The sequence below is a fragment of the Ruegeria sp. YTSA226 genome, assembly GCF_059609905.1.
The window spans coordinates 1-96,130 of the sequence record NZ_JBXWMQ010000014.1 but is presented as its reverse complement, the minus strand read 5'-3'; the positions used below and the strand labels follow the sequence as shown (position 1 = coordinate 96,130).

General features: G+C 57.4%; 97 protein-coding genes, 1 tRNA gene and 1 riboswitch. Of the genes, 42 read left to right on the top strand and 56 right to left on the bottom strand.

Annotated elements, in window-relative coordinates:
• Nucleotides 1–93: 93 nt before the first annotated feature.
• From AC2FFF_RS15920 to glyA, 5 genes are all read right to left on the bottom strand, one after another.
• A complete protein-coding gene (locus AC2FFF_RS15920; RefSeq protein ID WP_496698765.1) occupies nucleotides 94–516 on the bottom strand; it encodes a universal stress protein in 423 nt (140 codons plus the stop codon).
• A 78-nt stretch (nucleotides 517–594) separates the two neighbouring features.
• A complete protein-coding gene (locus AC2FFF_RS15915) occupies nucleotides 595–1,968 on the bottom strand; it encodes an alanine/glycine:cation symporter family protein (RefSeq protein ID WP_282022286.1) in 1,374 nt (457 codons plus the stop codon).
• A 25-nt stretch (nucleotides 1,969–1,993) separates the two neighbouring features.
• The gene (gene lipA / locus AC2FFF_RS15910; RefSeq protein WP_281995889.1) at nucleotides 1,994–2,938 is read right to left on the bottom strand and encodes a lipoyl synthase; all 945 of its coding nucleotides are present in this window, start codon (nucleotides 2,936–2,938) and stop codon (nucleotides 1,994–1,996) included.
• Nucleotides 2,939–2,952: 14 nt separating this feature from the next.
• A complete protein-coding gene (lpdA, locus tag AC2FFF_RS15905; protein WP_496751008.1) occupies nucleotides 2,953–4,335 on the bottom strand; it encodes a dihydrolipoyl dehydrogenase in 1,383 nt (460 codons plus the stop codon).
• Nucleotides 4,336–4,344: 9 nt separating this feature from the next.
• Nucleotides 4,345–5,598: a serine hydroxymethyltransferase gene (glyA, locus tag AC2FFF_RS15900; RefSeq protein WP_496751006.1), complete on the bottom strand. Its 1,254-nt coding sequence runs from the start codon at nucleotides 5,596–5,598 to the stop codon at nucleotides 4,345–4,347.
• Nucleotides 5,599–5,778: 180 nt separating this feature from the next.
• Between glyA and AC2FFF_RS15895 the strand changes: the two genes are divergently transcribed.
• The gene (locus tag AC2FFF_RS15895; RefSeq protein ID WP_185956736.1) at nucleotides 5,779–6,348 is read left to right on the top strand and encodes a helix-turn-helix domain-containing protein; all 570 of its coding nucleotides are present in this window, start codon (nucleotides 5,779–5,781) and stop codon (nucleotides 6,346–6,348) included.
• A 4-nt stretch (nucleotides 6,349–6,352) separates the two neighbouring features.
• Here AC2FFF_RS15895 and AC2FFF_RS15890 read toward each other — a convergent pair whose 3' ends face one another.
• Nucleotides 6,353–7,231 (bottom strand): LysR substrate-binding domain-containing protein, encoded by an 879-nt coding sequence (locus AC2FFF_RS15890; RefSeq protein ID WP_142639477.1) that lies wholly within the window; start codon nucleotides 7,229–7,231, stop codon nucleotides 6,353–6,355.
• Nucleotides 7,232–7,334: 103 nt separating this feature from the next.
• Between AC2FFF_RS15890 and AC2FFF_RS15885 the strand changes: the two genes are divergently transcribed.
• The gene (locus AC2FFF_RS15885; RefSeq protein ID WP_281973477.1) at nucleotides 7,335–8,960 is read left to right on the top strand and encodes a GMC family oxidoreductase; all 1,626 of its coding nucleotides are present in this window, start codon (nucleotides 7,335–7,337) and stop codon (nucleotides 8,958–8,960) included.
• A 62-nt stretch (nucleotides 8,961–9,022) separates the two neighbouring features.
• On the opposite strand, the gene AC2FFF_RS15880 is transcribed toward AC2FFF_RS15885, so the two are convergent.
• Nucleotides 9,023–9,526, bottom strand: coding sequence for a GNAT family N-acetyltransferase (locus AC2FFF_RS15880; RefSeq protein WP_345741814.1), 504 nt, complete (start codon nucleotides 9,524–9,526; stop codon nucleotides 9,023–9,025).
• 11 nt (nucleotides 9,527–9,537) lie between these two features.
• Complete coding sequence (ychF, locus tag AC2FFF_RS15875) at nucleotides 9,538–10,635, bottom strand: redox-regulated ATPase YchF (RefSeq protein ID WP_281973475.1); 1,098 nt, start codon at nucleotides 10,633–10,635, stop codon at nucleotides 9,538–9,540.
• Nucleotides 10,636–10,829: 194 nt separating this feature from the next.
• Between ychF and AC2FFF_RS15870 the strand changes: the two genes are divergently transcribed.
• From AC2FFF_RS15870 to AC2FFF_RS15840, 7 genes are all read left to right on the top strand, one after another.
• Nucleotides 10,830–11,315, top strand: coding sequence for an acyloxyacyl hydrolase (locus AC2FFF_RS15870; RefSeq protein WP_142639471.1), 486 nt, complete (start codon nucleotides 10,830–10,832; stop codon nucleotides 11,313–11,315).
• A gap of 78 nt (nucleotides 11,316–11,393) precedes the next feature.
• Entirely contained in the window at nucleotides 11,394–12,185 is a 792-nt protein-coding gene (gene trpA, locus AC2FFF_RS15865) for a tryptophan synthase subunit alpha (RefSeq protein WP_271951601.1), read from the top strand.
• A 152-nt stretch (nucleotides 12,186–12,337) separates the two neighbouring features.
• On the top strand, nucleotides 12,338–13,504 hold the full coding sequence (locus AC2FFF_RS15860; protein ID WP_271951599.1) for an alpha-hydroxy acid oxidase: 1,167 nt from the start codon (nucleotides 12,338–12,340) through the stop codon (nucleotides 13,502–13,504).
• A 242-nt stretch (nucleotides 13,505–13,746) separates the two neighbouring features.
• Nucleotides 13,747–14,400, top strand: coding sequence for a 50S ribosomal protein L25/general stress protein Ctc (locus tag AC2FFF_RS15855; protein WP_142639464.1), 654 nt, complete (start codon nucleotides 13,747–13,749; stop codon nucleotides 14,398–14,400).
• A 137-nt stretch (nucleotides 14,401–14,537) separates the two neighbouring features.
• Nucleotides 14,538–15,218, top strand: a complete 681-nt coding sequence (pth, locus tag AC2FFF_RS15850; RefSeq protein ID WP_281973473.1) for an aminoacyl-tRNA hydrolase — start codon at nucleotides 14,538–14,540, stop codon at nucleotides 15,216–15,218.
• An 82-nt stretch (nucleotides 15,219–15,300) separates the two neighbouring features.
• Nucleotides 15,301–16,464 carry a serine hydrolase domain-containing protein gene (locus AC2FFF_RS15845; RefSeq protein ID WP_281973472.1) on the top strand — a complete coding sequence of 388 codons (1,164 nt, stop codon included), beginning with the start codon at nucleotides 15,301–15,303 and terminating at the stop codon, nucleotides 16,462–16,464.
• A gap of 9 nt (nucleotides 16,465–16,473) precedes the next feature.
• Entirely contained in the window at nucleotides 16,474–16,848 is a 375-nt protein-coding gene (locus tag AC2FFF_RS15840; RefSeq protein WP_281973471.1) for a DUF2237 family protein, read from the top strand.
• A gap of 42 nt (nucleotides 16,849–16,890) precedes the next feature.
• On the opposite strand, the gene AC2FFF_RS15835 is transcribed toward AC2FFF_RS15840, so the two are convergent.
• The 19 genes from AC2FFF_RS15835 to miaB form a co-directional block, all read right to left on the bottom strand.
• Complete coding sequence (locus tag AC2FFF_RS15835) at nucleotides 16,891–18,036, bottom strand: slipin family protein (RefSeq protein ID WP_281973470.1); 1,146 nt, start codon at nucleotides 18,034–18,036, stop codon at nucleotides 16,891–16,893.
• 401 nt (nucleotides 18,037–18,437) lie between these two features.
• A tRNA-Asn gene (locus AC2FFF_RS15830) sits at nucleotides 18,438–18,512 on the bottom strand.
• A gap of 366 nt (nucleotides 18,513–18,878) precedes the next feature.
• On the bottom strand, nucleotides 18,879–20,126 hold the full coding sequence (trpB, locus tag AC2FFF_RS15825) for a tryptophan synthase subunit beta (protein ID WP_281973469.1): 1,248 nt from the start codon (nucleotides 20,124–20,126) through the stop codon (nucleotides 18,879–18,881).
• A gap of 92 nt (nucleotides 20,127–20,218) precedes the next feature.
• A complete protein-coding gene (locus AC2FFF_RS15820) occupies nucleotides 20,219–20,869 on the bottom strand; it encodes a phosphoribosylanthranilate isomerase (RefSeq protein WP_281973468.1) in 651 nt (216 codons plus the stop codon).
• 8 nt (nucleotides 20,870–20,877) lie between these two features.
• A complete protein-coding gene (locus AC2FFF_RS15815) occupies nucleotides 20,878–21,228 on the bottom strand; it encodes a lipopolysaccharide assembly protein LapA domain-containing protein (protein ID WP_271951622.1) in 351 nt (116 codons plus the stop codon).
• A gap of 6 nt (nucleotides 21,229–21,234) precedes the next feature.
• A complete protein-coding gene (gene ihfB / locus AC2FFF_RS15810) occupies nucleotides 21,235–21,519 on the bottom strand; it encodes an integration host factor subunit beta (protein WP_037310872.1) in 285 nt (94 codons plus the stop codon).
• A gap of 270 nt (nucleotides 21,520–21,789) precedes the next feature.
• On the bottom strand, nucleotides 21,790–23,466 hold the full coding sequence (rpsA, locus tag AC2FFF_RS15805; RefSeq protein WP_142639449.1) for a 30S ribosomal protein S1: 1,677 nt from the start codon (nucleotides 23,464–23,466) through the stop codon (nucleotides 21,790–21,792).
• 300 nt (nucleotides 23,467–23,766) lie between these two features.
• A complete protein-coding gene (locus AC2FFF_RS15800; protein ID WP_142639447.1) occupies nucleotides 23,767–25,452 on the bottom strand; it encodes a tryptophan halogenase family protein in 1,686 nt (561 codons plus the stop codon).
• 254 nt (nucleotides 25,453–25,706) lie between these two features.
• On the bottom strand, nucleotides 25,707–26,222 hold the full coding sequence (locus tag AC2FFF_RS15795; protein ID WP_271951586.1) for a hypothetical protein: 516 nt from the start codon (nucleotides 26,220–26,222) through the stop codon (nucleotides 25,707–25,709).
• Nucleotides 26,223–26,323: 101 nt separating this feature from the next.
• Nucleotides 26,324–26,941, bottom strand: a complete 618-nt coding sequence (locus AC2FFF_RS15790) for a (d)CMP kinase (RefSeq protein ID WP_142639443.1) — start codon at nucleotides 26,939–26,941, stop codon at nucleotides 26,324–26,326.
• Nucleotides 26,942–26,946: 5 nt separating this feature from the next.
• Nucleotides 26,947–28,299, bottom strand: a complete 1,353-nt coding sequence (aroA, locus tag AC2FFF_RS15785) for a 3-phosphoshikimate 1-carboxyvinyltransferase (RefSeq protein WP_496708140.1) — start codon at nucleotides 28,297–28,299, stop codon at nucleotides 26,947–26,949.
• Between the two features lie 69 nt (nucleotides 28,300–28,368).
• Complete coding sequence (gene trmB / locus AC2FFF_RS15780) at nucleotides 28,369–29,079, bottom strand: tRNA (guanine(46)-N(7))-methyltransferase TrmB (protein WP_185956732.1); 711 nt, start codon at nucleotides 29,077–29,079, stop codon at nucleotides 28,369–28,371.
• 129 nt (nucleotides 29,080–29,208) lie between these two features.
• Nucleotides 29,209–30,390: a methionine adenosyltransferase gene (metK, locus tag AC2FFF_RS15775; protein ID WP_271951582.1), complete on the bottom strand. Its 1,182-nt coding sequence runs from the start codon at nucleotides 30,388–30,390 to the stop codon at nucleotides 29,209–29,211.
• Between the two features lie 5 nt (nucleotides 30,391–30,395).
• Nucleotides 30,396–30,444: riboswitch (SAM-SAH riboswitch) on the bottom strand.
• A 42-nt stretch (nucleotides 30,445–30,486) separates the two neighbouring features.
• The gene (gene lnt, locus AC2FFF_RS15770) at nucleotides 30,487–31,983 is read right to left on the bottom strand and encodes an apolipoprotein N-acyltransferase (protein WP_281973464.1); all 1,497 of its coding nucleotides are present in this window, start codon (nucleotides 31,981–31,983) and stop codon (nucleotides 30,487–30,489) included.
• The gene (locus tag AC2FFF_RS15765; RefSeq protein ID WP_142639432.1) at nucleotides 31,980–32,867 is read right to left on the bottom strand and encodes a hemolysin family protein; all 888 of its coding nucleotides are present in this window, start codon (nucleotides 32,865–32,867) and stop codon (nucleotides 31,980–31,982) included. Before AC2FFF_RS15765 ends, lnt begins: the two co-directional genes overlap by 4 nt.
• 36 nt (nucleotides 32,868–32,903) lie before the next feature.
• Nucleotides 32,904–33,398, bottom strand: coding sequence for an rRNA maturation RNase YbeY (gene ybeY, locus AC2FFF_RS15760; protein WP_281973463.1), 495 nt, complete (start codon nucleotides 33,396–33,398; stop codon nucleotides 32,904–32,906).
• A gap of 39 nt (nucleotides 33,399–33,437) precedes the next feature.
• Nucleotides 33,438–34,460, bottom strand: a complete 1,023-nt coding sequence (locus tag AC2FFF_RS15755; RefSeq protein ID WP_142639428.1) for a PhoH family protein — start codon at nucleotides 34,458–34,460, stop codon at nucleotides 33,438–33,440.
• A 142-nt stretch (nucleotides 34,461–34,602) separates the two neighbouring features.
• Nucleotides 34,603–35,313: an outer membrane protein gene (locus AC2FFF_RS15750; protein ID WP_281973462.1), complete on the bottom strand. Its 711-nt coding sequence runs from the start codon at nucleotides 35,311–35,313 to the stop codon at nucleotides 34,603–34,605.
• Between the two features lie 236 nt (nucleotides 35,314–35,549).
• Nucleotides 35,550–36,869: a tRNA (N6-isopentenyl adenosine(37)-C2)-methylthiotransferase MiaB gene (gene miaB, locus AC2FFF_RS15745; protein ID WP_281973461.1), complete on the bottom strand. Its 1,320-nt coding sequence runs from the start codon at nucleotides 36,867–36,869 to the stop codon at nucleotides 35,550–35,552.
• Nucleotides 36,870–36,990: 121 nt separating this feature from the next.
• Between miaB and AC2FFF_RS15740 the strand changes: the two genes are divergently transcribed.
• Entirely contained in the window at nucleotides 36,991–37,854 is an 864-nt protein-coding gene (locus AC2FFF_RS15740; RefSeq protein ID WP_281973482.1) for a glycosyltransferase family protein, read from the top strand.
• A 5-nt stretch (nucleotides 37,855–37,859) separates the two neighbouring features.
• Here AC2FFF_RS15740 and AC2FFF_RS15735 read toward each other — a convergent pair whose 3' ends face one another.
• Nucleotides 37,860–38,657: a phytanoyl-CoA dioxygenase family protein gene (locus AC2FFF_RS15735; protein WP_271951572.1), complete on the bottom strand. Its 798-nt coding sequence runs from the start codon at nucleotides 38,655–38,657 to the stop codon at nucleotides 37,860–37,862.
• Between the two features lie 86 nt (nucleotides 38,658–38,743).
• Here AC2FFF_RS15735 and AC2FFF_RS15730 point away from each other — a divergent pair, with 86 nt between their 5' ends.
• On the top strand, nucleotides 38,744–39,634 hold the full coding sequence (locus AC2FFF_RS15730; RefSeq protein WP_281973460.1) for a LysR family transcriptional regulator: 891 nt from the start codon (nucleotides 38,744–38,746) through the stop codon (nucleotides 39,632–39,634).
• Nucleotides 39,635–39,636: 2 nt separating this feature from the next.
• On the opposite strand, the gene irrA is transcribed toward AC2FFF_RS15730, so the two are convergent.
• Nucleotides 39,637–40,053, bottom strand: a complete 417-nt coding sequence (irrA, locus tag AC2FFF_RS15725) for an iron response transcriptional regulator IrrA (protein ID WP_142639421.1) — start codon at nucleotides 40,051–40,053, stop codon at nucleotides 39,637–39,639.
• Between the two features lie 187 nt (nucleotides 40,054–40,240).
• Here irrA and fabA point away from each other — a divergent pair, with 187 nt between their 5' ends.
• Genes fabA through AC2FFF_RS15705 form a run of 4 tightly spaced genes read left to right on the top strand, consistent with a single transcriptional unit; the run spans nucleotide 40,241 to nucleotide 43,053 of the window.
• Complete coding sequence (gene fabA / locus AC2FFF_RS15720; protein ID WP_142639419.1) at nucleotides 40,241–40,750, top strand: bifunctional 3-hydroxydecanoyl-ACP dehydratase/trans-2-decenoyl-ACP isomerase; 510 nt, start codon at nucleotides 40,241–40,243, stop codon at nucleotides 40,748–40,750.
• 31 nt (nucleotides 40,751–40,781) lie between these two features.
• Complete coding sequence (gene fabB / locus AC2FFF_RS15715; RefSeq protein ID WP_281973459.1) at nucleotides 40,782–42,011, top strand: beta-ketoacyl-ACP synthase I; 1,230 nt, start codon at nucleotides 40,782–40,784, stop codon at nucleotides 42,009–42,011.
• 5 nt (nucleotides 42,012–42,016) lie between these two features.
• Entirely contained in the window at nucleotides 42,017–42,808 is a 792-nt protein-coding gene (locus tag AC2FFF_RS15710; RefSeq protein WP_271951566.1) for an enoyl-ACP reductase FabI, read from the top strand.
• Between the two features lie 59 nt (nucleotides 42,809–42,867).
• Nucleotides 42,868–43,053 carry a hypothetical protein gene (locus AC2FFF_RS15705; RefSeq protein WP_142639413.1) on the top strand — a complete coding sequence of 62 codons (186 nt, stop codon included), beginning with the start codon at nucleotides 42,868–42,870 and terminating at the stop codon, nucleotides 43,051–43,053.
• A 15-nt stretch (nucleotides 43,054–43,068) separates the two neighbouring features.
• Here the strand turns inward: AC2FFF_RS15705 and AC2FFF_RS15700 are convergent, their stop codons facing one another.
• A complete protein-coding gene (locus AC2FFF_RS15700) occupies nucleotides 43,069–43,497 on the bottom strand; it encodes an FKBP-type peptidyl-prolyl cis-trans isomerase (RefSeq protein WP_281973458.1) in 429 nt (142 codons plus the stop codon).
• 109 nt (nucleotides 43,498–43,606) lie between these two features.
• Between AC2FFF_RS15700 and AC2FFF_RS15695 the strand changes: the two genes are divergently transcribed.
• The 9 genes from AC2FFF_RS15695 (at nucleotide 43,607) to AC2FFF_RS15655 (ending at nucleotide 51,785) form a co-directional block, all read left to right on the top strand.
• Nucleotides 43,607–44,293: a haloacid dehalogenase type II gene (locus tag AC2FFF_RS15695; RefSeq protein WP_281973457.1), complete on the top strand. Its 687-nt coding sequence runs from the start codon at nucleotides 43,607–43,609 to the stop codon at nucleotides 44,291–44,293.
• Nucleotides 44,293–45,120: an alpha/beta fold hydrolase gene (locus AC2FFF_RS15690; protein ID WP_281973456.1), complete on the top strand. Its 828-nt coding sequence runs from the start codon at nucleotides 44,293–44,295 to the stop codon at nucleotides 45,118–45,120. Before AC2FFF_RS15695 ends, AC2FFF_RS15690 begins: the two co-directional genes overlap by 1 nt.
• On the top strand, nucleotides 45,117–46,091 hold the full coding sequence (locus AC2FFF_RS15685; protein WP_281973455.1) for a threonine ammonia-lyase: 975 nt from the start codon (nucleotides 45,117–45,119) through the stop codon (nucleotides 46,089–46,091). Before AC2FFF_RS15690 ends, AC2FFF_RS15685 begins: the two co-directional genes overlap by 4 nt.
• Nucleotides 46,092–46,148: 57 nt before the next feature.
• Nucleotides 46,149–46,937: a 3-oxoadipate enol-lactonase gene (gene pcaD, locus AC2FFF_RS15680; RefSeq protein ID WP_281973454.1), complete on the top strand. Its 789-nt coding sequence runs from the start codon at nucleotides 46,149–46,151 to the stop codon at nucleotides 46,935–46,937.
• A gap of 12 nt (nucleotides 46,938–46,949) precedes the next feature.
• Nucleotides 46,950–47,675 carry an alpha/beta fold hydrolase gene (locus tag AC2FFF_RS15675; RefSeq protein ID WP_281973453.1) on the top strand — a complete coding sequence of 242 codons (726 nt, stop codon included), beginning with the start codon at nucleotides 46,950–46,952 and terminating at the stop codon, nucleotides 47,673–47,675.
• A 73-nt stretch (nucleotides 47,676–47,748) separates the two neighbouring features.
• Nucleotides 47,749–48,948: a TCR/Tet family MFS transporter gene (locus AC2FFF_RS15670; protein ID WP_281973452.1), complete on the top strand. Its 1,200-nt coding sequence runs from the start codon at nucleotides 47,749–47,751 to the stop codon at nucleotides 48,946–48,948.
• A gap of 82 nt (nucleotides 48,949–49,030) precedes the next feature.
• Entirely contained in the window at nucleotides 49,031–50,125 is a 1,095-nt protein-coding gene (locus AC2FFF_RS15665) for a zinc-binding dehydrogenase (RefSeq protein ID WP_281973481.1), read from the top strand.
• Nucleotides 50,126–50,149: 24 nt separating this feature from the next.
• A complete protein-coding gene (locus AC2FFF_RS15660) occupies nucleotides 50,150–51,382 on the top strand; it encodes a mandelate racemase/muconate lactonizing enzyme family protein (RefSeq protein WP_271951557.1) in 1,233 nt (410 codons plus the stop codon).
• 109 nt (nucleotides 51,383–51,491) lie between these two features.
• Nucleotides 51,492–51,785, top strand: a complete 294-nt coding sequence (locus tag AC2FFF_RS15655; RefSeq protein WP_142639497.1) for an ArsR/SmtB family transcription factor — start codon at nucleotides 51,492–51,494, stop codon at nucleotides 51,783–51,785.
• Here the strand turns inward: AC2FFF_RS15655 and AC2FFF_RS15650 are convergent.
• Nucleotides 51,782–54,778: an ABC transporter transmembrane domain-containing protein gene (locus AC2FFF_RS15650; protein WP_425595606.1), complete on the bottom strand. Its 2,997-nt coding sequence runs from the start codon at nucleotides 54,776–54,778 to the stop codon at nucleotides 51,782–51,784. The genes AC2FFF_RS15655 and AC2FFF_RS15650 overlap by 4 nt on opposite strands.
• Nucleotides 54,779–54,992: 214 nt before the next feature.
• Here AC2FFF_RS15650 and AC2FFF_RS15645 point away from each other — a divergent pair, with 214 nt between their 5' ends.
• Nucleotides 54,993–55,382 (top strand): DUF3307 domain-containing protein, encoded by a 390-nt coding sequence (locus AC2FFF_RS15645; protein ID WP_416383939.1) that lies wholly within the window; start codon nucleotides 54,993–54,995, stop codon nucleotides 55,380–55,382.
• Between the two features lie 20 nt (nucleotides 55,383–55,402).
• Here the strand turns inward: AC2FFF_RS15645 and AC2FFF_RS15640 are convergent, their stop codons facing one another.
• The 7 genes from AC2FFF_RS15640 to AC2FFF_RS15610 form a co-directional block, all read right to left on the bottom strand.
• Nucleotides 55,403–56,125: a hypothetical protein gene (locus tag AC2FFF_RS15640; RefSeq protein WP_142639393.1), complete on the bottom strand. Its 723-nt coding sequence runs from the start codon at nucleotides 56,123–56,125 to the stop codon at nucleotides 55,403–55,405.
• Between the two features lie 55 nt (nucleotides 56,126–56,180).
• Nucleotides 56,181–57,485 (bottom strand): NAD(P)/FAD-dependent oxidoreductase, encoded by a 1,305-nt coding sequence (locus AC2FFF_RS15635; RefSeq protein WP_281973451.1) that lies wholly within the window; start codon nucleotides 57,483–57,485, stop codon nucleotides 56,181–56,183.
• A complete protein-coding gene (locus tag AC2FFF_RS15630) occupies nucleotides 57,482–58,156 on the bottom strand; it encodes a TetR/AcrR family transcriptional regulator (RefSeq protein ID WP_142639389.1) in 675 nt (224 codons plus the stop codon). Before AC2FFF_RS15630 ends, AC2FFF_RS15635 begins: the two co-directional genes overlap by 4 nt.
• The gene (locus tag AC2FFF_RS15625) at nucleotides 58,157–59,701 is read right to left on the bottom strand and encodes a trimethylamine methyltransferase family protein (RefSeq protein ID WP_496882993.1); all 1,545 of its coding nucleotides are present in this window, start codon (nucleotides 59,699–59,701) and stop codon (nucleotides 58,157–58,159) included. It abuts the gene before it with no gap.
• 2 nt (nucleotides 59,702–59,703) lie between these two features.
• Nucleotides 59,704–62,106: a GcvT family protein gene (locus AC2FFF_RS15620; protein ID WP_281973449.1), complete on the bottom strand. Its 2,403-nt coding sequence runs from the start codon at nucleotides 62,104–62,106 to the stop codon at nucleotides 59,704–59,706.
• Between the two features lie 111 nt (nucleotides 62,107–62,217).
• Nucleotides 62,218–62,847, bottom strand: a complete 630-nt coding sequence (locus AC2FFF_RS15615; RefSeq protein ID WP_281973448.1) for a glutathione S-transferase — start codon at nucleotides 62,845–62,847, stop codon at nucleotides 62,218–62,220.
• Nucleotides 62,848–62,865: 18 nt separating this feature from the next.
• Complete coding sequence (locus AC2FFF_RS15610) at nucleotides 62,866–63,396, bottom strand: class I SAM-dependent methyltransferase (RefSeq protein ID WP_271951544.1); 531 nt, start codon at nucleotides 63,394–63,396, stop codon at nucleotides 62,866–62,868.
• A 200-nt stretch (nucleotides 63,397–63,596) separates the two neighbouring features.
• Here AC2FFF_RS15610 and AC2FFF_RS15605 point away from each other — a divergent pair, with 200 nt between their 5' ends.
• The 5 genes from AC2FFF_RS15605 to AC2FFF_RS15585 are packed head-to-tail and all read left to right on the top strand — an operon-like array spanning nucleotide 63,597 to nucleotide 70,806.
• Nucleotides 63,597–65,369, top strand: a complete 1,773-nt coding sequence (locus tag AC2FFF_RS15605) for an ABC transporter ATP-binding protein (RefSeq protein ID WP_142639379.1) — start codon at nucleotides 63,597–63,599, stop codon at nucleotides 65,367–65,369.
• Nucleotides 65,362–67,272, top strand: a complete 1,911-nt coding sequence (locus AC2FFF_RS15600) for an ABC transporter substrate-binding protein (protein WP_281973447.1) — start codon at nucleotides 65,362–65,364, stop codon at nucleotides 67,270–67,272. The genes AC2FFF_RS15605 and AC2FFF_RS15600 overlap by 8 nt, the downstream gene beginning before the upstream one ends.
• 14 nt (nucleotides 67,273–67,286) lie before the next feature.
• Complete coding sequence (locus AC2FFF_RS15595; protein WP_271951540.1) at nucleotides 67,287–68,315, top strand: ABC transporter permease; 1,029 nt, start codon at nucleotides 67,287–67,289, stop codon at nucleotides 68,313–68,315.
• Nucleotides 68,312–69,466, top strand: a complete 1,155-nt coding sequence (locus AC2FFF_RS15590) for an ABC transporter permease (protein ID WP_142639373.1) — start codon at nucleotides 68,312–68,314, stop codon at nucleotides 69,464–69,466. The genes AC2FFF_RS15595 and AC2FFF_RS15590 overlap by 4 nt, the downstream gene beginning before the upstream one ends.
• Nucleotides 69,463–70,806 (top strand): CoA transferase, encoded by a 1,344-nt coding sequence (locus tag AC2FFF_RS15585; protein ID WP_281973446.1) that lies wholly within the window; start codon nucleotides 69,463–69,465, stop codon nucleotides 70,804–70,806. The genes AC2FFF_RS15590 and AC2FFF_RS15585 overlap by 4 nt, the downstream gene beginning before the upstream one ends.
• A gap of 97 nt (nucleotides 70,807–70,903) precedes the next feature.
• Here AC2FFF_RS15585 and AC2FFF_RS15580 read toward each other — a convergent pair whose 3' ends face one another.
• Complete coding sequence (locus AC2FFF_RS15580) at nucleotides 70,904–73,279, bottom strand: mechanosensitive ion channel family protein (RefSeq protein WP_281973444.1); 2,376 nt, start codon at nucleotides 73,277–73,279, stop codon at nucleotides 70,904–70,906.
• A 368-nt stretch (nucleotides 73,280–73,647) separates the two neighbouring features.
• Here AC2FFF_RS15580 and AC2FFF_RS15575 point away from each other — a divergent pair, with 368 nt between their 5' ends.
• Genes AC2FFF_RS15575 through AC2FFF_RS15545 form a run of 7 tightly spaced genes read left to right on the top strand, consistent with a single transcriptional unit; the run spans nucleotide 73,648 to nucleotide 80,144 of the window.
• Complete coding sequence (locus AC2FFF_RS15575) at nucleotides 73,648–74,862, top strand: glycosyltransferase family protein (RefSeq protein WP_185956733.1); 1,215 nt, start codon at nucleotides 73,648–73,650, stop codon at nucleotides 74,860–74,862.
• On the top strand, nucleotides 74,859–76,106 hold the full coding sequence (locus AC2FFF_RS15570; RefSeq protein WP_281973443.1) for a glycosyltransferase: 1,248 nt from the start codon (nucleotides 74,859–74,861) through the stop codon (nucleotides 76,104–76,106). The genes AC2FFF_RS15575 and AC2FFF_RS15570 overlap by 4 nt, the downstream gene beginning before the upstream one ends.
• Entirely contained in the window at nucleotides 76,106–77,182 is a 1,077-nt protein-coding gene (locus AC2FFF_RS15565; protein ID WP_281973442.1) for a glycosyltransferase family 4 protein, read from the top strand. Before AC2FFF_RS15570 ends, AC2FFF_RS15565 begins: the two co-directional genes overlap by 1 nt.
• The gene (locus AC2FFF_RS15560) at nucleotides 77,179–77,763 is read left to right on the top strand and encodes a histidine phosphatase family protein (RefSeq protein WP_271951531.1); all 585 of its coding nucleotides are present in this window, start codon (nucleotides 77,179–77,181) and stop codon (nucleotides 77,761–77,763) included. The genes AC2FFF_RS15565 and AC2FFF_RS15560 overlap by 4 nt, the downstream gene beginning before the upstream one ends.
• Entirely contained in the window at nucleotides 77,760–78,908 is a 1,149-nt protein-coding gene (locus tag AC2FFF_RS15555) for a glycosyltransferase family protein (RefSeq protein WP_281973441.1), read from the top strand. Before AC2FFF_RS15560 ends, AC2FFF_RS15555 begins: the two co-directional genes overlap by 4 nt.
• Nucleotides 78,898–79,671 (top strand): polysaccharide deacetylase family protein, encoded by a 774-nt coding sequence (locus AC2FFF_RS15550; protein ID WP_281973440.1) that lies wholly within the window; start codon nucleotides 78,898–78,900, stop codon nucleotides 79,669–79,671. Before AC2FFF_RS15555 ends, AC2FFF_RS15550 begins: the two co-directional genes overlap by 11 nt.
• A complete protein-coding gene (locus AC2FFF_RS15545) occupies nucleotides 79,668–80,144 on the top strand; it encodes a class I SAM-dependent methyltransferase (protein WP_281973439.1) in 477 nt (158 codons plus the stop codon). Before AC2FFF_RS15550 ends, AC2FFF_RS15545 begins: the two co-directional genes overlap by 4 nt.
• Here AC2FFF_RS15545 and AC2FFF_RS15540 read toward each other — a convergent pair whose 3' ends face one another.
• Nucleotides 80,145–81,284 (bottom strand): alpha-D-ribose 1-methylphosphonate 5-triphosphate diphosphatase, encoded by a 1,140-nt coding sequence (locus AC2FFF_RS15540; protein ID WP_281973438.1) that lies wholly within the window; start codon nucleotides 81,282–81,284, stop codon nucleotides 80,145–80,147.
• Between the two features lie 52 nt (nucleotides 81,285–81,336).
• Between AC2FFF_RS15540 and AC2FFF_RS15535 the strand changes: the two genes are divergently transcribed.
• A complete protein-coding gene (locus AC2FFF_RS15535; protein ID WP_271951524.1) occupies nucleotides 81,337–82,020 on the top strand; it encodes a DUF1045 domain-containing protein in 684 nt (227 codons plus the stop codon).
• Here the strand turns inward: AC2FFF_RS15535 and AC2FFF_RS15530 are convergent.
• The 9 genes from AC2FFF_RS15530 to phnG are packed head-to-tail and all read right to left on the bottom strand — an operon-like array spanning nucleotide 82,002 to nucleotide 87,669.
• Nucleotides 82,002–82,550: a ribose 1,5-bisphosphate phosphokinase PhnN gene (locus AC2FFF_RS15530; RefSeq protein ID WP_142639351.1), complete on the bottom strand. Its 549-nt coding sequence runs from the start codon at nucleotides 82,548–82,550 to the stop codon at nucleotides 82,002–82,004. The genes AC2FFF_RS15535 and AC2FFF_RS15530 overlap by 19 nt on opposite strands.
• Complete coding sequence (gene phnL / locus AC2FFF_RS15525) at nucleotides 82,547–83,230, bottom strand: phosphonate C-P lyase system protein PhnL (RefSeq protein ID WP_281973437.1); 684 nt, start codon at nucleotides 83,228–83,230, stop codon at nucleotides 82,547–82,549. Before phnL ends, AC2FFF_RS15530 begins: the two co-directional genes overlap by 4 nt.
• Before the next feature lie 11 nt (nucleotides 83,231–83,241).
• A complete protein-coding gene (phnK, locus tag AC2FFF_RS15520; RefSeq protein WP_271951522.1) occupies nucleotides 83,242–84,012 on the bottom strand; it encodes a phosphonate C-P lyase system protein PhnK in 771 nt (256 codons plus the stop codon).
• Between the two features lie 5 nt (nucleotides 84,013–84,017).
• Complete coding sequence (locus AC2FFF_RS15515) at nucleotides 84,018–84,422, bottom strand: VOC family protein (protein ID WP_281973436.1); 405 nt, start codon at nucleotides 84,420–84,422, stop codon at nucleotides 84,018–84,020.
• Entirely contained in the window at nucleotides 84,419–85,279 is an 861-nt protein-coding gene (locus tag AC2FFF_RS15510; RefSeq protein ID WP_142639343.1) for an alpha-D-ribose 1-methylphosphonate 5-phosphate C-P-lyase PhnJ, read from the bottom strand. The genes AC2FFF_RS15515 and AC2FFF_RS15510 overlap by 4 nt, the downstream gene beginning before the upstream one ends.
• Nucleotides 85,272–85,544, bottom strand: a complete 273-nt coding sequence (locus AC2FFF_RS15505) for a hypothetical protein (protein WP_282027593.1) — start codon at nucleotides 85,542–85,544, stop codon at nucleotides 85,272–85,274. The genes AC2FFF_RS15510 and AC2FFF_RS15505 overlap by 8 nt, the downstream gene beginning before the upstream one ends.
• Nucleotides 85,541–86,632: a carbon-phosphorus lyase complex subunit gene (locus tag AC2FFF_RS15500; RefSeq protein WP_281973435.1), complete on the bottom strand. Its 1,092-nt coding sequence runs from the start codon at nucleotides 86,630–86,632 to the stop codon at nucleotides 85,541–85,543. The genes AC2FFF_RS15505 and AC2FFF_RS15500 overlap by 4 nt, the downstream gene beginning before the upstream one ends.
• Nucleotides 86,633–86,635: 3 nt before the next feature.
• Nucleotides 86,636–87,211, bottom strand: coding sequence for a phosphonate C-P lyase system protein PhnH (gene phnH, locus AC2FFF_RS15495; protein WP_281973434.1), 576 nt, complete (start codon nucleotides 87,209–87,211; stop codon nucleotides 86,636–86,638).
• The gene (gene phnG / locus AC2FFF_RS15490; protein ID WP_496882992.1) at nucleotides 87,211–87,669 is read right to left on the bottom strand and encodes a phosphonate C-P lyase system protein PhnG; all 459 of its coding nucleotides are present in this window, start codon (nucleotides 87,667–87,669) and stop codon (nucleotides 87,211–87,213) included. The genes phnH and phnG overlap by 1 nt, the downstream gene beginning before the upstream one ends.
• Before the next feature lie 102 nt (nucleotides 87,670–87,771).
• Between phnG and phnF the strand changes: the two genes are divergently transcribed.
• Nucleotides 87,772–88,482 (top strand): phosphonate metabolism transcriptional regulator PhnF, encoded by a 711-nt coding sequence (gene phnF / locus AC2FFF_RS15485; protein ID WP_281973432.1) that lies wholly within the window; start codon nucleotides 87,772–87,774, stop codon nucleotides 88,480–88,482.
• Between the two features lie 158 nt (nucleotides 88,483–88,640).
• Here phnF and AC2FFF_RS15480 read toward each other — a convergent pair whose 3' ends face one another.
• From AC2FFF_RS15480 to phnC, 5 genes are all read right to left on the bottom strand, one after another.
• Nucleotides 88,641–89,255 (bottom strand): LbetaH domain-containing protein, encoded by a 615-nt coding sequence (locus AC2FFF_RS15480; protein WP_281973431.1) that lies wholly within the window; start codon nucleotides 89,253–89,255, stop codon nucleotides 88,641–88,643.
• A 23-nt stretch (nucleotides 89,256–89,278) separates the two neighbouring features.
• Nucleotides 89,279–90,646, bottom strand: a complete 1,368-nt coding sequence (gene phnE / locus AC2FFF_RS15475; RefSeq protein WP_281973430.1) for a phosphonate ABC transporter, permease protein PhnE — start codon at nucleotides 90,644–90,646, stop codon at nucleotides 89,279–89,281.
• Nucleotides 90,643–91,524, bottom strand: coding sequence for a phosphonate ABC transporter, permease protein PhnE (gene phnE, locus AC2FFF_RS15470; RefSeq protein ID WP_271951512.1), 882 nt, complete (start codon nucleotides 91,522–91,524; stop codon nucleotides 90,643–90,645). The genes phnE (AC2FFF_RS15475) and phnE (AC2FFF_RS15470) overlap by 4 nt, the downstream gene beginning before the upstream one ends.
• Before the next feature lie 63 nt (nucleotides 91,525–91,587).
• A complete protein-coding gene (gene phnD / locus AC2FFF_RS15465) occupies nucleotides 91,588–92,490 on the bottom strand; it encodes a phosphonate ABC transporter substrate-binding protein (protein WP_281995919.1) in 903 nt (300 codons plus the stop codon).
• A 68-nt stretch (nucleotides 92,491–92,558) separates the two neighbouring features.
• The gene (phnC, locus tag AC2FFF_RS15460) at nucleotides 92,559–93,380 is read right to left on the bottom strand and encodes a phosphonate ABC transporter ATP-binding protein (RefSeq protein WP_281973428.1); all 822 of its coding nucleotides are present in this window, start codon (nucleotides 93,378–93,380) and stop codon (nucleotides 92,559–92,561) included.
• Nucleotides 93,381–93,543: 163 nt separating this feature from the next.
• Here phnC and rpe point away from each other — a divergent pair, with 163 nt between their 5' ends.
• A complete protein-coding gene (gene rpe / locus AC2FFF_RS15455; protein WP_281973427.1) occupies nucleotides 93,544–94,230 on the top strand; it encodes a ribulose-phosphate 3-epimerase in 687 nt (228 codons plus the stop codon).
• Between the two features lie 4 nt (nucleotides 94,231–94,234).
• Here the strand turns inward: rpe and AC2FFF_RS15450 are convergent, their stop codons facing one another.
• Nucleotides 94,235–94,666 carry a MarR family winged helix-turn-helix transcriptional regulator gene (locus AC2FFF_RS15450; protein ID WP_282022248.1) on the bottom strand — a complete coding sequence of 144 codons (432 nt, stop codon included), beginning with the start codon at nucleotides 94,664–94,666 and terminating at the stop codon, nucleotides 94,235–94,237.
• Between the two features lie 79 nt (nucleotides 94,667–94,745).
• On the opposite strand from AC2FFF_RS15450, the gene AC2FFF_RS15445 reads away from it, so the two are divergent.
• Nucleotides 94,746–95,114: an antibiotic biosynthesis monooxygenase family protein gene (locus AC2FFF_RS15445; protein WP_142639319.1), complete on the top strand. Its 369-nt coding sequence runs from the start codon at nucleotides 94,746–94,748 to the stop codon at nucleotides 95,112–95,114.
• 21 nt (nucleotides 95,115–95,135) lie between these two features.
• Complete coding sequence (locus AC2FFF_RS15440) at nucleotides 95,136–95,585, top strand: hypothetical protein (protein WP_142639317.1); 450 nt, start codon at nucleotides 95,136–95,138, stop codon at nucleotides 95,583–95,585.
• 218 nt (nucleotides 95,586–95,803) lie between these two features.
• On the opposite strand, the gene AC2FFF_RS15435 is transcribed toward AC2FFF_RS15440, so the two are convergent.
• Nucleotides 95,804–96,130: EF-Tu C-terminal domain-related protein (locus AC2FFF_RS15435; protein ID WP_496882991.1), on the bottom strand; the 327-nt coding region annotated here is incomplete at its 5' end.

The following is a 96,130-nucleotide window of genomic DNA, read 5'->3' as shown; positions in this document are numbered from 1 at the left end:
CAGCCCGCAAAATCAACCAACTTCCCACCCAACTCAACATGCAAACCATGCAAAGGCGTGCGCTTAATATCCGTCATTTCAGGTACCTTTCGATCAGCGGGACTGGTCACGAACTACCATGACGGTGCAATGCGCATTGCGCACCACGCGTGCCAGGTTCGGACCAATTTCATAATTCGGGAAATCGCCCTTGGTCGACGCCATGACGATCAGGTCGAAGCCCTCTTTGTGAGCGAACTTCAGAATTTCGCGATAGACGCTGCCCTCTTGGACATGGACAGCTACGCCAGCAGCGCCACAATTGTCCAAAATGGTCTGAACCGCGTTACGCACATGTTCTCTGGCACCCGCGCCATAATTGGCAGGCAGGTTCGGCAGCTGGATGATCTCGGGGATGACGGCGACCGCGTGCAGTTCGGCACCGTAGAATTTCGCCTGTTCCAATGCGACCGGCAATGCCTGTTTCCAGGAACGGTCGTCAGAGTGATCAATCGGCAGCAGGATTTTCGTGGCCATCACGCCTCTCCTCGAGATAGGAATTCTGTTTCAAGTCGGGGGGCCGGAATGGCCCCCCGTAGGTTTTCAGTGCCCGGATTATTCGGCAGGCGTGCCGCCCGGCTCTTCGGACTTACCACCGGAGGCAAAGAACTCTTTCGTCAATTTGAAGACGATTGGGCTCAGCAATGCCAAGGCGATCAGGTTCGGGATAGCCATCATGGCGTTCAGCGTATCTGCAAGCAGCCAGATAAAGCCCAGATCCGCGGTTGCGCCGAAGTAGATCATAATAATCCACAAGACGCGGTACGGCACCAAAGATTTCACACCCAACAGGAACTCGACGCATTTTTCGCCATAGAACGACCAACCGAGGATGGTGGTAAAGGCAAAGATCGACAGCGCGATGGCGATCAAATAGCCACCAATGCCCGGCAACGACATTTCGAAGGCGGCCGAAGTCAACGCGGCACCGGATTCACCCGTGGTCCACGCACCTGAGGCGATGATTGCCAAACCGGTGATCGAGCAGACGATGATAGTGTCGATGAACGTTCCCAGCATCGCGATCAGGCCCTGGTTTACCGGACCTTTGGTTTCTGCTGCTGCGTGCGCGATTGGCGCGGAACCCAGACCGGCTTCGTTCGAGAAGACACCGCGCGCCACACCAAAGCGGATGGCGGCCCAAACGGCGGCGCCCGCAAAACCACCTTCGGCGGCCGAGGGTGTGAAGGCGTAGGTGAAGACCAACGACACAGCATTGCCGATTTCACCGATATTGATCAGCAGAACCAGCAGACCCGCGATGATATAGGCAATCGCCATGAACGGAACCAGTTTACCGGCAACGGCACCGATACGCGTGATACCACCCAGGATTACAGCGGCGGTCAGAACCATCAGCACCACACCGGTGACCGAGGTATTCAGGCCGAAATTGGCTTCGAGAACCTGTGCAACACCATTGGCTTGCACACCGTTGCCGATACCAAAGGCTGCAACTGCGCCGAACAGGGCAAATGCAACACCCAGCCAGGCCCATTTCGCACCCAGACCGTTCTTGATGTAGTACATCGGACCACCGACAAAGTTGCCCAGCTCGTCCTTCTCACGGTATTTCACCGCCAGAACAGCCTCGGCATATTTGGTGGCCATGCCCACCAGGGCGGTCATCCACATCCAGAACAAAGCGCCCGGACCGCCCAGGAAGACAGCAGTAGCCACACCGGCGATGTTACCCGTACCAATGGTCGCCGACAGCGACGTCATCAGTGCGTTGAACGGGCTGATCTGCCCATCGCCCTGACTTTCTCGACCGGCAAACAGCAGCTTAAAGCCCGTGCCGATACGCAGGATCGGCATGAATTTCAGCCCCACCTGCAGGAAGAAGCCAACGCCAAGAATGAGGACCAGCATCAGCGGCCCCCACACGACGCCATTGATGGCCCCTACGATTGAATTTAACGCTTCCATGGTATTCCTCCCTAGCGCGTTTGGATTATGCCCCGGCAGCAATCGCCCTTTGGCGAGCTTGCTTGAGGGCGGCAAAGTCTTCGTCCGCGTGGAACGACGAACGGGTCAGCGGCGTGGCTGACACGTGCAGAAAGCCCTTTGAGCGTGCGATCTGCTCAAGCTGGGCGAATTCTTCCGGTGTCCAGAACCGGTCAATCGGGTGATGTTTTGCGGTCGGCTGCAGGTATTGCCCCACTGTCAGAAAATCGACATTCGCGGCGCGCAGGTCATCCATCACTTGCCGCACATCGCCAAGGCTTTCACCCAGCCCGACCATCAGGCCGGATTTGGTAAAGATCTCGGGGTTGGCGCGCTTGGCATCGTCCAACAGACGCAGCGAAGTGTAATACCGCGCGCCCGGACGCACCGTGGGATACAGATGCGGAACCGTTTCGAGATTGTGATTGAATACGTCGGGGGCGGCCGCAAATACCAGATCGGCCGCGTCCCCTTTGCCCAGAAAGTCGGGGGTCAGAACTTCTACCGTTGTGCCGGGATTCTGGTGGCGCACAGCACGGATGGTTTGGGCAATATGTTCAGCGCCGCCATCAGCCAGATCATCCCGGTCAACCGAGGTGATCACGACATGACGCAGGCCCAGCTTTTTCACCGCAACGGCCACACGGCCGGGTTCGAACTGGTCCAGAGCGTCGGGGCGGCCAGTGGCAACGTTGCAGAAGGAACAGCCGCGGGTACAGACCTCGCCCATGATCATCATGGTGGCGTGGCGCTTGGACCAGCATTCGCCGATATTTGGGCAAGCAGCCTCTTCGCAAACGGTAGCCAGATTATGGTCACGCATCAGGCGGCGGGTTTCGTAATACTCTGCGCTTTCAACCCGTTTCTTCCGAATCCATTTCGGTTTGCGCGGGATGACGCTGTCGGCCTTTTTGGCTTTTTCCGGGTGGCGAGGGCGAAGCTGGATGGTCATCTGGCTGATCCTCGTTAAGCGTGAATCGCACGGCCCAGGGCGTCAAGGCAGGCCTCTTTGACCGCCTCGCCCATGGCAGGGTGCGCATGACAGGTTGCGGCAACTTCAGCAACTGTTGCGCCTTTCGTCATGGCCAGAACCAGCTCGGCAATCAGATCGCCGCCATGCGCGCCGCAGATATGCGCGCCCAGGATTTGACCGTCATCGCCAGCCAGAACCTTGACCGCACCATCCGTTTCACCGATCGAACGCGCCCGAGAATTGGCCATGAAGGCGAACTTGCCCACGGAATATTCTGTCCCCGCTTCTTTAAGCGCTTCTTCGGTCAATCCGACCGAGGCAACTTCGGGGTCGGTATAAACCACGCCCGGAACGGTGTTGTAATCCACATGCCCGGCCTGACCGGCCAGGATTTCGACACAGGCGACGCCGTCTTCTTCGGCCTTATGCGCCAGCATTGGTCCGGGCACACAGTCACCGATTGCATAGATGCCGGGGACCGAGGTTTGGAATGTGCCATCAACCTCGATGAAGCCGCGCGCGCTCAGGGCAACGCCAAGCGCGTCCAACCCTAGTCCGCGCGTCACAGGGCGACGGCCTACGGCGATCAGGACCTTGTCGGCCTCGATCACTTCTTCCTTGTCCTTGCCAACCCGGTCCACGATCAGGGACAGGCCCGCGTCGGTTTTCCCGACCGATTTCAGCGCCCTGCCCAGTTGGAATTTCAGCCCGCGCTTTGACAGGGCGCGCTGTGCCAGCTTGGCGATCTCTCCATCAATGCCGGGCAGAACACGGTCGAGATATTCAACCACCGTGACTTTGGCACCCAGACGCGCCCAGACCTGACCCAGTTCCAATCCGATGACACCGGCACCGATCACCACCAGATGATCCGGCACGGTGTCCAGCGCAATCGCCCCGGTCGAGCTGAGGATATCTTGCTCGTCAATCTCGATCCCCGGCAGCGAGGTCGGCTCGGACCCGGTGGCGATCAGGATGTTCTTTGCCTCATGGATCGTGTCGCCGACCTGAACCTGTCCTGCAGCCGGAATACTGGCCCAACCTTCGATCAGGTCGATACCGTTCTTTTTGAACAGGAATCCGATCCCTTTGGTCAGGTCACCAACGATCTTGTCCTTGCGCCCCATCATCGCGCCGATGTCGATGCTGGCCCCCTCGACCTCAATGCCATGGGAGGAGAGATGGCTGATCTCGGCATATTTGGCCGAGGAGGTCAGCAACGCTTTGGAGGGTATGCACCCCACATTCAGACAGGTTCCGCCAAGAGCACCCCGCCCCTCGACGCAAGCGACATTCATGCCCAGCTGAGCGGCACGAATGGCCGCTACATATCCGCCGGGGCCACCGCCAATAACGATCAGGTCATAGGTGCTCATGATTTAACCTCAGTAGATCGGATGGCTCGCGCACAGGGCGCGGACTTTTTCACGAGTTTCTTTTTCGACGGTCGCATCCCCCTCAGACGACTGAGCCAAAGCGTCCAGCACGTTGCCAATCAGATGACCGATCGTCGTAAACTCTTCGGGGCCAAATCCACGGCTGCATCCGGCAGCGGTGCCCAGACGAATACCACTGGTAATCGTTGGCTTTTGCGGATCGCCGGGAACACTGTTTTTGTTGCAAGTAAAACCTGCACGCTCAAGCGCGGCCTCGGCATCTTTGCCAGTCACGCCGATGGGGCGCAGATCGACCAACATCAGATGGTTCTCAGTTCCGCCGGAAACGATGTCACAGCCTCGCGCCATCATCACATTCGCCAAAGCCGCCGCGCTGTCGACTACGCGCTGCATGTAGGTTTTGAACTCAGGCTTCAAAGCTTCACCAAAGGCTACAGCCTTGCCCGCGATCACATGCATCAGCGGGCCACCCTGCAGACCCGGAAACACCGCCGAGTTGATCTTCTTGGCCAGTGTTTCATCATTGGTCAGGATGATCCCGCCGCGTGGTCCACGTAGGGTCTTATGAGTGGTCGACGTCACCACATGAGCGTGCCCAACAGGCGACGGATGCAGCCCAGTCGCCACCAGCCCCGCGATATGCGCCATATCTGCCAGCAGCCAGGCCCCAACCTTGTCAGCGATTGCCCGAAAGCGCGCAAAGTCGGTTTTCTGCGAATAGGCCGATGCGCCCGCGATGATCAGCTTGGGCTTCTCAGCTTCTGCCAATGCCTCGACCTGATCATAATCAATCAGCCCGGCATCGTTCAGACCGTATTGCACCGGACGGAACCATTTGCCCGATTGCGCGGGTTTCGCGCCGTGGGTCAGGTGCCCGCCAGCATCCAGCGACATTCCCAATATCGTGTCACCGGGGCTAAGCAGCGCCAGCTTGACCGCTCCATTCGCTTGAGCGCCGGAATGAGGTTGTACGTTTGCGTATTCGCACCCAAACAGTTTCTTCAACCGCTCGATAGCTTCGGATTCGACCTCGTCGACATATTCGCAGCCACCGTAATACCGGCGACCGGGATACCCTTCGGCGTATTTGTTGGTCAGCACAGACCCCTGCGCATCAATCACCGCCTGCGAGACGATGTTTTCAGATGCGATCAGTTCGATCTGATCCGCCTGACGGGCACCCTCACGGGAAATCGACGCAGAGATTACCGGATCGGCCTCAGCCAGCGACGTTTTAAACATGGTCTCCTCCCAAGGTTCCGAATCCAATTCGCGAAACTTTGTTTCCTATAGTGGAATTTTCATCCTTAAGGCAACATTTTTCTTACAATGGTGAATTTGATTTTGATTGGAAATTATGCAAGCATCGATAAAACAGGGGGATTTCACGTGGCAGAAGAGAACTTAACGGATGTTTCCGGAATGGACGAACAGGACGAGGGTATGGCTCTGGGCCGCTCGATCCGCGACGCGCGCCGTGCAAAAGGCTGGACTTTGGAAGAAGCCGGTCGTGCTGCCGGGATCGGTCGATCAACCCTGTCAAAAATCGAAAACAACCAGACAAAGCCCAGCTTTGATATTGTTCGGCGGCTCACACAGGCGCTTGACCTCAGCACACCGCAGCTGTTTCTACAGTCCGGTCAATCGGGTATATCAGGCCGTCGCGATTATACGCCCAAGGGCGACGGTGAGATCAAGGACACCTCCACATATATCCATGAATTGCTGTGTTCAGAGCTGACCAGCAAACGAATGCTGCCCTATATCGCGACAATCAAGGCGCGCGACATTTCCGAATTTGAAAACTGGATTCGCCATTCTGGAGAAGAGTTCATGTTTGTCCTCAGCGGAGAGCTGACTTTTGTGTCGGAACACTACCGACCGCTGCCGATGAAAGCCGGGGATTCGCTCTATTATGACAGTGGAATGGGGCACGGCTGTATTTCAACCAGTACCGAAGATGCCCGTGTGCTTTGGGTATCGCTGGAATAGCCCACTAATAGAGTGACGTCACCCAACTTGCGAAAACCTGTACCTCGATGCGGTCTTCAGCGCCTTTGCGCTTAACCAGATAGTGCGAAGGTTGAATGGGCAGGCGGTAATCAAAAGGTGCCACCAGCAAACCCTGCTTAATGTACTCATGGGCAAAGCTTTCTAATACCATGGCCGCGCCCTGCCCCGCCGTGACGGCCTGCAAGGCCAAAAATGACGAATCCATTCGAAGCGTTCTGGAGGGCGCGCCCAAATTGAGCGTGTATTGATCAGACAATCTCATCCAGTCATTCTCGGACCCTTTGATTGCGACGACCCGGCCCTGGGCCAGATTTTGAATGCTCAGATCTGCGCCAAAAGATGCCGCATAATCGGGATGGCAGACCGGCACCGCACATTCATGGCCCAGATGCGAGACGATCCCGTCATCCCAGTCACCATAGCCGAACCGGATATCAATATCGCTTTCTTCCTCTCCAAACCGGTTCGCCCAGACGAAGGTGGAGAGGTCCACTTTGATGTCGGGGTGCAGGTTTTCAAACTCAACCAGTCTTGGTGCGATTACCAGCCCCGCACATGAGATGGAGGCCCGTATTTTGACCACCCGCCTGCGGGAATTGGTGAAAAGGCCGCTGGTTGCGTCTCTTAACTCGGAAAACGTCTTTTGAACCGGCATCGCATAGGCCCGCCCGATTTCGGTCAGGGCAACCCCGCGCGGCAAGCGTTCGAACAGGGATACGTTTAGGTGCTTCTCTAACAACCGTATCTGCTGACTGACGGCGGCTGATGTCAGCCCCAGCTCTTCTGCTGCCGCAGAGAAACTGTTGTGACGCGCGGCAACTTCAAAAGCCCGCAACCAGGTGACATGGGGCAGTTTCGCCATTTCTTACCTTCAATGAAAATTATGCCTAATGGGTAATATACATTGTTTGAATTGACAATCTTTGCGTGCAAATCATGGGGCCTATTACCCAAAACGGTTCGAGATGACGCAGACCTTCGACTATATCATCGTGGGCGCCGGATCTGCCGGCTGCGTGCTGGCAAACAAGCTGAGCGCGTGTGGCAGCCATAAAGTGTTGCTGATAGAAGCCGGTGGAACCGATCGCCGTTTCTGGATCAATGTACCGCTGGGATACGGCAAAACCTTCAACGATCCCAAGGTGAACTGGTGTTACTCTGCCCAGGCTGATCCCGGGTTGAACAACCGTCAGGCCTATTGGCCGCGCGGGCGGGTTATTGGCGGATCAAGCTCGATCAACGCCATGGCATATTTGCGAGGCCTCTCGCATGATTTTGATGACTGGGCCAAGGCAGGCGCAGAGGGTTGGAACTGGGAAACGGTTCGCCAGACATATGAGGCGATCGAGACCCATGTCGAAAGAGGCCAAACACCTTCGTCAACGGACGGACCCCTTGTGGTCAGTGATGTCAGTGAGGGCATGCACCCGTTTTCGCGCCACTTTCTGGAAGCCTCACGGCAGATGGGCTGGCATGTTTCGGACAATCTGAACGGTCAGGACGCCGAAGGGATGATGAACCTGCGCAGCACCGTCAAAAACGGCCGCCGCTGGTCATCCGCTGCTGCGTTCCTGCGCCCTGCCCTGAAACGCGGCAATCTGCGGTTGGTATCCAATGCTCTGGTGCAGAACGTCATTCTGGATCAGGGCAAAGCCACCGGTGTCCGCTATCACGTTGGGGGTCAAATGGCCGAGGCCATGGCGACCCGTGAAGTTATCCTATCTGCTGGAGCCGTAAACTCGCCACAGCTCTTGCAGCTTTCGGGGATCGGGCCTGCGAACCTGTTGAAAAGGCACGGCATCAAAGTGCGCCATAACCTGTCGCAGGTTGGACAGGGATTGCAGGATCATCTTGGCATATCCCATTTCTTTCATGCGACCGAGCCGACATTGAATAATACGCTTGGCAATCGGTTGGGACAGATGTTGTCCGGTATTCGTTATCTGTTGACCCGCAGCGGGCCACTCAGCGTCCCCGTCAACCAGGTCAGCGGCTTTGTGCGTTCGGACGAAACCGCCGAATTTGCTGATATGCAAATCTATTGCAATCCGATGTCCTATAAGACCGACACCAAAGGACAGCCGGGCGTTGATACCGAAGCAGGCTTTCTTCTGTGCGCCCAGCCCTGCAGGCCGACAAGCAGAGGGGAGATCAACATCCGTTCGGCAGATCCCATGGATGCACCCGCCATCCAACCGAACTCTCTCTCCACAAACCATGACTGCGACATGGCTATCAAAGCGGGTCGGGTGTTACAGAAGCTGGCGCAGACTGAGGCGATCCGCAGTGTTACGCGGACCCGGATAGAACCAGATGTTACGCGGATGAATGACGACCAGCTGTTGGAAAATTTCCGCGCCAACGCCGGAACCATCTTTCATCCAAGCTGCACATGCCGCATGGGGACATCGGAACAGGATTCAGTGCTGGATTCCCGGCTACGCGTCCATGGGGTCGCAGGGCTTCGGGTGGTCGACGCATCCTCATTCCCCAGCATCACCTCAGGCAACACCAACGCCCCGGTGATGATGCTGGCCGCACGCGGTGCGGACCTCATTCTGGAAGATGCCGCAAAGCAGATGAGCGCTTGAAGCAGAGGGAAAGAAGACCGTCTTACAGAATATTTGGTCTGGAAAGGGGCCTCATTCCCTGATCAGGAAAAGTGCAACGCATAGACGTTGTTCAAATACTTCTGATCGTCGATCTGAAAGTGGGTCTCTCCAATGAACTCAAAACCCTTGGCCAGATAGAACTTGATGGCCGAGGTGTTTTCAGCATTGGTCATCAGCCAGACCACATCTGCCCCCTGATCCCGGCAATGTTCCAGCGCGGCTGCCAAAAGACGCCTTCCGATACCTTTTCCGTGATGGCGCGGCTGGACGTAGAATGTCGATATCTCCATGCCCCACCACCCGGAAACAGGGGCGATGCGTGCAGGGGAAACACGGATGAACCCGTCAATCCCCTGATTATTGTCGGACACCAGAATGAATTCATCCGGGTTTTGAAACTGTTCTAATACTTTGCTTGTTGTGAATTCCGACAAGGCGAAATCTGCAAAAATCCCACTGACACCATGTTTGAGGTAGGTTCCGATCCATACTTCAATCGAGATGGCAGCGATACTGGACGCATCTGACTTTTCTGCAGTTCGCAATGCCAAGGCGCTTAGGTATTAAACAAGAAGTGCATCACATCGCCATCCTTGACGACATAGCCCTTGCCTTCGGCGCGCATCTTGCCTGCCTCTTTGGCGCCTTGCTCTCCGTTTGCCGAAACATAGTCGTCATAGGCGATCGTTTCAGCACGGATGAAACCCTTTTCGAAATCGCCATGGATGACGCCAGCAGCCTGCGGCGCGGCGGTGCCGGTGCGGATGGTCCAGGCACGGGCTTCTTTCGGGCCGACGGTGAAATAGGTTTCCAGCTTCAGCAGGTCGTAGCCTGCGCGGATCAGACGGTCGAGACCGGGCTCTTCCAGCCCCATTTCCTCGAGGAACATCTGCGCTTCGTCCTCTTCCAGCAGGCTAATCTCTTCTTCGATCTTGGCACTGATAATGACGTGCGAGTTGCCTTGCGCTGCGGCCATTTCAGCCACACGGGCTGAATATTCATTGCCCTCGGCGGCCTCTTCTTCCGAGACGTTGCAGACATAGAGAACCGGTTTGGTGGTTAGCAGTTGCAGCATTTTCCACGCCTTGTCGTCTTCGTCGCTAACTTCGACCAGACGCGCGGGTTTGCCGTCTTCCAGCATGGCCTGCGCTTCGGCAAGCAAACGTTCCTGTTGCTGTGCCTCTTTGTCGTTGCCCTTCAGCTTGCGCACCAGATTGGCACGGCGCTTTTCGATGCTTTCCAGATCGGCCAGCATCAGTTCGGTCTCAATCGTATCGGCATCCGCCACGGGATCGACGCGGCCATCGACATGGGTCACATCATCATCTTCGAAGCAGCGCAACACATGAGCGATGGCGTCAGTCTCACGGATGTTGGCCAGAAACTGGTTGCCCAACCCCTCGCCCTTTGACGCGCCCTTTACCAGGCCCGCGATATCCACAAACGTCATTCGCGTCGGGATGATCTGCTTTGAACTTGCAATCGCCGCCAGCTTGTCCAGCCGGTCATCGGGCACCGCCACATCACCCACATTGGGTTCAATGGTGCAGAACGGGAAATTCGCCGCCTGAGCAGCCGCTGTCTTGGTCAGCGCATTGAAGAGAGTCGACTTGCCCACATTCGGCAAACCCACGATTCCCATTTTAAAGCCCATCTCGGCCTCCTGAAGCGATACGACGGCGTCTTCTATTCACGTCCGGGCAAATGCGCAACCCGGACGGCGGCAACAGGTCGAGTCCCAGTTGCAACATCACTTATCTGTTAATCAAACGTGTACTTCGAATACTTGATTCTGCCACTGCCACGTCACCAACTGACAGGGAGTTGAGAAAACCAAGAAGTACCGAGATGAAAACACTTTTCTTAATGAGTACTTTGCTGGCCACCACGACCATGGCACACGGGCAGTCCATCGTATTGGGAGCAGGATATGCGGATTTCACCCACACCAGCAGCAATGATCAGGCGGTCGTGTCACTGGAATACCAGCACAGCCCGTTTCACGAAGCCACGCGCCTCAGTGCTGGCTGGGGTGTGGCTCTGACGGTGGATGCAGATGCCGACACGCATATTGGCGCCGGTTTGGTCGGTCTCTATACGATCTCTGATCGGTGGTTCGCAGAGGCCAGCGTGATGCCTGGCTACTACAACGCCTCAAATGATGACAATGATCTCGGCGGAAATTTCCAGATCCGCAGCCTTTTCGGAATTGGATATGCCCTGGAAAACGGAAACAAGCTCTCGCTGGCCATCACCCATAATTCGAACGCGAGCACGGACAGTTTCAATCCCGGCGTCAACTCAGTGTTCATGCGTTATCACTACGGGTTCTGAAGCAATCTGGCCCAGCGGGATTGATTTCCGGGCAAAGTTTCTGCACATCAGGTTCAAATCCGTATGCAAGGACCGCAGATGACCCGTATCGACGCCAAGTTCGCCGCCCTCAAGGTCGAGGGCAAAAAGGCCTTCGTATCCTACATCATGGCCGGTGACCCCGATTTCGACACCTCGCTTGAGATCGTCAGGGGCTTGCCCGGTGCCGGTGTCGACGTGATCGAACTTGGGCTGCCGTTCACCGACCCGATGGCGGATGGTCCGACCATCCAGGCAGCAGGACAACGCGCCCTAGAGGGCGGGATGACCCTGCAACGCACACTGGATCTTGCACGTGCTTTTCGGGAATCGGATGATACAACGCCTATTGTGCTAATGGGGTATTACAATCCCATCTACAGCCGCGGTGTGGAAAGGTTTCTGGCGGACGCTACTGAGGCTGGCATCGACGGCCTGATCGTCGTTGACCTGCCCCCCGAAGAAGATGACGAACTTTGTCTGCCTGCACAGGCGGCTGGATTGAATTTTATCCGCCTCGCCACGCCGACAACGGATGACAAACGGCTTCCGCGCGTTCTTCAGAACACTTCGGGATTTGTGTATTACGTCTCGATCACGGGGATCACAGGCGCAGCCGAAGCCCAGGCCACGAATGTAGGCCCCGAGGTCTCTCGGATCAAATCCGCCACGGATTTGCCAGTGATCGTGGGCTTTGGAATCAATACCCCGGAAAAATCGCGGGCAATCGCAACTGTTGCCGATGGCGCAGTGGTCGGCTCGGCCATTGTCAGCCAGATCGCCGCCGGGAAGTCGGTTGGTGAAGTTCTGGATTTTGTCAAATCGCTGGCAGATGGGGCACATTCGGCCTGATCCAACGACCGGTTTCGCAATCTTGACCGCAGTCGGCGCAACCCGGCTGCGGTTTTTCTATTGCACCTAACGTTGCGCACAGAAACGTGGCGTTGCGAGGCTTTCGAAAAATTGGTAAAGAAAAAGGACCAATCTTTCGAAAGCCGCATCTCATGCCCGTCATCACCAATATCCAAGACCTCAAACACATCTATGAACGACGCGTCCCGCGCATGTTCTTTGACTATGCCGAAAGCGGCAGCTGGACCGAGCAGACCTTTCGCGACAACAGCTCGGATTTCGAAGATATCCGCCTGCGCCAGCGAGTAGCGGTTGATATGACCGGGCGCACGACGGCGTCGCAGATGATCGGACAGGATGTTACCATGCCTGTTGCCCTTGCCCCCGTTGGTCTGACCGGCATGCAGCACGCGGATGGTGAGATCAAAGCCGCCAAAGCAGCCGAGGCTTTTGGCGTCCCCTTTACCCTGTCCACGATGTCAATCAATTCTATCGAGGAGGTGGCCGAGAACACCACTGCGCCCTTCTGGTTCCAACTCTACACCATGAAGGACCAGGACTATGTCTCTCGACTGATCCAACGCGCCAAGGATGCAAAATGTTCGGCCCTTGTGATCACCCTGGACTTGCAAATACTCGGGCAGCGCCACAAGGACCTAAAGAATGGTCTGTCCGCGCCGCCAAAGCTGACGCCCAAGACCATCGCCAATCTGATGACAAAATGGGCCTGGGGCATCGAAATGTTAGGCGCCAAACGGCGGAACTTCGGCAATATTGTTGGCCATGTTGATAATATCACTGATACAAGATCGCTGGGCACATGGACGGCGGAACAATTCGACCCCAGCCTGGATTGGGGCAAAGTTGAAAAGCTGATGGACCAATGGGGCGGCAAGGTGATCCTCAAGGGTATCCTGGATTCCGAGGATGCCAAGATGGCCGCCAAGCTGGGCGCCGATGCCATCGTGGTTTCAAACCACGGCGGACGCCAGTTGGACGGGGCGCTCAGTTCCATTCGTGTCCTGCCCGAGATTATGGACGCTGTCGGAAACGACATCGAAGTGCATCTGGACAGTGGCATTCGGTCTGGCCAGGACGTTCTGAAAGCACTGGCACTTGGCGCGAAGGGCACCTTTATCGGGCGCGCCTTTGTTTACGGTCTTGGCGCAATGGGCCAGAAAGGCGTGACCACGGCACTTGAGATCATTCAGAAAGAACTTGATACGACCATGGCGCTTTGCGGTGAACGCAATGTGAGCGATCTGGGCCGGCACAATTTGCTTGTCCCGAAAGACTTCGGAGGGAGCTGGACAGATTGATCGCGCGCATGGGGCTCTACCCCAGTCGCCCTTTGGCCGCCTCGCCCGATATATTTAGAGCCAGTTGAAGAAAGGATTCCCTGCTCCATCTGGCCGAAAATACATCGGAGTGCGAGACAGAGCCTTGCAAAATAGACGAGCTGCAAAAACCCCTTTCCAAACTCAATGAATCAAGCTAAGGACGCGGCTTCACGCGGGTATACAGCCTTGGAGGATACCCGCCCTAACATTGGAGAAATATCATGGCTGGAGAGATTCCTGATCTCGTAGCTCTGGAACGGACGGGGACAGGCAAGGGCGCCGCTCGTCAGGCACGCCGCGACGGCATGGTTCCGGGCATTGTTTTTGGTGGCGACAAAGAGCCGCTGCCGATCCAGATCCCGTTCAACGAACTGTTCAAGCGCCTGAAGGCGGGCCGGTTCAAGTCGACATTGTGGAACCTGAAGGTTGAAGGCCAGGAAGACGTTCGCGTCATCTGCCGCGACGTTCAGCGTGACGTTGTCAAAGACCTGCCGACCCACCTGGACCTGATGCGCCTGCGTCGGACCACCAAGATCGCACTGTTTATTCCGGTTGATTTCATCAACGAGGAAGAGGCCCCCGGCATCAAGAAAGGCGGCGTTCTGACCGTTGTCCGTCCTGAGGTCGAGCTGATGTGTACCGCTGGTGAGATTCCTGAGAAGATCACCGTTGATCTGACCGGTCTGAACATCAACGACGTTGTCACCATCTCGTCGGTCGATCTGCCTGCTGGCACCAAGCCGACCATCGACCGTGACTTTGTGATCGCCAACATCTCGGCCCCAACCGGCCTGGCCACAAGCGATGACGAAGAGGGCGAAGAGGGTGATGTCGCACCCGATGAAGTCGAAGTCGTCGGAAGCGAAGAAGAATAAGGCCGGACCCAAAGTTTCGGTTTTTGTGACGGGGCCCCATTGGGGTCCCGTTTTCTTTTGCCCGTTGGGCTGGAAAATCGGCCCCGATCCGTGCCATCAACCAGTTGCGATATCGCGCTTGAGACAAGGACATGACGATGAAGCTGTTTGTCGGCCTGGGAAATCCCGGATCAAAATATGCTCGAAACCGGCACAATATTGGCTTTATGGCCGTTGACCGGATCGCCGAGGATTGCGGCTTTGGTCCTTGGAAATCCAAATTTCAGGCCGAAATCGCCGAAGGGCGGCTTGGTCAAGAAAAGGTTTTGCTTATCAAGCCTCAGACCTTCATGAACCGGTCCGGTCAATCGGTGGGCGAGGCCATGCGGTTTTACAAGTTGGATTCGACCGACGTCACTGTCCTACATGATGAATTGGATCTGGCGCCGGGTAAGGTCCGCGTCAAGGCAGGCGGAGGCCATGCCGGTCACAACGGGCTTCGGTCGATCCACGAACATATCAGCCCAGCCTATGATCGGGTGCGCCTTGGGATCGGTCATCCCGGGCGGAAAGAATTGGTTTCGCCATATGTCTTGGGCGATTTCGCAAAGGCTGACAGCGACTGGTTGGAAGATGTCCTGCGCGGCGTTGCAGATGGCGCAAGGCACCTGGCCAATGGCGATGGCGGTAAGTTCATGAACGCCGTTGCCCTGCGAACGGCACCGCCGCGTTCGTCCAAGTCACCGTCCGAGCACCCAAAACCAACGGCTCAGACCATTACCGAACCCGCCGAGGACAGCAGGTCAGCCATGCAGAAGCTGATGGACAAGTTCAAATAGCGCCCTTTGCCGTTGCCCCTACGTCCGGATTGCGGAATTTTCCCGGGCAGGCTCCAATACCGGCAATCATGGGAGGCGACAAATGAGAGCTTTGTTTAAATGGGTGCTGCGTATCGCGCTGATGCTTGTGCTGGCAGCCGCCGTTGTCGGGTTCTGGAAACGCGAGGAAATTCAACGCTTGATGGCGGTGAACTCATTGTTTTCCCCCGAAAAGATCGTTCACAATTTCTCGCATATGGATGCAGCTTTCAAAACCGTCAACTTGCCGCGCGGGGATGGGGCCACATGGGAATTGCCTTACGGGCCCGGGTTTGACCTGCCAGCAGGCACGGATCAATGGATCGAAGACCGGTCGGTCACATCCTTGCTTGTGATGCAGGGCGGGCAGATCCGGTTTGAGGAATATTATCTGGGCACCACACCAGACGATCGACGCATTTCGTGGTCGGTTGCCAAAAGCTATCTTTCTGCATTGTTCGGCATATTGCTGGACGAAGGCGCAATCGCCTCATTGGACGATCCGGTCGTGCAATACGTGCCCAAACTAAAAGGCACGGCCTATGATGGTACGACGATCCGCAACGTGCTGAACATGGCCAGCGGTGTGACCTTCAACGAGGATTATCTGGATTACAATTCTGACATCAACCGGATGGGTCGAGTGGTCGCCTTAGGCCGAGAACTGGACGATTTTGCCGCCTCGCTGCAGGACAGTTTCGCAACACCCGGAGAAACCTGGAAATACGTGTCAATCGACACCCATGTTATCGGTATGGTGGTCCGAGGAGCAACCGGTCGCAGCGTGGCCGAACTGCTTACAGAGCGCATTGTACAGCCGCTTGGGCTGGAGCGGGATGGCTATTACGTGACTGACGGGGCCGGAGTTGCCTTTGTTCTGGGGGGCTTGAATTTCACCACCCGCGACTATGCGCGTTTCGGTCAGATGATCCTGCAAGACGGGGTTCATGATGGGCGGCAACTGGTACCGGCTGAATGGATCGCCGCTTCGGTTCTGCCCAGTGCCCCGACCGCATCGGGCAAGATCGGCTATGGATATCAGTGGTGGATTCCCGTGGGCGCGCATGAAGGCGAGTTCATGGCCCGCGGCGTCTATGGTCAGTACATCTATTTCGACCAGCCGCGCGGGGTGCTGATCGTGTCCACCGGGGCCGATCGCAAGTTTCGAGACCCTGGCGTGAATGAGATCAACATAGAAATGTTCCGCAAGATTGCGCAAAGCCTGTAAGATGCTCTTATGCAGAAACAGGAAAGCATAAATGTTCTGGGGGGCGTGCTCGCCCCTTGCTCCAGCGATCCGCTGACTGGGTTCTTTCGCGATGGCGCCTGCAATACCTGCCCCGAGGATCAGGGCAGCCACACGGTTTGCGCGGTAATGACGGTCGAGTTTCTGGCCTATTCGAAATATGTCGGCAATGACCTCAGCACGCCGCGCCCCGAGTTTAATTTTCCCGGGCTGCGTGCCGGTGACAGCTGGTGTCTATGTGCGGGTCGCTTCCTGCAAGCCCATGACGAAGGATGCGCGCCCAAGGTTCATCTTGAGGCGACACATCTACGGGCGCTGGACATCGTGCCTCTGCGCATTCTCAACCAACACGCGGTTCAGGACTAGGCAGACCGGCCCGGGATCACCCGGACCGGCCCTTATTCGGGATCAATCCCGCAATTTCACAAGGTCAGACATCAGACCCTCGGTTCCGTTATGAACCGTCAGCCGCTCGACCTTGCCGGCGATGGTTTCCAGCGCTTCCAGCTCTTTCAGTCGCAGCATCACCGGGTTTTCCGCCATCACTTTCGCGGTGTTCAGCAAAGACCGCGTGGCGTTGGTTTCTTCCCTCCGCCGGATGACGTTGGCCTCGGCCTGTTTCTCGGCAGCGACTACGGCGGTCAGGATTTCGCGCATCTCGCCGGGCAGGATGACGTCTTTCAACGCGATCTCACCCACTTCGATGCCGATCCCGGCCATTTGTGTCCGCACCCGATCCGCAGCCTCGGTGTCAACGCCCGCCTTCTCGGCAAGTAGCCGGTCAAGCGTCATCGACCCAAGGGTCTTCCGGAACGCCAGTTGCAGGGCCCGGTGCAGGGCCTGATCAAAATCCTTCACCGCCCCCATCGCCTTGACCGGATCGTCGACCCGGTAATCGGCGCTGAGGTTGACCCGGATGGTCACCCGATCCTTGGTCAGTATCTCTTGACCCGTTACCTCATGGGTTCGTTGCCGTAGGTCGATCTGCTTGACCTCGACGTTCCGGCCCACCTTCCAGAAGGCATGGGCGCCGGGGTTCAGCCGATCCACCAGTACGCCATCCACGGTCAGCAAACCGACATGCCCTTCGGCAATCTCGACCCGCGTCAGGTGCATCTGCAGCCCCACCCGAACCAGCCGCTGCGCGACCGCTTTGTGCACAACCATGGACTCGGTCAGCGCGTGTTGCTCAACGGCCCAGGGGCCGGCATCCTTCCAAACTAGCGCCCGTACTTCGGGAATCAGCACTCGAGCGGGCACGCCATCCCGAAGCAGAACCAGAACCTCGTCGGGCCCTGCCCGAAACTCGGTCAGGTGCGCCTCGGCCAGTTCGGGCCGGTTCTGCATCAGCGCCCGCTCATAGGGCGACACGAAAAAGAGAGCCTCCAGATCGTGCAGCTCGGTCAGCACATCCCTGCGTGGCAGCCGGTGTTTCCCGGGGCCGAGGATGGTGTCAATTACCCCCTTGCGCAAAACCAGCATCCGCCGGGTCTCGGTCAGGGTCAGCCGTTGATGACCGGTCAGCCGGTCGATCAGATCTTGGAATAGTGTCATTTCATTTCTCCTTTTCGTCTCGCTCTATCGTCGTCGCAAAAGCGAACTCCTTTTCATGTTTTCAGTGGGTTGCACCCCGATTGGGTGACAGGTGTGAAGCCTTCGGATAAAGGCTGTGAAAGACCGGGCATCCCCCGCGCCGTGCCCTTTTGCGAGAGGGTCAGAGAGAGGGGCGCGGGACCAATGCGCCGCCTGTTCCCAAGGGATCAAGCGGGGCGCCAATCCGGCGACACCGTCATCTGCCCTCCGGCCCAAGACCAGAGCAGCGAAGACCCCTGCCCCGCCCGGCCAAAGCCTGACGTAGCGCGGTGCCACCCCTGCTGGGGAACACCCGGACCTTAATGATTTGGACCGTTTTCACGGACCGGCGTTGAAGGCCGGTGCTGACCTAACAGCGTTTGTTCAAATGGCGGGACTCGAACCCGCTACACATCGATTAACAGTCGATTGCTCTAACCAAAATGAGCTACATTTGGAGCTTTGGAAGGAGTCGAACCTTCGCTCACAGACTTGCCATCTGCCGCTCTTCCACCTGAGCTACAAAGCATGTACCAATCCCCGGTTTCGGCCCTGGCATACGGTTTCGGCAGCGCCGTCCGCACCGAGAGAGTGATCACCTCTGCTCGCTAGGGTCCGGCCCGTTTTGACCGGTAACGGCGGGTTTAGGCGAAGGGGCAGGATTCGCTCAATGATATTCTGAGAGGTGGAAATGCACCTGTGGCGGGTGCGCAACAAAATTACCCAGCTGCGCAACATTCGAAAAGCCGCAGGCTGGAAACCAAAGCTGCACACCGTTCAAAGGCACACGGCTTTTGTCAGAAATTTCAAATTTTACCGCCTGGTCAATCGGCGCTGCGGCCTTCGGTATCCGACATGTCGAAGTTCAGATATTTCGCCACAGTCTGAACATCCTTGTCACCACGTCCACACATATTCATGCAGATCAGGTGATCCTTGGGCAGATCCGGTGCGATCTTCATCACATGAGCCAGCGCATGGCTAGGTTCAAGCGCCGGGATGATGCCTTCGGTTGCACAGCAGAGCTGGAACGCCTCAAGCGCCTCTTTGTCGGTGATCGACACATATTGCGCGCGGCCGATATCATTAAGCCATGAATGTTCAGGGCCAATGCCCGGGTAATCCAAACCAGCCGAGATCGAGTATCCTTCGAGGATTTGCCCGTCATCATCCTGCAGCAGATAGGTGCGGTTGCCATGCAGAACACCGGGGCGGCCGCCGGTCAGCGAGGCGCAATGTTCCATCTTGTCGTTCACGCCCTTACCACCGGCTTCGACTCCGATGATGTTGACGGATTTATCATCCAGGAACGGATAGAACAGACCCATTGCGTTCGATCCACCACCGATGGCGGCGATGAGCGTGTCGGGTAAACGGCCCTCAGCCTTGTGCATCTGTTCCTTTGCTTCCTTGCCGATGATCGACTGAAAGTCGCGCACCATCGCCGGATACGGGTGCGGGCCAGCAACTGTACCGATGCAATAAAACGTATCGCGCACGTTGGTCACCCAGTCACGTAACGCATCGTTCATCGCGTCTTTCAATGTGCCACGACCTGACGTCACAGGGATCACTTCGGCCCCCAGCAGGCGCATGCGGAACACGTTCGGGGCCTGTCGCTGCACATCATGCGCGCCCATATAGACCACGCATTTCAAACCGAACTTGGCGCAAACGGTGGCTGTGGCCACGCCATGCTGTCCGGCGCCGGTCTCGGCAATGATCCGGGTCTTGCCCATGCGCCGCGCCAGAATGATCTGGCCCAATACGTTATTGATCTTGTGCGCGCCGGTGTGGTTCAGCTCATCGCGCTTCAGATAGATTTTGGCGCCACCCAGATGCTCGGTCAGGCGCTCGGCATAATATAATGGCGAGGGGCGTCCCACATAGTTGGCCCACAGATCGTCCATCTCGGCCCAAAATGTGGCATCGTCCTTGGCCTTTTCATATTCCTCTTCCAGCGCCAGGATCAGCGGCATCAGCGTTTCGCTGACAAAACGCCCGCCGAAAATGCCGAAACGGCCCTGCTCGTCTGGGCCGGACATGAAGGAATTGAAAAGATCGTTGGCCATGGGTGTCTCCATCGTCGTACCCGTTGTTCATAGGAGGTAGCGGCGGGATTTGCCATGGCAAAACGCACATGGGAATCCTTAGATGTGATACCTCAGCCGGCCCGAATTGCAGCGTCTACAAACGCACGAACCATCGCGGCATCCTTGATGCCCGGTGCACTTTCCACGCCTGAGGCGACATCGACCTGACGCGCGCCCGTCATACGGATGGCCTCGGCCACATTTCCGGGGTTCAACCCACCGGCCAGCATCCAGGGCTTGCGCCAGTATTTGCGCCCAGCCAGTAAACGCCAGTCAAACGCCAGCCCGTTTCCACCCGGCAGAACCGAGCTCCTTGGCGCCTTGGCATCTATCAGCAACTGATCGGCAACATCGCAATAAGTATCAATGGCGGCCAGGTCTTCGGCATCTGCAACACCAACCACCTTGATAACAGGCAACCCATAGCGCGCCTTGATTTCCTGCACCCGCTCGACAGATTCTGAGCCATGCAGCTGCAACATGTCAAAAGGGGCGACTGCGGTGATACTGTCCAACAACTCATCCGTGGCGTTCACAACCAAGGCGACCTTTGCAACCCCAACGGGGACATGCTCGAACAAAGCTGCTGCCTGTTGAGGCGAAACATATCGAGGCGATTTCGGAAAGAAGTTGAAACCAAGATACCGTGCACCCGCATCAGCTGCTGCGCGCACGTGATCTGGTGCAGTCAGGCCGCAGATTTTAACCGATACATCCGACATTCCGGGCCTCAGCTGGCCTCATCCAACAGGGCGAGAACTTCGTCCTGTCCTTCGTTCTGCGCTTTCTTGAGCTTCTTGACCTCACGCTCAAGCTTGCGCACTTCACCTTTGCTGGCGGTAGCATCGCGGCGGTGCTTGTGCTCGCGCAGCCATTCCCAAAGAAAGCCAATGACCAGGCCAGCGACGATGCCACCCAGAACCACCACGAACAGCGGCAACGAGGCGCTGAAATTGAAGCCAAGCAAATCGGCTATAGCCGAGGGAATAAGCGTCAGCTCAACCGCTTCGCGGTTGGCCAGAGAGACTGAAATCAAGACGATCCCGAGGACCGCGAGAAAAGCATATCGAAGGTAGCGCATCATGGCCTAGGCTTTACCGTTCAACCGGTCCCTTAGCAACTTGCCAGTTTTGAAAAACGGAACACATTTTTCTTCGACCTGCACAGTTTCGCCGGTGCGCGGGTTACGACCCACACGGGCATCGCGCTGTTTCACTGAAAACGCCCCGAAGCCTCTCAGTTCAACCCGATCTCCTCGCGCCATCGCATCCGTTACTTCTTCGAACACGGTATTCACGATTCGCTCGACGTCACGCTGATAAAGATGCGGGTTCTCGTCGGCGATTTTCTGAATCAGTTCTGAACGGATCATGTGCGTTACCCTCCCAGGCGACCGGTTAACCATGCCTATTATTCTGAACAGTATAGGAAAAAACTGGGTTCGGGGGAACGTAAACTCTGCGGGCAAAGGTTGAAAATTACAGTTAAGTAACGCGATTTTTTGCCAGTTCATGTAATTTGCCTGACAAATGTATGAACCTAAGACCCAATTAGCCTGAAAATGCGAACATGTTGATTCGCAACAAAAACGGCCCCGCGCTTTCACACGGGGCCGTAAATTCGGCTTGACTGAGGCTCGGACTTAGTCGCCCGACTTCAGCGCTGCACCCAGGATATCGCCCAGCGATGCGCCCGAGTCGGAAGAACCGTACTGTTCCACGGCCTCTTTCTCTTCGGCGATCTCACGTGCCTTGATCGACAGACCCAGACGACGGGTCTTGCTGTCGACATTGGTGACGCGGACGTCGACCTTGTTACCGACCGAGAAACGCTCTGGGCGCTGTTCGGCACGGTCACGGCTCAGGTCGGAACGACGAATGAACGACTTCATACCTTCGTACTCGACCTCGATGCCGCCATCTTCGATCGCGGTGACCTCAACGGTGATGATCGAGCCACGCTTCACGCCGCCCACGGCTTCGGCAAACTTGTCACCGCCCAGGGCTTTGATCGACAGCGAGATACGCTCTTTCTCGACATCCACTTCAGACACAACGGCCTGTACCACGTCGTTCTTGTGGTAGTTCTGGATGGCATCCTCGCCACGCTCGTCCCAGGACAGATCGCTGAGGTGAACCATGCCGTCGATGTCGCCTTCGAGGCCAATGAACAGACCGAATTCGGTGATGTTCTTGACTTCGCCTTCGACTTCGGTGCCCTCGGGGTGTGTTTCTGCAAACACTTCCCACGGGTTGCGCTGAGTCTGCTTCAGGCCCAGAGACACGCGACGCTTGGCGCCATCGATTTCCAGAACCATGACGTCGACTTCCTGGCTGGTCGAAACGATCTTGCCGGGGTGGACGTTTTTCTTGGTCCAGGACATCTCGGACACGTGCACCAGACCTTCGACACCGGCTTCCAGCTCGACGAACGCGCCGTAGTCGGTGATGTTGGTGACACGACCCTGATGAACCGAGCTCAGCGGATACTTGGCTGCAACCAGATCCCACGGATCTTCCTGCAGCTGCTTCATTCCCAGGCTGATGCGGTGGGTCTCTTTGTTGATCTTGATGACCTGAACGTTGATGGTCTCGCCGATCGTCAGGATCTCGGACGGGTGGTTCACACGGCGCCATGCCATGTCGGTGACGTGCAGCAGGCCGTCAACGCCGCCCAGGTCAACAAACGCACCGTATTCGGTGATGTTCTTGACGACGCCTTCGACGGTCTGACCTTCGGTCAGGTTGCCGATAACCTCGGCGCGCTGTTCGGCACGCGATTCTTCCAGGATTGCGCGGCGCGAAACAACGATGTTGCCACGGCGACGGTCCATTTTCAGAATCTGGAACGGCTGCTTCAGACCCATCAGAGGGCCAGCGTCGCGTACGGGGCGCACGTCAACCTGCGAGCCGGGCAGGAACGCAACTGCACCACCCAGATCGACGGTGAAGCCACCTTTGACACGACCAAAGATTGCACCTTCGACGCGCTGGTCGTCGGCATATGCTTTTTCCAGACGGTCCCATGCCTCTTCACGGCGGGCCATCTCACGTGAGATGACAGCTTCGCCACGGGCGTTTTCTGCGGCGCGCAGGTAAACTTCAACCTCGTCACCAACAGTGATTTCAGGGGCTTCGCCAGGATTTGCGAATTCTTTCAGATCAACGCGGCCTTCCATTTTGTAGCCGACGTCGATGATGGCTTGGCCGGCTTCGATCGCCAGAACCTTACCTTTGACAACAGAACCCTCTTCGGGCGTGTCCATTTCGAAGCTTTCATTAAGGAGGGCTTCGAATTCCTCCATGGTTGTATCAGCCATCTGGCAGTGTTTTCCTTTACATAACGTTTTTGCTGGCCGAGCGGTTGTCTCCGCCGGTCTTAGTGGATTGGTCAGACGATCTGACATATACCGCAAAACAAAGAGGGCCGGTTGGTCCGACCCTGCTCGTCTCATTGTTTTATGGCTCAAATCGCCTTGTCGACGCGCGCTCTATAACGGGTTCGCACAGGCGCTGCAAGTTTTACCGTGCATATCACAAAATAACACGCAAACCCCAGCCTTGCATGGCTGAGGTCGGGTCGATTTGTATTCTTCTTCAGCTCCGAAAGGACAGAGCGCCTAAAACAGTTGCAGATCTTTTGAGCCGCTTTGGATTTCGGCAAAATTCGGCATGTTCTGGACCGCCAAAGGTACCGGGGCCGCGCCCGGCATCGCGACTGTTGGCTTCGCTGCTGCGGCCTTTCCAAAGGCTGGGCGCTCTAGCTCGCCCCGGATATCGCGCAGCAGGGTTTTGTGATCAGGCATTGATCTGAGTATCTGCGCAAGATCCACTTTCGCGCCTTTCCACCACTGGAACCAGATCGGTTTCTTCAACGGCCGCAAGCGATCGCGGATGCCGGCACCATAGCCCGTATCATAGACCTGCTTACCCAAAAGAACCGTTTGATAGACGCGGAAATCGAAAAGCGTTGCAAACTCGATATCTCGTTCCAAAGGCAGGCGGTGCTGCCACAGCTCAAGGTTCTCGGCCAGCCGATCCGGTATCTTCATTTCGGTCCGCGCGTCGATCCAATATTGATCATCCGTGCGGTTGCCCAAACGGTAGTGCAGACAAATGAAATCCAGAACCTCGTCATAGAGCTTGTCCATTTGCTTGTTATATCTCGCCCGCAGCGACGGTTCGATGTCCCGCGTGGGCAGATGCTCGGCGAACCAGCGCACCGCATGATCAATCATGTGGATCGCTGTACTTTCCAGCGGTTCGATGAACCCTCCGGCCAGTCCGATCGCCACGCAATTCTTGACCCAGGCATTGCGCACTCGTCCGATACGCATCGGGATCACACGCGGCGTCGCACCTTTGCCGCTATCGCCCAGCCATTCGAGGTATTCATCCGCCGCCTGTTCATCCGTGCGATGCGCGGATGAGTAGACATAGCCCGTGCCCACACGGTTAAAGAGCGGCACCCGCCAGGTCCACCCCGCACCAAGTGCGGTGGACCGTGTGACGCTTTCAATTTTTTCTGGATCCGGGTGCTCGATCTGCAACGCCATGGCGCGGTCGTTGGGCAGATAGTCAGAATAATCCATGAATGGCTCGCCCAGCGCCTTGTTGATAATCAAGCCGCGAAACCCGGTGCAATCCACGACCATCTCAATGTCATGGCGGCCTTTCTTTTCCAGCATCAGATGACTGACATTGCCCTGCTCATCCAGCTCGACCGATTTCACCTCGTCCTGGATGTGCTCAACGCCGCGCTTGGTGCAAACCCTGGTCAACATGCCTGCAAACTTCACAGCATCCAGATGATAGGCATAGCCGAACCGCTGCTCAAACTCTGGCTGACCCAGTGGCCGCCCACCTTTGCACAGGCGCGCCAGATCATCATGGGGCGAGATGGACTGCGTGAAATCCCTATCGCCATTGCCAAAGCGCAGGAAGTATTCTGCGGGCTCTAACCCCTCTAACAACTGGCCATGCGCAAAAGGGTTCACGTAATCAATGCGATTGCCCTTGGCGTCCTTGTTCCAATTACAAAACTTCACGCCCAGCTTGAACGAGGCGTTGGTCTCACGGAAGAAATCCCGCTCTGAAATGCCGGCCTGGCGCAGCGTGACCGGCATCCGTGGAACCGTGGCCTCGCCGACGCCCACAGTCGAGATATTGGGGCTTTCGATCAGGCAGATACGCGGGCGATCCTTGGGTGCTGACGTGCGTGAAAACACCATTTCCAGGATCAGCGCGGTCATCCAACCTGCCGTGCCGCCACCCACAATGGTGATCTTGCGCAAACGATTATTCATATTTTCTGTCCCTGTTGGTTTTGGGGTTTTTTAGCCGCCTGCCCTTTTTGATTTTGGGGCTTGTAAAGCAGCTTTCCCTTTTTGCCTGAGAGAAACTATAACAGCTTTCCTGCATCCAGCTAGGCACTATGACGGCCGAACCTGCATACATGCCGGGTCATCAGACCCGGCAACACAGGCCGCTCGCCACTGCGCGACTTTCTTTAGGATGGTGGATGCTGCGAGAAAGGAAATGCGCAAGTACCGGCCCTGCGTCAGATATCCTCGCCTTTTTTCAGAAGCTCTTCGATCAGAGCGCGCTGAAGATCATTGCTATCGCCGCCGCCAAATTCCGCAACTCCGCTGGAATACAAGGTGCCGTAGGTGTTGGCGATGTTCACCGTCTGGGCCAGCCCCGAGATCAACTGATCCCTTTCTAGCCGCGACAAGGGGTGGATGAACGCAGCCCACAAGGTGCCATTGGCAATCGCATATCGCGCATCCAGGGTACTGTCGAAATTCGCCTGCATCATCCGTTGCATGTCCTGAGCACTCAGATCTTCGACACTTTGGATCGACACCATGGCCCGCATCCGGTCCGCATTGACGTCGGTAATCACCAGAACGGGAACCTCCGCGATGGTAAGCTGAAAGCCTGGCCCAAGAGGCTCTGTCTCGGGGTCAAGCGCAAACAATATCTTGCCCAAACGCTCGTAGGTCATTGGCGGTTCTGCCTCTTGCGCTGAAAGCGCACTGGCGAGAAAGGTAAAAATCAAAATCAGGCGGAACATCGATTACCTCCGGCAGATGTCGATACAAAGGTAATCGACGCCTCGGGCGCTGGCCAAACAAAGCTTAGTGAACAAAGTTGTGTTTGCTCTGACAAACGGCCCTAGGGCAGAACTGGTTCGATGACCTCAATCGCGCGGGCGAGAGCTGCGTCAATGCTCAGGTCCGAGGTATCCAGTATGACCGCATCCTCAGCTGGCTTCATAGGTGCCGTGCTGCGTTCGGCATCCCGAGCGTCCCGCTCACGCACATCGGCCAACACCTGTGAGCGTGTAACCTCATGGCCCTTGGCGTCCAGTTCCAGAAACCGTCTCTCAGCGCGCACTTCGGCGCTGGCGGTGACAAACAGTTTAACCTCGGCCCGCGGGCAAATAACGGTTCCGATGTCACGACCGTCCAACACTGCACCGCCCGCGCGGCGCGCAAAGGCGCGCTGAAAATCGACCAATGCAGCCCGCACCTCGGGGATAACTGCAACTTTCGAGGCCGCTTGCGCGATTTCAGCCGTGCGCAGATCACCCTGATCCAGGTCCTCGGCAGTCAGCGTTTGCGCGGCACTAACCGGGTCGGCACCTTCCAGCGTTCTGCGGCCAACCGCACGGTAAAGCAGGCCGGTATCGAGATGCGCAAACCCGAAATGGGCGGCAACGGCATTGGAAATCGTGCCCTTCCCCGCTGCTGCCGGGCCATCGATTGCTATGGTGAAACTGGCAACTGCCATCGCATTTACCGGTTGTTTCGCTGCAGCCGCGCACCAAGGCCAGCCATCAACGGTTCGAAGATCGGGAAAGACGTTGCGATCGGGCCGCCATCGTCGACTCCGACCGGATTTTTCGCCCCCATACCCATAACCATAAAGGACATCGCGATCCGGTGATCCAGAAAGCTCTCACAGGTGCCGCCGCCGGGAACATTGCCAATTCCCAAACCATCCACAGACCACCAATCATCGCCCTCATCGACGGTGATGCCATTAACGCGCAGGCCGCGGGCCATCGCATCAATACGGTCGCTTTCCTTGACGCGCAGTTCTTTTACGCCACCCATCATTGTGGTGCCTGTGGCATTTGCCGCGACCACAGATAGAACCGGGTATTCGTCAATCATCGAGGCCGCTCGTTCCGGAGGAACCGAGATTCCTTTCATATCGGGGGAATACCGGGCACGTAGATCCGCGACCGGTTCACCACCCTCTTCGCGCTCATTTTCATAGGTCAAGTCAGCACCCATCTCACGCAGAGTGGTAAACAGACCCGCGCGGGTCGGGTTCAGGCCGATGCCCGGAACCAGAACATCAGATCCGGGCGTGATCAGCGCAGCACAGACCGGAAAGGCCGCGCTGGAGGGATCACGGGGCACAACGATGATCTGCGGTTTCAACTCAGGGCGACCGGTCAGGGTGATCACCCGCCCCTCATCGGTATCCTCGACCGTGATTTCAGCCCCGAATCCGGCCAGCATCCGCTCGGAATGGTCCCGGGTCGCTTCGGCCTCAATCACCACGGTCTTGCCCGGTGCGTTCAGACCTGCCAACAAAACGGCAGATTTCACCTGTGCGGAGGGAACAGGAACCTCGTACTTTACTGGGACAGGGTCTGCTGCACCCACAATCGTCATAGGTAGGCGCCCCCCGGTGCGTCCCACAGATTGCGCACCAAACAACGCCAGAGGATCGGTTACCCGCGCCATAGGGCGTTTGTTGAGGCTGGCATCCCCCGTGAATGTCGCGGAAATCGCAGAGGTCGCCATCGCACCCATGATCAACCGAACGCCGGTGCCCGAGTTGCCGCAGTCAATAACCTGATCGGGTTCGGCAAAGCCACCGACGCCCACACCATGGACTGACCATTCGCCACCCCCGTGATCTGTCACCTCAGCCCCAAAGGCACGCATCGCCTTTGCGGTGTCCAGAACGTCCTCACCCTCCAACAGACCGGTGATCCGGGTTTCACCCACGGCCATCGCGCCCAGGATCAGCGATCGGTGCGAGATCGACTTGTCACCAGGCACCTCGGCCGTTCCGGTCAGCGGACCGCAAGGGTGCGAGGTCATCGGGATGGGCGTGCCGTGTCCGGACATGGGGGCTCCTGTTTTCGCTATCAGTTCCCAAGCCGATTAGCGAATTGGGGCCGCTTGGTCCAGCCGCAATCAGTCGTTGCGGCGGAAGGTCAGGTAATGCGGTGTCCGCCCTTCGCGCAGGGCCTTCTGCTCATAGCGCGTGGAAATCCAGTCTTCCCAGGGCTCACGCCAATCGGTGGGGCGCTCCGCCAACCATTCGAAACCAGCGCCCGGCACCTCTTCCAACGTTTGGCGGACATAGTCGGGAATATCTGTGGCAACACGAAAGATCGCGCCCGGTTTCAACGACCGCGCCAACGGCTCCAGATGCTCTGGGGTCACGAACCGACGGCGGTGATGCCGGGTTTTGGGCCAGGGATCGGGGTACAGAAGAAAGGCGCGTGATATGCTGGCTTCGGGCAAGACATCAAAAAGATCGCGCGCATCGCCGGGATGCACCGCCAGATTCTCGACCCCAGCCTTGCGAATCTTACCCAACAGCATGGCGACACCGTTGATATAGGGTTCTGCCCCAATGATACCGATATCGGGATTGCTGGCCGCCTGATGCACCAGATGCTCGCCGCCGCCAAAGCCGATCTCAAGCCAGACATCCTTGCCACCGAACAGGGCCTTCAGATCCAGCGGACTGCGTTCAGGATTGCTTTCCCAGTCCACAGCACCCGGAGACAGCGCATCGAGGTCTTCGCTTAGATACGTCTTTTGGCTTTGCTTCAGGGTCTTGCCTTTGAAGCGGCCATAAAAGTTTCTGCGGGGGCGTTGGGGGGTCTGGGTGCTCATGGCGGTGCCCATACTGCGGGGACGGCTCAGAGGCAAGGGGCGGCGGCAGAGCAGAATAGCCGCCGCCTCTCATCCATTTCCCAAGAAATAGGCGCGCCCGCAAGGGCGCACCAATTGATAACAGTCAGATCAAACCGCCGCTTTCAACGCGTCTGCTAGATCTGTGCGCTCCCAGCTGAAACCTCCATCCGCTTCCGGCTGGCGGCCAAAATGGCCATAGGCTGCTGTGCGCTGATAGATCGGCTTGTTCAGCTCCAGATGCTGACGGATGCCGCGTGGGGTCAGGTCCATCACCTGGCCGACGGCTTTTTCAATCCGATCATCCGCGATCTGCCCCGTGCCATGCGTATCCGCATAGATCGACAGAGGCCGGGAAACGCCAATGGCATAGCTCAGCTGGATCGTGCAACGCTCGGCCATTCCCGCGGCTACGACATTCTTGGCCAGATAGCGCGCGGCATAAGCCGCCGAACGGTCCACCTTGGTCGGGTCTTTACCCGAAAACGCTCCGCCACCATGTGGCGCTGCACCACCATAAGTGTCCACGATGATCTTACGACCGGTCAGACCCGCATCTCCGTCCGGACCGCCAATGACGAACTTGCCGGTTGGGTTGACGTGCCAATCGGTCTGATCGGTCAGCCAACCCTCGGGCAGAGTTTCGGTGATATACGGCTCAACAATGGAGCGAATATCGGCCGAGCTCAGCGTCTCATCCAGATGCTGGGTCGACAGAACGATCGAGCTGACGCCAACCGGCTTGCCATCCTGGTAGATCACTGACAGCTGCGATTTCGCATCCGGGCCCAGCGCAGGCTCGGTCCCGTTCTTGCGCACCTCGGCCAGACGGCGCAGGATTGCGTGGGAATACTGGATCGGCGCAGGCATAAGCGCGGGTGTCTCGGTGGTAGCATAGCCGAACATGATGCCCTGATCACCAGCACCTTCGTCCTTGTCACCCGACGCATCTACGCCCTGCGCAATATGTGCAGATTGCTCATGCAGCAGGTTCGTAACTTCTACCGTCTCGTGGTGGAACTTATCCTGCTCATAGCCGATATCCTTGATACAGGCGCGGGCGATCTCGTCGATGCGGCCCATATAGTCATGCAGCTTGTCCTGATCAGACAGCCCCACTTCGCCGCCGATCACCACGCGATCCGTTGTCGCAAAGGTCTCGCACGCAACGCGTGCCTCGGGTTCTTCGTTCAGAAATGCGTCTAGTACGGCGTCGGAAATACGGTCACAAACCTTATCCGGATGCCCTTCGGAAACGGATTCCGAAGTAAAGGTATAGTTCTGTCGGGACATACAAGTGCTCCATTAAGATTACCCCGTCACGCCAGGAAGCCGTTGTGATGGGCACAAGAGGGGATAAGCCCCCCGAAACCGAGGGTCAATGCGAAATCATAGGTTTCGCCGCCGCAGCCCGTACCATAACAGGCTAAACAGCACCAATAACACGGCAAAGACAGGATTATCCCCCATTCGGGAATATGCTGTCGCCGACTGAGGCGCCGGAAGTCCGGCATCAATATAGCCCGCCTGCCCAAGCGGCAGGGCCTCGGTGATCCGGCCCAGCGGGTCAATCATGGCGGAGACGCCGGTATTGGCCGAACGCATCATGGGCAGCCCCTGCTCGATGGCGCGCATCTGTGCCTGAGCCAGGTGCTGATACGGTCCCGAGCGCGTTCCGAACCACGCATCATTGGTGATTTGCAGAAGGAAATCAGCGCGCCCCGGCGCGGATAGGACATCCTGGGTGAACACAGCTTCGTAGCAGATCAACGGCAGCGCTTTACCCAATGGGCCTGCATCCAGCAGCGCCGCCCCCGACCCGGCGCTGAACCCATGTCCGGTGGTTGCAGCCATGCCATAGATCCCGAACCACGCCATCACGTCGCCAAACGGAACATATTCGCCAAAAGGCGCCAGATGATGTTTGTCGTACAGCCCCTGCTGAGCCCCATCCACATCAAGGTAGATCATCGAGTTGTAGATACGCGGCCCGTCGCCTCGTTGAATTCCCAGAACAACCGGCGTGCCTCGCGCCGCCTCGGCGATGGCATCCAGATACGGCTGCGCGCTGCCCAGCCAGGCGGGAACCGAGGTTTCAGGCCAAACGATCAGGTCAGGCTGTGGTTCGGCGGCAGTAAACTCGATCTGACGTGCGAAGAACAGAGGTGCAAACTCTGGATCCCATTTCTGATGTTGCAACGCATTGGGCTGAACCAAGCGAACGATATGTCCCGTTTCGACCACAGCGGGCCGCGTCCCCGCATAGCCCAAAGCCAATGCGACCGATGCCACGCTGATGCCCAAGGGCACGAATACTCCGGAACGCAGCGCCAAAGCCGCCCCTAGTGGCAGCGTCGACACCAAGGTCAGCGCCCCAAGCCCGTAAGGCCCAAAAAGTGACAGTAGCTGCGCAACAGGGGTCTCGACCCAGACCTGCGCCAGCCCGGCCCAGGGGAACCCGGTCAGAACATAACCGCGGGCACATTCCGCCAAGGAGATTGCCAAGGCGAGAAACAACGCCTGTGAAACCCCGCGCGTGCCGGGCCTGCGAGCAACCCAGAATGCCAGCCCCCAGAACAGCGCCAAACCACCAGCCATGAAGACCAAAGCAAACGGAGCCATCCAAGCGTGACGATCGGCGTCCACCAGAAACGGCTCGACAATCCAGCTGAGTGCATGGGCGAAATACCCGGTCCCAAACGCCCAACCGATCCACGCCGCACGCGCACGTGTCTCGGTGCTCTGAAATATCGGTGCGACCAACACCAACGCCAATACAGAAGCCACCCAATACCCAAAGGGAGCCAGACCAAATGCAGCCAGCCCTCCCAACAAACCAGAAAGGACAAATCTAAGCCAAATGGGCCAAGCCCGTATCAGGTTCATGCAACGATATCCGGCAGCATGACACGCAGCCGTTTGATGCGCCGCGGATCCGCATCAATCACCTCAAATTCAGGCCCTTCCGGATGCAGAACAACCTCTCCTCGTGCTGGAACCCGTCCGGACAACATGAAGACCAACCCGCCAAGCGTGTCGATCTCTTCCTCATCGACATCCTCGTGGCTGGTTAGGGATCGCCCGATCTCGGCTTCGAAATCTTCAAGGGGTATCCGCGCCTGCACCACATAACATCCAGGTTTTTCCTGAACCCAAAGTTGGCTTTCATCCGCGTCATGTTCGTCCGCGATCTCACCAACAACCTGTTCGATCAGGTCTTCGATCGTCAGCAACCCGTCGACACCACCATATTCGTCGATCACCAATGCCATGTGGCGGCGCTCGGTTTGCATTTTGGTCATCAGCACACCGATCGGCATCGATGGCGGCACGAACAGCAATGTCCGCAACATCGACACCAGATCAAACTCAGTCGAGCCGCCGTTGAACCCGTGCGTCAAAGCGAAATCTTTCAGGTGGATAAAGCCCAAAGGCGTATCCAGCGTTCCTTCATATACAGGTATCCTAGACAGACCGCTTTCCCGGAAAACCTGGGCCAGCTCATCTTTGGATATCGTCGATGGTACTGACACGATCTCGACCGTGGGAATCGCCACATCCTCGACCCGCATCCGGCGCAGGTTAATCATGCCGCGAGGTTGAGCCGGATCGACCTCTTGCCCATTGACCTCAGAAGCCGAGTCTTCACTCTGCGTTGAGAACGCATCCACTATTCGAGAGAAAAGTCCTGGTCTCTCAGTGACATTTTCGTTGCCGTCCTTCGGTTGCGCGCCCTGCGCCGCCATAGAACTGCCGTCTGTTTCGCCCATTTTCCCATTTCCAAATGATAAGCCGAAAGGCTCGCTCTAAGCATTATATGGGTCATCAATACCCAGTTTGCCAAGTATCTCCACCTCAACACCCTCCATCAGCGTGGCGTCGAGATCACGAATGTGATCATAACCCAGCAAATGCAACAGGCCGTGAACGATCAGATGTGTGACATGATCATCCATGTTTTTCCCTGCCTCTGCCGCCTCGCGAGCACAAGTATCATAAGAAATCGCAATATCGCCCAGAGCAATTTCCCCTGAGAAATCGGGTTCAGGGAGTATCGGAGTCTGCCCGGCGGAGTCCGCAGCCAAATCTTCGGCTGGCCAGCTAAGCACATTGGTCGGTGACGCCTTTTCGCGGAATTCCGTGTTCAACTGGGCGATCCGTGCATCGTCGCATCCCAGCAGGCTAACCTCACACAGGTCCGCATCAAGATCGCAATGATCCAAAACCACCCTTGCGGCGCGCTCTGCCAAAAATTCGAGCCCGTCCCAGCGCGGGTCTTCAACTGATAGTTCCAGGTTCATGCCACCATGTCCAAAATCCCGATACCGGGACCCAGAAGATCAACCCGTTTCACGGCCCGTATCGGCCTCATACGCCTCGATGATCGCGGCGACAAGTGGGTGCCGAACAACATCCTTGGAGGTGAAATAGTTGAAGCTGATATTTGGTATCGTGCTCAACAGCCGTTCTGCATCCGCCAATCCCGACTGAACCCCGCGCGGCAGGTCAACCTGTGACCGGTCGCCTGTTATGACCATGCGGCTGCCTTCGCCCAAACGGGTCAGGAACATTTTCATCTGCATGGTCGTGGCGTTCTGCGCCTCATCCAGCACAACGAAGGCGTTCGCGAGCGTACGACCACGCATGAACGCCAGAGGTGCAATCTCGATGCGCTTTTCCTCGATCAGCTTGGCCAGTTGTTTCCCGGGCAAAAAATCATTCAGCGCATCATAGAGCGGCTGCATATAGGGATCGACCTTGTCCTTCATGTCGCCAGGTAGATATCCCAGCTTTTCGCCCGCTTCGACGGCGGGACGACTGAGGATGATGCGGTCGACATGCCCGCCGATAAACATCGATACGCCAACGGCCACGGCCAGATAGGTCTTACCTGTGCCCGCCGGACCTATGCCAAAGGCCAGCTCATTGTTGAACAAGGACTGAACATAGACCTTCTGGGCGTCAGTACGCGGCTCGACCAGCTTTTTGCGGGTTTTGATCTCAACCGAACCACCCTTGAACATCTCAAGCTGATCGCCATCCCGGCTGCCGGTTCCTGTCTCCGACCCGCCCATGCGAAGTTCGCGGTCTACATCCGCTGCTTCTACGTCACGACCACCTTCCAGGCGGGTATACAGCGCTTGCAGAACTTCGATCGCCTGTTTTTGGGATTCGTCGTCACCCATGACAACCAGTTGGTTGCCACGGCGCACGATCTGCACGGTCAGCTTCTGTTCGATTTCGGTCAGGTTGCGGTCATATTCGCCGCAAAGATCTATCAATAACCGATTGTCTGGAAATTCAACAAACGCTTCCCGCTGGGGCGTTTCATTTTGCGGTGGGTTCAGGGCACCAATGGCCAATCCGCTCTCCTGTCTGGGCGTTTCACCCCAAGCGTAGACAACATTTCTTGGTGGGCGCAAGCCAGAGATTCAAATTTTCCATACAGAATGGTAAAACCGCCGATCAAGTTGGAGGCACCGCGAACGTTCCATACAGGCAAACCTAGAACTGATAGTTCAGGCCAAACCGCAAACCACGGTAACGGGGCGTCGATTTGGTCGTAAACCCGTTGTCAAATTCGACGGTTTCAGAATCGAACCGGACGTATTCATATTCCCCAGTGATCGACCAGTTCTCATTCAATTTGTGCTCGGCGCCAATGCTGGCCGAGAACCCTTTTCGACTGTCTTTATCCTGAAAGGACTGGGTTGTTGCCCCGGATGTAATCGAACTGGTCGTGGTTATATCGCCATGCACGTAACCAACGGAAATAAAGTATAACACTCTGCCACTTGGGTTTGTCAGACCGTTCCGGAAGCGAATTGAGATGACATCCGAAATCTCTGAACCGCCATTGACGACTGAGGTTCCGATCTGCGTCGACACTTCATCGTCCAGAGATCCGAAATCATAGCCCAACTCGACCCCATAGACGTAGTCACGCCCGCCTTTTGCGGGCAGAAGACCGCGCCAACCGCCCCGAATACCACCGTAACTGCCGGTGAGGTCCAATTCGCCGACAGCAAACGTATCTGTAGGCGTCGTCAGGCCAAAGCGGTCCGAGCCGCTGGTCGAATAGCCGGCTGTCAAGCCCAGATAGAAGGCGCTAACATCGCTGCCATAACGTGCTGACGATATTACCGGCGGTTCAGATAAATCCGGATCCAGATTCCCTGCGGCAGCGGAATTGAGTACCAGAAACAACGCGGCCATTGCGGGAAGGGCAACCCTGATATTAGACCCTGCACTAAATCTCAAATTTTTCACTCGCACCCTCCGTCATCCCGATCCGACACCAGGATCAGCACTGATATGCCGTTTCAGGAGGCGTTAGCCTAGGCCCCGAAAAAACCTGACTTTTCTCGGAACATAATTCCAAGTGATAAATCAAGGGTAAATCTTGGAAACAAATACCAGCGATGGTATCCGCATCACAGATAAAGGACGGGTCAGAGCAACTGCCCCGCCAGAGAATTCGCACCTGATCCGATGATCAAAACGTCCCGCAACGCGCCGATTTCCACATCCGCATCAGAGACGTGAACCGAATGAAGATATTCAGATTTTCCCACCATCTGTCCCGGCAACCGGCCGGTTTTTTCGAACAGAACGCGGACTTTGCGTCCAACCATGGCATCCTGAATTTCGCGTTGATGACGCGTGATCAATCCCTGCAGCCGCTGTAGGCGGTCATCCGCCACCCCAGGATCAACCTGAGACCGCTCGGCTGCGGGCGTTCCCGGGCGCGTCGAATACTTGAACGAATAGGCATAGCCGTATTTGACTTGCTCGACCAAATCCATGGTGGCCTGAAAATCTTCGTCGGTTTCTTCAGGGAACCCAACGATGAAATCACCAGACATGACAATATCCGGACGCGCAGCGCGGATACGCTCAATCAGACGCAAATAGCTTTCGGCTGTGTGACTGCGGTTCATCCGCTTCAGAATGCGATCCGAACCCGACTGGACCGGTAAATGAAGATAGGGCATCAGTTTTTCGCAGGTGCCGTGCGCCTCGATCAGGTCGTCGGCCATGTCGTTCGGGTGCGACGTGGTAAAGCGGATGCGCTCTAGCCCGTCGACCTTGTTCAACTCCCAAATCAGTCCCGCCAGCGTCATGTCGCCGTTCGGCCCAGCCCCGTGATAGGCGTTGACGTTCTGACCCAGCAGAGTGATCTCGCGCACGCCACGTTCGACCAGATCCTGTGCCTCGCGGATGATACGGTCCACCGGACGGCTGACTTCGGCGCCTCGGGTATAGGGCACGACACAAAAGGCACAGAATTTATCGCAGCCTTCCTGAACGGTCAGAAAAGCGGTGGGGCCACGTTTGGCTTTGGGACGATTCTTGAGCTTTTCGAACTTGTCCTCTTCGGGGAAATCCGTGTCCAGTGCCTTGGCGCCTTCGCGCGTCTTGGCTTCCATCTCAGGCAGACGGTGATAGCTTTGCGGGCCAACCACCAGATCGACCAGGGGCTGACGGCGCATGATTTCTTCGCCCTCGGCCTGCGCGACGCAGCCCGCGACCCCGATCTTGAGATCGGGTTTTTCGGCTTTCAACCCTTTGAAACGCCCCAGCTCGGAATAGACCTTTTCGGCTGCTTTTTCCCGGATGTGACAGGTGTTCAGCAGAATCATATCCGCGTCATCCGGGCTCTGGGTTTCGACATAGCCCTGCCCCCCCAGGGTCTCGGCCATACGCTCGCTGTCATAGACGTTCATCTGGCAACCATAGGTCTTGATGTACAGCTTTTTGGGTTCTGACATGGGGTTGGGCCTTTGCGTTCGCGGGATCGGCGTCATCTATACCCAACGAACGCCGCTTGCAATGCCAGCGCGATTACCCGATTTTGACCGAAAACTCCAGTTGGACGGGGCCGGACAGGCAATGCAGTACGACAGTCTCACTTCTTTCATTCAATCCGGCAAGGCCGCGTTGGCCAAAGGTCCGGTTGCGATGATCTTCGCCGAAGACGATGTCGAGATCGACGGCACCATCCGGCACCATCTGAACCTTGGCTTCAAGTCACTGATCGTGTTCATGCCCGAAGCCTTTACGCTGGATCCTGAACTGACCGAGCGTATCCACAGAGTGACACTGACCTGCGCACCAAGAACCGTTGTCTTTGACACGGTTAATCAGGTCATCCAGGCCGCTCCTGACCTTTGGATGTATTACTGCTATAACGCTGAATACCTGTTCTTCCCCTTCTGCGAAACGCGCACGATCGGCGAGTTACTGGCCTTTCACACCGAAGAACGCAGAAACGCCATGCTGACCCATGTAATCGACCTGTATGCTGATGACCTGGGCGCCTTTCCAAACGGGGTTGCCCCTGACCAAGCCATGCTGGACAGCACCGGGTATTACGCACATGCCCGACACAATGCCGAAGGACACCCGCTGGAAAGACAGCTGGACATATCCGGCGGTTTGCGCTGGCGGTTCGAAGATCACATCCCCTATGAACGCCGCCGTATCGACAGAATCGGGCTGTTCAAATCGCGAAATGATCTGTTGTTACTGCCTGACCACACGTTCAATGAGCCCGAGTACAACACCTATTCCTGCCCATGGCACCACAATCTGACGGCGGCGATCTGTTCCTTCCGCGCAGCCAAGGCGCTCAAAAGCAACGCGGGGTCGACCTTCGACATCCCCAGCTTCCGCTGGCGCAACTCAGCTCGGTTCCAGTGGTCATCCCAGCAGCTGCTGGAACTGGGGCTCATCGAATCGGGGCAGTGGTTCTAGGCAGTTCAGCGTCGCAGCAGAACCGGGAACCAATCTTCCCGCAAACGCTGCCCGGGCTGCATGTCGTGGCCCGGAAACGGAGGCGAAGTGCGCCCCGGACGTTCCACATATCGCGCATCCTCCCCAACCAACCGCAAGGAAAAAGCACGGCGGCGGCTGTCAGACTGGTTTCCACGCGCGCCATGCAGCGTACGGTAGTTGAAGGCAACCGCGTCACCGGGTTCCATTTCGAATTCAACCACCCTCATACCTTCGGCATCGGGGTCGGGAATGGGGATGTACTGGCCTTCATCCGCGAAAAACCCTTCTTCCGAGACCCAACGCGTGGGCAGAACCTCTTTCTCCCATCTATGTGAACCTGCCACACAACGAAGGGTGGCCTGTGTCACCGGGTCCAATGGCGACCAGAAACTGATCGTCTGACTGCCCTCGACGAAATAGTATGGCCCATCCTGGTGCCACGGCGTTGCCATCGACGTGCCTGGTTCTTTCACCAGAACATGGTCATGGAACATTTGTACGGTTTGCGACTGCATCAGATCCGCTGCGACCTCGGCTGCCGGTGAATTGTGGATCACGTTCTGGAACTGTTCGATACGCGACCAGTTGCAGTAATCATCAAAGAACAGACCGGTTTCGCCCTGTTTTTGGTTGTCCGACGCATATGGTCCGGGTTCAGCCATATTGGCCGCGATGCCGTCACGCAGCGTATCCACGTAGTCGGCGAACAAACCTTTGATCAGAACCACGCCGTCCTGTTGGTATGTGTCAATCATCTCTTGCGTAACCAGGGGGTGAGCCATCTGTGCCTCCGTTCGAATTTAACCTGAATTTGCTCATGAAATTTTCATCTATTCAAATAATATCTTTGAAATGTATAGTTAACCTTATGTTATACGTTACCCTACGCCAATATGAATATGTCTGCGCCATCGGACGGCATGGCAGCCTGTCTGCTGCAGCGTTGCATCTAAACGTTTCGCAACCAGCCCTGTCGAATGCGTTGACCCGGGTCGAAGACCAGTTGGGCTATCCGCTGTTTATCCGAAAGCGCGGAGCGGCCATGGCGCTGACACCGCAGGGACGCAGCTTTATTGAAAACGCCGAGGCCCTGCTAACACGTGCCGCACGTTTGGAAAATTCTGGTACAGACAGGACCGCAACCACGCGCCTGCGTCTGGGCTGTTTCGACGACCTCGCGCCTTTCCTGCTGGCAAAGGCTCTGCATAGCCTGCGACAGAACATGCCCGAAGTTGATATCACGTATCGCGTAGACGAATTTCAGGGCCTAATTTCCGGCCTCGTCAATGGTGAGATCGACCTTGCCTTGACTTATGGTCTGACACTGGATGCGGCTTTTTCCACCACCACCTTGTTCACCAATCGACCAATCGCGGTTATGATAAAAGGCCACCCCTTGGCCAATCGGGCGCAGGTATCATTGCAGGATGTCGTGGCCTACCCCCTGATCCTGTCGAACGAGGGACTATCTGCGCAGCATTTCCTGAGTCTCTTCCGTCAACTTGGGCAGAACCCCAATGTCGCACATCGGGCCGCGTCGCCCGAGATCCAACGCAGCCTCGCGGCGCATGGCGAAGGCGTTGCCATCAGCTATGCCAACATTCCTGCCAAGACCAGCTATGACGGGATGCCGTTGGTCAGCATACCTGTGTCAGATGAAATCGCAGCAGAACCCGTTGTTGTGGCACGGCATGGAACAGGCCCTATGGATCCGCATAGCGAAAAGGCACAGCACATCCTGACCGGACTGATGACGTAAATTTACTTTTTACGCAGACGGATCACAACGTCGACTGACGCGATCTCAACCCCTTCAGGCGCGTCGGGCAGTCGCTGGATGACCAGCTGTTCGGACGGAGCATCGCTGAGCCGGCCCTCATCTTCCCAATAGAAATGCGGATGATCATGCGTGTTGGTGTCGAAATAGCTTTTCGATCCGTCAACGGTAATTTCTTGCAGAACCCCGGCATCGCAAAAGGCGCGCAACGTGTTGTAAACCGTCGCCAGAGAAACAGCATCTCCGTTCTGTTTGGCCGATTCAAACAGGCTTTCGGCGGTGACGTGGCGATGGCGGCCATCACCGACCAGCAGCTCTGCCAATGCTACGCGCTGACGCGTCGGACGCAATCCGGCGTGAACCAACCAACCTGTGGCTATGCTCTGGCAATCTGCTGTCATCAGTCCAATACCAATTTGTTGCTGAGGTATATATAAGTGCTGTAGTCAGGTAATTTCAAATGAATTTCATTCGCAGAGAATAATGTAAACACAACATGATGTAGGCCACTGCTCTTGCAGGACCTTGCATACGGGTGCTAGACGAGACCAAATTAGATGGAAAGACCCCTGGCAGGAGAGGCGCAGAATGGCCCAATTCCCAAGCAGCTTTGACAAGGACGATCTGCTGAAATGCGCCCGCGGCGAACTATTCGGCCCCGGGAACGCACAGTTGCCCGCCCCGCCGATGTTGATGATGGATCGGATCACCGAGATTTCGGCCGATGGTGGCGCCCATGGCAAAGGTCATATTCTCGCTGAATTCGACATTACGCCCGACCTTTGGTTCTTTGATTGCCATTTCCCCGGCAACCCGATCATGCCCGGCTGCTTGGGCCTGGACGGTTTGTGGCAGCTGACCGGATTCAACCTGGGCTGGCGCGGCTGGCAAGGGCGCGGCATGGCCGTTGGAGTGGGCGAGGTCAAGCTGACAGGTATGGTACGCCCGGACCGCAAGATGCTGACCTATAAAATCGACTTCAAGAAAGCGATCCAGACCCGCCGCCTGACTATGGGTGTCGCAGATGGTATCGTCGAAGCCGACGGTGAGATGATTTACGATGTCAAGGACATGAAAGTAGTTCTGTCCGAAGCCTGAGCCTGACCGGCCCCAAATAAGGAGCACGCACATGCGTCGAGTAGTTGTCACCGGCTTGGGAGTTGTCTCTTCCATCGGGAACAATGCCGAAGAGGTTCTGACCTCACTCAAGGCCGGCAAGTCCGGCATCGTGGCCAATGACCAGATGGTCGAACATGGCTTTCGCAGCCAGATCGCCGGGTCGCTCAAAATCGACGTTAGCGAACATGTGGACAAGCGCACCCTGCGCTTTATGGGTCCCGGAGCGGCCTATGCGCATATCGCGATGAGCCAGGCGATTGCCGATTCAGGATTGACCGAAGACCAGGTTGCCAACCCACGTACCGGCCTTGTCGCCGGATCGGGCGGACCGTCGACCAGCGCCATGCTGACTGCGCATCAGACCGTTCTGAAAAACGGCGCGACCAAGCGGATCGGCCCGTTTGCAGTTCCTAAATGCATGTGCTCAACCATTTCGGCCAACCTTGCGACCGCCTTCAAGATCAAGGGCATCAATTACTCGATCACTTCGGCCTGTTCGACCTCGTTGCATTGCATCGGCAATGCCGCAGAGCAGATCATGATGGGCAAACAAGATATAATGTTCGCGGGCGGCGGGGAAGAGCTGGACTGGACCTTGTCCTGTCTGTTCGATGCAATGGGTGCCATGTCGTCGAAATACAACGATACGCCCGAAAAAGCTTCTCGTGCATTCGACCAAGACCGCGACGGGTTCGTGATATCCGGCGGAGGCGGTATTGTCGTGCTGGAAGATCTGGAACACGCATTGGCACGCGGCGCCAAAATCTATGCTGAAGTGACGGGTTTTGCAGCAACCTCCGACGGTCACGACATGGTAGCCCCCTCTGGCGAAGGTGGCGAACGCGCCATGCGTCTGGCGCTGGACACCCTGCCCGAAGGCCGCAAGGTCGACTACATCAATGCCCATGGCACCTCGACCCCGGTCGGAGATGTCGGCGAAGTCGAAGCTGTGCGCCGTATTTTTGGCGAGGGAAGCGTGCCGCCGATTTCCTCGACCAAGTCGATGACAGGTCACGCACAAGGTGCGGCTGGCGCGCTGGAGGCTATTTTCTGCCTTTTGATGCTGGAACATGATTTTATAACGCCGTCGATCAACGTCGACACGCTTGCCGAGGGCATCCAGCCCGGAGAAATTGCAACTCAGCTAGTTGAAAATGCAGGTTTGGACAGCGTCATGACCAACAGCTTCGGCTTTGGTGGGACGAACGGGTCCATGGTTCTTTCAAAGTATAACGGGTGAATGGAATGTCAGATCTAATGAAAGGCAAACGCGGCCTCGTTATGGGCGTGGCGAATGACCGTTCGATCGCATGGGGCATCGCAAAGGCCATGCACGAAGCGGGCGCTGAATTGGCATTCACCTATCAGGGCGAGGCATTCGGAAAGCGGCTGGAACCGCTGGCGCAGAGCCTTGGCAGCGATTTCATGGTCGATGCGGACGTCACTGATGACGAGTCGCTGGATCGTGCCTTTGACGAGTTGGCCCAGCGCTGGCCGACCATTGATTTTGTGGTCCACGCCATCGCCTATTCCGACAAGTCCGAGCTTACAGGCCGGTTCCTGGACACCAGCCGGGCGAATTTCAAGAATTCGATGGATATTTCGGCCTATTCGCTGATCGAAGTGGCCCGCCGCGCCTATCCGATGATGAAAGAAAACGGCGGTACGATCCTGACGCTGACCTATCAGGGGTCTAACCGGGTTGTGCCCAACTACAACGTAATGGGTGTGGCCAAAGCTGCGCTGGAATCAGCGACCCGTTATCTGGCCAACGATCTTGGACCTGACGGAATCCGGGTGAACGCAATCTCTCCGGGTCCGATGAAAACTCTGGCCGGTGCGGCCATCGGTGGGGCCCGCAAGACCTTCAAGTTCTGCGACCAGAACGCACCGATGCGCAGCAATGCCACGCTTGAGGCTGTCGGCGGCACCGCGGTTTATCTGGCTTCGGATGCGGGAGCATGCACCTCGGGCGAAGTTATTCGTGTTGATGGTGGCTTCCACGTTCTGGGAATGCCTCAACCGGACCATATGTGACCATTTCTTTCCCTGTCAGTGCCAAGATTTGACCATCTTTCGCAGGCAGGGATAATTGCATGAACAAAGCAGAGCAAATCATCGCCAGCAGCAAGCGGGTTTCCCGCCGAAAACCGGGTTTTCTGGGGTTTAGAGGCCGCGTCGCCTTGATGACCCTAACAATGCTGCTGATGCTGTTTGTATTCTTCACTCAGCCGCATGTACGCGAGATCTTTGCATCATGGACCAGCCTGTTTTCAGGCTGATCCAGATCACGAAACTCAATTCACCGAAACCACTTCGATTTCGAAAATCAGGTCCCTTCCGGCCAGAGGATGGTTCGCGTCCAGCGTGACGGTCACCTCATCAGCCTCGACAACAGTTACCGGCAATGCGTGCCCTTCGGGCGTTTGCATCTGTAACTGGGTGCCGGGTTCAAGCGGGATGTCGTCCGGAATACCTTCGCGTGGAATGCTCTGGCGCATTTCGGGATTGATCGGCCCATAAGCATCAACGCAGGCGATCTCGACACGTTTTTTGTCCCCGGCCACCAGACCAGGCATAGCACTGTCCAATCCGGGAATAATCTGCCCGGACCCCACCTCGAATTCCAGTGGATCGCGCCCTTGTGAACTGTCAAAGACATTCCCGTCCTGCAACGTACCGGTATAGTGGATGCAAACTGTGTCGCCCTGTTTTATCGCTGTCATTTTGGCCTCCGGCCGATAAAAAATTGAGCGGTCAAACCTAGGCAATGAAGCAACATTGTAAACCCTTAGCACTTTTGCAAACCTGCACCGAATGAACGGAGGGGAATTGATGCCGATCACAACCTGCATTTTTGATGCATACGGCACGTTGTTCGATGTGGCCGCAGCCGCAAGGCAAGCTGCATCAGAACCCGGCTTTGAGGCGTTACAGCAGAAATGGCCGGATCTGGCCAATCACTGGCGCCTGAAACAGTTGCAATACACCTGGCTGCGTGCGGTGGCCGATGCACATGCAGATTTCTGGGACGTCACCCAGGACGGTCTGGATTGGGCACTAGAGGCAACGGGGCTGGACCAGCACCCTGCCCTACGCCAGCGCCTGCTTGATCTCTACTGGGAATTACAGGCCTATCCCGAGGTTCCCGAAATGCTGGCCACCCTGAAAGCCGGCGGGATGCAGACTGCGATCTTGTCGAACGGATCACCGCCGATGCTGGATGGTGCGGTTCAATCCGCAGGTATAAGCGGCGTTCTGGATGATATTCTGTCGGTCGAAAGCGTCGGCGTCTTCAAACCGCATGCCAAGGTTTACGATCTGGTCGCGCAGAGGTTCGGCTGCGAGCGCGACGAAGTCTTGTTCGTCAGCTCAAATGGCTGGGACGCGGCGGGGGCCAGTGGCTATGGTTTCGTCACCGCCTGGGTCAACCTTGCGAACGAACCAATGGATCGGTTGCCATGGCAGCCAACGCATGTACTGTCCGACCTGACCTCCATTCCGGAACTTGCAGGACTCTGATGCCCTTTTTTTCGACCAACGACGGCAAACGCCTCTATTTCGAAGACACCGGCAGCGGCAAGCCGGTCCTGTGTCTGGCTGGCCTTACCCGAAACAGCCGGGATTTCTCATTTCTTGCCCCGCACATAACCGATTGGCGGATGATCGCGATGGATTATCGCGGGCGCGGGCAATCCGAGCATGACTCGGATCACGGGAACTATAGCCTGTTACGCGAATCTCAAGACGTGATTGATCTGCTGGATCATCTTGGCCTGGATCAGGTGACCGTGATTGGGACCTCACGTGGAGGCCTGATCGCGATGACCTTGGCCACCACCCACCCAAAGCGGCTGGCGGCTGTTGTGCTCAATGATGTTGGTCCGGTCTTTAACCCATCGGGCATCGCCAAAATAATGGAATATGTCGGCAAGCAACCGGTCTCGAAAACCTATGACGAGGCCGCGCAGGCGCTTCAGCACATGATGGGCCCGCAGTTTCCAGGGATTTCGCTGGAAAGATGGCGGCAGATGGCTGAATTTCAAAATCAGGAAACGACAGAGGGTTTGACCCTGCGCTATGATCCGGCCCTGCGCACAGCGCTGCTGGAACAGGCCGCAGCCGGGGCAATCCCGGATATGTGGATATTCTTCGAGGCCCTGCACGACATCCCAACGGGTGTCATTCGCGGTGAAAATTCCGATCTTCTGAGCGCGCAGACATTGGCCGAGATGCAGAACCGGCATCCAGGGTTGATCTCGGCTACCGTGCCCGATCGCGGACACGTGCCGTTTCTGGACGAACCTCAATCATTGGGCGTTATTCGCAAAGTACTGGACGCGGCATGAGCACACTTGAAATGATCGAAGCCGCAGCCCTGCGTCTGCAAGGGCACGTCAGAGAAACACCAATCCTGACCTCTCCGTTTTTGGATGAAATCGCGGGTCGCCGCGTGTTGGTAAAACCGGAATGCCTGCAGCACACCGGCAGTTTCAAGTTTCGCGGGGCGTGGTCGGCCATTTCGGGCCTCAGTGAAGCAGACCGAAAGAAAGGTGTGATCGCCTATTCCTCGGGCAATCATGCTCAGGGCGTGGCTTATGCCGCCGCACAGCATGGTATTTCGGCTGTTATCATCATGCCCTCGGATGCCCCAAAGCTCAAAATCGACAACACGCGCGCTCTGGGGGCCGAGGTGGTTCTGTATGACCGCTCCAATGAAAGCCGCGAAGAAATCGGGGAGGCCGTGGCGGCCAAGCGTGGCTTGACCCTGATCCGCCCCTATGATGAACCGCTGGTGATAGCCGGGCAAGGAACAACCGGGCTGGAAATCGCGCGCCAGGCGGCTGCTCTGGGTGTGGAACAGGCCGATGTGCTGGTCTGTTGCGGCGGCGGGGGGCTGACCTCGGGTATTGCGCTTGCGCTCGAGGGGCACGCACCCGGTCTGCGCGCTCGCCCCTGCGAGCCCGAAGGGTTTGACGACGTCAAACGCTCGTTGGCACTGGGACGAATACAGAACAACGCGGCCACATCTGGCAATATCTGCGACGCCATTCTGACCCCGCAACCCGGCGACATCACCTTTCCGATCCTGCAACGGCTGTGCGGTCCCGGCCTGTCTGTGACCGAAGAAGAGGCGATGCGCGCCATGGCTTTGGCCTTTCTGCGCCTGAAGATCGTGCTGGAACCGGGCGGTGCGGTTTCCCTGGCCGCAGCGTTGTTTCGCAGGTCCGAAATTCAAGGAGACGCCGTTATCATTGTCGCATCGGGTGGCAATGCGGACCCGGACGTCTTTGCCAAAGCTATGGAGTTCCTGACCTGACAACCGCCGTCGGTTCCGGCAGCGTGTCAGTTCAGCATGCAAAGACAAAGGATTTTTATGCAGATAGCTGACCTTGGGGATGTACAGCTTCATTACCGGATCGACGGCGCCCCACAAGGCGCGCCGATCGTATTCGCGAACTCGCTGGGCACCGATCTGCGCCTGTGGGATGCGATGCTGCCATACCTGCCTGATGGGCTGCGAGTCATTCGATACGACAAACGCGGGCATGGCCTGTCCTCGGCGCCTCAGGCGCCCTATTCGATGGGGGCGCTGATCCGCGATGCCGAAGGCCTTCTGGATCACCTAAAGGTCCGAGATTGCGTTTTTGTCGGTCTGTCCATCGGCGGGATGATTGCGCAGGGTCTGGCCGTCAAACGCCTGGATTTGATTCGCGGGCTGGTTCTATCAAATACAGCGGCCAAAATAGCCACCCCCGCGATTTGGGCGGACCGTATGGAAGCCGTCCGGATCGGCGGCATCGAAATGCTAGCCGACGCAACTATGGAGCGCTGGTTCTCGCGGGCATTCCACGCGTCGCCCCAGCACCTGCTATGGCGCAACATGATGGTGCGGCAACCTGTTGAAGGCTATCTGGGATGTTGCGCCGCCATTTCCGGAACCGATTTTTACACGCCAACAAGTGGCCTGCGTTTGCCGACTTTGGGCATTGCGGGCAGTGAGGATGGCTCTACCCCGCCGGATCTAGTAAAAGAAACCATTGATCTTATTCCCGGTGCCCGTTTCGAATTGATACGCAAAGCGGGCCATCTGCCCTGCGTCGAACAACCCATTGAATACGCGGCCCTACTAAAAGACTTTTTGACTGGCATCGGTCATATCTGAAGGAGCATTGCTTTGGCGGATTTTCTGTTGGTCCATGGCTCATGCCATGGTGCCTGGTGTTGGAGAGATTTGATCCCAGCACTTGAAACACGCGGCCATTCGGTCCGCGCAATTGATATGCCCAGCCACGGATCTGACCCGACGTCGATCGACCAGGTGACCCTGGACAGTTGCCGGAACGCCGTTCTGGCTGCGAGCAGATCGGATACGATCATCGTCGGCCATTCTTGGGGGGGATACCCCATTAGTGCCGCCGCCGAATTGAGACCGGATGCGATGCGCGGACTTGTTTTCCTGTCCGCCTACGTCCCCGAGAACGGATTGTCGATGGTCGAGATGCGCCGGAAATCACCGCGGCAAACAATAGTTGATGCCGTCGAAAAATCGACTGACGGGCTGTCCTATACGGTCAAACCCGATAGCGTGAAGGCCTTGTTTTACCACGACTGCCCGGAAGAGGTCCTGCTTTATGCGCTGGCTCGGCTTTGCCCGCAGGCCATTGCACCTCAGGAGACACGGCTTACCCTGACAGCACATTTTCAGGATATGCCCAAAGCATATATCCGAACACTCGACGACCATACCATCCCGCCTGAATACCAGCACATCATGAGCCTCAGCATGCCCGAGGGAATGCGCCATTCCATCCAAAGCTCTCATTCGCCATTCTTTTCGCACCCTGAAAAACTGGCCGATCTATTGGACGACATCGCGCAGGGCTTTGATACTCTTGACTGATCTGCGAAATCTTGCGGCTTTCCTCTGAACCTGACCCCCGATAGGGTGCCCGAAACTTTCTTTGTCGGTTCCCATGCGCTTACCTTTCCTGTTTGTTCTTGCCACTGTCATGATTGATGCAATGGGGATTGGCCTTGTGCTGCCCATTATGCCCGAGCTCATTATTGATGTTCAGGGTGGTACGCTGGCCAGCGCGGCGATCTGGGGCGGCGTCCTAAGCACCGCTTTTGCAGCGATGCAATTTATCTTTGGACCGATCCTGGGCAACCTGTCTGACGCTTTCGGGCGCAGGGGTGTATTGTTGGTATCGCTGTTTGTTATGTCGCTGGACTATGTGGTCATGGCGCTTGCTGGCAGTATTTGGCTATTACTTGCCGGTCGGATCGTCGGCGGGATCACAGCCGCAACTCATTCCACCGCCGCGGCGTTCATGGCGGATGTGTCGAAACCCCACGAAAAAGCTGCGAACTTCGGTCTGTTAGGGGCGGCATTCGGGGTTGGCTTTGTCTTGGGTCCGGTCATCGGCGGATTGCTGAGCGAATATGGAACACGTGCGCCCTTCTGGGCTGCCGCAGCGCTTTCGGCCATAACATTCGGCGTCGGTTTGATGGTGATGCCTGAAACGGTGACCGATAAGAACCGGCGCCCGTTCAGCCTGCGCCGCGCTAACCCCGTGAATTCATTGCGTGCCATCGCGGCGCTGCCGGGAATCCGTCCGATGTTGTGGGTCTATTTCCTCTATTCAGTCTCAATCTACGTCTATCCGGCCATTTGGGCCTATTTCACCGCCGAGCGTTTTGGATGGTCACCCCAGATGATTGGTGTGTCGCTGGGTCTTTATGGAATTGGAATGGCCGCGGTTCAGGGCGGATTGATACGCCCCGCCACACGTTTTCTCGGCGAACGCGTAACAATCCTTCTCGGGATGGTGTTCGAGATTGTCAGCTTTCTGCTTCTGGCTTTTCTGACTAATGGAATAATCGCGCTGATGCTGATCCCGATCACGGCTATCGGCGCAGTCGCAACCCCGGCAATCCAGGCTCTGGCCTCGCGCGCAACACCAGATTCGCAACAAGGAGAGCTTCAGGGCGTGCTAACTTCACTGCACGCGCTTTCCATGGTGATTTCCCCTGTGGTCATGAGCAGCGTATTTGCCTGGTTCGCAAAGCCCGGCTCCGCCATCTATTTTCCCGGCGCGCCGTTTCTTCTGGCCATGTGCCTTATGATTGTCGGCCTTATCCTCTTTTACAGATCTCGCCCCATTTCTGCATAACAACGACATGACGATGACGGTTTCGGCCTTGCAGGTCATTCCGAACCGCGCCACCGTGATTAAAACCGAATACGAGGACATCATGCAATCCATCAAGGCGGCCGTATGTCGGGCATTCGACAAACCCCTGGTCATAGAAGACGTGCTGATCGCCCCGCCCGCCGCCGGCGAAGTCGAGGTCACCCTGGATGCGGTTGCGATCTGCCATTCCGACATTTCTTTCGCCAGCGGCGCCTGGGGTGGATTCCTGCCCGCTGTTTATGGCCATGAGGCCGCGGGTGTGATCACCGCAACGGGCGGCATGACCGAAGGGTTCGAGGTTGGCGATTCCGTCGTGGTGACGCTGATCCGTGCATGCGGTTCCTGCCCCTCCTGCGCGGGTGGCAAGCCAACCTTATGTGAAACACCCCACGACACTGTAAAAGGTCCGTTGCGCACCGCTGACGGGGGCCCGCTGGAGCAAGCAATGGCGTGCGGGGCTTTTGCCGAAAAAGTCGTGGTCAGCCACCGGCAGATCGTGAGAGTTCCCGAGGCCCTGCCAAAGGATGTGGCCAGTCTGCTGTCTTGCGGGGTAATCACCGGTGTGGGCGCTGCCGTGAATGCCGCCGGTCTGCGCCCGGGTCAGGATGTCGTCGTGATCGGGGCCGGAGGCGTTGGCCTGAACGCCATACAAGGCGCACGGATTGCGGGTGCCCGGCGTATCGTTGCGGTCGACATGACCGAGGACAAACTGGCCATTGCAAAGGAATTTGGTGCAACCCACGGCGTTCTGGCCACTTTGGACGCACCATGGAAGGCAGCTTACCGCGCACTTGGCGGTCGAGGGGCCGATGCCGTGCTGATCACAGTCGGTGCAATCCCGGCCTATGACCAGGCCGCTCGCTATCTTGGCCGAGGCGGTAAGGCCATCATGATCGGGATGCCCCATTCCGGCGACATGGCAAGCTATGAACCTGTTGTCCTGGCCGCACTTGGTCAGGGGCTGATCGGGTCAAAGATGGGGGATGTGGTGATCCAACGTGATATTCCCTGGATGATCGACCTGTATGAACAGGGGCGGCTGAGGCTGGATGAACTGATCTCGGGCCGCTGGTCCTTGTCGCAAATCAACGAGGCGATTGCGGATACCAAAACCGGATCGGCCAAACGAAACGTCATCATGTTTGACAGGGCCTAAGCAGCCCCGGCTGGAGTATATCCTATGAAACTGCAGGATCTCGATATCATTGTCACGGCCCCCCCTGCTCCGGGTTGGGGTGGCCGGTACTGGATACTGGTAAAGGTTACCACCGACACAGGCGTCACCGGTTGGGGCGAATGCTATGCTTCATCCATTGGACCTGAAGCTATGTGTCACGTAATCCGGGATGTCTTTGAACGGCATATGCTCGGCGAGAACCCCGAGAGCATCGAGCTTATGTTCCGCCGCGTCTATTCCAGCGGATTTACCCAGCGCCCCGACCTGACCGTAATGGGTGCGTTTTCAGGGCTAGAAATCGCGTGTTGGGACATTCTGGGTAAAGATCGCGACCGTCCGGTTTATGCGCTTTTGGGTGGGCTGGTTAATCAACGCATCCGGGCCTACACCTACCTTTACCCCCTGCCCCGGCATGACCTGGCCGACTTTTGGACTTCGCCCGACCAGGCCGCGGAATGTGCAGCTGAAATGGTGAGCCGCGGCTTCACGGCAGTAAAATTTGATCCCGCTGGTCCCTACACGATCCGTGGCGGGCATATGCCTGCTATGTCCGACATCTCGATGTCAGTTGCCTTTTGCAAAGCGATCCGTGAAGCGGTCGGCGACAGGGCCGACCTGTTGTTTGGCACCCACGGTCAGTTCAACACCGCAGGCGCAATCCGGCTGGGTCAGGCGCTGGAACCCTATTCACCGCTTTGGTTCGAAGAACCTACCCCACCTGACATGATCGAAGACATGGCCCGCGTCGCTCGCAACGTGCGAATACCCGTGGCAACCGGGGAACGCATGACCACCAAAGCCGAATTCGGTGCAGTTTTGCGCGCAGGTGCAGCAGAAATCCTGCAACCCGCCCTTGGGCGTGCAGGTGGGATATGGGAGATGAAGAAAGTCGCAGCCATGGCCGAGATATTCAACGCCCAAATGGCTCCGCATCTCTATGCTGGTCCAGTTGAATGGGCCGCCAACATCCATCTGGCAGCCTCAATCCCAAATCTGCTGTTGCTGGAAACCATTGATACGCCGTATCACGACGCTTTGATCAAAGGTTCACTGCGCGTTGAAAATGGCTTTGTCGTGGCACCTAATGCGCCAGGGTTGGGGATCGAAGTGGACGAAGATCTGGCCCGCTCACACCCCTATACCGGCGATGGGTTGCACCTTCAGATGCAGGAAGAACCTTGCGACTATGCCAACGGCAACGCCTTTCAGGGCGGTGCCCCTGCTGCAAAGGGGTGACAAGTACTGAAATTCTGAGTCATATTGCGCCAAAGCCAAGTTTGGAACCAATTCGCACGTGACAGTTCAAGACCACGAAACACTGAATTCGGACGAAACTCCGCCCGGCATGCAGGAAAGTGCAGCACGTGCCGCCGCGTACCTTAAGACGCTGGCGCATGAAGGCCGCCTGATGATTTTGTGCCATCTGGGTGATGGCGAGAAATCGGTTGGTGAGCTGGAAAAACTGCTGCAAATCCGGCAGGCCGCAGTCAGTCAGATGTTGGCACGCCTACGAGAAGAACAGCTGGTGTCGACACGGCGCGATGGCAAAACCATCTACTATTCCCTGCAGGACGGAAATACAGCGAAAGTCATCCAGCTGCTATACGACCTGTTCTGCAAACCTGAAGCCAACCCCTAGTTCGAAACATAGCCGGCGATCACCTGCATCAGCTTGAAAGCGGTTGCGGCATCGTTTTCGACCACGGCCAGGAATTCTTCCTCACCGATACGCAGACAAGACAGGTCGGTTTCCGCAATCATGCTCAGGGCGCGGGGTTCCTTTCGGATCAACCCCAACTCTCCGACCAATGCGCCAGAGCCAACCGTTGCGATCAGTTGATCGGGACCTTCTGGTTGCGGCAAATACAGGCCTGCCTCGCCTTCCAAAACGACATAGGCCCCATCGGTGGGCTGGTCGTCTTTCAGGAACACCACCTCTCCCGGTTGAGCCTGGAACCAGCGCGCACCAAATGCCAGAAGGCGCAGCTGCCTGCGGTCAAGACCGGAAAACAGCGGCGTCTGTTCCAGCGCACGAAGCTTGCGCGCCAAATCGGCTGATGCTGCGCTATCTTCTTCCACGTCGGCGGGTCCTTCGTCTGAAACCACACGACCTTGCCTTATTTCTATGAACATGTCGAATACGTCAGGGTTTTCGTACTGATCGTTCAGATAAATCACCGTCGCATTTGGCAACAGGGCGCGCAGGTTCTTATAGACCGCAATCTGAGTTTCCATGTCATAGCTTGCCAAGGCATTATCCAGGATCAGAATGTCGGGTTTCTTGATCGTAGCCCGCGTAAAGGCCAAAGGTTCGGCGAAAACCGCAGGCAGGTTCTGCCCGCCCAGCGAGACCGGTACATCGTAAATCAGCTCGACCACCAAAGGTCGGGCTCCGTTTTCAGAAAGGACATCAACGATCAGCTTACGGACCTCATCTGATCGCGCGCCGCCGATCTGGCTGACCTTACCGAACAAAGCGTTTTCCATCACGGTCAGACCGGGGGCAAACTCGGTTTCCTTCAGCGGCACGAAGACATCATTCAGATGTTGCAGCAGTTTTTCGGAGTGGCTTTGCCGCAATTCAAGTATGCGGTTTTTCAATTCATCCGTAAACGCGGGGCCAATCTGTTCAGCCGAGATGACAAACGGAACCGCCAGAAGGTTGGCCAGTTGCCCATCATCCAGACCGCTGACACCTTCGTTTCGGGTGCGCTCTACCAGTTCGACGGCAGCTTCGTAGACTTCGGCCTGCAGGCCAAGCTTGCGGAACAACGGGTGGTCCGTGCCGTCCAACCCAAAGATCTGGCGCAACATATCAATGACATCGCGCGTCAGGCTGACCAGGGTTTCGTCCAAGCCCAGCTCGCGCAGCTGCCCCAAAAACACGCCCTGACGGGTCAGTATTTCCTGAGTGACCGGAACGCAGGGTGTCGCGAAAAGCAGGTTTTCCGCGACCGGCAAGGCCGCATTATATGCATTGCGGTCAAAGATCAGAGCCTGCTGTTGCAGCCCAGCCTTGACCACCGCCTCCTGAACTTTGGGGCGTAGTTCAACCAGTTTTCTGACTAACTCGGGGTGCTCGTTGGCTTCGAATGTCTGTTCAGCACCGCGCTGAAACAGGGCAGCGCCCGAACCTAGACCGTCGATCAGTTGTAACCACCAGTCGCGCAGGTCTTCCACGGTGTTCAAACCAGCCAGCGACGGGTCCAGCCAATCAACTCTAAACGGGTCGGTACTGTTGCCCGCTCGTCTTGTTTCAGCAAAGCCGGGGTCGTCTGATTCTGTCGACAGAGGACGAAGACGCATCGGCATCATGACATTGTCGCCCAAAGTTCCCTGGAACATAACCGGTCGCGATGAGGCAAAACCGATCCGCGCAGCAATGACCCCCTGATGCAGCTTTGACAAATCTTCCTGCCCGACCGTTACCCTGCCGGAACTGGGCAGGATCTCTCGGGTCAGCAATTCCGAAACCGCGCGCCGGTCTTCTTCGCTGGGCGCAGCGATTCCGATGGTTTTACCGCCTGGGAATGTCAGATCGAGGTCGTCCAGAACCAGATTCCCGTCCATGTCACGAACAGACGCATGTTTCAGAACAATATCCCCGTCCAGCCTGGGATGTTTGTCGGGCTCGCCTTCGAACAGGCTTTCGTCCTGCATTCCAGAGGGTGCAAAGCGTTCGATCACAACATCCCAGCGCAGGGACATATCCTGTGTCTGGTTGTAATATGTGAGCAACTCTTTCCAAGGCGAACTGAGGTCCTTGTAAGCCGCCAAAGCCGCAACCAACGCCCCCAACGAGACCGAGCCCTGCAAGACCAGAATGCCGCCAACCAGATAGAACAGGAATGGGGTAAGCTGCGAAATGAAGTTGTTGATGAACTTCATAAAGAACTTTTTCTGGTAGATATCGAAGCGGATTTCAAACAACCGGCCCAGCTGATCCGAGATCATGGCCCGGCGATACCGCCAGCCGCCATTTGCCCGCAGCGTTGACGCACCTGCTGCGTTTTCACCAATCTGTGCAGCCAGCACGCGCACTTCCTGGATGCGGCTTTTGTTCAACAGATTGATCTGGCGCTGCAGCTTTGGGATCAACCAGGCCTGTAACGGGATCAGGGAAACGGCAGCAAGCCCGAACCAAAAGCTCTGTAGGAACAGGAAGGACAGTATCGTGATCATCTGTCCCGCCTGCAATACCGGCTGGCTGATCGCATCGCCCATCAGCCCACCCATCGGCTCGCTTTCAGCGGTGATCATCGACACCATTTCGCCTTGGCTGACCCGTTCGAAATAGGGTTGCGGAAATCTCAAGGCGCGGCTGATCATCTGATACCGGAATCGGCGCAGCATCCGTTCGCTCAGGACGCCTTTCATGGTGTTGATGCGCATTTTCATCAAACCATGCGCCAGAACGGCGAGCAGAAACCCAATGCATAATATGATCAGAAAATTCGTTTGCGACAGGCTGTAGCCCAGCACATCAACAACAGGGGTCGCAGCCCCGATCGCGTCATTGATGATGCGCTTGGGCAGTTCCAGCGTCAGGTATAGCAGCGGAAACAAAGACGTGGTTACGGCCAGCAAAATCAGCTGGTCGCGCTTTGAATATTTCCAGATAAAACGGAAAATCGTGCGTTCTATGGAACCTGCCCCTGCTGCGGATCACTGACCCGGTCTTTACGAAATTCTCGTAAATTCAACAGTCTGAATTTACCGCAATCAAGCCTGCAGACGCAAATAGTTTCCGAATTGAACAGATATTTGCCGAATGTGAACAAGTTCATTTGCGCAACCTCACATTAGCCCCTACTGTTTGCTTCAGGACGATATCGGGAGGATTCATTTGCCTGCCACTCTAGGCACTGTGTTATTGATGCTCTGCTTATTGCAGATCAAACATATGTTTGCAGATTTTTACCTCCAGACGCCTAAGATGCTGTCCGGCCGAGGCGAATATTTTCACTGGGGACGCGCCCAACATGCCGCTGTGCATGTTATTGGGTCGGTGTTGGTTTTCTTGGTATTCGGCACCCCGCTGCCGTTTATCGTAATCATTGCCGGGCTAGAGTGGATCGTTCATTTCAATATCGACTTTGCCAAAGCCAGCTATTCCGACAAAAAACAGCTTATGCCAACCCAGGCAGCCTTTTGGCGGGCAGCCGGGCTGGATCAGTGCATGCATAATCTGACCTATGTGGCAATGGTCTGGGCCTGGGCGACATTCGCGGCCTGAACCAGAATTACCACAGCAATTCAGAGCTGAGTGGCCGATGGATAGAGCGATAGCCACCGCTGGTCTATGGCATCGATTTTCTGCGGGTCGAACTCGGTCTCAACTTCCCAGTACCGGCCAGACTCCACGAAATATCCAAGATCCGACTCCGACCGTATGATCTCAGCCATCCCCGATGTAGAAGGCATCTCGACCGAAGACAAATCTTCGCTGTCGACCGAGGGGTAAACCAGTCGGCTTGGCCCTTCGAACAATCGCACTGTGCGACAGCCCTGCGCCGCAGCAAACAATCCTAGTCGCGCCGACTTCGCCTCAAGCAGTCGCAAGGTCACATCGGATCGCAACGGATCTGCGGCTCCGTTGCCGTAGAAATGCGTCCGACCCTGTCCGGAATAGATCATATCGCAACCGCAATAAGCCAGAACCGAGGGCTGTAATGCAGACAAAGCCCAGTATCCGGCGGTAAAGGCCATCGTTCCCCCGGCATAGACAAACCCACCGAAACCATTCTGTATCGGAACGTATTCATTTGCAGTGACTATACGCTGGATGTCACTGACAGATGTGGGCATGTTCTTGGTCGGGAAATCCTCGGGGTGGATCAGAAAATCCCAGTCTGCGCGGACCCGCCAGGCATTGTTGATAGCGACGATATGCGTGAACGGCGTACGCGCCCAGTCCCTCGCACGCAGCGCGGTGGGGGCGCTGCCGAGGATCAGAACCTTGTTCTTCGATTTGGTCATTATGCGTCCGGGCTCAACTCGATCCCGTGAATGCTAGTGCATCAGGACGCGTCGGCTAGCCCAAAACGGAAAAACTGCTTTCTTTGTTGATCGGGCGCTTGCGGGAATAGAAACCGACATCGATTGTGCGTCCAATATAGGGCAGTTCAAATTGTAGCGGCGCACTGTCATGATCCGCGCCGTCTTCGCAATACCCGATCAGCGCCGTCATCATCTTGCCTGCAATCGGCGCGTTCTTGTACTGATTTCCACTGGATCCGCAGGCCATATAAAAACCGGGAAGGCTGGATTTGTCATAGATCGGAATCCAATCCGTAGACGCATCATACAGGTCCACCACACCGCGGGTCTTGGAAGGAATGCCAAGACTGGGCACTCTCTGGGCATAGCGCATCGCTTGCGTCGTCCACTGGTCGGTAAAGTCACGATCATAGGTTACGTCATCTTCGCACCATTGATGTGGGTCGCATTCGGGGTCTTCCGAGCCCACCAGGATGTGGTTGCCATGCTCTGGCCGGCAATAGCAGGCGATATCGCTGTCCGACACGATTGTCCCGTCATTTTCAAAGTCAAACCCCTCGGGCGCAGGGACGTGAACGACCTCTTGGCGCAAGGGGCGGGTCTGAATGGTCATGTCATCCAGAACATCTGCCATCCCGTTGATGATGGCCGAACCCGGCCCGGCTACGTTAACCACAACTTTCGCATGAATGTCTTCTCCCGATGCCAACCTGACACCAGAAACTCGCCCGTCATCAGTCAAAATCTCGACCACTTCGGCCCCGGTCCGCACTTCGGCCCCGTGCTGTTTGGCGGCATCCATCAGGTTCTGTGCGGATAGGGCCGGATCGGTGACATACCCGGCTTGAGGCCAGTAAACGCCGCCTTGCATCTTGCGTCCGTTGGGCTGCCCAAACTCGGGGTCATCCATGCGACGAGCGGGGGCAAAACTGTCCTGCGAATAGACCGGCAGCCGGTCGGTGACCTGTTCGGGGGACCATTCCTCGAACGGGCAATTCAGCGCGGAGCTGTTCTTCATGTGTTTTTCCAGCAGCCCGTTCGCCTCGGTCTTCATGACCAGACAGCCGGTTTCGCGGAATTGGGCCAGATCGGCGCCTTGCGGCAGGCCAAGATACTCGGCCCAGTCGCGCCAATAATGATAGCCTTCCCAGGCGAATGCCGTGCCGTCAAAGGTGGAATAATGCATCCGAATGATCGCGCAGGATCCGGCGGTTGAGCCATGGCCAACCTGAGCGTTTCGGTCAAGAGATACGGTTTTCCACCCGACCTTGGCCATTTCAAATGCGATGGCCGCCCCGATCACACCGGTTCCGATGATGATTGCATCTGGTTGACTCATGATGGCTCTCCTTTCCAGTGATGGCGCGAATAGGCGCTGAATTCTTCTACTTCCTCTGGCCTCGGCTCGACCCCGGTGAAGACATATAGATAATGCGGCACCATTGATATCCGCGTGGACATCGGTTCATTCAGCTGCGCCAGATCGTATCCTATCTGCATGTAATACAGCACGCGCCCACGGGTTTCCGCCTCGACCTCGGAATAGCCAAAGCGGGCAAACATGGCGTGCAGCGCTAGCAACCGTCGGGCGTCAGACTGGTCCAGCGCGCGCCGCACCTTGCCCGATTTGCGCGCCCAGTCGCGCACCGCGAAATCCAGCGCGGTGTCAAACAGGTCGGTATTGACGACACAGCGATGCACATTGCACACCGCACCGGTTATCGTCTTTGCCGGAGCTTCGGCCTGCGCGACCAATGCCGCGGTATTGGTGGCCTGCCACCGTGCCAGAAGAGCATCCAGCAGTTCCTGGCGCGATTTGAAGTACCAATAGAAGGACGACCGAGACACGGCCATCCGTTCCGCCAGATTCATCACCTTGATCTGATCGACCCCGTCCGAGATTAGCACATCCAACGCCACGTTCAGCCAGTCGTCGCGCGTGACCTTGACATTTCCGATCAGCGGTTCAGCTTCCGGGTCGTCCCGGTGCAGGATGGGTTTCGTATTCATTTAACTCTCCGGCGGCGCGCCGCCCTCTTCGGTACGTTTGGCAATAAAGTCCTTCAGCGCGCCAATCTGGTCGCTGTTTTGCTCAGGTGGCTGAAAATTGGCCAAAATCTCCTTCCATACACCGGTCGCACGACTGTTTGCGTCCAACGATCCACGCTCGGCCCAGGTGCCGAAATTGGCATAATCATGGACATGCGGCTCATAGAATTCGGTATTATAGCGGTCCATCGTCTGGCTGGATGCAAAGAAATGTCCGCTGGGCTCGACCTCGCTTAGCGCGGTGTCGAACCCAATTTCAGCCTCGCCAGCCTGCGCCCCGGTGCAGAGCTCGGCCACCATGTTCAGCACTTCGGCGTCGCAGACCAGTTTTTCAAAGGACACGGTCAATCCGCCCTCTAGCCATCCCGCCGAGTGAATGATCACCGTCGCCCCGGCCATCAGGCACCCCCACAGGCCAAACTGGTTTTCATTTGCCGCCTGCACATCATTGATGTTTGAAGCCGACCCCGCAGCCGAGCGCCACGGCAGGCCCAGATGCCGCGCCAACTGCCCGGCCGCCAGTGAGGCCTGAAAATGCGAGGGCGTTCCAAAGGCCGGAGCACCGGATTTCATATCCACATTGCTGGTGAAAGTGCCATAGCACACAGGCGCACCGGGACGTGCCAATTGCGTCAGGGTCAGTGCGGCCAACGCCTCGGCATGGGACAGGGTGATGGCCCCCGCCACCGTGATCGGTGCCATCGCCCCCATCAGCGTGAAGGGCGTGATGATTGACATCTGCCCGTGCCGAGCAAAGTCGATCAGCCCCTGCGCCATCGGAATGTCCAGCGTGCGCGGGCTGTTCGTGTTGATGATCGTATAGCTGTGCGGGTGGGTCCTAAATTCGTCATCCGACAGGCCCCGCGCGGTCGTCAGCATCTCAAAGCAATCCATCACCTGCGGTGTCCCGCGCGAGAAGAAGAATGGGAACTTGTCTGTCAGCTCCATCTGCGCCTGCGTGGTGAAATAGTGCCGCAGAGGGGTTGGGACATCCTGCGGTTCGACCTGCGGCGAGATCATTTGAAAGACGTCGAAATGATGGGTGAGTTTCAGGAACTCCAGATAATCCTGCCCCGTCGCCGGGCGACGCCCGCGCACCAGATCGGTGGCATTGGGGGCCCCTGCCCCCGGTTGAAACACAAGGCTACCCAGTTCCAGCGTGAAATCCCGGTGCGACGCACCGGCTCGGCAGGTGATGGATTTCGGGGCCGAGGCAACGGCGGCCTCGACCATGTCGCGACCAATAAAAACCATTTCGCTATCGACATCAACGCGCGCGCCAGCTTTGGCAAAAATGCTCCGCGCCTCAGGCAGCAGCACCTTGATGCCCAACTCTTGCAACAAACGCAGCGCGGTTTCGTGCATGTCAGCGATCTGATCCGCCGGAAACACCTCCATCACCGGGAATGGATTCCTCAGCTGGCGGTAGTCGACCTTGCGGTTGGTCGCAGGCGCGGCATCAGCGCCATGCCCTCGCCTTCGCCGTCCACGTTCGGGGTTGGTCATTGTCAGCCCCGCATCGCTTTGCCCTGTGGATCATAGGGCGACGGCGCGATGACCCGCGCAGGTCGTTCGACCCCAACCACATGGACAGACAGTTCAGTGCCTGGTGCGGCCTTGTCACGATTGACCAGCGCCATCGCCAGGGACTTGCCGGTGGAGTGGCCATAGCCGCCCGAGGTGACAAAACCCACGTGCTCTGCCCCTGACCAGACAGGTTCGTATCCGCTGGCATCTGCGTCCAAAGCATCAACCTCAAGCGTCACCTGAACCTGCGCAGGACCATTGCCATCGCGTTCGGCCAAGGCGGCCTCTTTACCGACGAAATCCTTGTCCCAATCGATCCAGCGATCCATACCTGTCATGCCCGGCGTGTACGCTTGCGTGAATTCCGCCGACCAGATGCCAAAGCTCTTCTCAAGCCGCGTGGACAGCATCGCGTTGAAACCGCACTCGCGGATGCCCGCGTCGGCCCCGGCCTCAAGCAACATCCGGCGCAGCTTGATGTGATCGCCATAGCGGCAGTTGATCTCATAGCCTTTTTCACCAGTGACTGACATGCGCGCAACGCGAGCCCTGACAAGACCGATATCAAAATCACCACAGCCCATGAATTTCAGGCCCGAGACGTCCTGCTCGGCCAGTTTTTGGATTACCTCCTGCGATTTCGGCCCGACCAGACCGAACCCGCAATACTCCTCGCCCAGATCGCGAACCTCGACTCCGTCGATCATATGATCGTCGAACCAGCGCATATGCCAGGCGCGCAGGTAATAGCTGCCCATGATCCACCAGGTGCCATCGCCCCAATTCAGAACGGTCAGATCCCCTTTTAGCCGCCCATTCTCACCCAGCATTGGTGCCAACTTGGCCCGTCCCGGCGCGGGCAGTTTCGAAGCCATCACGTGATCCAGCCACAGCTCGGCATTTGGTCCGGTGACCTCGAACCGGGAAAAGCCAGAGATGTCCATCAGGCCGACGCCCTCGCGGATCACCTTGCATTCCTTGGCCACGATGTCATGCGCGTTGGATCGCTTGAGGGTCGGCGTTTCTTCGAACCCTTTCGGCGCGAAGTACAGCGGCACCTCAAGGTCCCAGCTGACACCCCATTTGCATCCCGCTTCAGTCATCGCGTCATGAGCTGGCGCCATCTTCAGCGGACGACCGGCAGGCAGCTGTTCGTTCGGATAATTCATCACGAAACGGCGGGAATAGAATTGCCCGGTGGTTTCACGGATATAGCGTTTGTTCTGGGCAAAATCGCCATAGCGGGCAATGTCCATCGGCCATGCATCGGCCTCGGGCTCGCCATGGATCATCCACTCAGCCAGCGTTTTGCCAACGCCGCCGCCCTGCAGGAACCCGGCCATGACAGCGCAGGCGGTCCAATACCCGCGTTTGCCTGGAACCGGCCCGACCAGCGGGTTACCATCAGGCGAGAATGTAAACGCCCCGTTGACCCAGGTTTTGATGCCGACATTCTGGATCGACGGATAGCGTTCAAAGCCCAACGTCAGTTCATTCTCGATCCGGTCAAGCTGCTCCTGAAACAGTTCCTCGCCATAATTCCACGGCGCGCCGTCCATGGCCCAATGTTCATGGTCGACCTCATAGATACCGACCAGAACGCCCTTTTGGTCTTGCCGCATATAGGTGAACCCCTCGAGGTCCACGGTCATTGGCATCTCAAAATCCGCCGCCGCCACTTCGGGTACTGTATCCGTGATCAGATAGTGATGTTTCAGCGGCGACACTGGCAGCTCAACCCCCGCCATGCGCCCGACCTGCTTGGCCCAAAGCCCTGCGGCATTGACCACGTGCTCGCAAGTTATTGTGCCCCTGTCCGTCACGACCTGCCAGCCATCATCGGTCTGGATCAATTCCTCGACCTTGGTCTCCTCGTAATACTCGGCACCGCGTTTCTTGGCGGCAGTTGCATAGGCCTGAACCGTACCGGTCGTGTCGATATAGCCCTCTCGATCGGCCCACATCGCGCCCAGAACGCCGTCGGTCGACATGATTGGGCAGCGCTTTTGCGCCTCTTGTGGGGTCAGCAATTCGCAATCATCGATGCCGATGGACTGGAAGATACGATAGTTGGCCTGCAGCCACTCCCACCGCTCGGGCGTTCCAGCCAAAGTCAGACCACCAGTCATGTGCAGGCCGATATTCTGCCCGGATTCCTTTTCGATCTCGCTGAGAAGGTCGATTGTATAGGCCTGCAGCGATGCCATGTTCGGATCCGCGTTCAGCGCATGAATACCGCCCGCCGCGTGCCAGGACGATCCCGACGCCAATCGCCGCCGTTCCAGCATGACCACATCTGACCAGCCGAATTTGGCCAAGTGATACAGAACCGAGGCGCCCACAACGCCGCCACCGATGACCACAACGCGATACTGAGATTTCATTATGCTCTCCCCTGCATGACTCGAGGGAGACGCTAGTGATACTGTTCACACCTGTCTAGACATTTCTGTACAGTGCAAGTGAGCAAGTTCAGACAGCTCAATTTCTACGCCTTAAAGCTGTGCGCTTGTACGCGAAGCAATCTTGTCGAACCAAGACAGCGTCGCGGTATTTTCCTGTGGAATCCGCATCTTGATCACGCGGGCAAAGTCAACGAACACAAAGGTTGAGATATCGGCCAGCGTGAACTCAGCCCCCGCAACAAACGCACTATCCTTCAGCCGCGTTTCAAGCAAATCGAAAAACCGGCCAACCCGGTCCATGCCACGCTGTGCCAGCTCGGGTATCTGCGCATAGTTCGCCGGGCCCGGAATCGCCCGATCCTTGAACGCGGGATGGGTGTTGCGCAGAGCCTCGGCAATAGGCACTCCACCCTGCTGCTCGACAATGCTGTTCCACATCAGGACCAGCCCCTTTTCATCTGGCGTACGTCCCATCAAAGGTGGTTCGGGAAAGCGCGCCTCAAGATAGGCGGCAATGCCCAGGTTTTCGGTCAGCGTTGCGCCCTCATCCGTCACCAGAACAGGGATCGTCGCATTGGGGTTTACCGCAAGGAAAGCGCCATCCAACTGTTCCGCCTTTGCAATCGAGATATTGCGCGTTTCAATCTCCAGCCCTTTTTCCGCGATCAACATGCGCGCGCGGCGCGGGTTTGGAGCGGTCGTGCAATCATAGAAAAGCATTTGGTATCCTTCTCGCGCTTAGCGGCGGTAGATAAAGCAACGTCCGTCCACCGCATGTTCAGGCAGCGGGATTTCGGTCAGGTTTTCGAAATACATCCGGTCGCTGGACACCATCAGCCCACCTTCTGCCAACAACGGTTCTATCAGGGGGGAAACCAACCGCGCGAAAGCATCGTTCTTGTCCCTGTTATGGCCGCCAAGATCCGCATGGATCAAACTGGCCGTCGGCCCAAACCGTTCCAGCGCCGCAGGCAGAGTCTCACGCACATCCCCCAGAATCACCAGATCCTCGGGCGGGGTAGAGTCCGGATGGGAGGCCACGGCGCGCTCGAACACATAGACCGGACGGTTTTGAATGTACTGAACCATGTGATGATAAGTACGACCATTCCCTAATCCCAGCTCGAACACCGGACCGGACATGGTGCTTGTCTGTGCAATGGCATGGTCCAGGCAGGCACGCTGCGACACCATACGGTCGATGAACAGGTCAAGACGGCTTTGGGGATCGGGCACTGGGAAATCTCTCCTTGATATTTGACGACACATAACCTGTGACCGACATCGCATGTGATGACAAATCCTCAAGGCATTGTGTAGGCAAATCGGCCTCAGTTTCACGTTTTCGCGACATTTCACCCTAAGAACGGGTTTGACTATACAGGCACAACCGCGCGAAACTGCGACAAAAAACACAGGGAGTTGATCAAGCCTATGCCGAGCTACGGCCTAACGGGTGGAATACCCGCATGACTGCGTTGTTGTCTGTCCGGGACCTCAGCATCGGATTTGGTGCCGGAGAGTCTGTGGTTCAAGGCGTCAACTTCGACGTCGAAGCGGGACAGACACTTGCGCTTGTGGGTGAATCAGGGTCGGGGAAAACGATCTCATGCCGGGCTGCGTTGCGCATTCTTCCCCGAGCAGCCCAAATTCGAAGCGGCACGATTACTCTGAATGATTCTAAAGGCATGGAGGAACTGACCCAGATCAGCGAACGTCAGATGCGCGGCATTCGTGGCAATCGGATCTCGATGATCTTTCAAGAGCCGATGCGCTCGCTCTCTCCCCTGCACAAAATTGGCAATCAGGTCAGCGAAGTTCTTTGGCTGCATCGCAATGCCTCCGAGGCACAGGCCCGCAAAACGGTTCTGGAACAGTTCGAACGCGTGGGTTTTCCAGACCCTCAGCGCGCCTATGATTCTTACCCGTTCGAGCTGTCCGGCGGGATGCGCCAACGCGCCATGATCGCTATGGCCATGGTTTCCAAACCGGAATTACTGATCGCGGACGAGCCGACGACAGCATTGGACGTTACGACACAGGCCCAGGTGCTGGGGCTGATCAAAGAGCTTCAGCGTGAAACGGGAATGGCACTGATCCTTGTGACCCATGATTTGGGGGTCGTCGCCAATATGGCCGAACAGGTCGTGGTCATGCACAAAGGCCGCGTGATGGAGGCTGGAGCTGCGGCACCGATCCTGACCAGCCCTGCTCACCCCTATACCCAACAGTTGTTCAACGCCGCGCCCGAGATTCCGGATCAGGACGCGGTTGGCATCCCGATGCCCGACGAAGATCTGATCCTTCAGATGAAGGCCGTGTCGAAAACCTATACGATGCGATCCAGCAAGGGCTGGCAGGGCGAACGCCTGATCTATGCCTGCCGCGGAGTCGATCTGAACCTCGCGCGGGGCAAGACGCTGGCGATCGTCGGCGAAAGCGGCTCGGGCAAAACTACGGCCGCCCGCATCGCACTAGGGGCTGAGCCGCCTGATCCGGGCGGAGAGGTTCTGTTTCGATCCTCCCCCGATGAAGAAGCAATCACCGTTCACAAGATGACGCGGACCCAGCGCACCGCGTTTCAGCGCAAGGCGCAGATGGTGTTTCAGGATCCCTACAGCTCGCTCAGTCCTCGCATGCGCATTCAGGATGCGATGACCGAACCGTTGGAGATTCATCGTATCGGATCGACCGCCGAGCAGCGCGAAAAAGCGGCCGAGATGCTGACACGTGTTGGCCTGAACGCCGATATGCTGAAACGCTATCCCCATGCTTTTTCCGGCGGCCAAAGACAGCGCCTGTCGATTGCCCGCGCAATGATGCTCGACCCTCAGCTTATTGTCTGTGACGAACCCACTTCGGCTCTGGACGTATCGGTTCAGGAACAAATCCTGACGTTGCTGGAACATTTGCAGGACAGCCTGAATTTGTCGTATTTCTTCATCTCGCACGACCTTGCGGTTGTTGCACGCATTGCCGACGAAGTTGCTGTGATGCGTCGTGGGCTTGTCGTGGAACAGGCCCCGCCCGAGACACTGTTTTACAACCCTCGTCACCCTTACACCAAGGCACTGATTGCTGCGCAACCAGAGCCCGACATCAACCGCCCCATCGACCTGAATTTGGTTGCTTTGGGTGCTGGTTCACCTGACAGTTGGGATGACGCCTTCCGATTTACCGACTCCGTGGTACCTTCATTGGTAGAGATGGAGCCCGGCCATAAGGTACGATGCCATGTTTAAGACCACTCGCCCGCTGTTACTGGCCGTTGCGCTGGCCGCAACATGGGCCCTGCCCGCCACGGCAGACATGCCCGAGTTGCAAGAAAGCACTTTCTGGGAAACCGAAGTGAATGCGGGGAACCTTCCGCCCATACAGGACCGAATTCCCGCCGAACCCCTGATTGTGGATCTTGCTGCAAAAGGCAGGGAATTCGGCAAACAGGGCGGCACTTTGCGCACAATGATTACTCGGTCCAAAGACATCCGGCAGATGGTGGTTTACGGATATGCCCGCCTTGTTGGGTTCGACCAGACCTATCAGGTCGTTCCAGACCTGCTTGAATCCTTCCAGAACGACGACAACCGCAAATACACCCTCAACCTGCGTGAAGGTCACAAATGGTCGAATGGCTCTCCGTTCACTTCCGAGGACTTCCGATACTGGTGGGAGGATGTGGCAAATAATGAACTGCTCAGCCCGTCGGGACCACCGGATTTTCTGATCGTCGAAGGCAAGACTCCGACCGTGACCTTCCCCGATGAAACGACCGTTGTGTTTGAATGGGAAGATCCCAACCCCGGCTTCCTGCAGGCTCTGGCACAAGCGCGCCCGCCTTTCATCTACCGCCCTTCCGAGTTCCTGAAACAGTACCACGAGAAATACGCTGACGCAGAAAAGCTTGCCTTTCAGGTTGAAGATGCCCGCGTCAAAAGCTGGGCAGCTTTACACAACAAACTCGACAACCTTTACAAGTTTGACAACCACGAGTTGCCAACTTTGCAGCCCTGGTTGAATGCAAGTTCGGGCAAAAAGATCCGTCACAACTTTGTTCGCAATCCCTATTTTCATCGCATCGACAGCCATGGGGTGCAGCTTCCCTATATCGACGTGGTCGAGATGGAGATCGTGGCCGGGGGTCTGGTTGCTGCAAAAACCAATGCTGGCGAATCCGATCTACAAGGGCGCGGACTGGCGTTCCGCGACGCTTCGATCTTGAAAAAGGGCGAGGCTGGTGGAGACTACAAAACCTTGCTGTGGAAAACCGGGGTTGCCTCACAGATCGCGATTTACCCCAATCTGAACTACGAAGACGAAGCATGGCGTGCCGTTTTGCGTGACGCGCGTGTTCGTCGCGCGCTGTCTCTGGCAATCGACCGCAAAACGATAAATCAGGCGCTGTATTTCAAACTGGCCCATCCCGCCGCGATGTCGGTCTTGCCCGCTTCGCCCTTCTTCAACGAAGAAAACGCAAAGGCATGGGCACAGTACGACATCGAATTGGCGAATGCGCTGCTTGACGAGGCCGGCCTGACCGAGCGCGACAAAGACGGCACGCGACTGTTGCCCGATGGCCGCCCGATGGAGCTGGTCATCGAAACCGCAGGTGAGCGGCAAGAGGTCGAAAACGCCTTGCAAATCGTCACGGACACATGGCGCGACATTGGCGTCGATCTTATTATGCGCCCATTGGACAGGGACATTCTGCGCAACCGAGTGTTTGCCGGCAGCACAATGGCGTCCGTCTGGTTCGGCTGGGATGACGGCATCCCGCAACACCACACCTCACCAGCTTATCTTGCCCCTACCGATCAGGTGTTTTTGGCCTGGCCAAAATGGGGGCAGTACTATCAGACTGGAGGCGATGTTGGCGAGAAACCCGATATGCCTGAGGCCGAGCGCCTGATGGAACTGGCCCATAACTGGGAGGTCGCCTCGACTGATGAGGAACGCAAGGCCGCATGGGATGAGATGCTGAAAATCCACGCTGACCAACTTTATGCCATTGGCATTCTGAACGGTGCGCCTCAGCCTATCGTCGTATCGAACCGCCTGCGCAACGTCCCCGAGCAGGCCATGTGGGCCTGGGAACCCGGCGCACATTTCGGCATTCACCGGCCGGACGAATTCTTTTTCGCCGACTGATCAGGAGCAGCCACATGGTCATGCTGCGCTATGCAGTCTATCGCTTTTTCACGATGCTGCTGACCCTTCTGGTGGTGTCGGTTCTGGTATTCGTGATTATCAACCTGCCCCCGGGCGACTATCTCAGCAACCAGATCGCTGAACTGCAGGCGTCCGGACAATCGGCGGGTGTGGCCAAGGCAGAATTCCTGCGCGCGGAATATGCGCTGGATCGCCCCATGTGGGAACAATATCTGATCTGGATCGGTTTCTGGCCTGGCCCGCATGGGTTCGATGGGCTGGTGCAAGGCAACTACGGCTGGTCCTTTGAATTTGACCGCCCTGTCGCAGAAATCGTGGGCGACACGCTGTGGCTGACCGTCGTGGTCAATCTGGCCGCCATCCTGTTCGTATATGCAGTGGCCCTGCCCCTGGGTGTTCTTGCAGCCGCGAAGTCGCGGACCTGGATCGACTATACCTCGGCCTTTGTGGGCTATTTGGGTCTGGCAACGCCGAACTTTCTACTGGCACTGATCCTGTTCTACTATGGGCACCGCTATTTCAACCTGCCAATCGGAGGCCTGATGGACCCGTCCTTTGAAGGGCTGCCGATGAGTTGGGAAAAGCTGAAATCCATCCTCGTCCATTTGATCGTACCGACCTTTGTGATCGGCACATCTGGCGCCTCGGCGATGATGCAGCGACTACGGGCGAATATGCTGGATGAGCTGGGCAAACCCTATGTGGAAACCGCAATCGCCAAAGGCATGGCCCCGTCGCGGATGCTGACCAAATACCCGCTGCGCGTGGCCTTCAACCCCTTTGTCGCGGATATCGGAAACCTGCTGCCTTCGATGGTGTCCGGCTCTGTTCTGGTATCGGTTGTTCTGGGCCTTCAGACAATCGGCCCGACATTGCTGACCGCGCTGAAAACCCAGGACCAGTTCCTGTCCGCCTTCATCCTAATGTTTGTGGCTTTGCTGACACTGATCGGTACGATGATCTCTGACATTCTGCTGGTCATGCTGGACCCGCGCATCCGATATGAGGGGCGTGAAGCATGACCCAACATCCTGATGGTCGCTATGTCGACGACGCCCCATTCGATCCCGATGCCGCCCTGCAACAGCTTGAGCGCGCCGATTTGGATGCTCCGAACTGGATTCTGGTCTGGCGCAAATTCCGAACCCACAAGCTGGGCCTGATTTCCGGCGTCTTCCTATTGCTGTGCTATCTCATGCTGCCCTTTGCGGGTTTCATCGCGCCTTATGGCCCGAATGAACGTAATGACGAGCATCTCTATGCCCCGCCGCAAAGCATCAACTGGTTCCATGAGGGCGAATTCATCGGGCCTTATGTCTATTCGATGGTGGCCGAGGCGGATCTGGAGACCTTCCAGTGGAAGTTTGTCGCCGACACCGACACCCCGCGGCCAATCAAGTTTTTCTGCGAAGGGGCCGAGTACAAGCTGGCGGGTCTGATCAAGTCCGACACCCATCTGTTCTGCGCACCTGAAGACGCGACTTTGTTCCTTTGGGGGTCGGATCGTCTGGGCCGTGATGTATTCAGCCGTATCCTCTTTGGCGCCCAGCTGTCATTGACGGTGGGTCTGATCGGGATTTCAGTGTCCTTCTTTCTTGGTATCCTGTTCGGCTCGATTGCGGGATATTTTGGCGGCAGAATCGACTGGGTGATTAACCGTATAATCGAAATTCTGCGCTCACTACCTGAATTGCCCCTTTGGCTCGCGCTATCAGCGGCGGTCCCCTCGAATTGGAGCCCGGTCGCGGTATTCTTCATCATCTCGATTATCCTGGGGATTCTCGACTGGCCTGGCCTTGCGCGATCCGTTCGTGCCAAATTCCTATCGTTACGCGAAGAAGAATACGTACGTGCAGCCGAAATGATGGGAGCAAGCTCGGGCCGGGTGATCCGCAAGCACCTGCTGCCCAACTTCATGTCGCATCTGATCGCATCGGCAACCCTGTCGATCCCGGCAATGATCCTGGGCGAAACAGCGCTCAGCTTCCTTGGGCTTGGGCTGCGCGCCCCGGCCGTCAGCTGGGGTGTGATGCTGAATGATGCGCAGAACCTTGCGTCGATCGAGATCTACCCCTGGACGGCCATCCCGATGCTGCCAATCATTGTCATCGTGCTGGCATTCAACTTTCTGGGTGACGGGCTTCGTGACAGCCTGGATCCGTATCAGCAATGACGCTGTTATCAGTACTGCCATCACCGGAAGGGTATCGGACAACCGGCACCGGAGCGCGACCCAGCGTGTATGCAGTCTCCGAACTGGCGACCGCCAGCTTTGCGGCTGTTGGTCAGGAACTGGCACGCCTGATGGGCGCGCTGAACCTGACCCAAAGCCCGCCCGAGATTTTGGTCGATCACCGGTTGGCGTCTCTTTGGTACGGATATTCTTTCAAACCCGATGGCTGGGAAATGCCCAACCTCTGGGACAGTATCGCCGGTGATTACCTTGCCAATGATGGTTGGATCAGGCTGCACACGAACCTGCCTCAGCACCGTGCGGCCGCCCTGAAAGTCCTGAAGGTCAAAGGAGATCGGGACGTGGTTACAAAGGCCGTTGCAACTTTGTCGGCGGCCAATCTTGAAAACGCTGTCGTGGCTGAGGGTGGTGTGGCAGCCGCCATGCGCAGCCGTGGGGAATGGCAAGATCATCCACAGGGGCGCGCGGTTTCACGGGACCCGCTGATCGGGTGGCACAAACCCCGACAGATTAAGCTTCGCGACCGGCCAGAGGCAACCGCCAAGCGCCCGCTGGCAGGTCTGCGCGTGCTTGATCTGACCCGCGTTCTAGCCGGTCCGGTTTCAACTAGAACTCTGGCGGGGTTCGGGGCAGAGGTCTTGCGCATTGATCCTCCGGACTGGGACGAGCCGGGTGTGATCCCGGATATTTCTCTGGGTAAGCGCTGTGCCTATCTGGACCTGAAATCCCCCGCAGGGATCGAGTTGCTACACGGCTTGCTGACCCAGGCGGATGTCTTCATTCACGGCTATCGCCCTGGCGCATTGGACGCGCTGGGCCTCACCCAAGCCAAACGGGACGAGATTGCCCCGAACAGAGTAGAAGTCACGCTGAATGCCTATGGCTGGCAAGGCCCTTGGTCTTCGCGGCGCGGATTTGACAGCCTCGTACAGATGAGCAGCGGGATTGCCGATGCAGGTCGGGTATGGGCCGGTGCAGACAAGCCGACACCCCTGCCGGTGCAGGCGCTGGACCACGCGACTGGATATCTGATGGCTGCCGCCGTCCTGTCAGCATTGTCCGAAGCCGCGATGGGTGCGCCGATCATGCAGGCCCGATTGTCGCTGGCACGCACGGCTGACCTGCTGACCATTCTAGGCAAGTTCGACACCAAGACAGAAATTGGCGCTTCGGTTCCTGCGGATTTCACGACCAAGACCGAAACCTCTGGATGGGGACCTGGCCACAGGTTGAAGCCCGCACTCTCGGTTGGTCCGGCCCAGATGTCGTGGGACCTACCCGCAAGCAAACTGGGCACGTCGAGCGCCTCCTGGTCATAGCCCTACGCCTACGCCCTCGCCGGCAGCCGCGCGGTCCGGCCCAACGCTTTGGAAGGGGTCTCGTCAGAGACGCAGCCCAAAGAGGCGGGAGCGGTCCCTAGCGGTCGTCGCCTCCAGGACCGATATCGTCCAGATAATCCTCGTCGATGGCCGCATGCACCGCACCGGTCACCGCTTCGCGTTCCTGCGGTGTCAGGTTTTCGGCCTCTTTTCCGTCAGCAAGCCTGACGGTCACCTCACGATGCGCAAACTTGATCCCTTCGCGGGCAAACAATTCGCGGATATCCTGATAGACCTTCTTACGCACCAGCCACTGATCGCCCGGCTTGGTCATGAACTTGACCCGAATGATCATCGCCGAATCCTGCATTTCGATCACGCCCTGCGATTTCAACGGCTGGATAAAATTATCCCCAATCACCGGATCGCTCAAAAGCTCTTGGCCCAAATTCTTGATGAGTTTCCGCACTTTTTCGACATCGGTGTCATAGGTCACCCGCAGGGGCAACTTCATGATCACCCAATCACGCGAATAGTTGGTAAGAACCTTGATCTCGCCAAAGGGGATCGTATTCAGTGCGCCCAGATGGTGCCGCAACTGGAACGACCGGACCGAGATTTTCTCGACCGTCCCCTTCACATCGCCAATGTCGATATATTCGCCTTTGCGGAAGGCATCATCCATCAGGAAGAACGCGCCCGAGAATATATCCCGGACAAGCGTTTGCGACCCGAACCCAACGGCCAGACCCACGACACCGGCACCGGCGAACAGCGGGCTGACATTGATACCCAATTCCATCAGGACAATCAGAACGATGGTCACAACAACAACCGCCAGAATTGCGCCACGGAACAACGGCAGCAGTGTCGCAAGACGGCTTTGCCCGCCTTCCCCGCCCTCGTCGCCCAGTTCAACCTCTCCACCGGCTACGTCTTCTTCCTCAGCAATCTTGGTATCAATCCAGACACGAAAGAAATGGAACAAGATGTAGCCCATGAACAGGATAACCATCACGTCCAGAGCCCGTTCAATAGGCAGGTCTTCGCTCCAGCTTGCGTCCGGATTCCAGATTACGACCAGAGCATATAACCCGACGACAAATGCCAGGATACCGGCCACACGTCGCGCCAGATCCTCATAGGTGACGATCGAGTGCTTTCTCTTTTCCGCTTGTGGGGTTTGAGGAACCTCATCCTCTTCAACACCGGCACCAGTCTCTGCGTTCAACTCTTCAATCTGGCGATTGCGGACGAAGTAGCGTTCAAGCAGATAGTTCATCGCGCCATAGGCAATTACCACAGACATGAAGATGGCATAGCTGCTGGCAACAATCGGAATGGAATTCTCGTTCTCAAGCACCAGATCAACAGCCAGTTTGAACCAGCTGAACACGATATAAACTGCCAAGACCGGAGCCCAGGCAATCGATATCAGGCGCAAAATCCAGGATACCTGTTCCTTTGACCGCCCGCCTCGGATCGCGTTCGAGATGGCGCGCGCGTTGAACAGAATCATCAGAACATTGCCCAAGGCGCCAAACATGGTCAGGCCGCCATAGACCATCGCATAGACATTGTAGTTCAGACCAAAATCCGCAACCCAGGTAGAAAACAATACCACCGAGATATCATATGTCGCGATTGCCGAGGCCCAGACGTAAAGGCGTTTTGCCTCCCGGTCGGAAAAGGGCGGCAGCCGGTATTGACTGAGGTAAGGAGACAACACCATACGCCAAAGATCGGAAACTGTGCGTGCAAGAAAGAATGCCGTAAATATGGCGGTGGTCGTGAACTGAATCGAAAGATCTTCAGCCTCGCCAAAGATCAGATAGCCCACGATCAGGGCCATCAGCATCGCGAAGATCGTGGCCCCAACACCCATGAAAAAGCGAAAGACCAGAAAGGGCATTTTTTCGCGATAGCCTTGCGGATCTTCTTTTGACCGCGCCACCACCAGCCTTTTTGCAAGACGCTTGCCGTAGATTTCTATCGACAGCCAGCGCCCCAGAAGAAGGAAGAGTATATTCCAGCCCAACACTTCGACATAGGTCTGTATTCGGCCGTCTGGGCTGGTCTCTCGCAAAACATATTGCACTTCGAAGATCGAATACGGCAAAGCCTGCAGGCGCGACTCCATCGACTCGCGGAACTTCGAGAACCGCTCTTGCGCCTTCATCAACTGTGACCCTTCGGACATCGGGTCATGGGCGATATCGTCGTGCGTCGAGGCGGTATTGCCACCAGATGAGACAAGCTGACCGGCGCTGTCGATGACGATGACGCTTGCACCCGCTTCGGTGGCTGATCGGATCGCGTCAGCCAGTTCGCTTTCCTTATCTGCTTCAGATGTCGTGCCAGACCCCGAACCATACCCGGGTATAAGCGAAGTCTGCGCCGTCGCTTCCGACCCCAGAGATAGCATAGCCACCCAGACGAACAGGGCCATTGCAGCCAATAGGTTAAATCTCATGAATTCTCGCTTCCGGGTCGCATGTTGTCGCAGGTTACAGAAGCTTTCCGAACACTTCAATTTGTGCGCCGCTGCGGTCCCGATAAAGTGCACAGGCGTGTTCCGGGTGCAATGAGTTGGAATCGGATGTTTTCATCCGCTTCAAAACTGAATATGACGGGCTGGGCATACACTTTCGGGCAAGCAGCTAAGGTCTTTGCGCAAAAACGAAAAGGCACCTTGCGGCTTACCAGAGGAATGGCTGACGTTTTACGCAGTCCCTTCCAGTCGGCGGGTCACAAGGCCCTTTGGCAAGACGGGTGAAAGACGATAAGCTAACAGGTGCCGATGCGCGGACCGACACCAAGACACTTAAGACAGGCGAAGGCATGAGCCTAGGAAGACAAAACGATACTACTGGCCGCGCGCCACGGATCCTGTTCTACAGCCATGACACGTTCGGGCTGGGCCATCTGCGCAGGTCTCGTGCACTGGCCGCCGCAATTACGCAGGCGGATCCAACGGCATCATCCCTGATCCTGACCGGATCGCCTGTCGCTGGCCGGTTCACATTTCCGCGCAGGGTCGACCACGTGCGTCTGCCTGGCGTGACCAAACGGGCGGACGGGTCATACGCGTCTCAGACAATCGGGATGGGGATCGACGAGGTGACCGAGTTGCGATCGGGGTTGATTCAGACCGCCGTTCAGCAGTTTGACCCGGACATTCTGATCGTAGACAAAGAACCCACCGGGTTCCGCGGCGAGCTATTGCCAACACTCGAAAACCTTTTGCTCTCGCAGCGCACCAAACTGGTGCTGGGTTTGCGTGATGTTCTGGATGAACCCGAAGTTCTGGCCGCAGAGTGGGAACGGAAAGAGGCAACTGCAGCGACCGAAAGATTCTATCATGAAATCTGGGTTTACGGGCTGCGTTCGATCTATGATCCGACCAAGGGGCTGCCTCTGAATCACGCGGCCCAGTCGCGCATTCACTGGACTGGCTATTTGCGTCGTGATCTGGGGCCAATCGGTACCCCACCGGAGCAGCCCTATATCCTGATTACCCCAGGTGGTGGTGGGGACGGCAAGGCGATGGTGAACCTGGTTCTTTCGGCTTACGAAAAGGACCCCGACCTGTCACCACGCGCGGTATTGGTCTATGGCCCGTTCCTGTCTGGTGATCTGCGGGACGAATTCGAAACACGTGTGGCTGCCTTGAACGGGCGTGTGACCGCCGTCGGCTTTGAATCCCAGATCGAAACGCTGTTCCACGGCGCGGCTGGCGTCGTCTGTATGGGTGGGTATAATACGTTCTGCGAGGTCCTGTCCTTTGACAAACGCGCCGTCATTGTTCCACGGACCAGTCCGCGTATGGAACAGTGGATCCGTGCCTCACGCGCCGAGGATCTGGGACTGATCCGGATGTTGGACGAGTTCCGTGACGGGCTAACAACCGATTCCATGGTCCGTGCCATTCGCGATCTACCACATCAGCCATTGCCGTCTCAGGCCATTGAACAGGGCCTGCTGGACGGGTTGGACTATGTCACCGGTCGTATTGAGGTATTGCTGAATCAGGAACAGGAACGGGCAACCGGATGACCGCAGGCGCGCCCAATCTGGCGGTGCTGGTCAAAGGGTGGCCGCGCCTGTCCGAAACGTTCATCGCGCAGGAACTTGTTGCTCTGGAAGAGGCCGGCCATCAGTTCGACATCTGGTCCCTGCGTCATCCAACCGATGTGAAACGGCATCCGCTGCACGACAGGTTTCGTGGCCAGGTTCGATATCTGCCGGAATATCTGTATCAAGAACCTCAGCGCATATGGGCTGCCCGCGAACTAACGCAGTGCCTTCCGGGATACGGCGCGGCCTATAAGGTCTGGCGCGCTGATTTGCGCCGCGATCCCACGCATAACCGCATCCGTCGGTTCGGTCAGGCCTGCGTTCTGGCTGCGGAATTGCCCGCCAGCACACAGGTTCTCTATGCGCATTTCATGCATACGCCCTCGTCGGTCGCGCGCTATGCCGCGATCATGCGCGGCCTTCCGTGGAGCTTTTCAGCCCATGCAAAAGATATCTGGACGTCACCGGACTGGGAAAAATCGGAAAAGTTGCACTCCGACACTTACGGAGCAGCTTTTGGTGCAACCTGCACCGCGATCGGCGCCCAGCATCTGCGCAGCCTCGCCGACGATCCGGCACGGGTTGAACTGATCTATCACGGGCTGGACCTGGGCCGCTTTCCAGCCCCGCCGGAACGCGGCTTACGCCCCGCTGACAGCCCTTTTCATATGCTGTCCGTTGGGAGGTTGGTCGAAAAGAAAGGCTTCGATCGCCTGATTGATGCATTCGCCATGCTGCCGGACGATCTTGACTGGCACTGGACGCATATCGGCGGAGGAAGCCTGAGTGATACTTTGCAGAACCGGGCCGCATCGGCCGGGTTGTCCGGGCGCATCACCTGGAAAGGGGCCTGTGACCAACCTGAGGTCATCGCCGCGATGCGCACAGCAGACCTGTTTGTTCTGCCCAGCCGGATTGCCACAGATGGGGACCGGGATGGCTTGCCCAATGTGTTGATGGAAGCCGCCTCGCAATATCTGCCGATCCTGTCGACCCCCGTTTCTGCGATTCCTGAGTTTATCGAGACAGGCACGCATGGCGTCCTGACGGATGACGATCCGGTCGCGCTGGCAAATGCGATTGCACAGCTGGCGGCCAACCCCGCGCAGGCTGCTGGTATGGCGGGTGCTGCCTATGATCGCCTGATCGCCGAATTCCGCATGGACCCGGGCATAGCGCTTTTGTCTGCCAGGTTAAGCGCGCTGGGCGCGCATAAGAGCTGATGCCGCGCATCGCCTTCTATGCCCCGATGAAATCCCCCAACAGCCCGGTGCCGTCGGGGGACCGGGAAATGGCACGAAATCTTCTTCTTGCAATCCAAGCCCGAGGGGATGCGGTGGATCTGGCCTCGGACCTGCGCGTATTCGACAAGCACGGCGACAAAGAGGTCCAGGCCAAGCTGCGCCATGAGGCTGAAGCCGAGGTGCTGCGCCTGACCTGCGACCTGCCTGCTGACACTGCACTATGGGTGACCTATCACAATTATTACAAGGCCCCTGATCTGATTGGACCCCGTGTAAGTACGGCGCGAAACATACCTTATGTTCAGCTTGAAAGCACCCGTGCCTACAGCCGCCTTCAGGGGCCATGGTCAGGGTTTGCCCAAGCGGCCCATCAGGCCTGCGACGCGGCCCGGGTGATCTTTTATCACACCGCCAATGACCTCATCACGCTGGAACGCGAGCAGTTCGGAAATCAGGCGCTTGTCGAGCTTCCGCCGTTTCTTCCCGCCTCCTCGCTGCCGCAGGCCTCTAGCTGCGATGGCCCGATGCTGGCCGTGGGCATGATGCGACACGGCGACAAGCTGGCCTCTTACCGGGTGCTTGAACAGGCACTGCGCCACCTGCAGGGCGATTGGTCCCTGTCTATTGCGGGCGATGGTCCCGCCCGCGCCGAAATCGAAGCGCTGATGGCCAAGTTTGGCACGAAAGTCCGGTTTCTGGGGCAGCTTGATCGCGACGCGCTGCGCAAGGCTTATGCTACCGCATCCCTGATGGTCTGGCCCGGCGTGAATGAGGCCTATGGAATGATCTATCTAGAGGCTCAGGCACATGGTATCCCCGTGGTCGCGCAAGACAGGCCGGGCGTCCGGGATGTGCTTATGCCGTCCGACTATCCTTCGGTTGCTGAAGGGGCCAAGGGGCTGGCCGCAAGGCTGCGCACTCTTCTGGACAATCCGGCACTGCGGTCTTCTCAAGGCAGCCAATCGGCCGCATATATAGCCGCGCGCCACCTGATGCCCGATGCAACTGATCGGTTCTGGACGGCTGTTGATCCTTTGCTGGAGGCATCCACATGAGCAAGCTCGCGCTATTGCGCCACGGGCATACGGCGTGGAACCGCGCCGGGCGCATTCAGGGGCGCAGCGATATTCCATTGGATGAACAGGCACAGACAGAACTGGCATGCTATTCCCTGCCCTCCCCTTGGGATCAGGCTATGGTCTGGTCCAGCCCGTTGGCGCGTGCGGCCCAGACGGCACAACTGGTTTCAGGGCGCGAACCGTTGAAGTCCGAGGCCCTCACGGAAATGAACTGGGGCGCTTGGGAGGGGCAGCACGGCACCGATCTCATTGCCGATCCCGCAAGCGGTTATCGCCATATCGAGGATTGGGGTTGGGGTTTCCTACCCCCCGGAGGTGAAAGCCCCGCCGAAATTTGGCAGCGGCTGGAACCTTGGCTTGCCAGTCTTGGCGAAAATACCGTAGCCGTTTGCCATATCGGTATCATGCGGGTCATTCTGGCCCGCGCCTGGGGATGGGATTTTGACGGCCCCGCCCCCTTTAAGATCAAGCGCAACCGCCTCTATATCGTGGACATGGAGTCCATGCGCCCCGAAACTGACCCTATCCGTTTGATCCGGCAGGAGACCCGCATATGAGGGTGATGATCGTTGTGACCCATCTGCTGGGCACCGGACATCTGAGCCGCGCGCTTACATTGGGCCGGGCCTTTGCCGCAGAGGGTCACAAGGTATTGCTGGTCTCAGGTGGAATGCCCGCGCCGCAGCTGGACCATACCGGGATCGACTTGCTAGGGCTGCCGCCACTGCGCTCGGACGGCACCAATTTTACGCGGTTGCTGACGCAAACGGATGAGGTCGCAGATGCTGCCTATTTCGACGCTCGCAAGGTTGCCCTGACAGAGGCGCTGCGGAGCTTTGCTCCGGATGTATTGATAACCGAGCTTTACCCCTTTGGCCGCAGATCCCTGGCGGATGAGTTTGACGCCCTGTTGGATGCTGCCCACGCACAGCACCCGCGCCCGGTTATTTTGGGATCTGTCAGGGACATACTGGCGCCCCCATCCAAACCTGCCAAAGCCCAGCGCACCGTGGAAATCATTCTTGACCTCTTTGACGGTGTCCTTGTCCATTCAGACCAGAACATGATCCCGCTGGATGTAAGCTGGCCGGTCTCGGAACCTCTGGCGCAGCGTCTGTTCTATACAGGGTTCGTGGCGCCCGCTGCGCCGATCCCGCATCCGGACGGGGTTGGTGAGGGCGAGATTCTGGTAAGCGCTGGCGGTGGATCGGTGGGCGAGCCGATCTTTCGGGCGGCCATCGAGGCCGCACGAAAGATGCCCAACAGGCGCTGGCGCCTGTTGGTGGGCGGACAGGACGCCTCGGCACGTATAAAACACCTGACAAAACTGGCTGGCGACGCCCCTGTGACGTTAGAACCGGTGCGCCCGGACTTTCGCCAAATGCTGCCCTTGGCCGCCGCGTCGGTCAGCATGTGCGGCTACAACACTGCGTTGGACATTCTGCAGTCTGGCGTACCCTCGGTTTTCATCCCCTTCGACGACGGAAGCGAAGTCGAACAGACTTTGCGCAGCCAAAGCCTGTCGGAACTCAGCGCGATCGACGTATTGCCGAGTGACCAATTGACCGGAGAAACATTGGCGCAGGCTGTCGAGGCCATCCTGGCTGCCCCTATGCGACCAAGCACCGGCCAAGGTTTCAACGGGGCAGAAAAGTCTGTTGAGATTGTAAGATCACTGTTGGATCACGCTCATGACCGGTGATTGGCACCCCCTGATGACCGAGCTTGATCTGTGGCGGCGGGACGGGCTGTCTCTGCCGCTGTGGTGGAGGGATGATGACGCGGTCTGTGTCACGCCACAGTTGGAACGTTTGGAGGCGCTGTCCGCATCACTGGAACTGCCGGTTCATCTGGCGATTATTCCGCGTGACGCAGATGAATATCTGGTTACCCATGTCGAAGGCTCGTCCGCATTGATACCGGTGGTCCATGGCTGGGCCCATCAAAACCACGCTCCGACAAACGAGAAGAAATCAGAGTTTCGACTGCATCGCCCCTTTCAGGACATCCGCAACGATGCACGGGCCGGGCTGACCCGGTTACAGAGCCTGTTCCCAGACAAGCTGTGCCCTATGTTTGTGCCACCCTGGAACCGGATCGCGTCAGAGATGGTTCAGGAATTGCCGGGCCTGGGATATCGCATCCTGTCCACCGCCACCCCCCGAAAGGCAAAGATGGCGGCACCTGGCCTTATGCAGGTCAACACGCATCTGGACCCGATCGACTGGCGCGGGTCACGGGGGTTGGCCCCTCGGGACAAGCTGATCGCTCAGGCCACAGTTCTGCTGCGGGACAGGCGAGAAGGGCCTGCGGACAATACCGAGCCGTTTGGGATCCTGACGCATCACCTGGTGCATGACGAGGAAATCTGGTCCTTTACGCAGGACCTTCTGACGCGGTTTCTGGATGGTCCGGCGACCGTCTGGACCGCCTCAAAAAACGATAAATCACGGAGACCCGAATGAGCCGATTGGATTCAATGCTGCGCCGCCTGACGGCCCAACGCGACGGGCTGAACTGGGCGGTCGATCAGATTACAGATACGAGCGGCGATATACTGGACATGGGTTTGGGGAATGGCCGCACCTATGATCACCTACGTGAAATTCTACCAGACCGGCGCATCTGGGTCATGGACCGGGTTTTACAGTGCCACCCGTCCAGCACCCCTCCAGCAGAGGATTTTCTGCAGGGCGAAGCGGGTCCTATGTTAAAGAAACTAGCAGCCGGTGGCCCGAAAATAGCATTGGCACATTACGATTTCGGGCGCGGTATCAAGCAGGATGATGTGGCTGAGGCGGCGATGCTCAGCCCGTTGATCTCTCAGGTCATGCTGCCCGGTGGGCTGCTGATATCCGGCCAACCACTGGTTGGGTTTGAACAGATCACCGGACCGGAGACCATCGCACCCGACCGATACCTTTTCTACAGGGCCTGATCAGGCCACACGTCGCCCTCGCGACCACACTCCGTTCAGGGCAGGCGCCCCTTCACGCATCCGGAACCGAATGACGTCGGCGCGCGCGCCTGCGCGCAGCTCGCCACGGTCTTCCAGCCCGACCACCTGCGCCGGGGACATCGTAACGGTCCGCAGTCCACGGGCCATGTTGCCCCACATCTCGCCCAGCCGTGCCGCCGACAGCAACAACGCGGCCGGCACATAGTCCGAAGACAGAATATCCAGATGTCCCAGATCGGCCAGTTCTTTGGCGGCGACATTCCCCGAATGTGACCCGCCCCGGATTACATTCGGCGCCCCCATCATCACCTTGATCCCGTGATCATGGCAAGCCCGCGCCGCTTCGACGGTAGTGGGGAATTCGGCCAGCCGGATACCGTGGCCCGCTGACACATGTACCTGTTCCCGGGTGGTGTCGTCATGGCTGGCCAGCATGGCCCCAAAACGTTTGGCCGCCTTTACGGTTTCCACCTCGTGCTTTTCGCCGTTCCTGTCCCTCATCGCCTTGAGGTCCGCGACATGCTGCTGGAATTCCTTGCCCTCCAACCCCAGCTTTCCTTTCAGATAACTTTCGAGCTTTGAGATATCACGGAATTGACGCTGACCGGGCGTGTGGTCCATCAGTGACACCAGCCCGACACGGTCCTCGAGGCCGAATTCATCCAGTTCTTCGACCAGCGTTTCTGAACACAACTCGGCCCGCAAATGCAAGAAATGGCTGATTTTTAAGGCGTCTTGCTCTCGTAACTGCCACAGCTCGCGGGACAGGCCACGTGCGTATTTGTTGTAGCGCGGACCAGTCGGGATCGACCCGACGCGCATCGCATCGAACACGGTTGTGATGCCCGTGCTGGCCAGTTCGGCGTCATGGGCAAGAATTGCCGCCGCATGGGGCCAGTCGACCTTGGGGCGGGGCTGGATATGACGTTCCAGATTGTCTGTGTGCAGCTCGACCAGACCGGGGCTGACATAGTCACCCTCACAATCGATTGCACCGCTTGGAACCGCCGCGCCTGTATCGATCTCGGTGATGCTGTCACCCTGAACCCGGACGCTGCCGTTAATGGTTTCGTCGGGCAGGATCAGCGTGGCATTGGCAAGGATCAATTCTTCTGTCATCTGAACTTCACACAGTTTGAGGTATTGGAAGGCCACGCAATAGGAGGCCAATGTGACATTCACGCGATACGCGATCTATTTTGCGCCACCCGCCACGGCGGAGTGGACGCAATTCGCAACCCGTTGGCTGGGCTGGGACATGGAGGCTGGCACCGAGGTCGCCCATCCTGGGCTGGATGGTGTGGATGTTGCAGCGGTTACGGAGGTACCGCGAAAATACGGGCTGCACGCGACCATGAAACCCCCGTTCCGCCTGCGCGAGGGGCAATCCGTCACAGCGTTGCAAGAGGCCTGCGCCACCCTTGCTGCCAGCCAATGCGCAATCATGATGGAAGGTCTTGAGATTGCCCGCCTTGGCCGGTTTCTGGCCCTGCGACCACTGGGCGACACAGCCGCGCTGAACGCGTTGGCCGCCGCCTGTGTTCAAGAGCTTGATATGTTCCGGTCCCCACCGTCGGCGGCTGAACTTGACCATCGCCGCGCCTCCAGACTGACACCGGATCAGGACGCCAACCTGGTCAAATGGGGTTACCCTTATGTGCTGAACGCGTTTCGGTTTCACATCACCTTGAGCGGCAGGTTGGACAAGCCCGTGCTGGATTCGGTCCAGCGCACCCTGGAAAACCATCTGGGGCCGCTTTTGCCAAAACCCTTTCGAATTGCGGATCTGGCCCTGATGGGCGAGGCCGAGGATGGACGGTTTCACCTGATCCATCGCTATGCGCTTTCCAACTGAAGGCGGGACAAAATTTTGGCCACCGTATCCTGCAGAGCACCAGAATTGTCGACCTCGATCACCCGGACCAGCCCCTTAGGCAAAGGGGTCTTGGCCTGGCCCAACCGACGCGCCTGTTCGCTGTCACTTTCGCGCCCGCGCAATGACAAGCGTTGCTCTAGAACGCTCGCGTCTGCAGTCAACGAGATAACAATCAGATCGCCAAAGATCTCTTGCGCCTGCAACAACACAGCACGCGACAGGTTGACCAGAACTGCCTCCGCCACCTGACGTTGCTGCGCAATCTCTTTCGGCACACCATAGAGCAACCCATGTGCATGCCAGCTGAGCGCGAATGCGCCCTCACCTTCCATCTGTCGAAACGCGTCATCTGTGACCCGTCTGAAATCTTCCCCCGCTTCGCCTTCGGGGCGGGTGACGACACGGCGCAGCCGCTGGATACCTTTTGCGCGGGCTTCCAACGCCTCAATCACACTGTCTTTGCCGACACCTGACGGACCGACAACCGCTATGACCGGGGCAAGCGTCATGCCGCAATTCCCGGCGTGAATTGCGAAACGTTGATCTCGCGATCGCAAACCTGCTTCCGCCCGTCAACATCATGGAAGATGCCGATAATCGCCGTTCCGCGCTCTTTCGCCTCAAGGATCAGGGACAGGACGGTTTCGCGATTCAGCGCATCCAAACTGGCTGTGGGTTCATCCAGCAGCATGGCCGGGTATTCATGGGCAAAGCCGCGCGCGATGTTCACGCGCTGCTGTTCGCCGCCCGAAAAAGTCGTCGGACTAAGGGGCCAGAGCCGTTCAGGAATATTCAGACGCTCGAGCAGACCCGCAGCCTTGTCCAGTGCCATCTGTTTTTCGCAACCAACAGCAAGAAGCGGCTCGGCCACGACCTCAAGCGTCGGCACTCTGGGCACAACGCGCAGGAACTGGCTGACATAGCCCAGCGTTTCGCGCCGCAGGGTCAAGATCTCGCGCGGTTCAGCTTTGGCGACGTCTAAACCACCGACCAGAACCTGACCCGAGGCAGCCAGATAGTTGCCATAGATCACCCGCATCAAGGTGGATTTACCTGCCCCCGACGCGCCGGTCAGCGCCACACACTCACCCGGTTCAACCCTGAGCGTAGCGCCCTGCATGACCGGGATCACCGCGCTCCCCTGATTGTGCAGGGTAAAGCTTTTGCTGACATTGTTCAGTTCAATCATTGTCCCGGCCCTCATACCTGCAACACGCTGGACACCAGCAGTTGCGTATAGGCATGCTGCGGATCGTCCAGAACCTGATCAGTCAATCCGGCCTCGACCACATGACCGGCTTTCATCACCATCAGCCGATCCGCCAGCAGACGGACAACGGCAAGATCATGGGTGACAATGATGGCGCTCAGCCCCATTTCCCGAACCAACCCGCGCAACAGGTCCAACAGGCGAGCCTGTACCGAGACGTCCAGACCACCAGTCGGTTCATCCATGAAGACCAGCCTGGGGCCGGTCACAAGATTCCGCGCGATCTGCAGGCGCTGCTGCATGCCACCGGAAAACGCGGACGGACGATCATCAACCCGCTCCGCTTCGATCTCAACCCGACCCAGCCAGTCGATCGCCTTGTCGCGGATATCGCCATAGTGGCGGTCACCTACGGCCATCAGTCGTTCGCCGATATTTCCGCCCGCACTGACAGACATACGCAAGCCATCGCGCGCATGTTGGTGCACGAATGCCCAATCGGTGCGGCTCAGCATCCGGCGTTCAGGTTCCGACATGGTCACGGTATCCACCGGACCGTCTGCACGAGTGTCAAAGATCACCTGCCCCGCATCCGGCACCAGATGACCCGCCAGACAGTTCAGCAGGGTTGACTTGCCCGAACCACTCTCACCCACGATCCCCATCACCTCGCCGGGATAGAGATCAAAACTCACATCGGTACAGCCGATACGGGCCCCGTAGGATTTTCTGATATCCTGTACACTCAGCAGCGGTGTCATTTCATTCACCTTGGGTCATATGAAAACTCGATCCGATTGCCGCCCGGCTCTCGGATCATGAAATGGAGTTTCGGACCTGAACCCGAGGGTTCAGGTGCAAACTCGACAACGACGTCAGGCCAGTCTTTGACCGCATCGAAAACCGCAGTCAGCGCTTCTTCATCGGGAACTTTCAAGGCAACATGATGCAACCCGACGTTCTTGTGCCGGTCAAACCCCTGTAGCCCCTTGCCTTTTTGCTGCCAAAGCGTCAGCTTCGCCGCGCCATTGGTCACATAAACCGCCGGATAATCCGGATTGCTGCCGAAGACCTCCCAACCCAGCGCATCGACAAAGAACGTCCGCGTGGCGTCGAGGTCCGAAACCGTAAGGCCAAGGTGGTCAATTCCAAGCACATCTTCTCGTTTCATGCGGCATCCTCTCTGGCCAAACGGCCCACATGGCCCGCCTCGCGGCGCGACCGGCAATAATCAGTGTCCGAGCAAACAAACATGCGGGTGCCTGCATCATCCATGATGACTTCATCCAGATAGCTGTCCTCGGCCCCGCACAGATCACAGGGATGGTCGGCCTTGGTGGCCTCGAACGGGTAGTCCTGGAAATCGAGGCTGACGACCTTGGTATGCGGTGGCACCGCGTAGATACGTTGCTCGCGGCCCGCGCCAAACAGCTGGATCGCGTCCATCTCAAGCTTTGGGTTGTCGAATTTCGGGATGGGGGACGGGTCCATCACATAACGGTCCGAGACCATCACAGGATAAGCATAAGCGGTTGAGATCGCACCATGCTGGCTGATGTCTTCGTACAGTTTCACGTGCATCAACCCGTATTCTTCGAGGCTGTGCATCTTGCGTGTCTCGGTCTCGCGCGGTTCCAGAAACCGCAGCGGTTCCGGGATCGGCACTTGATAGACAAGAATCTGATCCGCGCGCAGCTTCGCCTCGGGGATGCGGTGGCGGGTCTGGATGACCGTCGCCTTCTCGGTTTCCTCGGTGGTGGCGACGCCCGCCGTATTCTCGAAAAACTTACGGATAGACACGGCATTGGTCGTATCATCCGCGCCCTGATCAATCACCTTGAACGTATCGTCCGGGGTCAAAGTTGCGGCAGATACCTGCACGCCTCCGGTACCCCAGCCATAAGGCATCGGCATCTCTCGGCTGGCAAATGGCACCTGATATCCGGGAATAGCCAACCCCTTGAGGATCGCCCGACGGATCATCCGCTTGGTTTGTTCGTCCAGATATGCGAAGTTATATTCAGTCATTTGATGTAACTATTTTGTTTCTGGTGTTTTTATGAACGTATTTGGTATTTGTTCGCTCTTTTTGGCGATTATGCTCTATTTTATCTGGCGCAATTTTCGCGCAAAGTGGCGCCTCGGGGCTATGGCCCGCGACCTTTCGTGCGAATGGGAATCGCTTGAAATCGTGAATTCGCGCGAAACATTCGGCAGGAAATCGCCCAATCAGGGCAACGACTGGTTTTTGAACCGTAGGACGAGCCTGTAGGGCAAAGCGTACAGAGCTCATTCCGCAGCCTCCCTCGATGCAGTCCGTTCCTCGGCCTCGCGGCGCAGCTTGCGCACCAGTTCCAGTTCGGATTGAAAATCCACGTAATGCGGCAGCTTGATATGTTCGAGGAAACCCGTTGCCTGAATATTGTCTGAGTGGCTCAGGACAAATTCCTCGTCCTGTGCAGGTGCGCCCAGATTGTCCTCGCCCAGCTCCTCCCACCGCAGCGCTCGGTCGACCAGAGCCATGGCGATGGATTTACGTTCAGACTGGCCAAAGACGAGCCCATAGCCGCGTGTAAACTGTGGCGGCTCAGTCTTTGAGCCTTGGAACTGGTTCACCGTCTCACATTCGGTCAACTCGACTTCGCCGATCTCGATGGCAAAGCCCAGTTCGGGAATGTCCATTTCGACCGCGACCTTGCCGATCCGCAGCTCGCCAACAAAGGCGTGGTTGCGGGCATAGCCGCGCTGAGTCGAATAGGCCATGCCCAGCACAAACCCCTCATCCCCGCGCGCCAGCGATTGCAACCGCAGCGGACGGTCCGCCGGAAACTCCAGCGGTTCGCGGGTCAGGTCGCCGGGCGTAGCATCGCTGACCGGCTCGTCCTTAATAATATCCTCACCCTTGAGAAATTCGGTGATATGCGGGGTCGGCTCGTGTCGCGCCGTACCTTCGGGCGCGGGTAGAGTTTCGCCATCCGCAGCCAGTTTGAAATCTAGCAGGCGGTGGGTGTAGTCGAATGTCGGGCCCAGCACCTGCCCGCCCGGCGCATCCTTGAACGTCGCCGATATCCGACGGTCACAGGCCATATTGCCCGTTTCAACCGGTTCGGAATAACCGAAACGCGGCAACGTCGTGCGATAGGCGCGGATCAGAAAGATCGCTTCGATCAGATCGCCACGCGCCTGTTTGATCGCCAGTGCGGCAAGGTCCGGATCATACAGCGATCCTTCTGCCATCACCCGGTTCACCGCCAGGCTCAGCTGCTCCCGGATCTGGACCAGGCTAAGCTCGGCCACATCCGGGGCGCCTCGGCGCTCTTCGGCCAACCAGGCATGGGCATTCTCAATCGCCTTTTCGCCTCCTTTGACGGCAACATACATCGCTTAACCCTCCGCGCTGATCTGGGTACTGCGCGGCAGGGCCGCGACCTTGTCACCGCAGGTAAAGAAGAAGTCACATCCCAAAGGGAAAAGAGCCGCATTACGTTGCAACGCAGGGATATCGGGTAGGTTCAAGCCTGCGCACTGCTTGATACCGGGACCGTGCAAAATGGCACCGGACTGATCCAGGCTGTCACGCTCAACAATCAGAGTGGTTGACCGATCCGGATACTCGGCAGTTCCGATACGATAGCGATCCAGCCCACCAATTTCGCCCCAAGTGCCGACGGCGAAATCTGCCTCGGCAGCAGGAACCAGCGGCGCGCCGGTGTGGAAGGTCAGCCATTCGCGCAGAGCGTCGGTGTCGAGCTCACCCGCCAGATGTACCTTGGTTTCCGGGTCGCATAAAGTCAGCAACAAGGTGCCCGCTGCTACCGACAAAGGCGCTGGGGGCACGGCCCCTGACAGGCTGCGGATTTCGCCTGGGCGTGCCATCACCGTCATCGCCGCGCGAAAAGCATGTGCGGAATCAACCGGTATGTTCTGGAACCCGCCCGAGAATTGAGTTTGCGCAGTCATCAATCTTCTCCCCGAACCAGCGTGAAGAATTCTACTTTGGTTGCCGCCGCCTTTGCCGCCCGCGCGATTTTGACCGCCTGCATTTTCTGTTCCAGCGGACCGAGCAGGTTTTCCTGCACATGGTCTGCTGCCGCAGTCTGCATCATCGCATCAATCACAGCTGCAGCTTCGGCCTTGGGCTTTGACCGGCCCTGAACATAGCCATGTCCAACCGTGCCATCCTGCAAGACCACCGAGCAGCGCGTGACCGTCATTTCACCCAGGTTGAACGGCACCCCGGTGGCGCCGGTACGTCCGCGCACCATCACGCCGCCCACTTCGGGGCTGCGCAGCCATTCAAAGCCGGGACGGTCCGTGAGACCCTCCCACAGCGCCAACGTGGCTTCATCTGGCGCGCGGGCTAGCAGGCCCATCCAGGTCTTACGCGCCTCGGTCGCGGAATCTGTCTGTTGTGTCATCAAAGCCTCTTGGCGGGGTTGTCTACTTATCCTATACAACTATACAAATCATAGACCGCCGCCCGGCGACTCGCAATCGCAACTGTGTGAATTTTTGGTGACATGAACAAAACGCCGATCTGGAAAAGCATCGCCCTAAGCCTGACGTCGGACATTGCCGAAGGGCGATATCAAACCGGTGACCGGCTGCCGACCGAAGCGCAACTGGCCGCAACGCATGGCGTTAACCGCCACACGGTTCGTCGGGCGCTGTCTGACATGGCCGACCAGGGGCTGGTCCATTCTAGGCGCGGGGCCGGTGTATTCGTCGCCACCCGACCAACCGAGTATCCGATTGGTAAGCGGGTGCGATACCACAAGAGCATCTCGGCCAGCGGCAAGATGCCCGGCAAGAAGATCCTCGCCCTGACCACACGGGCCGCGGATGAAGCCGAGGCCGATGCATTGGGGCTTGAAACCGGCGACACGGTGCATGTCTATGACGGTTTGTCTCTGGCCGACGGGCAACCCATCGGCCTGTTTCAAAGCGTTTTTCCGGCCAAGCGATTTCCTGACATTCTGCAGATTCTAACCGAAACCCAATCCGTCACCAAAGCCCTGCAAAGATGCGATGTGCCAGATTACACGCGCATCTCAACCCGCCTGACCGCGCGCGCGGCCACGGCAACTCAAGCTCTGCACCTGCACCTGCCCGAGGGCGCACCAGTCTTGTTTTCGATCGGCATCAATGCAGACCCCGATGGCAATCCTGTCGAGTACGGAAGAACAACCTTTGCCGGAGAGCGAGTCACGCTGACCCTGAACGAGGATTGATCCCGTAGGTCTCCCGCCCGTCTTCAACCTCCTATCGGAGGTCTCATCCCGTTGGGCGTAGCGCCGCGCAAAGCGCGGCGCCCGGCCCAAGGCCGCAAAGGGGAACCGGCGAAACCGATGCTTCTGCGAGCGCGGAGCACCCAGGGTCACAGGGCCAGCTATTCGTATTTCTCCAAAAACGCCTCAGCCTCTAGTTTGCGAAAATCCGGCAATGCGTCACGCAAGCGGCTGTTGTCCCAGTCCCACCAGGCCAACTGCTCCATCCGATCCGCAACCGCTTGTGGGAACCTGGGGCGGAGTGGTTGGGCCGCCACCCCAGCAACGATCATGTAGGGCGGCACGTCTTTGGTCACCAGCGCCCCGGATGCGATGACCGCACCATTACCGATTGTCACCTCGGGCTTGATGATCGCTCCGTGACCGATCCATGTGTCATGCCCGATAAATGCGATCCGGCTTGCGCGATGGGCAAACCACTCCGCATCATCCTCGGCATCGTCCCAATAGTCAGCCGACCGATAGCTAAAATGATGCAGCGAGGCCTTTTGCAACGGGTGATCCGTAGCGCCGATCCGGGTAAAGCTGGCAATGTTCGAAAACTTACCGATCCTTGCATTAGCGATGTCGCAGGTCCGGTCGCAATAGGAATAGTCGCCCCAGACCGCGTTGGCGATCCGGCTGCCGGTGCCAATCTCGACAAATGCACCAAAGCTGCTGTTGGTAATCTGGCAATCGGGATGGATGAACGGTTCATCCGCGCGCAATCGTGCCATAGTCCTGACCTTTCAAGCTGCGCTCACGGCAGAATAAAATCTTTGGTTTTCGCGTTGCTCGGCTTGCTCTTCTTGCCGCTGTCGCCCTGGATCAAACGACGCCGTAACCAGCCCGAGAACCAATCCATCAACATCACCATGAGAATGATCAGAACGATGTAATAGGCGACCTCTTCCCAATCTTTCTGAGTGATGATCGCCTGCGTCAGCAACAGACCAATGCCGCCGCCAGTAATCGCGCCAATTATGGTCGCGCTGCGGGTGTTGGATTCGAGAAAGTACAAAAGCTGGCTCAACAGCACGGGAGTGATCTGTGGGATCACGCCAAAGCGATAGCGCTGCGGCGCATTCGCACCGGTCGACTGCACGCCCTCGATCTGCTTCTCATCCACATTCTCCAGCGCTTCTGAGAATATCTTGCCGAATGTCCCGGTATCGGTCACCAGAATTGCCAGCGCTCCGGTCAACGGCCCTGGGCCGAAGGCCCGTGCCAGAACAACGGTCCAGATCAAGGCGTCCACACCGCGTACAAAGTCGAACACCCGCCGTGTGGCAAAGCGCACCGACCGCAAGGGGTTAAAGTTCCGCGTCGCCAGGAACGCCAGTGGCAAGGCGATAATCCCTGCCCCCATGGTGCCCAGAAACGCCATCAGGATCGTCTCAAAGATGGCCCAGGCCACATCCTGATGCCGCCAGATCTTGTTGGTCCAGAAATCGTTGAAAATAGCACCGGCCTCACCGGCGGTGGCGCGGCTGACCAACTCGGGGAAAGATTTGCCATAATACGGGCTGTCGAGGGTGAACCAAAACAGCTCCCACCCTGGGAAATAGCGAAACACTTCGGACCGGTTGCGGGTCACGGTCAGACGCCCGGCATCGGTGGTGATCGCCAGCCGATTTTTCGAGACATTGATCCAGTCTGGAACATCGCCCGCCGGTAACTCTGCTTGCACCCCAGAGGCCCGGCTGGGCGTAGCGCGCACGACGCCATAGCCAGGGATATCGTATTCGATTGTCTCGGGGCCGAATCGCACCAAGTGACCATCCTCCAGGTCAATGATCGTGGTTTCGCCCAACGCCACCCAGTCGGGTGCGGTCCCGTCAGGATAGGTTCCTTTGCGGTCCCCTTCGACCGCAAAGGACACGTCTCCATTGCGATTATCCCGCGTGACATGGGTTTTGTAGCTGTAGCTGTCGGCAACAAGCGTCTTGCCGTTTTCCCAATTTGCACGCCCGGCAATACCGGGCACGTCAAAGGCAAAGAACACATAAATCAGGTAAACAGCGACAAGGCCGGGCAACCCGAAATTCACGATCCATTTGCGGTTGAACAGACGACCGGCCTCGGCCTTGAGGTCATCTGTCGACAGATCAGTGGCAAAGGTCGTCATGCCGAAGCTCCTTTTTCCGACCCGTGGGTCAGGCGATCCCGCAGATAGCCGGACAGCTGATCCACGACCATGATTGTGACAAAAAGCAGAAGGAAGATGGCCGCGGCCTCGTCGTAGCGCCCCTGCCCCCATGACATCGCGTTGCGCAGCTCATAGCCCAGCCCGCCAGCACCGACGAAGCCAAGGATGGCCGAGGCACGGATGTTGATCTCGAACCGCAGCAAGGCATAGCTGACATAGTTCGGTCCGACCTGTGGGATCACGCCCAAATACATCCGTTGCGACCAGTTCGCGCCCACCGAATGCAGCCCCTCAATCGGCTTCAGCGAAGCGTTCTCGTTCACTTCCGAGAACAGCTTGCCCAATGCACCGGCGGTATGGATGGCAATCGCAATCATTGCCGGAACCGGACCGCCGCCGAGAATAAAGATCAAAACCAGCGCGATAACGATTTCAGGGATGGCCCTGCAGATATCGGAAATCCGACGAAACAATGGGATCAGAGATGGCCACTGCGCCATGCCCCGTGTCGACATCAGGGCAAGAAATGTCCCCGCAATCGTACCGATCAGGGTTGATGCTGCCGCGATATTGATCGTTTCGATCAAGGCCGGAAAGAACCGAACCAGATTTTCCGGCATCGCGCCGATCTTTTCCCACGCTTCCGAGAGGACCTCGGCCGGATAGTCGAAAATCCTGTGCCAGCCATCGACAAAACTGCCTGCGTTTCGATCATCGGCGGTGCGGAACCCTGCGGCCATCAGGGCCACAAACAGGATCAGGAGAATGCCACCATAGGCCCGTTTGCGCCGGGTCATTGCTGAGTATTCGTCGCGGATTTGGTCGACGCTGTGGGACCCTGCGGTCAGGTCTGTCATGGAATGCTCCTGAGAAAACGGGGCCCGGCAAGACACCGGACCCCGATCATGTGATGTGCAGGCTTAGTTGGACTTCAGCTTGCGCGCTTCGATGATGACCTCGTAGGCCTCATGCGTGATGGGATCAAAGCTCTTGGCTTCGCCTGCTGCCACGCCGTAGAAACATTCGCGGTCTTTTTCGTCCAGCGTGTTCCACAGCTCAGTGACCTGAACTTTGACATCTTCGGGCAAGGCCTTGCGCAGAACGACCGGGCCTTCCGGGATCGGCGCCGATTTCCAGATCTCGACCAGATCGTTCATGTCGACCAGACCGGCATCAACAGCGCGGCGCAGCGCGCCCGACTGATAGCCATCTTCCCAATCACCCAGGCCGTCGGCCCAGGTCACGCCGCCGTCAACGTCACCGTTGTTTACCGCAACGATAGTCTGTTCGTGACCGCCGGTGAACTTGACCTCACCGAAGTAATCGCCCGAGTCCATGGTGGCGCCGGTGGCCTGTGGGATCTCGATCGAAGGGATCAGGTAGCCCGAGGTCGAGTTCGGATCACCAAAACCAAAGGCCTTACCCTTCATGTCATCCAGCGAGGCGATGCCGCTGTCTTTGCGGGCAAAGCCTACCGAGTAATAGCCATAACCACCGTCGGTGTTGACCTTGACCAGAACCGGCTCAACCGCTTCGGGATCGCTCAGATAGGTTTTGGCGTAACCCGACGCACCCAACCAAGCGACGTCAATCGTGCCACCCAGCAGGCCCTGAATCACACCGTTATAATCGGCAGGGGCGAACAGCTTGGTCGGAACGCCCAGCAACTCTTCGGTGTATTCGCGCAGGCATTCGTTTTTGCTCATTCGGTCTTGGGCGTTTTCGCCGCCCAGAATACCAATGCGGAATTCGCTGATTTCCTGCGCCATAGCGGGCGCGGCCATGGCAGTGGTCGCAACAAGGGCAGCAATTAGGTTTTTCATCTGTCTCTCTCCAGGTTGATGTCCCCGACCTCTCATCGGGTCGGGCGATGAAAGGTGGTTGGGGTGGCTCAGATGGTGGCTTCGGCTTCCATCAGGGCCTTCTGGGTGGCGTCGAGCGTTTCGATCTCGGTCGAGGTTGCCTCTTCCGAGAAACTCGCATCGGCCCCATAGATCTCGCGGGCGACGCCGGTGGTCAGTTGTTCGGGCAACCCGTCAAAGACGATGCGGCCGTCGCGCATGCCGACAACGCGGTCGCAATAGCGGCGCGCGGTGTCCAGCGTGTGCAGGTTGGCGATGACCGTGCGGCCGTCCTCTTCGTGGATACGGCGCAGGGCCTGCATCACCACCTGGGCATTCATCGGGTCCAGCGATGCGATCGGCTCATCCGCTAGAATGATTTTGGGGTCCTGCATCAAAGCCCGCGCGATGGCGACACGCTGCTGCTGTCCACCCGACAGCGCCTCGGCCCGTTTCGGCGCATGTTCGGCGATGCCCAGACGATCCAGAATGTCGATGGCGCGGTGGATGTCCTCCATCGGGAACAGGTTGAACATGGTGGCCAGTGTCGATTGGCGGTTCAGTGTGCCATGCAGCACGTTCGTCACCACATCCATGCGCGGCACCAGATTGAACTGCTGAAAGATCATGGCGCATTCGGCCTGCCACGCCCGCTTCTCTCGCCCCTTCAACTGGGTGACATCGCGGCCTTCGAACAGGATCTTGCCTTCGCTGGAATCGGTCAGGCGATTGACCATCCGCAAAAGGGTGGATTTCCCGGCGCCGGATCGCCCGATGATGCCGATCATGCACGGCTTGTCTACATCCAAAGTCGCCGCATCCACGGCTATGTTTTCGCCGAAGCGTTTGGTCAGTTTGTCGATACGCAGCACAGGCCACCCCCAATTCGTCTTGGCGGTCAGCTACAGCCACTGTTCAACGGCTGTGTGTCAGTAAGGTGAAAGTTTTGTTACGGCGCGATTGTCGCGGGGGCTATCCATCATCTGACCTCAACGCTATACGCATCCTCAACTGTTCAGATGACACGAGGCCACCATGAGCTTTGACCGCACTATCAAGATCGCCCCGTCGATCCTGTCCGCCGATTTCGCCAATTTCGGTGCCGAGATTCAGGCCATCGAGGCGCAGGGCGCCGACTGGGTGCATATCGACGTGATGGATGGCCATTTTGTCCCCAACCTGACCTTTGGTCCACCCGCCGTCAAAGCCTTTCGTCCGCATGTCAAAACGGTGATGGACGTGCATCTGATGATCACCCCAGTCGATCCCTACATTCAGGCCTATGCGGATGCTGGGGCCGATGTCCTGACCGCCCATATCGAGGCAGGGCCGCATTCGCACCGCACCTTGCAGGCCATCCGCGCTGCAGGAATGAAGGCCGGTATCGCGCTGAACCCGGGCACTCCGGCCGAAGCGGTGGAGCACCTGTTGGATCTGACCGATCTCATCTGCGTTATGACCGTAAACCCCGGCTTTGGCGGCCAGAAGTTCATCGACATGACCAGCAAAATCCGCCGCCTGCGCCAGATGATTGGCGACCGTCCCGTCCATATTGAGATTGATGGCGGCGTTGATCCAAACACCGCCCCGGTGGTCGCGGCCGCAGGCGCCGACGTTCTGGTTGCCGGCTCAGCTGTGTTCAAAGGTGGATCGGTAGATCAGCCCGGGGTCTATGGCGACAACATCCGCGCCGTGCGGGCCGCTGCGAATTCCGCGCTGTAACTCATTATTCCTGGCGCATGCCCGAAATCACCCTGTGCATGAGGTCCAGAAACTGACGTTGTTCCTCGGCGTTCAGCCCCGCAAGCGCCTGCGCGTTTACAGTCTGGGCGGCCTCATATGCCTCCGCGCGTATCCCTGACGCCTTTTCGGTCAACCAGATCAGCTGAGCTCTGGCATCGGTTGGGTTTTTGGTTCTCTTGACCAAACTGTCCCGCTCCATCCGGTTGAGCGTGTTGGCCAACGTCGCCTGCTCGACGTCGATTTTGCCAAGCAGCTCTTTTTGCGACACGCCGTCCTTTTGCCAAAGCTCCAGCAAAATAGGGAATTGCCCAACGACGATCCCCAAAGGAGAGATACGCTGCTGCAGGTCCCGGGCAAACAAGCGCGCCATGTGATTGACCAGATATCCGGCAGAGTCTTCTTTCGTGAAATCCATGTCGGATAAATACACTTGCATAGCATGCTATGCAATATTATATAGCTTGCTATGTTATTTTCTGAAAGAGGATCAAAGAATGGCACGCATCGTAGAACTGGACGAAATCGCAACCCTGGCTGACCAGATGGAAACCGAGGAAGGCCCCGTCGTTCTGATCAACCTGTTCACGGTTGACGCCAAGGACGAAGACGCCCTGCTGACCGCCTGGTCCCACGACGCGGATTTCATGAAATCGCAACCGGGATACATCTCGACGCAACTGCACAAAGGCATCGCCAACAGCGCGACCTTCGTGAACTATGCTGTCTGGCAAGATGTGAAGAGTTTCCGTCAGGCCTTTACCAATCCTGAATTCCAAAGCCGTATCGCCGACTACCCGGACAGCGCAGTGACGCGACCACATCTTCTGCGCAAGCTGACGGTCGACAACCACTGTGTTGCCTAAGGCAAAAAGTGGAGGCGACCCATGATCAGAACAATCCACCCCATCGCTGGAGTTATCGGATTTCTAACAATCCTGACATTCTGGACATCTACTTTGTACAGCGAGATCTTCGCTTCCCACGCGACCGTGGCATCAGTAAAAACCATGATCGTCTATGGCCTGTTCTTGCTGGTCCCGGCCATGGTAATTGTCGGCGCCACAGGAATGTCGATGGGAAGCCGGCGCAAAGATGCTTCGGCATTGGCCAAAAAGAAAAGAATGCCGATCATCGCAGCCAACGGCCTGCTTATTCTGGTACCCGCAGCACTCTACCTGAAAGCAAAGGCCGGAGCCGGGGCCTTCGACACCAGCTTCTACCTTGTTCAGGTCATCGAATTGGTCGCTGGTGCCACCAATCTGACATTGATGGGTATGAGTATCCGTGACGGCCGGGCAATGACCGCGCGCAGGCGCAGTCAGTCCCAGAAATAAAGATGCATTCCAAACAGAAAAAGCCCGCCCCCGTTTGGGGCGGGCTTTTTTTGTTTCGACGGTTAGGTCTGAGACTATTCGACGAACGATCTCATCACCGCCTCCGATCACTCAACGCTCTTTGGTGTACGACATGGGCGCGTCGCGGGCTTGTCGAGATCAAACGAGAAAGGGCGCCGGATGGGCGCCCTTTCCATTTGATCATTCGCTTGCGCGAATTACTCGACGATTTTCGACACAACGCCGGCGCCGACGGTGCGGCCGCCTTCGCGGATGGCGAAACGCAGGCCGTTTTCCATCGCGATCGGTGCGATCAGCTCAACCTCGAACGACACGTTGTCGCCGGGCATAACCATCTCGGTGCCAGCTGCCAGGGTCACGGTGCCGGTCACGTCAGTTGTACGGAAGTAGAACTGCGGACGGTAGTTCGCGAAGAACGGCGTGTGACGGCCACCCTCTTCCTTGGTCAGGATATAGGCTTCGGCTTCGAACTTGGTGTGCGGTGTAACCGAACCCGGCTTACACAGAACCTGGCCACGCTCAAC

Bases quoted from the DNA above. Each gene is read 5' to 3' on its own strand.
- AC2FFF_RS15550 (WP_281973440.1), top strand. From the start codon at position 78,898: ATGACCGGTGATTGGCACCCCCTGATGACCGAGCTTGATCTGTGGCGG.
- AC2FFF_RS15560 (WP_271951531.1), top strand. From the start codon at position 77,179: ATGAGCAAGCTCGCGCTATTGCGCCACGGGCATACGGCGTGGAACCGC.
- AC2FFF_RS15765 (WP_142639432.1), bottom strand. From the start codon at position 32,867: ATGGGCGAAACAGACGGCAGTTCTATGGCGGCGCAGGGCGCGCAACCG.
- AC2FFF_RS15855 (WP_142639464.1), top strand. From the start codon at position 13,747: ATGGCTGGAGAGATTCCTGATCTCGTAGCTCTGGAACGGACGGGGACA.
- ychF (WP_281973475.1), bottom strand. From the start codon at position 10,635: ATGGGCTTTAAAATGGGAATCGTGGGTTTGCCGAATGTGGGCAAGTCG.
- phnK (WP_271951522.1), bottom strand. From the start codon at position 84,012: ATGACACCGCTGCTGAGTGTACAGGATATCAGAAAATCCTACGGGGCC.
- phnE (WP_281973430.1), bottom strand. From the start codon at position 90,646: ATGACGACCTTTGCCACTGATCTGTCGACAGATGACCTCAAGGCCGAG.
- AC2FFF_RS15605 (WP_142639379.1), top strand. From the start codon at position 63,597: ATGACTGCGTTGTTGTCTGTCCGGGACCTCAGCATCGGATTTGGTGCC.
- fabA (WP_142639419.1), top strand. From the start codon at position 40,241: ATGGCCCAATTCCCAAGCAGCTTTGACAAGGACGATCTGCTGAAATGC.
- AC2FFF_RS15530 (WP_142639351.1), bottom strand. From the start codon at position 82,550: ATGACGCTTGCCCCGGTCATAGCGGTTGTCGGTCCGTCAGGTGTCGGC.
- AC2FFF_RS15660 (WP_271951557.1), top strand. From the start codon at position 50,150: ATGAAACTGCAGGATCTCGATATCATTGTCACGGCCCCCCCTGCTCCG.
- AC2FFF_RS15575 (WP_185956733.1), top strand. From the start codon at position 73,648: ATGAGCCTAGGAAGACAAAACGATACTACTGGCCGCGCGCCACGGATC.
- AC2FFF_RS15665 (WP_281973481.1), top strand. From the start codon at position 49,031: ATGCAATCCATCAAGGCGGCCGTATGTCGGGCATTCGACAAACCCCTG.
- AC2FFF_RS15590 (WP_142639373.1), top strand. From the start codon at position 68,312: ATGACCCAACATCCTGATGGTCGCTATGTCGACGACGCCCCATTCGAT.
- miaB (WP_281973461.1), bottom strand. From the start codon at position 36,869: ATGTCAGAACCCAAAAAGCTGTACATCAAGACCTATGGTTGCCAGATG.
- AC2FFF_RS15890 (WP_142639477.1), bottom strand. From the start codon at position 7,231: ATGGCGAAACTGCCCCATGTCACCTGGTTGCGGGCTTTTGAAGTTGCC.
- ybeY (WP_281973463.1), bottom strand. From the start codon at position 33,398: ATGAACCTGGAACTATCAGTTGAAGACCCGCGCTGGGACGGGCTCGAA.
- AC2FFF_RS15505 (WP_282027593.1), bottom strand. From the start codon at position 85,544: ATGAGCTCTGTACGCTTTGCCCTACAGGCTCGTCCTACGGTTCAAAAA.
- AC2FFF_RS15815 (WP_271951622.1), bottom strand. From the start codon at position 21,228: ATGCGCTACCTTCGATATGCTTTTCTCGCGGTCCTCGGGATCGTCTTG.
- AC2FFF_RS15555 (WP_281973441.1), top strand. From the start codon at position 77,760: ATGAGGGTGATGATCGTTGTGACCCATCTGCTGGGCACCGGACATCTG.
- AC2FFF_RS15565 (WP_281973442.1), top strand. From the start codon at position 76,106: ATGCCGCGCATCGCCTTCTATGCCCCGATGAAATCCCCCAACAGCCCG.
- AC2FFF_RS15840 (WP_281973471.1), top strand. From the start codon at position 16,474: ATGCAGAAACAGGAAAGCATAAATGTTCTGGGGGGCGTGCTCGCCCCT.
- metK (WP_271951582.1), bottom strand. From the start codon at position 30,390: ATGTCCCGACAGAACTATACCTTTACTTCGGAATCCGTTTCCGAAGGG.
- AC2FFF_RS15835 (WP_281973470.1), bottom strand. From the start codon at position 18,036: ATGACACTATTCCAAGATCTGATCGACCGGCTGACCGGTCATCAACGG.
- fabB (WP_281973459.1), top strand. From the start codon at position 40,782: ATGCGTCGAGTAGTTGTCACCGGCTTGGGAGTTGTCTCTTCCATCGGG.
- AC2FFF_RS15545 (WP_281973439.1), top strand. From the start codon at position 79,668: ATGAGCCGATTGGATTCAATGCTGCGCCGCCTGACGGCCCAACGCGAC.
- phnF (WP_281973432.1), top strand. From the start codon at position 87,772: ATGAACAAAACGCCGATCTGGAAAAGCATCGCCCTAAGCCTGACGTCG.
- AC2FFF_RS15860 (WP_271951599.1), top strand. From the start codon at position 12,338: ATGCCCGTCATCACCAATATCCAAGACCTCAAACACATCTATGAACGA.
- trpB (WP_281973469.1), bottom strand. From the start codon at position 20,126: ATGGCCAACGATCTTTTCAATTCCTTCATGTCCGGCCCAGACGAGCAG.
- AC2FFF_RS15600 (WP_281973447.1), top strand. From the start codon at position 65,362: ATGTTTAAGACCACTCGCCCGCTGTTACTGGCCGTTGCGCTGGCCGCA.
- AC2FFF_RS15585 (WP_281973446.1), top strand. From the start codon at position 69,463: ATGACGCTGTTATCAGTACTGCCATCACCGGAAGGGTATCGGACAACC.
- AC2FFF_RS15540 (WP_281973438.1), bottom strand. From the start codon at position 81,284: ATGACAGAAGAATTGATCCTTGCCAATGCCACGCTGATCCTGCCCGAC.
- AC2FFF_RS15655 (WP_142639497.1), top strand. From the start codon at position 51,492: ATGCAGGAAAGTGCAGCACGTGCCGCCGCGTACCTTAAGACGCTGGCG.
- AC2FFF_RS15480 (WP_281973431.1), bottom strand. From the start codon at position 89,255: ATGGCACGATTGCGCGCGGATGAACCGTTCATCCATCCCGATTGCCAG.
- AC2FFF_RS15670 (WP_281973452.1), top strand. From the start codon at position 47,749: ATGCGCTTACCTTTCCTGTTTGTTCTTGCCACTGTCATGATTGATGCA.
- phnG (WP_496882992.1), bottom strand. From the start codon at position 87,669: ATGACACAACAGACAGATTCCGCGACCGAGGCGCGTAAGACCTGGATG.
- AC2FFF_RS15820 (WP_281973468.1), bottom strand. From the start codon at position 20,869: ATGTCGGATGTATCGGTTAAAATCTGCGGCCTGACTGCACCAGATCAC.
- AC2FFF_RS15445 (WP_142639319.1), top strand. From the start codon at position 94,746: ATGGCACGCATCGTAGAACTGGACGAAATCGCAACCCTGGCTGACCAG.
- AC2FFF_RS15595 (WP_271951540.1), top strand. From the start codon at position 67,287: ATGGTCATGCTGCGCTATGCAGTCTATCGCTTTTTCACGATGCTGCTG.
- lpdA (WP_496751008.1), bottom strand. From the start codon at position 4,335: ATGAGCACCTATGACCTGATCGTTATTGGCGGTGGCCCCGGCGGATAT.
- AC2FFF_RS15695 (WP_281973457.1), top strand. From the start codon at position 43,607: ATGCCGATCACAACCTGCATTTTTGATGCATACGGCACGTTGTTCGAT.
- lipA (WP_281995889.1), bottom strand. From the start codon at position 2,938: ATGACCATCCAGCTTCGCCCTCGCCACCCGGAAAAAGCCAAAAAGGCC.
- AC2FFF_RS15690 (WP_281973456.1), top strand. From the start codon at position 44,293: ATGCCCTTTTTTTCGACCAACGACGGCAAACGCCTCTATTTCGAAGAC.
- AC2FFF_RS15730 (WP_281973460.1), top strand. From the start codon at position 38,744: ATGTTATACGTTACCCTACGCCAATATGAATATGTCTGCGCCATCGGA.
- AC2FFF_RS15500 (WP_281973435.1), bottom strand. From the start codon at position 86,632: ATGTATGTTGCCGTCAAAGGAGGCGAAAAGGCGATTGAGAATGCCCAT.
- AC2FFF_RS15685 (WP_281973455.1), top strand. From the start codon at position 45,117: ATGAGCACACTTGAAATGATCGAAGCCGCAGCCCTGCGTCTGCAAGGG.
- phnD (WP_281995919.1), bottom strand. From the start codon at position 92,490: ATGAAAAACCTAATTGCTGCCCTTGTTGCGACCACTGCCATGGCCGCG.
- pth (WP_281973473.1), top strand. From the start codon at position 14,538: ATGAAGCTGTTTGTCGGCCTGGGAAATCCCGGATCAAAATATGCTCGA.
- AC2FFF_RS15740 (WP_281973482.1), top strand. From the start codon at position 36,991: ATGCAGTACGACAGTCTCACTTCTTTCATTCAATCCGGCAAGGCCGCG.
- AC2FFF_RS15790 (WP_142639443.1), bottom strand. From the start codon at position 26,941: ATGGCAGTTGCCAGTTTCACCATAGCAATCGATGGCCCGGCAGCAGCG.
- aroA (WP_496708140.1), bottom strand. From the start codon at position 28,299: ATGTCCGGACACGGCACGCCCATCCCGATGACCTCGCACCCTTGCGGT.
- AC2FFF_RS15885 (WP_281973477.1), top strand. From the start codon at position 7,335: ATGACGCAGACCTTCGACTATATCATCGTGGGCGCCGGATCTGCCGGC.
- AC2FFF_RS15635 (WP_281973451.1), bottom strand. From the start codon at position 57,485: ATGAGTCAACCAGATGCAATCATCATCGGAACCGGTGTGATCGGGGCG.
- phnL (WP_281973437.1), bottom strand. From the start codon at position 83,230: ATGATTGAACTGAACAATGTCAGCAAAAGCTTTACCCTGCACAATCAG.
- AC2FFF_RS15735 (WP_271951572.1), bottom strand. From the start codon at position 38,657: ATGGCTCACCCCCTGGTTACGCAAGAGATGATTGACACATACCAACAG.
- AC2FFF_RS15570 (WP_281973443.1), top strand. From the start codon at position 74,859: ATGACCGCAGGCGCGCCCAATCTGGCGGTGCTGGTCAAAGGGTGGCCG.
- AC2FFF_RS15640 (WP_142639393.1), bottom strand. From the start codon at position 56,125: ATGACCAAATCGAAGAACAAGGTTCTGATCCTCGGCAGCGCCCCCACC.
- AC2FFF_RS15795 (WP_271951586.1), bottom strand. From the start codon at position 26,222: ATGTTCCGCCTGATTTTGATTTTTACCTTTCTCGCCAGTGCGCTTTCA.
- lnt (WP_281973464.1), bottom strand. From the start codon at position 31,983: ATGAACCTGATACGGGCTTGGCCCATTTGGCTTAGATTTGTCCTTTCT.
- phnH (WP_281973434.1), bottom strand. From the start codon at position 87,211: ATGACTGCGCAAACTCAATTCTCGGGCGGGTTCCAGAACATACCGGTT.
- glyA (WP_496751006.1), bottom strand. From the start codon at position 5,598: ATGTTTAAAACGTCGCTGGCTGAGGCCGATCCGGTAATCTCTGCGTCG.
- AC2FFF_RS15750 (WP_281973462.1), bottom strand. From the start codon at position 35,313: ATGGCCGCGTTGTTTCTGGTACTCAATTCCGCTGCCGCAGGGAATCTG.
- AC2FFF_RS15845 (WP_281973472.1), top strand. From the start codon at position 15,301: ATGAGAGCTTTGTTTAAATGGGTGCTGCGTATCGCGCTGATGCTTGTG.
- AC2FFF_RS15870 (WP_142639471.1), top strand. From the start codon at position 10,830: ATGAAAACACTTTTCTTAATGAGTACTTTGCTGGCCACCACGACCATG.
- pcaD (WP_281973454.1), top strand. From the start codon at position 46,149: ATGCAGATAGCTGACCTTGGGGATGTACAGCTTCATTACCGGATCGAC.
- trpA (WP_271951601.1), top strand. From the start codon at position 11,394: ATGACCCGTATCGACGCCAAGTTCGCCGCCCTCAAGGTCGAGGGCAAA.
- AC2FFF_RS15800 (WP_142639447.1), bottom strand. From the start codon at position 25,452: ATGAATAATCGTTTGCGCAAGATCACCATTGTGGGTGGCGGCACGGCA.
- AC2FFF_RS15615 (WP_281973448.1), bottom strand. From the start codon at position 62,847: ATGCTTTTCTATGATTGCACGACCGCTCCAAACCCGCGCCGCGCGCGC.
- AC2FFF_RS15630 (WP_142639389.1), bottom strand. From the start codon at position 58,156: ATGAATACGAAACCCATCCTGCACCGGGACGACCCGGAAGCTGAACCG.
- AC2FFF_RS15705 (WP_142639413.1), top strand. From the start codon at position 42,868: ATGAACAAAGCAGAGCAAATCATCGCCAGCAGCAAGCGGGTTTCCCGC.
- AC2FFF_RS15580 (WP_281973444.1), bottom strand. From the start codon at position 73,279: ATGAGATTTAACCTATTGGCTGCAATGGCCCTGTTCGTCTGGGTGGCT.
- AC2FFF_RS15510 (WP_142639343.1), bottom strand. From the start codon at position 85,279: ATGACTGAATATAACTTCGCATATCTGGACGAACAAACCAAGCGGATG.
- AC2FFF_RS15515 (WP_281973436.1), bottom strand. From the start codon at position 84,422: ATGAAACGAGAAGATGTGCTTGGAATTGACCACCTTGGCCTTACGGTT.
- rpe (WP_281973427.1), top strand. From the start codon at position 93,544: ATGAGCTTTGACCGCACTATCAAGATCGCCCCGTCGATCCTGTCCGCC.
- AC2FFF_RS15440 (WP_142639317.1), top strand. From the start codon at position 95,136: ATGATCAGAACAATCCACCCCATCGCTGGAGTTATCGGATTTCTAACA.
- AC2FFF_RS15620 (WP_281973449.1), bottom strand. From the start codon at position 62,106: ATGAAATCTCAGTATCGCGTTGTGGTCATCGGTGGCGGCGTTGTGGGC.
- AC2FFF_RS15920 (WP_496698765.1), bottom strand. From the start codon at position 516: ATGGCCACGAAAATCCTGCTGCCGATTGATCACTCTGACGACCGTTCC.
- AC2FFF_RS15450 (WP_282022248.1), bottom strand. From the start codon at position 94,666: ATGGATTTCACGAAAGAAGACTCTGCCGGATATCTGGTCAATCACATG.
- AC2FFF_RS15610 (WP_271951544.1), bottom strand. From the start codon at position 63,396: ATGTGTCGTCAAATATCAAGGAGAGATTTCCCAGTGCCCGATCCCCAA.
- phnE (WP_271951512.1), bottom strand. From the start codon at position 91,524: ATGACAGACCTGACCGCAGGGTCCCACAGCGTCGACCAAATCCGCGAC.
- AC2FFF_RS15700 (WP_281973458.1), bottom strand. From the start codon at position 43,497: ATGACAGCGATAAAACAGGGCGACACAGTTTGCATCCACTATACCGGT.
- ihfB (WP_037310872.1), bottom strand. From the start codon at position 21,519: ATGATCCGTTCAGAACTGATTCAGAAAATCGCCGACGAGAACCCGCAT.
- AC2FFF_RS15895 (WP_185956736.1), top strand. From the start codon at position 5,779: ATGGACGAACAGGACGAGGGTATGGCTCTGGGCCGCTCGATCCGCGAC.
- irrA (WP_142639421.1), bottom strand. From the start codon at position 40,053: ATGACAGCAGATTGCCAGAGCATAGCCACAGGTTGGTTGGTTCACGCC.
- rpsA (WP_142639449.1), bottom strand. From the start codon at position 23,466: ATGGCTGATACAACCATGGAGGAATTCGAAGCCCTCCTTAATGAAAGC.
- AC2FFF_RS15710 (WP_271951566.1), top strand. From the start codon at position 42,017: ATGTCAGATCTAATGAAAGGCAAACGCGGCCTCGTTATGGGCGTGGCG.
- AC2FFF_RS15915 (WP_282022286.1), bottom strand. From the start codon at position 1,968: ATGGAAGCGTTAAATTCAATCGTAGGGGCCATCAATGGCGTCGTGTGG.
- trmB (WP_185956732.1), bottom strand. From the start codon at position 29,079: ATGAGCACCCAGACCCCCCAACGCCCCCGCAGAAACTTTTATGGCCGC.
- AC2FFF_RS15625 (WP_496882993.1), bottom strand. From the start codon at position 59,701: ATGACCAACCCCGAACGTGGACGGCGAAGGCGAGGGCATGGCGCTGAT.